At 66.6% G+C, this 113,358-nt stretch carries 101 protein-coding genes (2 of these 101 cut by a window edge); 59 read left to right on the top strand and 42 right to left on the bottom strand.

Going from position 1 to position 113,358, the window contains the following annotated elements:
* From hpnJ to RAM80_RS03715, 4 genes are all read left to right on the top strand, one after another.
* Positions 1-1,097, top strand: partial view of a hopanoid biosynthesis associated radical SAM protein HpnJ gene (gene hpnJ, locus RAM80_RS03730; protein WP_416424889.1) — the 3' portion only. It extends 331 nt beyond the left edge of the window; the window shows 1,097 of its 1,428 coding nt (coding positions 332-1,428); the start codon falls outside the window, past its left edge; the stop codon is at positions 1,095-1,097.
* On the top strand, positions 1,097-1,924 hold the full coding sequence (hpnK, locus tag RAM80_RS03725) for a hopanoid biosynthesis-associated protein HpnK (RefSeq protein WP_416424888.1): 828 nt from the start codon (positions 1,097-1,099) through the stop codon (positions 1,922-1,924). The genes hpnJ and hpnK overlap by 1 nt, the downstream gene beginning before the upstream one ends.
* The gene (locus tag RAM80_RS03720) at positions 1,921-2,919 is read left to right on the top strand and encodes a flippase-like domain-containing protein (RefSeq protein WP_416424887.1); all 999 of its coding nucleotides are present in this window, start codon (positions 1,921-1,923) and stop codon (positions 2,917-2,919) included. The genes hpnK and RAM80_RS03720 overlap by 4 nt, the downstream gene beginning before the upstream one ends.
* Before the next feature lie 768 nt (positions 2,920-3,687).
* Positions 3,688-4,584: a ferritin-like domain-containing protein gene (locus RAM80_RS03715; protein WP_416424886.1), complete on the top strand. Its 897-nt coding sequence runs from the start codon at positions 3,688-3,690 to the stop codon at positions 4,582-4,584.
* On the opposite strand, the gene hpnA is transcribed toward RAM80_RS03715, so the two are convergent.
* The 4 genes from hpnA to RAM80_RS03695 all read right to left on the bottom strand — a co-directional run bounded on the left by hpnA (position 4,571) and on the right by RAM80_RS03695 (position 7,042).
* Positions 4,571-5,545 carry a hopanoid-associated sugar epimerase gene (gene hpnA / locus RAM80_RS03710; RefSeq protein WP_416424885.1) on the bottom strand — a complete coding sequence of 325 codons (975 nt, stop codon included), beginning with the start codon at positions 5,543-5,545 and terminating at the stop codon, positions 4,571-4,573. The genes RAM80_RS03715 and hpnA overlap by 14 nt on opposite strands.
* Positions 5,546-5,664: 119 nt before the next feature.
* Entirely contained in the window at positions 5,665-5,841 is a 177-nt protein-coding gene (locus tag RAM80_RS03705; protein WP_416424884.1) for a DUF1289 domain-containing protein, read from the bottom strand.
* The gene (gene dmeF / locus RAM80_RS03700) at positions 5,841-6,770 is read right to left on the bottom strand and encodes a CDF family Co(II)/Ni(II) efflux transporter DmeF (protein WP_416424883.1); all 930 of its coding nucleotides are present in this window, start codon (positions 6,768-6,770) and stop codon (positions 5,841-5,843) included. The genes RAM80_RS03705 and dmeF overlap by 1 nt, the downstream gene beginning before the upstream one ends.
* The gene (locus tag RAM80_RS03695; protein WP_416424882.1) at positions 6,767-7,042 is read right to left on the bottom strand and encodes a metal/formaldehyde-sensitive transcriptional repressor; all 276 of its coding nucleotides are present in this window, start codon (positions 7,040-7,042) and stop codon (positions 6,767-6,769) included. The genes dmeF and RAM80_RS03695 overlap by 4 nt, the downstream gene beginning before the upstream one ends.
* Before the next feature lie 126 nt (positions 7,043-7,168).
* On the opposite strand from RAM80_RS03695, the gene RAM80_RS03690 reads away from it, so the two are divergent.
* Positions 7,169-7,669 carry an AAA family ATPase gene (locus RAM80_RS03690; RefSeq protein WP_416424881.1) on the top strand — a complete coding sequence of 167 codons (501 nt, stop codon included), beginning with the start codon at positions 7,169-7,171 and terminating at the stop codon, positions 7,667-7,669.
* Positions 7,670-7,747: 78 nt separating this feature from the next.
* Here RAM80_RS03690 and glcF read toward each other — a convergent pair whose 3' ends face one another.
* The 8 genes from glcF to RAM80_RS03650 form a co-directional block, all read right to left on the bottom strand.
* Positions 7,748-8,971, bottom strand: coding sequence for a glycolate oxidase subunit GlcF (gene glcF, locus RAM80_RS03685; protein ID WP_416424880.1), 1,224 nt, complete (start codon positions 8,969-8,971; stop codon positions 7,748-7,750).
* Position 8,972: 1 nt separating this feature from the next.
* Positions 8,973-10,016 carry a glycolate oxidase subunit GlcE gene (gene glcE / locus RAM80_RS03680; RefSeq protein WP_416424879.1) on the bottom strand — a complete coding sequence of 348 codons (1,044 nt, stop codon included), beginning with the start codon at positions 10,014-10,016 and terminating at the stop codon, positions 8,973-8,975.
* Positions 10,016-11,515 (bottom strand): glycolate oxidase subunit GlcD, encoded by a 1,500-nt coding sequence (glcD, locus tag RAM80_RS03675; RefSeq protein WP_416424878.1) that lies wholly within the window; start codon positions 11,513-11,515, stop codon positions 10,016-10,018. Before glcD ends, glcE begins: the two co-directional genes overlap by 1 nt.
* 144 nt (positions 11,516-11,659) lie before the next feature.
* Positions 11,660-12,451, bottom strand: a complete 792-nt coding sequence (locus RAM80_RS03670) for a 2OG-Fe(II) oxygenase (protein WP_416424877.1) — start codon at positions 12,449-12,451, stop codon at positions 11,660-11,662.
* A 27-nt stretch (positions 12,452-12,478) separates the two neighbouring features.
* Positions 12,479-13,252: an ABC transporter ATP-binding protein gene (locus RAM80_RS03665; protein WP_416424876.1), complete on the bottom strand. Its 774-nt coding sequence runs from the start codon at positions 13,250-13,252 to the stop codon at positions 12,479-12,481.
* Positions 13,253-13,316: 64 nt separating this feature from the next.
* On the bottom strand, positions 13,317-15,128 hold the full coding sequence (locus tag RAM80_RS03660; RefSeq protein WP_416424875.1) for an ABC transporter ATP-binding protein: 1,812 nt from the start codon (positions 15,126-15,128) through the stop codon (positions 13,317-13,319).
* Positions 15,129-15,188: 60 nt separating this feature from the next.
* Positions 15,189-15,392 (bottom strand): hypothetical protein, encoded by a 204-nt coding sequence (locus tag RAM80_RS03655; protein ID WP_416424874.1) that lies wholly within the window; start codon positions 15,390-15,392, stop codon positions 15,189-15,191.
* 145 nt (positions 15,393-15,537) lie between these two features.
* A complete protein-coding gene (locus RAM80_RS03650; RefSeq protein WP_416424873.1) occupies positions 15,538-16,725 on the bottom strand; it encodes an MFS transporter in 1,188 nt (395 codons plus the stop codon).
* A gap of 225 nt (positions 16,726-16,950) precedes the next feature.
* Between RAM80_RS03650 and RAM80_RS03645 the strand changes: the two genes are divergently transcribed.
* Positions 16,951-18,006, top strand: coding sequence for an NAD(P)-dependent alcohol dehydrogenase (locus RAM80_RS03645; protein WP_416424872.1), 1,056 nt, complete (start codon positions 16,951-16,953; stop codon positions 18,004-18,006).
* A gap of 42 nt (positions 18,007-18,048) precedes the next feature.
* Here RAM80_RS03645 and RAM80_RS03640 read toward each other — a convergent pair whose 3' ends face one another.
* Positions 18,049-18,189: a DUF2256 domain-containing protein gene (locus RAM80_RS03640; protein WP_416424871.1), complete on the bottom strand. Its 141-nt coding sequence runs from the start codon at positions 18,187-18,189 to the stop codon at positions 18,049-18,051.
* A gap of 33 nt (positions 18,190-18,222) precedes the next feature.
* On the opposite strand from RAM80_RS03640, the gene RAM80_RS03635 reads away from it, so the two are divergent.
* Positions 18,223-18,948, top strand: coding sequence for a uracil-DNA glycosylase (locus RAM80_RS03635; RefSeq protein WP_416424870.1), 726 nt, complete (start codon positions 18,223-18,225; stop codon positions 18,946-18,948).
* 117 nt (positions 18,949-19,065) lie between these two features.
* Here the strand turns inward: RAM80_RS03635 and RAM80_RS03630 are convergent, their stop codons facing one another.
* Together RAM80_RS03630 and RAM80_RS03625 are read right to left on the bottom strand one after the other, a co-directional pair.
* On the bottom strand, positions 19,066-19,458 hold the full coding sequence (locus tag RAM80_RS03630; RefSeq protein WP_416424869.1) for a hypothetical protein: 393 nt from the start codon (positions 19,456-19,458) through the stop codon (positions 19,066-19,068).
* 106 nt (positions 19,459-19,564) lie between these two features.
* Positions 19,565-19,960 carry a hypothetical protein gene (locus tag RAM80_RS03625; RefSeq protein ID WP_416424868.1) on the bottom strand — a complete coding sequence of 132 codons (396 nt, stop codon included), beginning with the start codon at positions 19,958-19,960 and terminating at the stop codon, positions 19,565-19,567.
* A gap of 148 nt (positions 19,961-20,108) precedes the next feature.
* Here RAM80_RS03625 and RAM80_RS03620 point away from each other — a divergent pair, with 148 nt between their 5' ends.
* Both RAM80_RS03620 and RAM80_RS03615 read left to right on the top strand, forming a co-directional pair.
* Positions 20,109-20,675: a helix-turn-helix domain-containing protein gene (locus tag RAM80_RS03620; protein ID WP_416424867.1), complete on the top strand. Its 567-nt coding sequence runs from the start codon at positions 20,109-20,111 to the stop codon at positions 20,673-20,675.
* A gap of 10 nt (positions 20,676-20,685) precedes the next feature.
* Positions 20,686-21,213: a GNAT family N-acetyltransferase gene (locus RAM80_RS03615; RefSeq protein WP_416424866.1), complete on the top strand. Its 528-nt coding sequence runs from the start codon at positions 20,686-20,688 to the stop codon at positions 21,211-21,213.
* Here RAM80_RS03615 and RAM80_RS03610 read toward each other — a convergent pair.
* From RAM80_RS03610 to RAM80_RS03595, 4 genes are all read right to left on the bottom strand, one after another.
* Positions 21,204-22,247 carry an EamA family transporter gene (locus RAM80_RS03610; RefSeq protein ID WP_416424865.1) on the bottom strand — a complete coding sequence of 348 codons (1,044 nt, stop codon included), beginning with the start codon at positions 22,245-22,247 and terminating at the stop codon, positions 21,204-21,206. The genes RAM80_RS03615 and RAM80_RS03610 overlap by 10 nt on opposite strands.
* A 337-nt stretch (positions 22,248-22,584) precedes the next feature.
* Entirely contained in the window at positions 22,585-23,274 is a 690-nt protein-coding gene (locus tag RAM80_RS03605; protein WP_416427408.1) for a phosphate/phosphite/phosphonate ABC transporter substrate-binding protein, read from the bottom strand.
* 26 nt (positions 23,275-23,300) lie between these two features.
* Positions 23,301-24,245: a fatty acid desaturase gene (locus tag RAM80_RS03600; RefSeq protein WP_416424864.1), complete on the bottom strand. Its 945-nt coding sequence runs from the start codon at positions 24,243-24,245 to the stop codon at positions 23,301-23,303.
* Positions 24,246-24,420: 175 nt separating this feature from the next.
* The gene (locus RAM80_RS03595; RefSeq protein WP_416427407.1) at positions 24,421-26,514 is read right to left on the bottom strand and encodes a TonB-dependent receptor family protein; all 2,094 of its coding nucleotides are present in this window, start codon (positions 26,512-26,514) and stop codon (positions 24,421-24,423) included.
* A 296-nt stretch (positions 26,515-26,810) separates the two neighbouring features.
* On the opposite strand from RAM80_RS03595, the gene RAM80_RS03590 reads away from it, so the two are divergent.
* The 3 genes from RAM80_RS03590 to RAM80_RS03580 all read left to right on the top strand — a co-directional run bounded on the left by RAM80_RS03590 (position 26,811) and on the right by RAM80_RS03580 (position 30,837).
* On the top strand, positions 26,811-28,736 hold the full coding sequence (locus RAM80_RS03590; RefSeq protein WP_416424863.1) for a PAS domain S-box protein: 1,926 nt from the start codon (positions 26,811-26,813) through the stop codon (positions 28,734-28,736).
* A gap of 107 nt (positions 28,737-28,843) precedes the next feature.
* Positions 28,844-29,890, top strand: coding sequence for a Rieske 2Fe-2S domain-containing protein (locus RAM80_RS03585; RefSeq protein WP_416424862.1), 1,047 nt, complete (start codon positions 28,844-28,846; stop codon positions 29,888-29,890).
* Complete coding sequence (locus RAM80_RS03580; protein ID WP_416424861.1) at positions 29,887-30,837, top strand: PDR/VanB family oxidoreductase; 951 nt, start codon at positions 29,887-29,889, stop codon at positions 30,835-30,837. The genes RAM80_RS03585 and RAM80_RS03580 overlap by 4 nt, the downstream gene beginning before the upstream one ends.
* A gap of 101 nt (positions 30,838-30,938) precedes the next feature.
* Here the strand turns inward: RAM80_RS03580 and RAM80_RS03575 are convergent, their stop codons facing one another.
* The gene (locus RAM80_RS03575) at positions 30,939-31,823 is read right to left on the bottom strand and encodes an alpha/beta fold hydrolase (protein ID WP_416424860.1); all 885 of its coding nucleotides are present in this window, start codon (positions 31,821-31,823) and stop codon (positions 30,939-30,941) included.
* Entirely contained in the window at positions 31,820-32,899 is a 1,080-nt protein-coding gene (locus RAM80_RS03570) for a sugar phosphate isomerase/epimerase family protein (protein ID WP_416424859.1), read from the bottom strand. Before RAM80_RS03570 ends, RAM80_RS03575 begins: the two co-directional genes overlap by 4 nt.
* A 107-nt stretch (positions 32,900-33,006) precedes the next feature.
* Here RAM80_RS03570 and RAM80_RS03565 point away from each other — a divergent pair, with 107 nt between their 5' ends.
* Positions 33,007-33,588 carry a TetR/AcrR family transcriptional regulator gene (locus RAM80_RS03565; protein WP_416424858.1) on the top strand — a complete coding sequence of 194 codons (582 nt, stop codon included), beginning with the start codon at positions 33,007-33,009 and terminating at the stop codon, positions 33,586-33,588.
* 175 nt (positions 33,589-33,763) lie between these two features.
* On the opposite strand, the gene RAM80_RS03560 is transcribed toward RAM80_RS03565, so the two are convergent.
* A complete protein-coding gene (locus tag RAM80_RS03560; RefSeq protein WP_416424857.1) occupies positions 33,764-35,890 on the bottom strand; it encodes a TonB-dependent receptor family protein in 2,127 nt (708 codons plus the stop codon).
* 253 nt (positions 35,891-36,143) lie between these two features.
* Here RAM80_RS03560 and RAM80_RS03555 point away from each other — a divergent pair, with 253 nt between their 5' ends.
* Entirely contained in the window at positions 36,144-38,192 is a 2,049-nt protein-coding gene (locus RAM80_RS03555; RefSeq protein WP_416427406.1) for a TonB-dependent siderophore receptor, read from the top strand.
* Between the two features lie 111 nt (positions 38,193-38,303).
* Here the strand turns inward: RAM80_RS03555 and RAM80_RS03550 are convergent, their stop codons facing one another.
* Entirely contained in the window at positions 38,304-39,869 is a 1,566-nt protein-coding gene (locus tag RAM80_RS03550) for an EAL domain-containing protein (protein WP_416424856.1), read from the bottom strand.
* A gap of 642 nt (positions 39,870-40,511) precedes the next feature.
* Here RAM80_RS03550 and RAM80_RS03545 point away from each other — a divergent pair.
* The 7 genes from RAM80_RS03545 to RAM80_RS03515 all read left to right on the top strand — a co-directional run bounded on the left by RAM80_RS03545 (position 40,512) and on the right by RAM80_RS03515 (position 48,168).
* Complete coding sequence (locus RAM80_RS03545) at positions 40,512-40,838, top strand: hypothetical protein (RefSeq protein ID WP_416424855.1); 327 nt, start codon at positions 40,512-40,514, stop codon at positions 40,836-40,838.
* Complete coding sequence (locus tag RAM80_RS03540) at positions 40,835-41,110, top strand: hypothetical protein (protein ID WP_416424854.1); 276 nt, start codon at positions 40,835-40,837, stop codon at positions 41,108-41,110. The genes RAM80_RS03545 and RAM80_RS03540 overlap by 4 nt, the downstream gene beginning before the upstream one ends.
* Before the next feature lie 503 nt (positions 41,111-41,613).
* Positions 41,614-42,657, top strand: coding sequence for an ABC transporter substrate-binding protein (locus tag RAM80_RS03535; protein WP_416424853.1), 1,044 nt, complete (start codon positions 41,614-41,616; stop codon positions 42,655-42,657).
* A 14-nt stretch (positions 42,658-42,671) separates the two neighbouring features.
* Positions 42,672-43,289, top strand: coding sequence for a glutathione binding-like protein (locus RAM80_RS03530; RefSeq protein ID WP_416424852.1), 618 nt, complete (start codon positions 42,672-42,674; stop codon positions 43,287-43,289).
* Positions 43,290-43,299: 10 nt separating this feature from the next.
* Entirely contained in the window at positions 43,300-44,349 is a 1,050-nt protein-coding gene (locus RAM80_RS03525; protein WP_416424851.1) for an AraC family transcriptional regulator, read from the top strand.
* Positions 44,350-44,477: 128 nt separating this feature from the next.
* On the top strand, positions 44,478-46,832 hold the full coding sequence (locus RAM80_RS03520) for a TonB-dependent receptor (RefSeq protein ID WP_416424850.1): 2,355 nt from the start codon (positions 44,478-44,480) through the stop codon (positions 46,830-46,832).
* Between the two features lie 7 nt (positions 46,833-46,839).
* The gene (locus RAM80_RS03515) at positions 46,840-48,168 is read left to right on the top strand and encodes an LLM class flavin-dependent oxidoreductase (RefSeq protein ID WP_416424849.1); all 1,329 of its coding nucleotides are present in this window, start codon (positions 46,840-46,842) and stop codon (positions 48,166-48,168) included.
* 8 nt (positions 48,169-48,176) lie between these two features.
* Here RAM80_RS03515 and RAM80_RS03510 read toward each other — a convergent pair whose 3' ends face one another.
* Entirely contained in the window at positions 48,177-49,625 is a 1,449-nt protein-coding gene (locus RAM80_RS03510; protein ID WP_416424848.1) for a sodium:solute symporter family protein, read from the bottom strand.
* A 384-nt stretch (positions 49,626-50,009) separates the two neighbouring features.
* Between RAM80_RS03510 and RAM80_RS03505 the strand changes: the two genes are divergently transcribed.
* The gene (locus RAM80_RS03505) at positions 50,010-50,393 is read left to right on the top strand and encodes a DUF2784 domain-containing protein (protein ID WP_416424847.1); all 384 of its coding nucleotides are present in this window, start codon (positions 50,010-50,012) and stop codon (positions 50,391-50,393) included.
* Here RAM80_RS03505 and RAM80_RS03500 read toward each other — a convergent pair.
* Both RAM80_RS03500 and RAM80_RS03495 read right to left on the bottom strand, forming a co-directional pair.
* Positions 50,383-51,252: an isocitrate lyase/PEP mutase family protein gene (locus tag RAM80_RS03500; RefSeq protein WP_027980448.1), complete on the bottom strand. Its 870-nt coding sequence runs from the start codon at positions 51,250-51,252 to the stop codon at positions 50,383-50,385. The two genes, RAM80_RS03505 and RAM80_RS03500, sit on opposite strands and share 11 nt — an antisense overlap.
* Before the next feature lie 300 nt (positions 51,253-51,552).
* Positions 51,553-51,876, bottom strand: coding sequence for a DUF305 domain-containing protein (locus RAM80_RS03495; RefSeq protein WP_416424846.1), 324 nt, complete (start codon positions 51,874-51,876; stop codon positions 51,553-51,555).
* 212 nt (positions 51,877-52,088) lie between these two features.
* Here RAM80_RS03495 and RAM80_RS03490 point away from each other — a divergent pair, with 212 nt between their 5' ends.
* From RAM80_RS03490 to RAM80_RS03480, 3 genes are read left to right on the top strand one after another with little or no spacing between them, the layout of a single operon-like run.
* Positions 52,089-53,330 (top strand): acyl-CoA dehydrogenase family protein, encoded by a 1,242-nt coding sequence (locus tag RAM80_RS03490; protein ID WP_416424845.1) that lies wholly within the window; start codon positions 52,089-52,091, stop codon positions 53,328-53,330.
* Positions 53,331-53,367: 37 nt separating this feature from the next.
* Positions 53,368-54,414 carry an NADP(H)-dependent aldo-keto reductase gene (locus RAM80_RS03485; RefSeq protein ID WP_416424844.1) on the top strand — a complete coding sequence of 349 codons (1,047 nt, stop codon included), beginning with the start codon at positions 53,368-53,370 and terminating at the stop codon, positions 54,412-54,414.
* Between the two features lie 17 nt (positions 54,415-54,431).
* On the top strand, positions 54,432-55,835 hold the full coding sequence (locus RAM80_RS03480) for an LLM class flavin-dependent oxidoreductase (protein ID WP_416424843.1): 1,404 nt from the start codon (positions 54,432-54,434) through the stop codon (positions 55,833-55,835).
* Between the two features lie 5 nt (positions 55,836-55,840).
* On the opposite strand, the gene RAM80_RS03475 is transcribed toward RAM80_RS03480, so the two are convergent.
* From RAM80_RS03475 to RAM80_RS03455, 5 genes are all read right to left on the bottom strand, one after another.
* Positions 55,841-59,107: a carboxyl transferase domain-containing protein gene (locus tag RAM80_RS03475; RefSeq protein ID WP_416424842.1), complete on the bottom strand. Its 3,267-nt coding sequence runs from the start codon at positions 59,105-59,107 to the stop codon at positions 55,841-55,843.
* The gene (locus tag RAM80_RS03470; RefSeq protein ID WP_416424841.1) at positions 59,104-60,213 is read right to left on the bottom strand and encodes an AMP-binding protein; all 1,110 of its coding nucleotides are present in this window, start codon (positions 60,211-60,213) and stop codon (positions 59,104-59,106) included. Before RAM80_RS03470 ends, RAM80_RS03475 begins: the two co-directional genes overlap by 4 nt.
* A 200-nt stretch (positions 60,214-60,413) precedes the next feature.
* Positions 60,414-61,943: an FAD-dependent monooxygenase gene (locus tag RAM80_RS03465; RefSeq protein ID WP_416424840.1), complete on the bottom strand. Its 1,530-nt coding sequence runs from the start codon at positions 61,941-61,943 to the stop codon at positions 60,414-60,416.
* 858 nt (positions 61,944-62,801) lie between these two features.
* Positions 62,802-63,059 (bottom strand): hypothetical protein, encoded by a 258-nt coding sequence (locus tag RAM80_RS03460; RefSeq protein WP_416424839.1) that lies wholly within the window; start codon positions 63,057-63,059, stop codon positions 62,802-62,804.
* Positions 63,060-63,289: 230 nt separating this feature from the next.
* Positions 63,290-65,032, bottom strand: coding sequence for a cytochrome c biogenesis protein DipZ (locus tag RAM80_RS03455; protein ID WP_416424838.1), 1,743 nt, complete (start codon positions 65,030-65,032; stop codon positions 63,290-63,292).
* Positions 65,033-65,198: 166 nt separating this feature from the next.
* On the opposite strand from RAM80_RS03455, the gene RAM80_RS03450 reads away from it, so the two are divergent.
* Positions 65,199-65,858, top strand: a complete 660-nt coding sequence (locus RAM80_RS03450) for a M24 family metallopeptidase (protein ID WP_416424837.1) — start codon at positions 65,199-65,201, stop codon at positions 65,856-65,858.
* 72 nt (positions 65,859-65,930) lie between these two features.
* Positions 65,931-66,359 (top strand): TOBE domain-containing protein, encoded by a 429-nt coding sequence (locus RAM80_RS03445; protein ID WP_416424836.1) that lies wholly within the window; start codon positions 65,931-65,933, stop codon positions 66,357-66,359.
* Here RAM80_RS03445 and RAM80_RS03440 read toward each other — a convergent pair whose 3' ends face one another.
* Positions 66,360-67,277 (bottom strand): bestrophin family protein, encoded by a 918-nt coding sequence (locus tag RAM80_RS03440; RefSeq protein ID WP_416424835.1) that lies wholly within the window; start codon positions 67,275-67,277, stop codon positions 66,360-66,362.
* 131 nt (positions 67,278-67,408) lie between these two features.
* Between RAM80_RS03440 and RAM80_RS03435 the strand changes: the two genes are divergently transcribed.
* From RAM80_RS03435 to fabV, 13 genes are all read left to right on the top strand, one after another.
* Positions 67,409-67,675 (top strand): hypothetical protein, encoded by a 267-nt coding sequence (locus tag RAM80_RS03435; protein ID WP_416424834.1) that lies wholly within the window; start codon positions 67,409-67,411, stop codon positions 67,673-67,675.
* 436 nt (positions 67,676-68,111) lie between these two features.
* Entirely contained in the window at positions 68,112-69,335 is a 1,224-nt protein-coding gene (locus RAM80_RS03430; protein ID WP_416424833.1) for a SpoIIE family protein phosphatase, read from the top strand.
* Positions 69,328-69,894 (top strand): SiaB family protein kinase, encoded by a 567-nt coding sequence (locus RAM80_RS03425; protein WP_416424832.1) that lies wholly within the window; start codon positions 69,328-69,330, stop codon positions 69,892-69,894. Before RAM80_RS03430 ends, RAM80_RS03425 begins: the two co-directional genes overlap by 8 nt.
* Before the next feature lie 17 nt (positions 69,895-69,911).
* Positions 69,912-70,298, top strand: a complete 387-nt coding sequence (locus tag RAM80_RS03420) for a DUF1987 domain-containing protein (RefSeq protein WP_416424831.1) — start codon at positions 69,912-69,914, stop codon at positions 70,296-70,298.
* 14 nt (positions 70,299-70,312) lie between these two features.
* A complete protein-coding gene (locus RAM80_RS03415) occupies positions 70,313-71,038 on the top strand; it encodes a GGDEF domain-containing protein (RefSeq protein WP_416424830.1) in 726 nt (241 codons plus the stop codon).
* A gap of 135 nt (positions 71,039-71,173) precedes the next feature.
* Entirely contained in the window at positions 71,174-71,596 is a 423-nt protein-coding gene (locus tag RAM80_RS03410) for a hypothetical protein (RefSeq protein WP_416424829.1), read from the top strand.
* 272 nt (positions 71,597-71,868) lie between these two features.
* On the top strand, positions 71,869-72,966 hold the full coding sequence (locus RAM80_RS03405; RefSeq protein ID WP_416424828.1) for a carboxynorspermidine decarboxylase: 1,098 nt from the start codon (positions 71,869-71,871) through the stop codon (positions 72,964-72,966).
* A 28-nt stretch (positions 72,967-72,994) separates the two neighbouring features.
* Positions 72,995-74,239, top strand: a complete 1,245-nt coding sequence (locus tag RAM80_RS03400) for a saccharopine dehydrogenase family protein (protein WP_416424827.1) — start codon at positions 72,995-72,997, stop codon at positions 74,237-74,239.
* 276 nt (positions 74,240-74,515) lie between these two features.
* Positions 74,516-75,664 carry a phytoene/squalene synthase family protein gene (locus tag RAM80_RS03395; RefSeq protein ID WP_416424826.1) on the top strand — a complete coding sequence of 383 codons (1,149 nt, stop codon included), beginning with the start codon at positions 74,516-74,518 and terminating at the stop codon, positions 75,662-75,664.
* Positions 75,661-77,637 (top strand): squalene--hopene cyclase, encoded by a 1,977-nt coding sequence (shc, locus tag RAM80_RS03390; protein ID WP_416424825.1) that lies wholly within the window; start codon positions 75,661-75,663, stop codon positions 77,635-77,637. Before RAM80_RS03395 ends, shc begins: the two co-directional genes overlap by 4 nt.
* The gene (locus tag RAM80_RS03385; protein WP_416424824.1) at positions 77,634-78,383 is read left to right on the top strand and encodes a purine and other phosphorylase-like protein, family 1; all 750 of its coding nucleotides are present in this window, start codon (positions 77,634-77,636) and stop codon (positions 78,381-78,383) included. The genes shc and RAM80_RS03385 overlap by 4 nt, the downstream gene beginning before the upstream one ends.
* A 5-nt stretch (positions 78,384-78,388) precedes the next feature.
* Positions 78,389-81,013 (top strand): MMPL family transporter, encoded by a 2,625-nt coding sequence (locus tag RAM80_RS03380; RefSeq protein ID WP_416424823.1) that lies wholly within the window; start codon positions 78,389-78,391, stop codon positions 81,011-81,013.
* A 222-nt stretch (positions 81,014-81,235) separates the two neighbouring features.
* Positions 81,236-82,432: an enoyl-ACP reductase FabV gene (gene fabV / locus RAM80_RS03375; protein ID WP_416424822.1), complete on the top strand. Its 1,197-nt coding sequence runs from the start codon at positions 81,236-81,238 to the stop codon at positions 82,430-82,432.
* 59 nt (positions 82,433-82,491) lie between these two features.
* On the opposite strand, the gene RAM80_RS03370 is transcribed toward fabV, so the two are convergent.
* The 5 genes from RAM80_RS03370 to RAM80_RS03350 all read right to left on the bottom strand — a co-directional run bounded on the left by RAM80_RS03370 (position 82,492) and on the right by RAM80_RS03350 (position 88,957).
* Positions 82,492-84,111, bottom strand: coding sequence for an ArnT family glycosyltransferase (locus RAM80_RS03370; RefSeq protein ID WP_416424821.1), 1,620 nt, complete (start codon positions 84,109-84,111; stop codon positions 82,492-82,494).
* Between the two features lie 110 nt (positions 84,112-84,221).
* Positions 84,222-84,806, bottom strand: a complete 585-nt coding sequence (locus tag RAM80_RS03365) for a plasmid pRiA4b ORF-3 family protein (RefSeq protein WP_416424820.1) — start codon at positions 84,804-84,806, stop codon at positions 84,222-84,224.
* A gap of 64 nt (positions 84,807-84,870) precedes the next feature.
* A complete protein-coding gene (locus tag RAM80_RS03360; RefSeq protein WP_416424819.1) occupies positions 84,871-86,244 on the bottom strand; it encodes a DHA2 family efflux MFS transporter permease subunit in 1,374 nt (457 codons plus the stop codon).
* 224 nt (positions 86,245-86,468) lie between these two features.
* A complete protein-coding gene (locus RAM80_RS03355; protein ID WP_416424818.1) occupies positions 86,469-87,278 on the bottom strand; it encodes a gamma-glutamyl-gamma-aminobutyrate hydrolase family protein in 810 nt (269 codons plus the stop codon).
* Between the two features lie 537 nt (positions 87,279-87,815).
* Positions 87,816-88,957, bottom strand: a protein-coding gene (locus tag RAM80_RS03350) for an IS3 family transposase (protein WP_416424817.1) whose coding sequence is annotated in 2 segments (ribosomal slippage) — positions 87,816-88,708 and positions 88,708-88,957 — 1,143 coding nt in all. Because the reading frame shifts where the segments join, the coding sequence is not laid out codon by codon here.
* Positions 88,958-89,801: 844 nt separating this feature from the next.
* On the opposite strand from RAM80_RS03350, the gene RAM80_RS03345 reads away from it, so the two are divergent.
* From RAM80_RS03345 to RAM80_RS03330, 4 genes are all read left to right on the top strand, one after another.
* Positions 89,802-91,007, top strand: a complete 1,206-nt coding sequence (locus tag RAM80_RS03345) for a sugar transporter (protein ID WP_416424816.1) — start codon at positions 89,802-89,804, stop codon at positions 91,005-91,007.
* Positions 91,008-91,076: 69 nt separating this feature from the next.
* On the top strand, positions 91,077-91,445 hold the full coding sequence (locus tag RAM80_RS03340; RefSeq protein ID WP_416424815.1) for an SMI1/KNR4 family protein: 369 nt from the start codon (positions 91,077-91,079) through the stop codon (positions 91,443-91,445).
* 92 nt (positions 91,446-91,537) lie between these two features.
* On the top strand, positions 91,538-91,930 hold the full coding sequence (locus RAM80_RS03335) for a tautomerase family protein (RefSeq protein WP_416424814.1): 393 nt from the start codon (positions 91,538-91,540) through the stop codon (positions 91,928-91,930).
* A gap of 26 nt (positions 91,931-91,956) precedes the next feature.
* Positions 91,957-93,249, top strand: coding sequence for an MFS transporter (locus tag RAM80_RS03330; RefSeq protein ID WP_416424813.1), 1,293 nt, complete (start codon positions 91,957-91,959; stop codon positions 93,247-93,249).
* Between the two features lie 106 nt (positions 93,250-93,355).
* Here RAM80_RS03330 and RAM80_RS03325 read toward each other — a convergent pair whose 3' ends face one another.
* Both RAM80_RS03325 and RAM80_RS03320 read right to left on the bottom strand, forming a co-directional pair.
* Positions 93,356-94,333 (bottom strand): zinc-binding dehydrogenase, encoded by a 978-nt coding sequence (locus RAM80_RS03325; RefSeq protein ID WP_416424812.1) that lies wholly within the window; start codon positions 94,331-94,333, stop codon positions 93,356-93,358.
* The gene (locus tag RAM80_RS03320) at positions 94,302-94,973 is read right to left on the bottom strand and encodes a TetR/AcrR family transcriptional regulator (protein ID WP_416424811.1); all 672 of its coding nucleotides are present in this window, start codon (positions 94,971-94,973) and stop codon (positions 94,302-94,304) included. The genes RAM80_RS03325 and RAM80_RS03320 overlap by 32 nt, the downstream gene beginning before the upstream one ends.
* 163 nt (positions 94,974-95,136) lie before the next feature.
* On the opposite strand from RAM80_RS03320, the gene RAM80_RS03315 reads away from it, so the two are divergent.
* From RAM80_RS03315 to RAM80_RS03295, 5 genes are all read left to right on the top strand, one after another.
* The gene (locus tag RAM80_RS03315; protein ID WP_416424810.1) at positions 95,137-95,637 is read left to right on the top strand and encodes a signal peptidase II; all 501 of its coding nucleotides are present in this window, start codon (positions 95,137-95,139) and stop codon (positions 95,635-95,637) included.
* A 36-nt stretch (positions 95,638-95,673) separates the two neighbouring features.
* Positions 95,674-95,955 (top strand): chorismate mutase, encoded by a 282-nt coding sequence (locus tag RAM80_RS03310; protein WP_416424809.1) that lies wholly within the window; start codon positions 95,674-95,676, stop codon positions 95,953-95,955.
* 247 nt (positions 95,956-96,202) lie between these two features.
* Positions 96,203-96,445, top strand: a complete 243-nt coding sequence (locus RAM80_RS03305) for a FitA-like ribbon-helix-helix domain-containing protein (protein WP_416424808.1) — start codon at positions 96,203-96,205, stop codon at positions 96,443-96,445.
* Positions 96,442-96,867: a type II toxin-antitoxin system VapC family toxin gene (locus RAM80_RS03300; RefSeq protein ID WP_416424807.1), complete on the top strand. Its 426-nt coding sequence runs from the start codon at positions 96,442-96,444 to the stop codon at positions 96,865-96,867. The genes RAM80_RS03305 and RAM80_RS03300 overlap by 4 nt, the downstream gene beginning before the upstream one ends.
* 114 nt (positions 96,868-96,981) lie before the next feature.
* The gene (locus RAM80_RS03295) at positions 96,982-97,767 is read left to right on the top strand and encodes a sulfite exporter TauE/SafE family protein (RefSeq protein ID WP_416424806.1); all 786 of its coding nucleotides are present in this window, start codon (positions 96,982-96,984) and stop codon (positions 97,765-97,767) included.
* A gap of 27 nt (positions 97,768-97,794) precedes the next feature.
* Here RAM80_RS03295 and RAM80_RS03290 read toward each other — a convergent pair whose 3' ends face one another.
* Positions 97,795-98,370: a nuclear transport factor 2 family protein gene (locus RAM80_RS03290; protein ID WP_416424805.1), complete on the bottom strand. Its 576-nt coding sequence runs from the start codon at positions 98,368-98,370 to the stop codon at positions 97,795-97,797.
* A 111-nt stretch (positions 98,371-98,481) separates the two neighbouring features.
* On the opposite strand from RAM80_RS03290, the gene RAM80_RS03285 reads away from it, so the two are divergent.
* Positions 98,482-99,363 carry a LysR substrate-binding domain-containing protein gene (locus tag RAM80_RS03285; RefSeq protein ID WP_416424804.1) on the top strand — a complete coding sequence of 294 codons (882 nt, stop codon included), beginning with the start codon at positions 98,482-98,484 and terminating at the stop codon, positions 99,361-99,363.
* On the opposite strand, the gene RAM80_RS03280 is transcribed toward RAM80_RS03285, so the two are convergent.
* Positions 99,354-100,079, bottom strand: a complete 726-nt coding sequence (locus RAM80_RS03280; protein ID WP_416424803.1) for an MBL fold metallo-hydrolase — start codon at positions 100,077-100,079, stop codon at positions 99,354-99,356. The two genes, RAM80_RS03285 and RAM80_RS03280, sit on opposite strands and share 10 nt — an antisense overlap.
* A gap of 73 nt (positions 100,080-100,152) precedes the next feature.
* Here RAM80_RS03280 and RAM80_RS03275 point away from each other — a divergent pair, with 73 nt between their 5' ends.
* From RAM80_RS03275 to RAM80_RS03265, 3 genes are all read left to right on the top strand, one after another.
* Positions 100,153-101,043: a bestrophin family protein gene (locus tag RAM80_RS03275; RefSeq protein WP_416424802.1), complete on the top strand. Its 891-nt coding sequence runs from the start codon at positions 100,153-100,155 to the stop codon at positions 101,041-101,043.
* Positions 101,044-101,246: 203 nt separating this feature from the next.
* Positions 101,247-104,594: a hypothetical protein gene (locus tag RAM80_RS03270; RefSeq protein ID WP_416424801.1), complete on the top strand. Its 3,348-nt coding sequence runs from the start codon at positions 101,247-101,249 to the stop codon at positions 104,592-104,594.
* Between the two features lie 888 nt (positions 104,595-105,482).
* Positions 105,483-105,959 carry a Bro-N domain-containing protein gene (locus tag RAM80_RS03265; RefSeq protein WP_416424800.1) on the top strand — a complete coding sequence of 159 codons (477 nt, stop codon included), beginning with the start codon at positions 105,483-105,485 and terminating at the stop codon, positions 105,957-105,959.
* Between the two features lie 124 nt (positions 105,960-106,083).
* Here RAM80_RS03265 and RAM80_RS03260 read toward each other — a convergent pair whose 3' ends face one another.
* Positions 106,084-106,857, bottom strand: a complete 774-nt coding sequence (locus tag RAM80_RS03260; protein ID WP_416424799.1) for a transporter substrate-binding domain-containing protein — start codon at positions 106,855-106,857, stop codon at positions 106,084-106,086.
* A gap of 170 nt (positions 106,858-107,027) precedes the next feature.
* Here RAM80_RS03260 and RAM80_RS03255 point away from each other — a divergent pair, with 170 nt between their 5' ends.
* The 6 genes from RAM80_RS03255 to aztA form a co-directional block, all read left to right on the top strand.
* Entirely contained in the window at positions 107,028-107,243 is a 216-nt protein-coding gene (locus tag RAM80_RS03255; RefSeq protein WP_416424798.1) for a hypothetical protein, read from the top strand.
* Between the two features lie 113 nt (positions 107,244-107,356).
* The gene (locus tag RAM80_RS03250) at positions 107,357-108,076 is read left to right on the top strand and encodes a gluconate 2-dehydrogenase subunit 3 family protein (protein ID WP_416424797.1); all 720 of its coding nucleotides are present in this window, start codon (positions 107,357-107,359) and stop codon (positions 108,074-108,076) included.
* Positions 108,077-108,136: 60 nt separating this feature from the next.
* The gene (locus tag RAM80_RS03245; protein ID WP_416424796.1) at positions 108,137-109,909 is read left to right on the top strand and encodes a GMC family oxidoreductase; all 1,773 of its coding nucleotides are present in this window, start codon (positions 108,137-108,139) and stop codon (positions 109,907-109,909) included.
* Positions 109,906-111,237 (top strand): c-type cytochrome, encoded by a 1,332-nt coding sequence (locus RAM80_RS03240; RefSeq protein ID WP_416424795.1) that lies wholly within the window; start codon positions 109,906-109,908, stop codon positions 111,235-111,237. The genes RAM80_RS03245 and RAM80_RS03240 overlap by 4 nt, the downstream gene beginning before the upstream one ends.
* 174 nt (positions 111,238-111,411) lie before the next feature.
* Entirely contained in the window at positions 111,412-112,314 is a 903-nt protein-coding gene (gene folE2 / locus RAM80_RS03235) for a GTP cyclohydrolase FolE2 (protein ID WP_416424794.1), read from the top strand.
* A gap of 308 nt (positions 112,315-112,622) precedes the next feature.
* Positions 112,623-113,358 carry the 5' portion of a zinc ABC transporter ATP-binding protein AztA gene (gene aztA, locus RAM80_RS03230; protein ID WP_416424793.1) on the top strand. It continues 17 nt past the right edge of the window, so only the first 736 of its 753 coding nucleotides appear in the window; its start codon is at positions 112,623-112,625; the stop codon falls past the right edge of the window.

The raw sequence follows: 113,358 nt of genomic DNA, 5'->3' as shown, positions 1-113,358 counted from the left end.
CCGCTGATTCCCTGGCCGCCAGCAGCGCCATCGATTTCGTCGCGCGCGAGGAATTCGACTACACCTGCAAGGAGATCGCCACTGGCCGGCCCCTGGCCCAGGTGGCGGGCATCACCTGGCGCGACGCCGACGGCAAGCTGGTGCACAACCCGCCCCGGGCGATGATCGAGGACATGGACGAACTGCCGTTCGTGGCCCCGGTGTATCAGCGCGACCTGAAGATCGAGCGCTACTTCATCGGCTACCTCAAGCACCCCTACGTGTCGATCTACACCGGCCGTGGCTGCCGCTCCAAATGCACCTTCTGCCTCTGGCCGCAGACCGTCGGCGGCCACCGCTACCGGGTGCGCTCGGCGGCCAACGTGATCGCCGAGGCGAAGTGGATCAAGGAGAACATGCCCCAGGTCAAGGAGCTGATGTTCGACGACGACACCTTCACCGACAGCAGCAACCTGCCCCGGGTGCACGACATTGCCCGCGGCCTGCATGAACTGGGCTGGACCTGGAGCTGCAACGCCAAGGCCAACGTGCCCTACGAGTCGCTGAAAATCATGAAGGACAACGGCCTGCGCCTGCTGCTGGTGGGCTTCGAGTCGGGCGACGACCAGATCCTGCACAACATCAAGAAGGGCCTGCGCGTGGACATCGCCCGGCGCTTCAGCGAGAACTGCCGGCAGCTGGGCATCCAGGTGCACGGCACCTTCATCCTCGGCCTGCCGGGCGAGACCCGCGAGACTATCGCCAAGACCATCGCCTTCGCCAAGGAGATCAACCCGCACACCGTGCAGGTGTCACTGGCGGCGCCGTACCCCGGCACCACCCTGTACCGCCAGGCCGTGGAGAACGGCTGGCTGCAGCCCGAGGAGGGCGGCCACCTGGTCAACGACAAGGGCGTGCAACTGGCGTCCATCAGCTACCCGCACCTGTCGCGCGAAGACATTTTCCACGGCATCGAGACCTTCTACCGCAGTTTCTATTTCCGCCCCTCGAAGATCTGGGAAATCGTGCGCGAGATGCTCGGCAGCTGGGAAATGACCAAGCGCCGCCTGCGCGAGGGCGTGGAGTTTTTCCGCTTCCTGCGTGAGCACCAGGCTTGATGGCAGCCGACACCCGGCCGCGGCTGATCGTCACCGCCGATGATTTCGGCTTGCACCCGGCGGTGAACCAGGCGGTGGAGCAGGGTTTCAGCCAGGGCGTGCTGCGCGCCGCCAGCCTGATGGTGGCCGCGCCGGCGGCGGCCGATGCGGTGGCCCGGGCCCGGCGCCTGCCTGGCCTGGCCGTGGGCCTGCACCTGGTGCTGGCCGAGGGCAGGGCGGTGCTGGCGCCCGCGCAAATCCCCGACCTGGTGGACGCCAGTGGCCAGTTCGGCAGCAACATGGTCGGCGCCGGCGTGCGCTTTTTCTTCCTGCCCAGGGTGCGCCGGCAGCTGGCGGCGGAGATCCGTGCGCAGTTCCAGGCGTTCGCCGCCACCGGCCTGCGCCTGGACCACGTCAACGCCCACAAGCACTTCCACCTGCACCCCACGGTGCTGACGCTGATTTTGCGCATCGGCCGCGACTTCGGCCTGCGCGCCGTGCGCGTGCCGGCCGAGCCGGGTATGGGCCCGTGGCTGCGGCCGTGGCTGGCGCTGATGCGCTGGCGCCTGGGGCGTGCCGGAGTGGCCTGCAACGACCACGTGTTCGGCCTGCGCCACAGCGGCGCCATGGACGAAGGCGTGCTGCTGGACGCCCTGGCCCGGCTGCCCGGCGGGCTGTCCGAGTTGTACCTGCACCCGGCGGTGCATGGCGGCCTGACCCCGGCCATGGGCAGCTACCGCCACGCCGACGAACTGGCCGCGCTGCTGTCGCCGCGGGTACGCCAGGCCGTTGATCACCACTGCCGGCTGTGCAACGGCTTCGGCGACCCGGCGGCCCTGCAACCATGAACCGCTGGACCTGGCTGGCAGGGCTGCTGGGGCTGATCGCGGTGCTCGCCTTGGTGCTGCACCAGGACGTGGGCGCGATTCTCGCCGCCGTCCAGCACGCCGGCTGGGCGCTGCTGTGGCTGCTGCCGTTTCACCTCGTGCCGCTGTGGCTGGACGTGCTCGGCTGGCGGGTGCTGCTGGCCCCGCGCGACCCCGAAGGCCGCGCCGGCGTAGCGGTGCTGCTGTGGATCGCGGCCATCCGGGAGGCCTTCAACCGGCTGCTGCCGGTGGCCAACATTGGCGGTGAGATCGTCGGCATCCGCCTGGTGAAGAGGCGCGGCGTCGACGGCGCAGCGGCCACCGCCAGCATCGTCCTCGAAGTGCTGCTGACCCTGGTCAACCAGTACCTGTTCACCGCCCTGGGGGTGGTGTTGCTGATCGCCATCACCCGTCAGGTGGGAGCGCTGGATTCACTATTATTCGCCTTGCTCGCCAGCCTGCCGTTGCCCCTGGGGCTGTTCTGGCTGGTGCGTCACGGGCAGCTGTTCGCGCGCCTGGAAAGCGTGGCCGAACGCATCCTGGGTGGCCGCACGCGGCTCACCGAACTGATCAACGGCCAGCGCCTGGACCAGGACATCCGTGCCCTTAGCACCCCGCGCTGGCGGCTTTTGGCGGCCGGCGGCTGGCAGCTGGCGGGGTTCGTGGTGGGCAGCCTGGAGACGTGGCTGGCGTTGCGGTTGCTGGGGTTCCAGGTGAGCGTCTGGGACGCCATCGCCATCGAGGCAGTGACCCAGGCGTTGCGCCACCTGATCTTCATCGTGCCGGCGGGTCTGGGGGTGCAGGAGGGTGGGTTGGTGTTGTTTGGCAGTTTGATTGGCGTGCCGGTGGAGGCGAGCCTGGCGTTGTCGTTGGTGAAGCGGTTGCGGGAGATTGGTTTTGGGGTGCCGGCGTTGGTTTCCTGGTATTGGGTGGAGGTGCGGCAGGTGCGGCAGCGGCCGCAACGCCAACCGCAATAGCCACAGCCACAGCAACAGCAACAGCAACAGCAACAGCAACAGCAACAGCCGTGACACCGCAGACTGCTTTTGCTTCCGTGAGGCCTTTGATCTTGATTGTATGCCCCGTAAAGCGCCAGGGCCGACTGGAGGCGTCGAGCAAGCGGTCCGAGGCGGAGCCGAGGAAGACGGAACCGGAGGCGCTTCTATTCCGGGCCGTCGTCCGCTTGATCGGCGCCGGAGGGAGGGGACCCGCAGCGAAGCGGAGGGACCAAGCAGGGGCAAGCCTTTTTTGCTTACTTTTTGTGGCGTTTGACAAAAAGTGAGCCGGCGTAAGGCCGGAAAGGTGAAGTGGCATCACCCTAAATGCTGGATATACATAGGGCTTTCGAATCCCGCTTCGGCGATTTCGAACATATCCATTTTCGCGGGGATACCACCGACCGTTTCGCCCTTACGGCGACTCCCTTTTTGGCAGTCGCCCGGTGTGCCGGCCCAGCCAAAAAGGAAGCAAAAAGGGCTCGCCCCTGCTTGGGCCCTCCGCTGCGCTACGGGTCCCCTCCCTCCGGCGTCGCTCAAGCGGACGACGGCCCGGAATAGAAGCGCCTCCGGTTCCGTCTCCCTCGGCTCCGCCGAGACCCGCTTGATCAACGCCTCCGGTCGGCCCGGGCGCTTAACGGGGCCAAGATCAAGAGCCAGATCAAGATCAAAAGCCAGATCAAAAGCCAGATCAACAGCAACAACAGATGGTTCATGACTTCAAACCTGAACTTCGTAGAAGGAGACACCATGTGCAGTGACGCCGTCATCGACGCAGCCGACCACGCCATGCGCCACTGGCGCAGCAGTGAGCCTGGGCAGATCAAGGTGGGCTCCGAGGCGCACAAGCGCCTGTTCTGCCGCATGCTGCTCGACACCCACAACCCCTACAAACCCGCCGTCATGCTCTGGCCAACGCTGGACGACGAAGCCCTGGGCCGTATCACCTCGTTGCCCATCTGGGACATCGCCGTGCAAACCGAAGGCCGCGCGCAGTTGCAGGTGCACACCTACGCCCACACCGTCCGCGACCCGCTGCTGCACGAGGCGCTGGTGATGGACGGCGGCGAGGAGGCGCGGCACAAGGTGGTGTTGAGCAAACTGGTGGAGGCCTACGGCATCGCCCTGGCACCGGAGCCCGAGTACCTGGTGCCCAAGGACCCGCAGTGGGGTTGGCTGGTGACCGGCTACAGCGAATGCATCGACAGTTTCTTCGCCTTCGGCCTGTTCGAGTCGGCCAAGCGCACCGGCTATTTCCCCGCCGAGCTGGTGGATACCTTCGAGCCGGTGGTGCAGGAGGAGGCCCGGCATATTCTGTTCTTCGCCAACTGGGTAGCCTGGTACCGGCGGCAGTTGTCGTGGTGGCAGCGGCTGGCGTTCGAGTTCAAGGTGGCGCGGGTGTGGGCGTTCCTGGTGTGGGAACGCATCGGTATCGCCCGCGGCCTGGATGGCGCCGGGCAGATGCAGGACGCCAATTTCGCCCTCACCGGCAACCAGCAGATCGGCCTGGACCTGAGCGTGGGCGCCTTGCTGGACCTGTGCCTGGCCGAGGACCGGCGGCGCATGGGCGGCTACGACCAGCGGCTGCTGCGGCCCACCTTCGTGCCGAAACTGGCGCGCCTGGCGCGGCGTTTCATGCGCGGCTGAACCAGCGCACCGCGTCTTCCAGCGCCTGCTGCACCGGCCGTGGGGCGTAGCCCAGTTCGCGGCGGGCCCTGGCGCTGGAGAAGTACATCAGCTTGCGCGCCATGCGCACCTCTTCCACGGTGGCCAGGGGCTGGGTGCCGGTGAGCCGCGCCCAGCCCTGCGCCAGGTGGGCGATGGGCAGCACCACGCCGTGGGGCAGGCGCCAGCGTGGCGGCTGGCGGCCGCACAGGGCGGCGAGTTGTTCGAGCATTTCACGCAGGCTCAGGTTGCTGCCGCCCAGCACGTAGCGCTCGCCCACCTGGCCGCGCTCGAAGGCCAGCCAGTGGCCCAAGGCGACGTCGTCGACGTGCACCAGGTTCAGGCCGGTGTCGACGTAGGCGGGCAGCCGCCCGGCCAGGGCATCGCGGACGATGCGGCCGGTGGGGGTGGGCTTGATGTCCCGCGGGCCCAGGGGCGTGGACGGGTTGACGATGACCACCGGCAGGCCGCTAGCCGCCAGTTCGCGCACCCGTTGCTCGGCGAGGAATTTGGAGCGCTTGTAGTGGCCGATCATGTCGGCCAGCGCCACCGGGGTGCATTCGTCGCCCTCGGCGCCGCCGGGCGGGATGCCCAGGGTGGCGACGCTGCTGGTGTAGACGATGCGCGCCACGCCAGCGTCGCCGGCGGCCTGCAGCAGCGCCTCGGTGCCCTGCACGTTGGTGCGGTACAGGTCGTTGGGGTCGGGTGCCCACAGGCGGTAGTCGGCGGCCACATGGAACAGCGCCGCGCAGCCGGCACAAGCGCGGGCCAGGGTGTCGGGGCGGGTGAGGTCGCCTTCCACCACCTCGATGGGCAGGCCCGCCAGGTTGCTGCGGTCGGCCCCCGGCCGCACCAGCGCCCGCACGGCATGGCCCTGCTGCAACAGCCGGCGCGCCACGGCGGAGCCGACGAAACCGGTGGCACCGGTAACCAGAGTACTCAAGGGCTGCCTCCTTTGATGAAACCACGCACACAGCGTAGCAGCGGCCCATAGGCCGCGTCCCTGCCAGCGCGGTGTATCCAGGGGGAGTGCGGACGCGGCCTTTGGCCGCTGCTACGGGGCTATTTCTTTTTCAGGGCCTTGAGGCGTGCGGTGGCGCGTTGCACGGCGGCCATCTTTTCTGGGCGTTTCATGCGCTTCCATTTGCGGATGTCGTCCTTGCTGCGCCCGCAACTCACGCACAGGTCGCCGCTGAGCTGGCACAGCGCCGTGCAGGGGTTTTCGATTTCCTTGGCCATCAACCCTGACCCCGTCGCTGGACTTCCACGGTCAGGTGGCTGACCTCATGCACCGGCGCCAGGCGCTCGCGGATGGCCTCGGCCGAAACGCCCGCCTGGCCCACCACGCTGACAATCGCCGCGCGCGCTTCAGGGCCGACGCGCCACACGTGCAGGTCGGTGATGGTGGCGTCACCGGGTGCCTCCACCAGTGCGCGGACTTCTTCCGCCACGTGGTCGTCGGTGTGGTCCAGCAGCACGGCGGCGGTGGCACCCATCAGGGTCCAGGCCCAGCGGGCAATCACCAGCGCGCCGACGATGCCGATCACCGGGTCCAGCCACACCCAGCCCAGGTAGCGGCCGGCCAGCAAGGCGGCGATGGCCAGCACCGAGGTGAAGGCGTCGGCGATCACGTGCACGTAGGCGGACTTGAGGTTGTTGTCATGGGCATGGTGGTCGTGGTGATGGTCATCATGATCATGGTCGTGATGGCCGTGGCTGTGGCCATGCCCCAGCAGCAGGGCGCTGGCGACGTTCACCAGCAGGCCGACAATGGCGATCAGCGTGGCGGTGCCGAACTGCACGTCCGCCGGGTGCAACAGGCGCTGCACCGACTCGATCGCCACGCCCAGCGACACCAGCCCCAGGATCAGCGCCGAGGCGAAGCCGCCCAGGTCGCCGACCTTGCCGGTGCCGAAGCTGAAGCGTGCGTTCTGCGCGTGACGTTGGGCGTAGGCATAGGCCGCCGCGGTAATGCCCAGCGCCACCGCGTGGGTGGCCATGTGAAAGCCGTCGGCCAGCAGCGCCATGGAGCCGGTGAAGTAGCCGGCGGCGATCTCGCCGACCATCATCACCACCGTCAGCACCACCACCCATAGGGTGCGGCGGGCGTTCTCGGCGTGGGCCGAGCCCAGGAACACGTGGCTGTGACCGTGCAGGGCGGCGCTCATTTGGAGTACCGGCGGATGGCTTCCAGCAGCTCTTCCACGCCCTGGTTGCGCTGGGCGTCGGTGAGGGCCGGGTTGGCGACGTGCTCGCGGGCGTGGTCTTCGATGATCTCGTCCATCAAGCCGTTGATGGCGCCGCGGGTGGCGGCTACCAGGTGCAGGGTCTTGGCGCAGTCGTGGTCGCCCTCCAGGGCGCGCTCGATGGCCTGGATCTGCCCGGCGATGCGCTTGACGCGCTTGAGCAGGTCGTCGCGGTTGGAAGCAATGTGGCCCATGGGGATACCTTAAGTGTGAATGCGCGCAGTATAGGTATACCCCCTATGCCTATGCAAGAGGCGTTAGTCGCGCTTGCGGCGGGCCGGGTATGCGGGCAGCATCGGCCGGGTAACCAAGGAGAAGCCATGCTCATCGTCTTCAGCGGCCTGCCCGCCACCGGCAAGACCACCCTGGCCAAGGCCCTTGCCCGGCACATGGGCGCGCTGTATGTGCGCCTCGACAGCATCGAACAGGCGCTGCGCGACGCCGGCTGCGAGGTGGGGGCCAATGGCTACCGGGTGGCCAATGCCGTAGCGCTCGGCAACCTGCAGCTGGGCAACCGTGTGGTGGTGGACTGTGTGAATCCGGTGGCCGAGAGCCGCCAGGCGTGGCACGACGTGGCGGCGACCGCCGGGGTGGCGCTGCTGGATGTGCAGGTGGTGTGTTCGGACCTTGCCGAACACCAGCGCCGCACTCAGTCTCGCACTGTCGATGTGCCCGGCCTGGTGCCGCCCAGCTGGGCCTCGGTGCTGGCCCACGAGTACGAGCCCTGGCTGCCCGCGCCGTTCACCGTCGATACCGCCCGGCTCTCGGTTGCCGAAGCGCTGGCCATGATCCACCAGCAATTGTCGACCCCCACCCCGTAGCAGCGGCCGCAGGCCGCGTCCCGGGCGCTGAGGTGTACCTGATGCACCGCGGGTGGAGGACGCCGCCTGCGGCGGCTGCTACGGGGGTGGCAGGGCCTCGTCGATGATTTCTATCCAGTGCCGCACCGGGGTGCGGCCGGCGCCGTCGAGGTGGGTCTGGCAGCCGATGTTGGCGGTGACGATGACGTCCGGTTGGCCGCTTTCCAGCGCGCCCAGGCGGTTGTCGCGCAGCTGCCGGGCCAGCGCCGGCTGGGTCAGCGAATAGGTGCCCGCCGAGCCGCAGCACAGGTGGCCATCGGGCACCGCGCTGAGGCTGAAGCCCAGGCGCGTCAGCACGCCTTCCACGGCGCCACCCAGTTTTTGCGCATGTTGCAGGGTGCAGGGGCAGTGGAAGGCCAGGCGCAGCTCGCCGTGCACGTTCAATGCATCCAGCGGTTCGTCGCGCAGCACCTCGACCAAATCCCGGGCCAGGGCGCTGACGCGGCGGGCCTTGTCGGCGTAATGCGCATCGTCCTTGAGCAGCACGCCGTATTCCTTGACGAAGGCGCCGCAGCCGCTGGCCGTCTGCACGATGGCTTCGACCCCGGCCTGCACCGCCGGCCACCAGGCGTCGATGTTGCGCCGGGCGCGGTCCAGGCCGCGGTGCTGGGCGTTGCCGTGGAAGTCCACGGCGCCGCAGCAGCCGGCGTGGGGTGTTGGCAGCAGGCTGATGCCCAGGCGGTCGAGCACCCGCGCGGTGGCGGCGTTGGTGTTGGGCGAGAAACCCGGCTGCACGCAGCCTTCCAGGATCAGCATGCGCCGTGGGTGGCGGATGGGCGGGCGCACCCCGGCCGGCCGAGCCTGGCGCGGCAGCTTGGCCTGCAGGCCGCCGGGCAGCCACGGCCGCAGCACCTGGCCGGCGCGGGTCAGCGCAGTAAACAGCGCCGGGTGCGGCACCACCGCGCGCAGGCCGCCGCGCAGCAGGCGTTCGCCCAGGGGGCGCGGCACCTGCTGCTCGATGAAGTCGCGGCCGATGTCCAGCAGGGTGTGGTACTCCACGCCCGAGGGGCAAGTGCTCTCGCAGTTGCGGCAGCTCAGGCAGCGGTCCAGGTGGGTCTGGGTGGCGGCGGTAATGGGCGCGCCTTCGAGCATTTCCTTCATCAGGTAGATGCGCCCGCGCGGGCCGTCCAGTTCGTCGCCCAGCAGCTGGTAGGTGGGGCAGGTGGCGTTGCAGAAGCCGCAGTGTACGCAGCTGCGCAGCACCTTTTCCGCTTCGGCGGCGCGCGGCAGCTGGCGCGCCTGTTCGCTGAGGTGGGTTTGCATGTCAGAGCTCCGGGTACAGGCGGCCAGGGTTGAAAATGCCGTGGGGGTCGAGCTGCGCCTTGAGCTGCTGGTGGTAGCGCAACAGGGCCGGGGCCAGCGGCTGGAACGGTGTGTCGCAGGCGCCGCTGCTGAAGCAGCTGGCGTGGCCGCCCAGGGCGCTGGCCGCCGCGCGAATCTGCCCGGCCTCGGCGTCGGATTTCAGCCAGCGCTGGGCGCCGGCCCAATCGAGCAGCTGCGTTCCCGGCAGCTCCAGCAGGCCGACGTTGAACGGCAACGACAGCCGCCACAGCGGTCGTGGGTCACGGAAAAATGGCAGCCGCTGCTCGCGCAGGTCCACCCAGAACTGCGCGTCGGCGGCGCTGCAACCCAGCCGTTCGCGGGCCGCCGCCACCGAGCCTTCGCCGCCCTCCAGGCGCAGGTGCAGCACCTCGTCGTGGTAGCAGGCGCCGCTGATGGGCAGCGCCTGCTGGCCCCACTCGGTCAGCCGGCGCAGGGCTTCGGCGGGGCCCAGGTCGAGGGTCAGGCTGGCGCTGCAGCGCGGGCTGGGCAGCACCTTCAGCGACACTTCGGTGAGCAGCCCCAGGCTGCCGAAACTGCCGGCCAGCAGGCGCGACAAGTCGTAGCCGGCGACGTTTTTCATGACTTCGCCGCCAAAGCGCAGGTGCTTGCCGGTGCCAGTGATCACCCGCGTGCCGAGGACGAAATCACGCACCGCGCCGCTCCATGGCCGCCGTGGCCCGGCGAGGCCGGCAGCGACCATGCCGCCCACCGTGGCCTGGCCGTCGAAGTCCGGCGGTTCGCAGGGCAGCATCTGCCCGGCCTCCGCCAGCGCGGCGTTGAGTTCGCGCAGCGGCGTGCCGGCGCGCACGCTGACCACCAGTTCGGTGGGGTCGTAGCTGACAATGCCCCGGTGCCCGCGGGTGTCCAGCGGGGTGCCCGGGGTGGGGCGGCCCAGGAAGGCCTTGCTGTCGCCACCGCGGATGCGCAGCGGCGTGGCGCTGGCGATGGCCTGGTGCACGGCGTCCAGCAACGTGTCCAGGCTCATCAAAAGCGCTCCAGTTCAGGGAACGGCAACTGGCCGTGGTGGATGTGCATGGCGCCGAACTCGGCGCAGCGGTGCAGGGTGGGGATGTTCTTGCCGGGGTTGAGCAGGCCGCTGGGGTCGAAGGCGGCCTTGATGGCGTGAAACACGGTGAGTTCGTCGGCGTTGAACTGGGCGCACATCTGGTTGATTTTCTCGCGGCCCACGCCGTGTTCGCCGGTGATGCTGCCGCCCACCGCCACGCACATCTCCAGGATCCTGCCGCCCAGGGCCTCGGCGCGTTCCAGCTCGCCGGGCTGGTTGGCGTCGAACAGAATCAACGGGTGCATGTTGCCGTCGCCGGCGTGGAAGACGTTGGCCACGCGCAGCTGATACTCGGCCGCCAGCGCGGCGATGCCCTTGAGCACGGCGGACAGCTCGCGCCGCGGGATGGTGCCGTCCATGCAGTAGTAGTCCGGCGACAGCCGCCCCACGGCGGGGAAGGCGTTCTTGCGCCCGGCCCAGAAGCGCACGCGCTCGGCCTCGTCCAGGGCCTGGCGTACTTCGGTGGCGCCGGCCGCTTCCAGCAGCTGGCGCACGCGCGCGCAGTCTTCGTGCACGTCGGCTTCGACGCCGTCCAGTTCGCACAGCAGGATCGCCTCGGCGTCCACCGGGTAGCCGGCGTGGATGAAGTCCTCGGCGGCGCGGATGGCCAGGTTGTCCATCATCTCCAGGCCGCCGGGGATGATGCCGGCGGCGATGATATCGGCCACGGCGCGCCCGGCGTTTTCCACCGAGTCGAAGGCGGCCAGCAGCACCTTGGCCACCTGGGGTTTGGGCAGCAGGCGCACGGTGACCTCGGTGACCACGCCGAGCATGCCTTCGGAGCCGGTGAACAGCGCGAGCAGGTCAAAGCCGGGGCTGTCCAGGGCGTCGCTGCCCAGGGTCAGGGGCTGGCCCTCCACGGTCAGCACCTCGAGCTTGACCAGGTTGTGCACGGTCAGGCCGTACTTGAGGCAGTGCACGCCGCCGGCGTTTTCGGCGACGTTGCCGCCGATGGAACAGGCGATCTGCGACGACGGGTCGGGGGCGTAGTACAGGCCATGAGGCGCCGCGGCCTGGGAAATGGCCAGGTTGCGCACCCCCGGCTGCACCCGGGCGGTGCGTGCCTGCGGGTCGATGTGGAGGATCTGGTTGAAGCGCGCCAGCACCAGCAGCACGCCCTGAGCCAGGGGCAGCGCGCCGCCCGACAGGCCGGTGCCGGCGCCACGGGGCACCACCGGCACGTGGCGCTGGTGGCAGATGCGCAGGATAGTCTGAACTTCCTCAAGGTGCCGGGGCAGGGCCACCAGCAGCGGCGTGGTGCGGTAGGCCGAGAGGCCGTCGCATTCGTAGGGCTTGAGGTCTTCGCTGCGGTACAGCAGGTCGAGGTCGGGCAGGGCGCCGATCAGCGCGTTGATCAGGCCCTGCTTGTCGACCTGCGGCAGGGCACCGTCCAGGCGCTCATCGTGGAGGATGTTCATGGCCGGGCATCTTGTTGTTGTGATGCCAGTAGCGTAGCCGCTGCCGTCAGGCTGCGCTGGTCGGTGTGAACCCTGGAGGTCTTCAGTGGGGCGCAGGGCCAGCGCAGCCTTCGGCAGCGGCTACGCAACAGGGTTGGACACGGCTCAGCGCTTTTTCTTGAAGAATTTGTTGATGTAGTAGCCCGGGCTCACCAGGTCCTTGGGGCGGGGCTTGTAGTGGGTCTTGTGGCGCTGGTTGGGGTCGGCCTCGGGCAGGTCGGCGGTGTAGTAGTACAGGGCGATGGAGCGCCGCGAGCGGTCCGGTGGGCAGGTCAGCGGCTCGGGGTGGCCGTGGTTGCTGTCGGGGTCGGTGTTGAAGATCACGCAGCGGTTGTACACCGGCAACACCTTCTTCAGGCAGGTGCGCATGGGCTTGTCCCACAGCTCCAGGTGGCCACCGTAGGCCTCTTCCCACTCGGGGTTGAGGTAGATGATGGCGTTGATGCGCCGCTGCACCTTGAGCTTCTTGTTCAGGCGGAAGTCCGAGTGCACGCCAAGGAAACCGCCTGCCTTGGTCTCGTGCAGGCCGCCGCCGACGAAGTACGGGTCGGGGATCAGCCCTTCGATGCCGGTCATCTGTTCGAGGAAGCTGAGCATGGGCGCCGAATTGAACACCGCGAACACCGAGCGCAGGTACGGCGGGCATTCGTTGGGGCTGATCTGGCGCTTGAGCTGGCCCTTGTAGCCGCGCTCGTACAGGGTCTCGTTGGCGGTGGCCTCCACGGGGAAGGTCTCGCAGATGCGCTGGATCAGGTCCTGGGGCAGGAAGTCATCGAGCACGATGTGCGCGAACGGCGTGGCTGCGCGGTAGTCATCGGCCAGCGCCTGGCCCAGCCGTGTCGCGGCCTCCAGGTCGAAATCCAGCTCCGGCACGGCAGTGATGGGCAACGTGTGCATTGCAACTCCTTGAATAGGTGACAGGGTTCAGCCGTGCCAGCAGCGGTACCAGCCGTCGTGCTCGCTGACCTGCAATTGGGTCTGGTACAGGTTCGACAGCTGCTCGCTGGTCAGCACCTGGGCCTTGGGCCCGTCGGCGATGATGCGCCCCTGGCTGATCAGCACCACGCGCTCGATCTCGGGGATGATCTCGTCGATGTGGTGGGTGGTGATGATCATCGCCCGGTCGTCGTGGCAGAACTCGCGCATCAGGCTCAGCAGGCTGAGGCTGGCGCCCATGTCGAGGCCGGCGGTGGGTTCGTCGAGGATCAAGGCGCGCGGGTTGTGCACCAGGGCGCGGGCCAGCAGCAGGCGGCGTTTCTGCCCGGTGGACAGGCGCTGGAACATGCGCTGTTCGTCGATTTGCATGCCCAGCTGGCCCAGCAGTTCGCGGGCGTGGGCGATTTGCTCGGCATTGGGTTGCAGGTGGGCGTGGCTGCCCATGGCGCCGAAGAAGCCGGAAATCACCACGTCCAGCGCCGAGGTGTACGGGGTGTAGTCTTCCTGCATGTCCTGGGACACGAAGCCGATCTTGGCGCGCAGGTCCCACAGGTTGAAGGTCTCGTGACCGAACAGGCGCAGGAAGCTGCCAGGGCGCTCCACCGGGTAGATCTCGCGGTTGATCAGCTTGAGCAGCGTGCTCTTGCCCGCGCCGTTGGGGCCCAGGATGGCCACGCGCTCGCGGTCGCCGATGTGCAGCGACAGCTGGTCGAAGACGCGGTTTTCCTGTTGGTAGGCGGTGACCTGGTTCAGTTCGATCATGACAAGCCTTAGCGAAGGGCGGGGGCGTCATTGAAGCAATCACGCCGCCTTATTGCAACGGGGGCTAGCGGTAGCCCTGGGCCTGCAGGTCGAACAGCTGCGCATAGCGCCCACCGGCGGCCATCAGCTGCGGGTGGTTGCCTTCTTCCAGCACCCGGCCCTGGTCCAGCACCACGATGTGGTCGGCGCTGCGCACGCTGGAGAAGCGGTGCGAGATCAGCAGCGTCATGCGCCCGCGCGCGTACTCGCGAAAATGCTCGAACACCGCGGCCTCGGCGCCGGCATCCAGGGCGGCGGTGGGTTCGTCGAGAATCAGGATATCGGCGTCCCGGCGCATGTAGGCGCGCGACAGCGCGACCTTCTGCCATTGCCCGCCCGACAGCTCCTGGCCGCCAACGAACCAGCGGCCCAACTGGGTGGCATAGCCGTGCTGCAGCTGTTCGATGAAATCAGCCGCAATGCCCTGCGCCGCGGCATCGCGCCAGCGGCCCTGGTCACCGAAGGCGCGCACGTCGCCCACGCCGAGGTTCTCGCCCACGGTCATCTGGTAGCGGATGTAGTCCTGGAAAATCACCCCGATGCGCTGGTGCAGGGCGTGTTCGTCCCAGTCCTGCAGGTCGCTGCCGTCCAGCAGGATACGGCCGTGGTCCGGGGTGTAGAGGCGGGTGAGCAGCTTGATCAGGGTGGTCTTGCCCGAGCCGTTCTCGCCCACCAGCGCCAGGCTGCGGCCCGGCGCCAGGTGCAGGTTGATGCCGCTGAGCGTATCGCGGCTGGCGCCGGGGTAGCGGAAGCCCAGCTGTTCGCAGCGCAGGCCGTCGCTGGGCTTGATGCCGTGGGTGAGGGTGCCGCGCGCGGGGGTAACCGGGTGGCCCAGGTATTCGTACAGGTCGGACAGGTACAGGCCGTCCTCGTACAGGCCGGCGATGGCGCCCAGACTGGCGCTGATGGCGCTTTGACCCTGCTTGAACAGCACCAGGTACATGGTCATCTGGCCCAGGGTGGTCTGGCCGTTGACCGTGTCCAGCACCACCCAGGCGTAGGCCAGGTAGAACGCCGCGGTGCCCAGCAGGCCCAGGGCGAAGCCCCAGCCGTCGCGGCGCAGGGTCAGGCGCCGGTCCTCGGCGTACAGGCGGGTGAAGTTGTCGCGGTAGCGCTGCAGTAGCAGCGGCGCCAGGCCGAACAGCTTGACCTCCTTGGTGTGCGCCTCCTGGGACAGCAGCGCCTCCAGGTAGCCTTGCTGGCGGGTTTCGGGCGCGCGGCGCTTGAACAGGCGGAAGGCGTCACCGGAAAAGTGCGCCTCGGCAAAGAACACCGGCAGCGCGCCCAGCACCAGGATCGCCAGCGCCCAGGGCGAGAAGTGCACCAGCAGCACCGCGAAGCTGATCAGCGAGATCAGGTTCTGCACCAGCCCCAGGCCCTTGGTCACCAGCCCCAGCGGCCGCGTGGAGGCGTCGCGGCGCACGCGCACCAGCTTGTCGTAGAAGGCCGAGTCCTCGAACTGCAGCAGCGACAGGGTCTGGGCCTTTTCCAGAATCAGCAGGTTGACCTTTTGCCCCAGTTGCACCCGCAGCAGCGCCTGCTGCACCGACAGCCCACGCTGCGCCGCCGCCAGCAGGCCAAGCACGCCGGCCTCGGCCAGCACATAGCGCAGCACCGGCCACAGCGGCGCCTGGCCGCTGCTGGCGTGCAACTGCATGGCCGCCAGCACGGCATCGACGATGCGCTGGCCGATCCACGCCGCCAGCGCCGGCAGCATGCCCGCCGCCAGCGTGGCCAGCACCAGCCCGGCAAACAGCGGGCGCGAAGTGCTCCACACCAGCGCTACGGCGCGGCGGGCCTGATCAAGAAAAGCGGTGAAGCGAGCAACCACAGGCATGCCAGAAACGGTTCCCAGGAGAAAAACGCGCCCCACTGTAGCAGCGGCCCTTAGGCCGCGTCACGGCACACCGCGGTGTGCCAGGCTTTGACGCGGCCTGACGGCCGCTGCTACGGGGGGGGATCGGCGGCGGTGCAGCAGGGCCAGTACCAGCGCCACCACGCCTGCCGGCAGCACGCACAGCACGAACGCCACGCGGATCAGCGTCCGATACCGGCGGATCCAGGCCGGGGCGGCTTCCATGTGCGCGTAGTCGTCCAGCATGGTGAGTCAGCGGCCTACCTGCAAAGAAAAACCAACCGTACCAGCAACTGTCTTGAAATGGCGTCGCCTGCATCGCGACTAAAGTCGGCTCCTACCCCGTTCGTGGTAGGAGCCGGCCTTGGCCGCGATGCAGGCGACGCGCAGATCACTCCCCACCCTTCATCCGCCGCGCCACCAGGTACAGCCCCAACCCCACCAACGCCGTCGCCGCGCCGATGTAGCCGGTGCTGGTCCAGCCCAGCCCTGCGGTAATGGCCATGCCGCCCAGCCATGGGCCCAGGGCGTTGGCCAGGTTGAAGGCAGCGTGATTGGAGGCCGCGGCAAGGCTTGGAGCCTCGTGGGCGATGTCCATCAGGCGGATCTGCAGCGGCGACGCCAGGGCCACCATGGTGCCCACCAGGCCGATGCCCAGCATCACCCCGGCCAGGGAACCGGCGGCCACGGGGAACAACAGCAGCACAGCCATCGACCACACCAGCAGCAGCCCCACGGCGCGGAAGCCCAGGCGGTCGAACAGTTTGCCGCCGGCGATGTTGCCGATGATGCCGCCCACGCCGAACGCCGCCAGGCCAAAGGGGATCCACTCCGGCTTCACGCGGGTGACGTCGAGCATGGTCGGCGCCAGGTAGCTGAACACGCAGAACATGCCGGCGAAGCCGATGGCACCGATGCTCAGGGCCATCCAGATCTGCGGCTGCTTGAACGCGCGCATTTCCTTGCGCGGGTCGCTGCGCGGCTCGTCATGGCGGTCCGGCACGAAGCGCCAGATCAGGGCGATGGTGGTGATGGCAATGGCGCCCACCAGGGCGAACGCCGAGCGCCAGCCGAAGAACTGCCCCAGGAAGGTGGCGATGGGGTTGCCCAGCAGCATGGCCAGGGTCAGGCCCATCATCACCCGCGCCACGGCGCCGGCGCGCTTGTTGGCCGGCACCATGCTCGAGGCCACTACCGCGGCAATGCCGAAATAGGCGCCGTGGGGCAGGCCGCTGATGAAGCGGAACGCCACCAGGCTGGCGAACGTGGGGGTGAAGGCCGTGGCCAGGTTGCCGACGGCGTACAACACCATCAGCAGCATCAGCAGGTGCTTGCGCAACAGCTTGGCGCCAAGGATCGCCAGCAGCGGCGCGCCCACCATTACGCCCAGAGCGTAGGCGCTGATGGCGTGGCCCACCTGCGGTTCACTCAGGTGCAGGTTGGTGGCGATGTCGGGCATCAGGCCCATGATGGCGAACTCGCCGGTGCCGATGGCGAAACTGCCCACCGCCATGGCGGCTTCCATTTTGGCGGCGGCGCGCGCGGGCAGCACAAGCCCCGGTGATTGCTGGATGGTCATGCGTCGCTCCGTTCTTCAGGGCTGGCAACAGGGAAAACCGCCAATGATAGCGAAATGGTTTCAGCAGCGTCTAGAACGGGGTTTCACGCTGGAGTTCCACGCGCGGCGGCCGCTCGCAGGATCAGGCAAGCATTCAACCGGATTGCTCTAACGGTGCACCGGCACCAACGTTGAACATGGGGGCGAGCGCTGGCCACCGCCAGCCACTATCCATGGAACCCTGTTATGCCAGTACACGCCTACGGCGCCCACGCGGGCGACAAGCCGCTTGAACCCCTGCAAATCCACCGTCGCGAGCCTGGCGCCCACGACGTCGCCATCGACATCGCCTTCTGCGGCGTCTGCCATTCGGACCTGCACCAGGCCCGCGCGGAGTGGGAAGGCACCCAATTCCCTTGCGTACCCGGCCACGAGATCGTCGGCCGCGTGCGCGCCGTGGGCGGCCACGTCAGCGGCTTCAAGGTCGGTGACCTGGTGGGCGTCGGCTGCCTGGTGGACAGCTGCCGGCACTGCCAGGACTGCGAGGAAGGCCTGGAAAACTACTGCGACGGCATGATCGGCACCTACAACTTCCCCACCCCCGATGCGCCGGGCTGGACCCTGGGCGGTTACTCGGAAAGCATCGTCGTGCATGAGCGCTACGTGCTGCACGTGCGCCACCCGGCCAGCCAACTGGCCGCCGTCGCGCCGTTGCTGTGCGCCGGCATCACCACCTATTCGCCGCTGCGCCACTGGCAGGCCGGCCCTGGCAAGAAGGTCGGCATCGTCGGTATTGGCGGCCTGGGTCACATGGGCATCAAGCTGGCCCACGCCATGGGCGCCCACGTGGTGGCCTTCACCACGTCCGAGTCCAAGCGCGAGGCTGCCAAGGTCCTGGGCGCCGACGAAGTAGTGGTGTCGCGCGACGCCGCGCAGATGGCCGCCCACGCCAAGAGCTTCGACCTGATCATCAACACCGTGGCCGCGCCACACGATCTCGACGCCTTCCTGGTGCTGCTCAAGCGTGACGGCGCCATGACCCTGGTGGGCGCCCCGGCCTCGCCGCATGCCTCGCCCAACGTGTTCAACATGATCATGAAGCGCCGCACCCTGGCCGGCTCGATGATCGGCGGTATTCCCGAGACCCAGGAGATGCTCGATTTCTGCGCCGAGCACGGCATCACCGCCGACATCGAATTGATCCGCGCCGACGAGATCAACCAGGCCTACGAGCGCATGCTCAAGGGTGATGTGAAGTACCGTTTCGTCATCGACAGCGCGACATTGAATCCAGAGACCTGATGGAGGAGTAGCGGCGGCCGGGACGCGACCTGGCGGCCGCTGCTACGGGGGCGGTGGCGTGTGGCGGCGGCAGCGCTCCGAGCAGTAGCGCACCTCGTCCCAGCAGCGCGCCCACTTCTTGCGCCAGTTGAACGGCCGCCCGCAGACCACACAGGTCTTGACCGGGAGTTCGCTTTTCTTCAACGGGTTCTCCTTGATGGGGCTTGCGGGGGCTGCGTGCGGAACCTGAATGGCAAGCCATTGGTTTCATTGGGGAGTTATGATCTGCACTCATCCATTGCCGCAGCATCCACAATGATACTTGACGGACCCAAGACCCTGAAGGATCCGGACCACAAGGCCATGCGCCTGAGCCAGATTCACGCAAGCCATGTCACCACGCTGAATGCGTTCGTTCAGGAGCTTCGGGACGAAGCCGGGCCTGATGCCCACATTCCCTACTTCGACCCGTGGGATGCAGGCATTGCGGCCCAGGTGCTGTTCCTGCTTGAGGCACCTGGCGCCAAGGCGGTCGCCTCGGGCTTCATCTCCCGCAACAACCCGGATGAAACCGCAAAAAACATCTTTGAGCTTAGTGCTGTTGCCGGCCTTGAGCGCAAGCAGACGGTGCTCTGGAACGTGGTGCCCTGGTACATCGGTAGCGGCACAAGAATTCGCCCTGCTACGCCGAAAGATCTTGTAGCAGGGCTTCGACCATTGCCGCGTTTACTGGCCTTGCTGCCAGCGCTGCGAGCTGTCGTATTACTGGGCAGGAAAGCGGAGAAGGCGGCGGCGTTGATCGCTACGGTCCGGCCTGATCTTAAAGTATTCAGCTGCGGCCATCCAAGCCCCTTGTACGTGAACCGACGCTTAGGCAACCGCGAGAAAATCCTGGCTACCCTGCACCAGGTCCACACCTATGTTTGCGCTGCGTTAGTCGAGAGTAATGGGAGTGTTCGCTGATGGTGGCAGTTCCCTCGTAGAATCGCGTCGTCTGCATCGCGACTAAAGTCGGCTCCTACCACGGACGGTGTAGGAGCCGACTTTAGTCGCGATGACGTCAGTGCAAGTGTCGCCAGGCTACGGGTTCAGCCTCAGCCAGGAATTGACCTTGCCGGTGTTCGGGTCGACGAACCAGTAGGCGCCTTCGGCCATTTTCACCTGGCTGCATTCGGTGGGGTAGTCCTTCATGATCAGGCACACGGTGCCGTTGTTCAGCGTCCATTTTTCGGCCACGGGTTGTTCGGTGCTCATGCTGAACACGTCGGTGCCATCGGCGGCGAAGGCCAGTGAGTAGGGGTAGCCCATGCGGGTGGTGCCATAGAATTTCTTGCCTACCAGGGTATCGCGCACCTGCCCATCGTTGAGGGTTACCGCGCCCGGCGGCACGGGGGGCGGTTCGTGGTTGGAGGTGCTGGCGCAACCGGCCAGCAGGGCAAGCAGTGAGGCGGCGGCGAGAGTCCTGTTGTTCATGGCACACCCTCTTCGATAGCCCGAAAACCAGTTTTCCGGGACAAATCAAAGCCTAGATGAGCCCGTGCACATCTGGGATCCATTGCGCCGAACGGTTGACGCCGCGTTATTGCGGCGCCAGCGAGTAGTGGTAATGCACTGCACCGGTCTGCGGGTCTACCAGCCAGTAGTCATCCTTGTCCTGCAGCAGGCGGTAGCGCTCCACCGGCTGGTTGGGCGAGGTGAAGGTGATCACCCCGTCCTGCACGGTCCAGTGTTCGGTGACCGGGGTGTCGCCGCCCATCTGGAAGATCTCCGTGCCATCACCACGGAAGCTCAACGAGTACGGGCGCCCGGAGGTGCCGATGTTGGTCAGCTTGTTGCCGATCAGGGTCTGGCGCACTTGCGCGTCAGTCAGCGGCGTGGCGGCAGCGGAGACAGGTTTGATCGGCGGTTGCCCGGGGCCGGCGCAGGCCGTCAGCAGCACCAGGGCGAGGAGGGGGAGCGGGTGGATACGTGCCATGACACACCTCGAACACGCGACAGGGCGAGAGATTCAGCGTAGCCGGTTTCCACGCGGCGTCCGACGTTTGTGGAATTATATCCAGTATGTTGACTAATAAATCCATTATGATGGATGATGTGGTGACACCACCGTCACGGCCTTCCTCATGGACATCAACACCCGCATCGCCACCCGTATCAGCTTCCTGCGCAAATCCTTGCACCTGTCGCTGGAAGCCCTGGCGGACAAGAGCGCCGTCAGCCGCTCGATGATTTCCCTGATCGAGCGCGGCCAGAGCAGCCCTACCGCAGTGGTCCTGGAGAAGCTCGCCACCGCCTTGGGCGTGCCGCTGTCAGCCTTGTTCGAGGCACCTGCCGAAGAGGCAGGGCAACTGCTGCGCGCCGCCGACCAACTGCAATGGCGCGACCCGCAATCAGGCTACATCCGCCGCAACGTCTCGCCCAGCGGCGCGCAGTCGCCCATCCAACTGGTGGAGGTGGAGTTTCCGGCTGGCGCGTCGGTGGCCTATGAAACCTCCACTCGTGATGTGCGGGTGGACCAGCAGGTGTGGCTGCTGGCCGGGCGCATGGACATTCAGGTGGGCGAGCAGCTCTACCAGCTTGAAACCGGCGACTGCCTGGCGTTTCCCCTGGACAAGCCGACCCGCTTTCACAACCCCCACGGCGAGCCGGCGCGCTACGCCGTGATCATCGTCACTGACAGCCGCCGCTAAGGAGGGCCTTATGCAGATCAAACGCCTCACCCACCTCGACGACGCCACCTGTGCGCAGCTCGCCGACATTCTCATCGACTGCGTCGAAGGCGGCGCCTCGGTGAGCTTCATGCTGCCCTTGTCGCAGGCGCGTGCCGAGGCGTTCTGGCAGGGCCTGCGCGCTAGCGTCGAAGCGGGCGAACGGGCCTTGCTGGTGGCTGAGGACGCAGGCGGGCAGCTGCTGGGCACGGTGCAGGTGGTGCTGGCCCAGCCGGAGAATCAGCCGCACCGCGCCGACATCGCCAAGCTGCTGGTGCACCGCCGTGGCCGCCGGCTGGGCGTGGGGCAGGCGCTGATGGAGGCCGCGGAGCGTGCAGCCATCGACGAAGGCAAGAGCGTCCTGGTGCTGGACACCGCCACCGGCGGCGACGCCGAGCGCCTGTACCAGCGGCTGGGCTGGCAACGGACCGGGCAGGTGCCAGCCTACGCTTTGTGGCCGGCCGGCGGCCTGTGCGCCACCACGATCTTCCACAAACGGGTGGGCGACTGCTACGGGTGATCGTGGCGGTGGTGGATGTCGGGGAAGTGCGCGTGGCTGTGGCGTAGCGGCTGGTGCTGGTGCGGGTGCACGTGGGGCTCGACGCCGTCCCAGGCGAAATCATGGCTGTGCTGGTGGTGCTCGTCGTGCACGTGGGGATGGGTATGGGCCATCGGCTCGTGCTGGTGTTCGTGGGCGTGGTGTTCGGTGAGGTGAATCCACACGCCCACGGCCATCAGCGCCGCCGCCAGCCAGAAACTGGCAGTGACCGGCTCACCGAGCACCAGCAGGGCGATGGCCGCGCCCAGGAACGGCGCCGTGGAGAAATACGCCCCGGTGCGCGCCGAGCCCAGCCCGCGCAGCGCCAGCACGAACAGCACCAGGCTGACGCCATAGCCCAGCAGGCCCACCAGCAAAGTGGGCGCCAGCAACGCCAGGCCCGGTAGCTGCGCGCCCAGCAGCAGCGCCAGGGCGGTGTTCACCGCGCCGGCCACCAGGCCCTTGATGCCGGCCAAAAACAGCGCGTCCGAGGCGGATACCTTGCGCGTCAGGTTGTTGTCGATGGCCCAGCACAGGCACGCCACCGCCACGCCCAGCGGGCCCAGCAGGCTGTGCAGCTGCAGGCCGGCGCCGGGCCACGCCAGGACCACGCCGCCGGCGACGATCACCGCCATGCCCAGGACGATGCGGCGGTCGGCGTTTTCCTTGAACACCACCCAGGCCAGCAGCGCGGTCAGCACCGACTCCAGGTTCAGCAGCAGCGAGGCGCTGGCCGCCGGGGTGCGCGTCAGCGCCAGCATCAGCGCCACCGGCCCCAGCACCCCGCCAAAGCCGATGGCGCCCAGCAGCCACGGCCACTCGCCGGGCGCCAGGCGTGGGCGCTGCCAGCCCTTGTCGCGCAGCAGCCGCACGGCCAGCAGGCCGACGCCGCTGCCCAGGTACAGCAGGCCAGCCAGCAGCACCGGGTGAATGGACAGGCCGAGGCATTTGGCCAGCGGCGTGCTGGCGCCGAACAGCGCGGCGGCGGCCAGGGCGTAGAGGATGCTGATGTTCATGGCAAAAACCGAAACAGGCTGTAAAGGCCCCCATCATACCCGTAGCAGCAACTGTCTTGTGGGAGCTGGCTTGCCAGCGAGCTTTTATGGCCCCAACAGCTCGCTGGCAAGCCAGCTCCCACAGGATGTAGCAGCAACTGTCTTGAAATGGCGTCGTCTGCATCGCGACTAAAGTCGGCTCCTACACTATTCGTGGTAGGAGCCGGCCTTGGCCGCGATGCAGGCAACGCGGTCTATGGGGTATCCGCCTTCGCGTAGCAGCTGCCGCAGGCTGCGTCCGAGGCCAGTGTGTTCCTTTGCCGATCGTGGCGCCTGGGGACGCAGCCTGCGGCAGCTGCTACGGGAGGTAGTCGGTGAGGGTGGCGGGGAGGATTTGGGTGATGCGCAGGGTGTCGCGGAACAGCGGCAGGGCCTGGTTCATCGCGGCGCGTATCGCCTCGGGGGCGGTGCCGGTGGCGCGGGTGATGTAGGGCAGGGTCGGGCTCTGGCCGGTGCGCCCGAGGATGCGCACGCCAGCGGTTTCCTCCGCCGGCAGGTAGGCGAAGGTGACGCTGTCGATGGCCGCCAGGTCGGCCTTGCCGGTGGCGACCCAGGCCAGGCTCTGGCGGTGGCTGCCGCTGAGGCTTTCACGAGCGAAAAACTGCCCGCGCGGGGCCAGGGCTTCCAGGGTGTCGTACAGCAGGTGTGTGCCGCTGTTGGAGTCGCGGCTGTTCAGCGCCACATGGCTGCCGCGCCATTGTTCCAGCGCCTGGCGCGGATCGTCGCGGCGCACCACCAGCAGGCTGCAGTGTGCGCCGTTTTGGGCGTCAGGCAGGTCGAAGCGCGGGCGCCCGACCAGCTGCACCTGTTCACCCAGGCGGGTGCGCAGCGGGTAGCCGCAGGTTTGCGCCAACAGCAGTCGCGGGTGCAGCCACAGGTCGTACAGGTCGCCGGCAAAGCGTTCGCGCGCGCCAACCCCCAGCAGTTGCAAGGTCAGCGCCAACCACTGCTCGCTGGCTTCGCGCATGGCGCTGGGCGCCACGTACATGGGCAGTTCGGCGATCTGTGCGGCGGTCACGGCCGGGCTCCTGAATGCCAGGGGTGCCGCGGGCTGTCGATGGGGCGCCAGCCGTGGCGGCGGAACAGTTCACCATAGCCGCCCACCCGGAACTGGCCACTGCGGCGCAGCCAGTCGTCGCGGCGCGCGGCGTACACCCGGGGCAGGTAGTACCAGGGCAGCCCCGGCAGGTCGTGGTGCACCAGGTGCAGGTTGAGGTTGAGGAACAGCCAGCGCCACGGCCAGCCGGCTTCGTTGAGCACCGAGCGTTGTTCCGGCGAGGTGGCGGGGCGGTGCTCGTGGTACGAGCGCACCATCGACAGCGCCAACGCCAGCACGCTGGCCAGCAGGTAGGTGCCGATAGCCAGGCCGTGGGCTTGCACGTAGGCCAGCAACACCGCCACCCAGGCGCCGTGGCACAGCCACATGCCCCAGGCTTCGCCGCGACGCAGGCGCGCCAGCTGGCCCCCGCAAAGGCTGCCCAGGGCCAGCGCCGGGCCGACCAGCAGGCGGCCGTACAGGGTCTTGTTCAGCCAGTGCAGGCCGCGTTCGGCAGGGCTGCTGCGGTCCCAGGCGTGGCGGTCCAGGTAGCGGCTTTCCGGGTCCAGCGCCGGGCGGGTCAGTTCGCTGTCGCGGTGGTGGCGCAGGTGGTCGTCGCGGTACAGGGTGTAGGGGTACCAGAGGGCGATGGGCGCGTAGCCCAGGCCTTTGTTCAGCCATGGCCAGCGGGTAGGGTGGCCGTGCAGCAGCTCGTGCTGCAACGACATCCACAGGGTGATCAGTGGCACCAGCAACAGCAGCGTCAGGTCCTGGCCCAGGTGTGGGCTGGCGTGCACCAGGCCCAGCCAACCGGCGTAGGTGCCCAGCAACAGCAGCCAGGTGGGCCAGTCGCTGCGGGCGGTCCAGGTGCCGAGCAGGTGGTTGATGTGCCGCTGGTGGGCGGCGTCGAGGTAGGCAGGCATAAGGGGCGACCGGTGGTGCTGATGGCGGCACCTTAGCAAGTCTGGTTATGCGCGAATAATCATATTGCGCTACTTGCTTAGAACGAAACGGCCTGTAGCAGCTGCCGCCAGGCTGCGTCCTGCCATTGCGCGGTGCCTGGGACGCAGCCTGGCGGCAGCTGCTACGGGGTTGCGGTCAGAACCGGTAGGAGACGCCAGTGGTCACGCCGAAGCCGTCGCCCACGTAAAAGTTCGCCGAGTCCACGCCCTTGAGGTCGTAGGTGGTCTGGGTGGCGGTGACGTAGTGCTTGTCGGTGAGGTTGCGGGCGTCGAGGAACACGTTCCAGCGCTGGCCCGGGGCCTGGTAGCCGACCTTGGCGCCGAAAATGGTGTATTCGGGTGCCTTCACGGTGTTGGCGAAGTCGGCGTAGTAGCTGGAGGCGTGGTTCATGTTGATCTCGCCGTAGAAGCCGCTGGGGTGTTGGTACTGCAGGGCGGCCTGGTACACCTGGCGGGGCAGGCCGGGCAGTTGGTTGTGGCCGAAGGTGGGGTCGTTGCGGAAGTAGAAGTCGTTCACCGTGAACGCCTGGCGCCAGTTGACGCTGGCGCCGTGGCTGCCGGTCCACAGCCGGGTGTTCACGCCCAGTTCGACACCCTGGTGGATAGTGCCCGAGGCGTTGGTGTCGGAAATGACCTGGTTGGAGGTGGCGGTGGCTTCGGCGATCACCGCCGACAGCAGCTCGCCCTGCACCCAGGAGCGGTACACCGTCAGGCTGCCATCGAAGATGCCCTGGCTACCGCGGATGCCCAGCTCCACGGTGTTGGCCTTCTGCGCGTGCAGCGGGGTGACGTAGGGGTTGGACACGGGGCCGGTGGAGTAGTACCAGGTCACCGGCGGGTCGATGGAACGGCTGACGTTGCCGTACAGCTGCAGGCCCGGCGTGAGCGCGTAGCGGAAGCCGAGGCGCGGGGCCAGGTTCCAGTCGTCGTAGTCCACCGCGCTGGGGAACTCGCTGGTGTTGGCGTTGGTGGCGTAGGTGCTGCGCACGTCGCGCCTGGTGTTGGCCAGGGACAGGCCGGTGGTCAGCCAGGTGCGGTCGGTGAGCTGCAGTTCGTTGCCCAGGGAGAACACCGTGTCGCGCGAACTGGCGAAGTTGTACTTCTGCACCAGCGCCCAGGTGTTGGGGTCGCGGACCTTCTCGTTGCCCGGCTCAAGGATGGTGCTGCTGAAGCTCAGGGTGGTGTCGCTGGGCAGGCCGAACAGGCTGTCGCCCTTGCGCAGGTAGCGCACCGAGGTGGAGAAGTCGGTGGAGTCCCATTGGCCGGGGTTGGCGTAGTAATGCAGGCCGTCAGTGAGGGTGTAGTGGTGGTAGCCCAGGCCCACTTCCAGCTTGGCGTTGTCGTCAAAGGTATAGGTAGTGGTGCTGCCCAGCAGGGTGGTGCCGGGCTTCTTGCGCACCCAGCGGTAGTTGTTGGCGGTGGGGTCGTGCTTGATCTGGTACAGGGTCAGTGGGCTGGCGTTGGTGTTGACCTCGTCGCGGTAGCGGAAGGTCACGCGGGTCTCCAGCTTGTCGTTGAACACGTGGCCGAAGTTGGCGATCACGTCGTTGCCGTGGTTGGGCGAGTCGTCCTGGTAGCCGCGCCGTTCGTTGTGCAGCACCGACAGGTAGTAGTCGCTGTCGCCGACCACGCCGCCGGTGCTCAGCTGTTCCTTCTTGTAGCCGAAGCTGCCGCCCTCCAGGCGCACGTAGTTGCCTGGCGAGGTGTAGCCGGTGTGGGTCACCATGTTGATGGCGCCGCCCAGGTTCAACGCGCTGTACTCGAAGGCGTTGGCGCCCGAGAGCACTTCGGTGTGGTCGACGGCGGCCATGTCCAGCAGGTCCTCCTGGGTGCCGCCGGGGCCGGTGATGGGAATGCCGTCGTACAGGTACTTGATGCCCAGCGCGTAGCCGCCGTAGAAACTGTCGAGGCCGGAGCCGCGAATGGAGATCTTCGCCGCGCTCTGGCCGCTGGTGGCCTGCGCGTAGACGCCTGGCTGGTAGGCCAGCACGTCTTCGGCGGTGGCGGCGCGGCCTTTTTCCACCTCCTTGTTGTCGACCACGCTGGTGGCGCCGGCCACCTTGTCCAGGCGCGCCTTGTCAGCCTGGGCGTCGGTCTGGGCGTGGCCGGTGACTTCCACGGTGCCCAGGCTTGGCGTGGTGTCGTCGGCGTGGGCGGTGGTGGCGAGGATGGCCAGTGCGGTGGCCAGGGAAAGCTGGGTGAAGACGCGCGTGGGCGCCCGGTGATTCATGGTCAAGTGCAATACCCCTGAGAGTCCAATGTCTGTGAGGAGCATCTATGTGAATAGTCTGGCCCGCGGGTGCAGGAGCAAATGCCGTACCACCCGGGCCAGAGCGATTTTCGGGGTGTCGGATGGCAAGCATGGGGCCGCCGGGAGGGCAAATTGCAGATGCGCTGTTGCGCTGCCGACACTGGTCCGGGGCATTTTGCGTAGTGAGTAGAGGGGGGGACGCATCGGCAGCTTTCGTCGATGGCACTATGCTCGTTACAGTACCGTTCCCAGCCTTCCTGCCCGGCCAACCTCCCATGACCCTAGAACTGGTTCAGCCCTCTTACGTCGCCGAAGACCGCTTCCGGCTGCTGATCGACTCGATCACCGACTACGCCATCTACATGCTCAACCTGGACGGCGAAATCATCAGCTGGAACGCCGGCGCCAGGCGCTTCAAGGGCTATGACGAGCAGGAGATCCTGGGCCAGCATTTCTCCCGGTTCTACACCGACGAGGACCGCGCCGCCGGCAAGCCCGGCCTGGCGCTGGCCTGCGCGGCGCAGCAGGGGCGGTTCGAGAGCGAGGGCTGGCGGGTGCGCAAGGACGGCTCGCAGTTCTGGTGCCACGTGATCATCGACCCCGTGCGTACGCCCGACGGCAGCGTGATCGGCTTCGCCAAGGTGACCCGCGACCTGACCCAGCAGCGCCAGGCCCAGGAGGCGCTACGCCAGTCCCAGGAGCAGTTTCGCCTGCTGGTGCTGGGCGTCACCGACTACGCCATCTACATGCTCGACCCCGACGGCATCATCACCAACTGGAACGCCGGCGCCGAGCGCATCAAGGGCTACCGCCCCGACGAGGTGATCGGCCGGCACTTCTCGATGTTCTTCGAAGAGGCGGCGCGCAACGCCGGCGAGCCCCAGCGCAGCCTGGCCACGGCGCTGGCCGAAGGGCGCTTCGAGAACCGCGCCTGGCGGGTGCGCAAGGACGGCACGCGGTTCTTCGCCAACATCGTCATCGACGCCATTCGCGACGACAGCGGCACGCTGCTGGGCTTCGCCAAGATCACCCGCGACATCACCGAAAGCGTGGAGACCCAGCGCGCCCTCGACGAGGCCCGCGAGGCGCTGTTCCAGTCACAGAAAATGGAAGCCCTGGGCCAGTTGACCGGGGGCATCGCCCACGACTTCAACAACCTGCTGATGGTGATTCTCAGCAGCCTGGAGATCGTGCGCCGGCGCCTGCCGCCGGACCCGCGCATCACGCCGTTGCTCAACAACGCCGTGCAGGGCGCCCAGCGCGGCGCCTCGCTGACCCGGCGCATGCTGGCCTTCGCCCGGCGCCAGCAGTTGGTGCTGGAAGCGGTGGACCTGGGAGTGATGGTGCGGGGCATGGCCGACCTGCTGCAAAGCTCGCTGGGCTCGCGCATCCAGATCGAAACCCGCTTTCCGCTGTTCGTACGCCCGGTGCGCGCCGACGGCAACCAGCTGGAATTGGCGGTGCTGAACCTGGCGGTGAACGCCCGCGACGCGATGCCCGATGGCGGCGTGCTGGTGATCGAGGCCCGCGAATGCCAACTCACCGAGCCGCGGGAGGGCGTGGCGGCGGGCAACTACGTGTGCCTGTCGCTGACCGACACGGGCGAGGGCATGGATCCATTGACCCTGGCACGGGCCACCGAGCCGTTCTTCACCACCAAGGGCGTGGGCAAGGGCACCGGCCTGGGCCTGTCGATGGTCGACGGCGTGGCCGCCCAGGTGGGCGGCAAGCTGGTGGTGCGCAGCGCCCGGCCGGGCGGCACCACCGCCGAGCTGTGGTTGCCGGTGGACGAAGGCGCCCCCGTGACGGCCCCGGTGGCCAGCGCCAGCAGCCAGGTCAGCACGGCCAAGGGCCTGAGCGTGCTGCTGGTGGACGACGACCCGCTGATTCTGGTCAGCGCCGAAGCCATGCTCGAAGACCTGGGCTGCCGCGTGCACACCGCGGCCTCCGGCGAACAGGCGCTGGCGCTGCTGGAGCAGGGCAGTGACGGCTTCGACCTGCTGATCACCGACCACATGATGCCGCACATGTCCGGCCCGCAACTGGCCGCCCGCGCCCTGACGCTGTGCCCGGGGCTGCAGGTGTTGATCGTCAGCGGCTTTGGCGAGGTGGACAGCGCCGCCACGGCCTTTGCGCGGCTGGCCAAGCCGTTTGACCAGCAGAGCCTGGCCCGGGCGTTGGCGGGCCTGCAGCTGGTTTGATGGATGGTTTTGGGTTCAATGGATCCATTGGCTGTTATTTTTGTTGACCTGCTCAGGGTTTTTAGGATTCCATGGATCCATAAAAACAAAACCTGAGAGGTCTCCCCATGTATCCAAAGAACACCTGGTACGTCGCCTGCACCCCCGATGAAATCGCCGACAAGCCCCTGGGCCGGCAGATCTGTGGCGAGCACATCGCCTTCTACCGCGGCGCCCACGGCCAGGTAGCCGCCGTCGAAAACTTCTGCCCGCACCGTGGTGCGCCGTTGTCCCTGGGCTATGTCGAGGACGGCAACCTGGTGTGCGGCTACCACGGCCTGGTGATGGGCTGCGACGGCAAGACCGTGGCCATGCCCGGCCAGCGCGTGCGCGGCTTCCCCTGCAACAAGACCTACGCGGTGGTGGAGCGCTACGGCTTCATCTGGGTGTGGCCAGGCGACCAGGAACAGGCCGACCCGGCGCTGATCCATCACCTGGAATGGGCCGTCAGCGACGAGTGGGCCTACGGTGGCGGGCTGTTCCACATCAACTGCGACTACCGGCTGATGATCGACAACCTCATGGACCTGACCCACGAGACCTACGTGCACGCGTCCAGCATCGGCCAGAAGGAAATCGACGAGGCGCCGCCGGTGACCACGGTGGAAGGCGACGAGGTGGTGACCGCCCGGCACATGGAAAACATCCTGCCGCCGCCGTTCTGGCGCATGGCCCTGCGCGGCAACAACCTGGCCGACGACGTGCCGGTGGACCGCTGGCAGATCTGCCGTTTCACCCCGCCCAGCCATGTGCTGATCGAAGTGGGCGTGGCCCACGCCGGCAAGGGCGGCTATGACGCGCCCGCCGAGCACAAGGCGTCGAGCATCGTGGTGGACTTCATCACCCCGGAAACCGAGACCTCGATCTGGTACTTCTGGGGCATGGCACGCAACTTCAACCCCCAGGACGAGGCGCTGACCGCCAGCATCCGCGAAGGGCAGGGCAAGATCTTCAGCGAAGACCTGGAGATGCTCGAGCGCCAGCAGCAGAACCTGCTGGCCAACCCCCTGCGCAACCTGCTCAAGCTCAACATCGACGCCGGTGGCGTGCAGTCGCGGCGCGTGCTGGACCGCCTCATCAGCCGTGAACGCGCGCCCGTGGGAGAAGCCTCATGATCGAGGTGGTGGTGACCGCGCGTCACGATGAAGCCGTGGATATCTGCAGCTACGAGCTGGCCGCAGCCGACGGCCAAGCGTTGCCGGCGTTCAGCGCCGGCGCGCACATCGACGTGCACCTGGCCGATGGCCTGGTGCGCCAGTATTCACTGTGCAACCACCCCCAGGAGCGCCACCGCTACCTGATCGGCGTGCTCAAGGACGCCGCCTCGCGCGGCGGTTCCCAGGCCTTGCACGAGCAGGTCCGGCAGGGCGACCGGTTGCGCATCAGCGCGCCGCGCAACCTGTTCGCCCTGCACGAAGGCGCCGAGCGCAGCCTGCTGTTCGCCGGTGGCATCGGCATCACGCCGATCCTGGCCATGGCCGAGGCCCTGGCCCGCGACGGCGCACCGTTCGAACTGCACTATTGTGCGCGTTCCAGCGAACGCGCGGCGTTCCTTGCCCGGCTGCGGGCCGCGCCCTTTGCCGACCGCGTGCAGGTGCATTTCGACGAACAGCCCGAGACCCGCCTCGACGCTGCCCAGGTGCTGGCCAACCCCCGGCCCGGCCAGCACCTGTACGTGTGCGGCCCGGCCGGGTTCATGGCCCACGTGCTGGACACCGCCAAGGCCCAGGGCTGGGCGGAGGACCACCTGCACCGCGAATACTTCGCGCCGGTGGCGGTGGACACCTCGGCAGACGGCAGCTTCGCGGTGAAGCTCAACCGTTGCGGGCGCACTTTCCAGGTCCCGGCGGACAAGACCGTGGTGCAGGTGCTGGAAAGCCATGGGGTGGAGGTGCCGATCTCCTGCGAGCAGGGCGTCTGCGGCACCTGCCTGACCCGCGTGCTGGAGGGCGTGCCGGAGCACCGCGACCTGTTCCTCACCGAGGAAGAACAGGCCGCCAACGACCAGTTCACGCCGTGCTGTTCACGGGCCAGGTCGGCGTTGCTGGTGTTGGACCTCTGATGCGCTTGGTCCTGTAGCCGCTGCCGGCAGGCTGCGCTGGTCCAGGTGTGCGCTGAATATCTCCAGTGCATGCAAGGGCCAGCGCAGCCTGTCGGCAGCGGCTACGGGGCTCGGTGCAAAAACGCCAACACATGCCGGATGAACTCATCCGGCGCTTCCTCCATCACAAAATGCCCGCACCCTTCGATGATCACCCCTTGCACCTGCCGCGCATGGCCTTCCAAGGTGCGCAACGGCGCGTCGCCCGTGGCGTGCTCGGCGCCAATCGCCAGCACCGGCATGGCCAGCGGCCGTTGCGCGCGCAGCTGGTTCTGGCGAATGGTCTCGGGAATGGCGCGGTAATAGGCGAAACCGCCGCGCAGCCCGCCGGGCGCTGAATAGGCGCGGATGTAGGTGTCGGCCGCCACGGCATGACGGCGGAACGCCCAGCGGTCGAACATGAACGTCAGGTACGCCACTTCCCGGCCCGTGATCAGCAACTCCGGCAGATCGCGCACCTGGTTGAACAGGAAGTGCCACAGGAAGATGTTCTGCTCCGGCGCCACGAATATCGGCGGTGCTTCGGCCAGGCCCGGTATCACCGCCTCCGTCATCACCACGCTGCGCACCGCCTCGGGGTAGTCACTGGCCAGGGCGTAGGCGATCCACATGCCCACGTCGTGGCCCACCAGGTGGAAGCGCTCGTGGCCCAGTTGTGCCATGGCCTGCCGCAGCAGGCTGGCGACGCTGCCGGTGTCGTAGCCCTGTTCGGGGCGGTCGGAGTCGCCCAGGCCCGGCGGGTCCACGGCAATCGCCAGGTAGCCGGCCGCCGCCAGGGCCTGCATCACGTGGCGCCAGGCGTACCAGGTCTGTGGCCAGCCCGGCACCAGCAGCACCGGCGTGCCGTTGCCGGCGGTCACGCAGTGCAGGCGCAGGCCCTGCACGCGCACGTAGCGGTGGGTGAAAGCGCTGTCGCAGGGGGTAGCAGGGTCAACAGGCAGGTTCATGGGCAGGCGCTCCGTGCGGGTGGGGTGATGCCAAGCAGTTGTTGGATTTGCGCGGTGGCCAGGGGCGTGCCGGCGAAATCATCGAACACCCGGTCGGTGACGCGGATGATGTGCTGGTTGATGAAGGCCACGCCTTCGCGGGCGCCGTCTTCCTGGTTTTTCAGGCAGCACTCCCACTCCAGGGTGGCCCAGCCGGGGTAGTCGTACTGGGCCAGCTTGGCGAAGATCGCCTTGAAGTTGACCTGGCCGTCGCCCAGTGAGCGGAAGCGGCCGGCGCGCTCGGCCCAGTCGCTGTAGCCGCCGTAGATGCCCTGGCGGCCGGTGGGGTTGAACTCGGCGTCCTTGACGTGAAACATGCGGATGCGCGCGTGGTAGATGTCCAGGTAGCTGAGGTAGTCCAGTTGCTGCAACACGAAATGGCTGGGGTCGAACAGCAGGTTGCAGCGTGGGTGCTGGCCCACCCGGTCGAGAAAGCGTTCGAAGCTGGTGCCGTCGTGGAGGTCTTCGGCTGGGTGGATTTCGAAACACAGGTTCACCCCGGCCGCCTCGCACTCATCGAGGATCGGCCGCCAGCGCCGCGCCAGTTCGTCGAACGCCGTGTCGATCAAGCCTTCGGGGCGCTGGGGGAAGGGGAACAGGTACGGCCACGCGAGCGAGCCGGAAAAGGTGCCCAGCTCGGTCAGGCCCAGGCGCGCCGACGCCCGGGCTGCCAGCTTCACCTGCTCGACGGCCCAGGCCGTGCGCGCCTCGGGGCGGCCGCGCAGGTGCTGCGGGATGAAGCCGTCCCACATGGACTCGTAGGCGGGGTGCAGCGCCACCAGCTGACCGTGCAGGTGGCTGGTCAGCTCGCTTGCCTGCAAGCCATGTTCGGCCAACAGGCCCTTGATGTCGTCGCAGTACGCCTGGCTCTGCGCCGCTTGCGCCAGGTCGAACAGGCGTGCGTCCCAGGTGGGGATCTGCAGGGCCTTGAAGCCTTGGGCGGCGGCCCAGGCCGCCAGGTTTGGCAGGTTGTCGTAGGGCGGCTGCGCGCTGCTGAATTGGGCCAGGTGCAGGCTCGGGCCTTTGAGGGTTCGCATGGGTCCATCCTATTGTTTGTCGATCGACAAAGAATAGGATTCGGCGATGACAAGCGTCAAGCGCAACTGCGTTAAACTGCGTGCTCTCGATTTCCAGGCGGAACCACATGGCAGGGCGACCACGGCAGTTCGACAAGCAGCAGGCACTGGCACAGGCGATGCGGGTGTTCTGGGAACACGGCTATGAAGGCACGTCGATGTCGGCGCTGGTGGAGGCGCTGGGCCTTGCTTCGGCGCGCATCTACGCGGCGTTCGGCAGCAAGCAGCAGCTGTTCGAGGAGGCGGTGGCGCTGTACGAAAGCGGCGAGGGCGGTTTTGCCGAACGGGCGCTGGCCCAGGCCGATATCGGCGCGGCCATCGGCCAGCTGCTGCGCGACGCGGTGGCCACCTACACCCGCGCCGACCACCCGCGTGGCTGCCTGGTGGTGAGCGCGGCGAACGGCGTGGCGGCGGAAAACATCGGCGTGCTGAACTGGCTGGCGGGGCACCGCCAGCAGCGCACCCGGTCGATCATCGAGCGCCTGCAGTTGGCCCAGGCACAGGGGCAGCTGCCGGCGACGGCCGATGTGCAGGCATTGGGGGACTTCTACGCGACGTTCCTGCACGGGTTGTCGGTGCAGGCCCGCGACGGGGTGCCGGCGGTGGCGTTGTTGCAGGCGGTGGCGCAGGCGTTGAAGTTATTGCAGTGACGCCCCCGGGCGATGCCTCGCGTATGGGACGCGGCCTGCGGCCGCTGCTACGGGGGCGCGTGTCATTCGCGTCGTCTGCATCGCGGCCAAGGCCGGCTCCTACCACGTACGGCGTAGGAGCCGACTTTAGTCGCGATGCAGACGACGCCGGTTCAAGACAGTTGCTGCTACGGGGTCAGCGCAGGCTCCAGGATACGCCCAGGTATACGCCCATCCCTTCGCCGGGCGTGGAGCGCGCGGCGTCCACGCCCTTGTCGTCGTAGCCTGGGGTCACGGTGGCGGCGTAGTGCTGGTTGGTCAGGTTGCGCATGTCCACCCAGGCCTGCCAGTCGCCCTTGGGCGCGTTGTAGCCCAGGGTGGCGCCGAACAGGGCGTAGGCGTCGGCGTAGTAGCTGTCGGCGTAATCCACCGCCACCTTGGACACCAGCTGGGTGTTGGCTGCCGCGAAGAAGCCTTGCGGCCAGTCGTAGCGCAGCTCCGCCTGGTAGTCATGCATGGGCAGGCCGGGCAGGCGGTTGCTGCCGAACTGGTCGTCGTTGCGGTAGTGGAAGTCGCTGAAGGTGTAGGCCTGGCGCAGGCTCAGGGCGCCGACGCCGTCGCGCGACCACAGGGTGCTTTGCAGGCTGGCTTCCACGCCCTGGTGCACGGTGGGGCTGGCGTTCAGCTCGTAAGGCGTGGTGGCGCTGGCATCCGGCAGCACCGACAGCAGTTCGTGGCGCACCTGGGCGTAGTACCAGGCCAGGCTCCACTGGCCGGCGACGCTGTCGCCACGGCCGCCGATTTCCACGGTGGTGGCGGTCTGGTTGCGCAGCGCCACGGGCACGCGCTGGGCGCCGGTGGCCACGCCGCTTCCGGCGGGGAATAGCTGGTTGGAGCTGTAGATCAGCGACCAGGGGTGCGGCGCTTCCACCGAGCGGCTGAGGTTGCCGAACAGCTGCACGCCGGGCGTCAGCTGGTAGCGCAGGCCCAGGCGCGGCGCATAGTCCCAGTCATGCAGGCTGACCTTGCCGCCGCCCGCCGGGTAGGTGACCGCGCTCTCGCGACGGGTGTAGATGGCGGCGATGCCGGTGGTCAGCCACAGGTCGTCGGCAATTTCCAGGTCGTTGCTGAAATGCAGCACCGTGTCCGAACCCTGGTAGGTGAAATTGCGGATGCGCGTGCCCGGCGCGTAGCCCGCGGTGTTGCCGGTGGGGATGCGCACGAACTCGCTGGCGCCGTCGTTGGGCAGGTGCTTGGTCACGCGCAGGCCCAGGGTGCTGTTGCTTTCCAGGCCCCACAGGGTGTCGCGGCGCTTGTAGTCGAAGGTGCCGCTGACGTCGGTGTAGGCCACCTTCAGGCGGTTGGGGCCTTCGCGCAGGTCCATGGGGTAGTCGTGGTACACCAGCCCGGTCTGAATGCTGGAATCGTCGTCGATGTAGTAGGTGGTCTTGTTGCCGATGAAGGTGCTGCCCGGCTCGTCGCGCTGGTAGTCGCGCGCCTCGTACGTGGGGTTGGCCGCCTGGGCGTGGTGCTCGATGGAGTCCTTGGTCACGCGCCCGGCCAGCTCGTTGTCGGTCTCGCGGTGGCGGATGTAGAAACGCGTTTCCAGGTTCGGGTTGAAGCGGTAGCCGACGTTGGCGATCACCCCCTGGCTGGTGCTGGCGGTGTGGTCCTGGTAGCCGTCCGACTGTGCGTCGGTCACCGCCACGTAGTAGTCGAAGTCGCCCAGCACCTGGCCCGAGCTGACCTGGCGCTGGCGGTAGCCGTGGCTGCCCATGGCGTAGCGCACTTGCAGCAGCGGCGCGTCGTAGCCGCTGTGGCTGACGTAATTGATGGCGCCGCCCAGCGCCAGGCCGCCGTAGTCGAAGCCGTTGGCGCCGCGCAGCACCTCCACGTGGTCCAGCCACAGCGGTTCCAGCAACTCATAGGGCGTGCCGCCCGGGCCGGTCAGCGGCAGGCCGTCGAGCATGGCGTAAATGCCCGAGGCGTGGGCGCCCGGCGCGCGGTTGATGCCCGAGCCGCGAATGGAAATCTTCACCCCTTCGTTGCCCGCCGACTGCGCGTACACGCCCGGCTGGTAGGCCAGCACGTCCTGGTTGCTGGCTACCCGGCCCTGCAGGGTTTTTTTCATGTCCACCACGTTGGTGCCGCCCGGCACCTGGGCCAGGCGCGCGTTGGCGTCTTCGGCCCCTTGGTCGTCGCCGCTGCCGTCCTGGCCCTTGATCAGCACCTGGCCCAGTTCCATGTCCTGGGCATCGGCCAGCCCCGGGCAGCACAGAGCAAGGCCCAGCAGGGCGGTGGGCAGGGTTTTCGGCGAACGCATGGTGGTGGCTCCAACGGGGGGACAAGAGAGTGGTGCGACGCACTGGGAGACGAGCGGAGCACAGGAAAATTTGCCTGCTGGCCAAGCAATATTACGAAATGTGAAAAAATTGTCGAAATTTCATTGGTAACTGGGTTAGATTCTCATTCACACTTTGAAAAAGAATCGCATTCTCACCTAAACCGTTACAGGAAGTCTCGCCTTGAAACATCGCCTCCCTGCCAGTTTGTTGCTCGCCGGTGCCTGCAGTGCCATGCCCCTGGCCTACGCAGACGACATGACCCTGCCGGCCACCCAGATCGAAAGCAGCAGTGACAGTAGCCAAGGGCAGAGCGTGGGGTATCAGGGCGAGCCGGTGTCCAGCACCACGCGCCTGGGCCTGACCGACAAGGAGACCCCGCAGGGCGTGACCACCATCACCCAGCAGGAGCTGAAGGACTTCAAGATCACCGGCATCAAGGACGCCCTGCGCGCGGCGCCGTCGGTGACCGTGGAGCAGACCGAGACCGACCGCACCGAATTCACCTCGCGCGGCTTCGACATCAACACCTTCGAATACGACGGCATGGGCATGCCCTTCGTGGGCACCGTGCTGGTGGGCGAGCAGGACCTGGCCGAGTACGAGCAGATCGACGTGCTGCATGGCGCCAACGGCCTGATGAGCGGGGCGGGCAACCCCTCGGCCACGGTCAACTTCGTGCGCAAGCGCCCCACCGACACCTTCCAGGCGCAGATCAACACCAGCGTCGGTTCGTGGGACAACCGCCGGGTGGACGTCGACGTCTCGGGCCCGCTGACGCCGACCGGCAACGTGCGCGGCCGCTTCATCTACACCCACGACAAGGGCGATTCGTGGATGGACCGCTATGGCCACGAGCGCAACGTCGCCGCCGGCCTGCTGGCCTTCGACCTGTCCGAGGCCGACACCCTGACCGTGGGCTTTTCCCAGCACAACAGTGATTCCAACGCCAGCACCTGGGGCAACCTGCCGTTGGTGGACAGCAGCGGCAACGCCATCCACTACAGCAGCCGCGGCGCCAACATCGGCCAGCCGTGGACGTACTGGAACCTCAACACCCAGCGTGCTTTCGCCGAACTCAAGCATGATTTCGGCAACGGCTGGAACGCCACCCTGACCGCCACCGCGGTCAAGGAAAAGCAAGACACCAACATGCTCTACGTCTACCAGGTGACCGGTGACGACGCCACGGTGTACGCCAACCACACCAGCAGCGAGGCGCACCAGTTGCTGGGCGAGGCCAAGCTGTCGGGCCCGTTCACCCTGTTTGGCCGCGAGCATGAGCTGACCATCGGCACCGCCTACGGCCGCACCCACCAACAAGGCCGCGAGTACGATGTGAGCGCCGATGGCTCGTATGAGACCTCGTTCGCCGGCATCCTGGCGGGCAATGCCGCGTTGCCTGCGTTCAACTACACCAGCGACGCGCTGACCCAGAACTTCGTCGACACCCAGCGCAGCGTCTACGCCGGCGCACGCTTCAGCCTCACTGACGACCTGCACTGGATAGCCGGCGCGCGCATGCTCAGCGCCGATGCCTCGGGCAGCAGCTATGGCGCCGACTACTACACCCACGCCCACGGCAAGGTGACCCCGTACACCGGCCTGGTCTACGACCTGACCCCGCAGTGGAGCGTGTACGGCAGCTGGACCGAGATCTACACCCCGCAGTACAACGTCGGCGCCGACAACAAACTGCTGGCGCCGCTGGAAGGCAAGAGCACCGAAGTGGGGGTCAAGGGCAGCCTGATGGACAGCCGCCTCAACGTCACCGCCGCGCTGTTCAAGGCCGACCAGCGCAACGTTGCCGAGGACGCCGGCTACAACGGCGTGCAGGAAGTCTACAACCCGGTGGACTACAAGAGCCGCGGCGTCGAGCTGCAGGCCTCGGGTGAAGCGCTGCCGGGCCTGGACCTGCTGGCGGGCTACACCTACGTGCACATCGAGAACGACGACGGCGACCGTGCGCGCAAATACGTGCCTACCCACAGCGTGCGCGGCATGGCCACCTACCGCCTGCCGTTCATGGAACAGGCCAAGGTGGGCACCCGCGTGAGCTGGCAGAGCGCGGTGCAGAACGACGACAACAGCGCCATCCGCCAGAACGCCTACGCCCTGGTGGACCTGATGGCCAGCTACGACTTCAACAGCAACTGGAGCACGTCGCTGAACCTCAACAACGTCTTCGACCGCAAATACCTGCTGTCGCTGTACAACAGCGCCACCACCGCCAGCTACGGCGCCACCCGCAACGTGACGGCGTCGGTGACCTGGAAGTATTAAGGGCGCGCCCCACCCCGTAGCAGCTGCCGCCAGGCGGCGTCACCGGCACCGCGGTTTTCCAGGATTACCGCGTGCGCCGTGTGACGCCGCCTGGCGGCAGCTGCTACGGGGTCAGGCAACCGCTTTGCAGCGCTGGATGAACTGCCCCAGTTCATCAATCGGCATCGGCTTGCCGAAGAACCAGCCCTGGGCCAGCTGCACCCCGGCATCGCGCAGCACGTTGCGCTGGTGCTCGGTCTCCACCCCTTCGGCAATCATCTTCAGCTTCAACGAACGGGCTATCTCGATGATGTGGAACAGCAGCGGGCTGCTGCTGCGCGCCTCGCCGATCTCGTCGACGAACGCCTTGTCGATCTTCAGGTAGTCCAGGTCGTAGGTGGCCAGATACGAGAGGCTCGAATTGCCGGTGCCGAAGTCGTCGATCGCCACCTTGAAGCCTTTCGCGCGAATCGACAGCAGCACTTCCCTGGCCTTGTCCGGCACCATCAGGCCGCGCTCGGTGGCCTCGATCAGGATGTTTTCCGAGGTGCCGCCCGAGGCGCGGATCAGCGCCTGCAGGCGTTGCTCGGTCTGCTCCGAGTGCAGGTCCTCGGCCGAGAAGTTGATGGCGATGTGGGTGTCGGGGTTGTCCTTGATCAGCTGCACCGAATCGTTGGCGACCATCTCCATCACCTGCGCGGTCACCTGCTGGATCAGGCCGTTGGCCTCGGCGGCGGGAATGAACTCCATCGGGCTGATCAAGCCGCGCTCCGGCTGCTTCCAGCGAATCAACGCCTCGGCGCCCACGCACCTGCCGCTGCGCAGGTCCATCACCGGCTGGTACAGCAGGAAAAACTCGCGCCGGCGCAGCGCCCGCAGCAGTTGCGACTTGAACGACAGCCGATGGCGTACGCCCAGGTACAGCAGCACGCCAACGATCAGCCCCGACAGGCCGCCCACCGCCAGGTAACCGGGCAGCACGGCCCACACCCTCTGCGCGACCCGCGCCTTGGGCATGGCAGCCAGCACCGAGGAGTCGCGATCGGTGGAGGGCTGGATGAACACGTATTTGCCATCGGCGAAGAAGGCCACGGGTTGCCGTTGGTACTGTGCCAGCCATTGCGGCTTGAACTCGCCGCGCGAGCGCACCACCACCTGGTCGCTGTTGCGGAAATGGGTGATGTCGATGTCGGTCTGTTCGCCCACCACGTCCAGCACCAGGCTGGGCACGATAATCCCCGCGTAGCCGTCGTGCTCGTTGATCGCGAACATTTCGCCCGGCGCGTCCGGTAGCATCACCCGGCTCCAGCGCCGGCCGCTGCTGGCGGTCACATGGCTGGCCGGGCCCAGGTCCACCTGCTGGCGCGCCGAAGGCAGGGTGGAACACAGCAGACGGTCGCCCTGGATGTACGCCAGCCCTTGCAGGTAGCTGGCCTCCAGCAGCAGGTGCTCCATCAGCGCCAGGTGGTCCGGCGAGCAGGGCGCCAGGCCGGCGTGTTGCTGGGCCGCCACCGCCTTGTCGACCTGCGCCTGGGTGCTGGCGGAGCGGTGAATCACGTCGGCAGTAATGTCGGCCAGATAAACGCGCGCCACGTCGTGCCCGCTTTGCACGGCCAGGTAGGCCGACAGCGCCACGGCGCCGATAAAGATGCCGACCGCGGTGGCGGCGGCCAGTTTTCGCAAGGTCCTTCTGCGCATGGGGGGGGCTCGGGGATGGGAATGGAGTGAAGCGTAGACGAGGCGGCACGCGGCGCACCCGGACGCTGCCTGGGGGGTGTGCGCCGACTCTTGTAGCAGCGGCCGCAGGCCGCGTCCTGGCCCCTGAGTGCGCTGAATATCTTCGGCGTGGAATAGGGCCAGCGCAGCCTGGCGGCAGCGGCTACGGGGAGCGGATTCCACCGGAGTGTGCGGTGTTTTCGGACGCGGCCTTTGGCCGCTGCTACAGCGTTGTGCCAATAAGGCCAGATGCGGGCTTCGGAAATTTCCTAGGAAATTTCACACAAAATCTGAAATAATCATCCTACGTGCAGCAAATGATGACAAAATGTTTCTATCTTCGCTGTTCGTGGTTTTTGCTTGCGCCTTGATTTCAGGACGTCTACTCTCCGCCCGCCGTTGCCAATTCAACGGCCGGGTTTGGCCACCTGAGGAATCAAGGCGCACCAGCGCTTCCATGAGCACGAGGCAGTTGCATGTCTGCGTGAGGCTCTATGGCGGCTGTGCGCGGGAGGGCTTCGGCCCTGCCGGGTTCCTTGATCCCCGGTTGGCCAACCTGCGTTACAGCCGCCACCCCTTCGTTTGGCCACGAACGTGGCGGCTCCATGATCAAGGAGTCTGACGATGGTGAAAATAACCCCCGACCCACCCGATATCCCGCTCAGTGGCATAGACATAGACCTCAAGGACCTGCTCAGCCTGGCGCTGCTGCAAGGCCTGCCTGCCAACCTGCCACGAGTCCCGCATTATCTGCATGCGCTCAAGCGCACCCTCGACCGCGCTCACCAATCGCTGGATCTGCTGGAACAGCGCCTGCCTATTGTCGACGCAGTCGTCGCTGAAGAGCCCTTCATCCAGGAAGCGCTGGATGCCGTGCGCGGGCAGTTGCTGTTGAGTCATGTGCTGACCGACTCCGCCCTGAACCACTGTGCAGGAGCATCCACCTCATGACCGATTCATTCACCACTTACCACGCCTTTGGCCCCTGCGCGGGGGACTTGCCGATCCTGGCGGTGCGCGACGGTATGCCGGTAACCGAAGTGCTGACTCAGGCGTGCGAGTACATGAAGGGCGTGAGCGCCGGCGCTGCGGAGCTGGTCGAGAATTGTCCTGCACATCTACGCGCGCTGGCGCGTCAGGTGGAGCACGCAAGCGAAATCGCCCGGGCGTTGGTGGAGGCGTCGGTGGCGGGGTTGGAAAGGGCGAGCGCGGAACCCGCGTAGCAGCGGCCGCAGGCCGCGTCCTGCCTCCTGAGTGCGCTGAAGATCTTCGGCGTGGAATAGGGCCAGCGCAACCTGGCGGCAGCGGCTACGGGAGAGGTTTCCACGGTAGTGCGCGGTGGTTTTGGACGCGGCCTGGGGCCGCTGCTACAGGGTGGTGTGCGCTGATTCTTGTAGCAGCAACGTCGTCTGCATCGCGACTAAAGTCGGCTCCTACGCCGTGCGTGGTAGGAGCCGGCCTTGGCCGCGATGCAGGCGACGCGATCGATGAAGGTACACGCGCCCCCGTAGCAGCGGCCGCAGGCCGCGTCACGGGAACGCCGCTGGGTCCCGGACGCGGCATGGTGGTTATGCTTTTCAGGCATGGGCAGTGGGACTCAAGGCCGGTGCGGTATATGCATTAATCGCCTAACCACCAGATTTTTTATTATTTTATTTTTACCCCCACACAAACCTATCGTGCGCCTCACTTCCACCTTTCCGCTGGAACCTGCAGGAGCACCGCCATGCCATCGTCCCGTTTCTTCCGTCCGCTGTTCACGCTTTCCCTGGCTGCCGCCCTGGTGTCCGGCTGCGCCTGGGCCGATGACGTCAAGGAGATCCGCATCGCGGTGCCGGACATCAGCGCCGGCCCTACGCCCAGCGGCGCCGGTATCACTGATGTGCTGCGCGACCAGCAGAGCCTGGAGAAGGAGTTCGCCAAGGACGGCATCAAGGTGCGCTGGGACTTCTTCAAGGGCGCAGGGCCTGCGATCAACGAGGCGTTGGCCAACGGCCAGGAAGACTTCGCCTACCTGGGCGACCTGCCGGCCATCGTCGGCAAGGCCAGCGGCCTCGACACCCGCCTGTTGAGCGCCACCGCCCGCGACATCAAGCTGTACCTGGCGGTGCAGCCAGGCAGCGGCATCACCTCGCTGGAAGCGTTGAAGGGCAAGCGCGTGGCGATTTTCCGTGGCACCGCCACGCAGTTGTCGTTCGCCTCGGCCCTGGCCAGCCGCGGCCTGAAGGAGAGCGACTACAAGGTCATCAACCTCGACTACAACGCCGCCAACACCGCCCTGGTGGCCAAGCAGATCGACGCCACCTGGGCCGGCGCCGGGCTGATCGCGCTGAAGGCCAAGGGGCTCGCCGAACTGCCGCTGACCACCGTCGACCTGGGCGGTGCCGGCAGCGTGCAGACCGTCCTGCTCGGCCGCGGCGCCTTTGTCGATGCGCACCCGGACCTCACTGCGCGCCTGCTCAAGGCCCAGCAACCGGCCGTGGCCTGGCTGCGTGACGAGGCGCACAAGCAGGCCTACGTCGATCTGGTATCGCGCCTGGCCAGCTACCCAGCGGCTATCCTTGCCACTGACGCCGCCGACCAGTCGTTCGCGCGCATCTTTGACCCGCAGCTGGACAGCAGCTTCACCGGCAACCTGCAGCACAGCGTCGACCTGGCCTTGCAGGCACGGCTGATCCGCAAGGGCTTCCAGGTCAGCAGCTGGGCCCAGCCGCAGTACCTGAACGCGGCGCTGCAAACCGCGCCGGACGCCACCCAAGCCAGCCGCTAAGCCGAGGACCTGCCATGACCACCCTGTTCATCTACCCGGGCGCTTGCTCCCTTGCCGCCCACGTCGTCATCGAAGAGCTGGACTTGCCCATCGAGGTCGAGCAAGTCAGCCTGACCCCCGACTCGCCGTACCGCCAGCTCAACCCCCAGGGCCGGGTGCCGGCGCTGCGGCTGGACGACCTGACCCTGCTGACCGAGAACACCGCGCTGCTGCCGTACCTGGCCGACCTGCGCCCCGGCACGCCGCTGTTCGCACCTGCCGGCAGCGTGGAGCGGGCGCAGATCCAGGGCTGGCTGGGCTACTTGGCCACGGAGGTGCACACCGGCGCCTTCCGCAGCATCAACCGCCCCGAGCGCTTCACCCCGGACGAGCAGGCCTACGCCGGCATCCGCAGCAAAGGCCTGGAGCGCCTGGCCGAGGCGCTGAAACCCATCGAGGCGCGCCTTTCGGGCCAGGACTGGCTGGTGGGTAACCGCTTTACCATTGCCGATGCCCATTTGGGCGTGTTCGTGGGCTGGAGCGCCCGTGCCGGCACGCTGCTGCAGGCGTTCCCGGCGCTGCAGGCGTTCCTGGGCCGCTACCGCGCCCGTGAAGCCGTGGCGCGCACCCTGGCCGCCGAAGGGCTGGCCTGAGGAGCTGCCGATGTCGACGCTGCACACCATCGCTACCTGGGCCCAGGTGATCGCCCGCACGCTGGAGGCGCGCGGCATCGCCAGCGCGCCGCTGCTGCGCGAGGCTGGCATCGGCCCCTGCAACCTGCACGACCCCAACCAGCGCATCGCCCTGGCATCCATGAGTGCGTTCTGGCGTGCGGCGCAACGGGCCAGCGCCGACGAATGCTTTGGCCTGGGCGTGGCGGCGTGCAGCTACCCCACCGACTTCCACGGCCTGTACTTCGCCGCGCAAAGCAGTGCCACCTTCATCGAGGCGCTGGAGCGCGGTGTGCGGTTCGCGCCGGTGATCACCACGGCGGCGCTGCTGACCCTGGTGCGCGGCCCGCAGGTGACGCGGCTGATCTACGGGGTGCCCGACGGTGCGCGGGTGGAGCAGGTGGCCAGCGAGGCGTCGATCGCCTGCTCGGTGCGCTTCACCCGCCAGACCTGGCCGGGCATGCCCATCGTGCAAGGCGTGCACCTGGCGCGGCCGACCCCGGCCGACCCCCAGCGCTGGGAGGAGCTGCTGGGCTGCCCCATCCAGTTCAACGCCGCCGACAACGCCATCGACTACAACAACCGCTGGCTGCACACGCCGCTCAACACCGCCAACCTCGACGTTGCCCAGGGCCTGGACGCGGTGCTGGATGGCTACCTGGAACGCCAGCGCAGCCTGAACCTGCCCGAGCGGGTACGCGCCGCGATTCTCCGCGACCTGCCCCTGGGCGAGGTGCAGCAGAGCCGGGTGGCCGACGCGCTGGGCATGAGCGTGCGCAACCTGCACCGCCACCTGCTCAAGCACGCCACCAGCTTCAAGGCGCTGCTCGACGACTGCCGACGCCAGCTGGCCTTCAGTTACCTGCGCCGCACCGACTGCTCCATCAACGAGATCTGCTACCGCCTGGGCTTCAACGAGCCCAGCAGTTTCAATCGCGCGTTCCGCCGCTGGACCGGTGCCAGCCCCGGCCAATGGCGCCGCCATGACCAGGGTACGGCGCCGCTGCCGGCGCCTGCGCAGCACCTGTCCATCGCCGTCTGACCCGGTGGCCGAGGCGGACCATGGTTTGTCCGCCCAGGCCCCAAATCTTCCTGTACCGCTGCCTAGCATGGGCACCCTGAACGTGCATTTGGCCTACGTCGCCGCACGCCACCAAGGAGCCTTCGCCCATGCTGTCACGTTACGCGGCCACCACGGCCCACCGCCTCAAACCCCTGAGCCTGTCGCTGGCCATCGCCTTGCCGGGGGCGCTGTGGCACGGCGCCGCTCAGGCGGCCGATGACACCCCGGCAACGCCCGACAGCGCCCAGGCCGACAGCACCGGCAGCCCGCGCCTGGCGCCGGTGACCGTCACCGCGCGGCGCCGCGCCGAGGCCTCCCAGGACGTGCCCACGCCCATCACCACCCTCAGCGGCGAGCAGCTGGAAAGCCAGCGCCTGTACAAGATCCAGGACCTGCAGCAGACCCTGCCCAGCGTCAACGTCGCCTATGTGCACGCCCGGGTGTCGAGCTTCGCGGTGCGCGGCATCGGCAACAACCCGGCCAGCGACGGCCTGGAAGGCAGCGCCGGCATCTACCTGGACAACGTCTACCTGGGCCGCCCGGGCATGGCCGCCTTCGACATGCTCGACGTCGACCAGCTGGAGCTGCTGCGCGGGCCCCAGGGCACGCTGTTTGGCAAAAACACCACGGCCGGGGTGCTCAACATCACCACCAAGGGGCCCACCTTCACTCCCGAGCGCAGCGTGGAAGTGTCGGGCGGCCAGGACGGCTATTTCCAGGGCAAGGGCACGGTGTCCGGGCCACTGACCGACACCCTGGCCGGGCGCCTGTCGTTCTACCGCACCCGCGACGATGGTTACCTGGACAACAAGCACGACAGCCGCACGCTGCTGGGCGGCGAGCGTGAAGGCCTGCGCGGGCAGCTGCTGTTCAAGCCCGACGACGATTTCAGCCTGCGCTGGATCAACGAATACAACAGCGAGAACTCCAGCAGCGGCAGCAGCGTGATCTACGGCGCCGGCCCGCTGTTCTGGCGCCGCGCCACGCTGGTGGGCGCCAACCCGATACTGGGCCACAGCAACATCGACGGCCGCCAGAACGTCAGCGTGCACCAGAACGCCAGTTCGCTTGAAGCCAACTGGAACCTGGCCGGCGGCTACACGTTGACCTCCATCAGCGCCTACCGCTACTGGCACTTCAACCCGGCCAACGACGCCGACCAGCTCGACGTGCCGGTGCTTCGCGACTTCGGCTACGAGGTGCACGACCGCCAGTTCTCCCAGGAGATCCGCCTGGCCTCGCCCAAGGGCGAGCACTTCGACTACGTGCTGGGCGCCTACGCCTTCAAGCAGAACCTGGGCAACCGCATCTTCACCGACTTCGGCCCGCTGGCCGACCTGGACCTGATCGGCGCCAACCTCAATGCGCTGAACAACCTCGACAGCAAGGTCAACGGCAAGGTCGACACCGAGAGCTACGCGCTGTTTGCCCAGGGCACCTGGCACCTGACCCCGCGCCTGGACTTCAGCGCCGGGCTGCGCGGCACCTATGAAGAGAAGGACGCCAGCGTGCAGCGCTACGCGCCCACCGGTGGCGGCGCCGCGGTGGTGATTCCCGGCGTGGTCGACGGCAACGCCATCCGCGCCAGCCAGGTGGGTGCCTATGACAGCGGCAACCTGCACCTGCACAACGCCGCGCCGTCGATGCTGGCCAGCCTCAGCTACCGCTTCAGCGACGACGTGCTGGGCTACACCTCGCTGTCCCACGGCGAGAAGTCGGGCGGGGTGAACCTGGCCGTGGCCTCGGCGCCCAGCGCCGGGGCCGAGTCCTTGCTGGTAGGGCCCGAACGCGCCAACGACGCCGAGCTGGGCATCAAGAGCCAGCTGTTCGACCACCGCCTGCAGCTCAACGCCAACCTGTTCTGGACCGGCGTCAACGGCTACCAGGCCACCACCTACTACCAGCCGCTGGGCGCGCTCACCGGCTACCAGCTGCTGACCAACGCCGGCAGCGTGCGCTCGCGCGGGCTGGAGTTCGAGGCCACGGCGGTGCCGGTGCGCGGCCTGACCTTGAACTTCAACGGCTCGTTCAACGACGTCACCTACCTGTCGTTCAAGGACGCGCCATGCCCGGCGGAAAACACCACCGCAGCCACCTGCGACCTCAGCGGCCAGCGCGTGGCCGGCGCCTCGCGCTGGATCGGCAACCTCAATGGTGAATACAAGTGGCTGCGTATCAACGGCATCGAACCCTACGCCACCGCCAGCTACGCCTACCGCTCCGCCAGCCAGGGCACCCTCGACAACTCCGAGCTGGCGCGGATCGACGGCTACGGCCTGGCGAACTTCTCGGTGGGCGCGCGGGTGGGCTACGGCGACGGCCTGATCGACGCCTCGCTGTGGGTCAAGAACGCCTTCGATCGCGAGTACTACCTGGCCGTGGGCAACGGCTCCAACGGCCTGTACACCGCCTCCCCGGGCCAGCCGCGCACGGCTGGCATTACCCTGCGCTACGACTTCTGAGGTGCACATGAGCAACAGACAAATGAGCCTGGGCGCGTTCCTGATGGGCAGCGGCCACCACGTCGCCGCCTGGCGCCACCCGCGCGCCTGGGCCGGCGGCAACCTGGACTTCGCACACTTCAAGCGCCTGGCGCAAACTGCCGAGCGCGGCAAGTTCGACGCGATTTTCTTCGCCGACAACCTGGCCCTGATGGGCTCGCCGGAGCTGGGCCAGTACACCACCGCCGGCGATGTCTTCGACCCGCTGGTGCTGCTGTCGGGGCTGGCCACGGTCACCGAGCGCATCGGCCTGGTGTCCACCGTGTCCACCAGCTACAACGCGCCGTACCTGCTGGCGCGCAAGTTCGCCTCCCTGGACCACCTGAGCAACGGCCGTAGCGCCTGGAACCTGGTGACCTCGGCCACCGATCTCGAGGCCCTGAACTTCGGCCGCGAGGAGCATTTCGAACACGGCGACCGCTACCAGCGCGCCGAGGAATTCATCGACGTGGTCACCGGCCTGTGGGACAGCTTCGAGGACGACGCCTTCGTGCACGACAAGGCCAGCGGCGTGTACTTCCAGCCGCACAAGCTGCACACCCTGGGGCACCGGGGCGACTACTACCAAGTGCGCGGGCCGCTGAACATTCCGCGCACGCCGCAAGGCCACCCGGTGTTGATCCAGGCGGGCTCTTCCGAGCCGGGCAAGGCGTTGGCGGCGCGCACCGCCGAGGTGGTGTTCACCGCGCAGCAGACCCTGGGCAACGCCCAGGCGTTCTATGCCGACCTCAAGGGGCGGCTGGCGGCCCATGGCCGTGGCCGCGACGAGCTGAAGATCATGCCGGGCATCTCGCCGGTGATCGGTCGCAGCCAGGGCGAGGCCGAGGATATTTTTGGCGAGCTGCAGGCGCGGCTTGATCCGCGGGTAGGGCTGGGGCTGCTGGCCGGGATGGCCGGTGGCATTGACCTGTCAGGGCATGACCTGGACGGCCCGTTGCCGGAGCTGCCGGTGAGCAACGCCATGCAGAGCCGCCAGGCGTTGTTCATCGACCTGGCGCGGCGGGAAAACCTGAGCATTCGCCAGCTGTACCTCAAGGTGGCGGGCGCCCGTGGGCACCACACCGTGATCGGCACGCCGCAGGCGGTGGCCGATACCCTGGAGCAGTGGTTTGTGGAGGGGGCGGGCGACGGCTTCAACATCATGCCGCCGATACTGCCGGGCGGGCTGGACGACTTCGTCCAGCAGGTGGTGCCGATCCTGCAGCAGCGCGGGCTGTTTCGCCGCGAGTACAGTGGCACCACCCTGCGCCAGCACTTGGGGCTGGCGCGGCCCGGCAATCGTCATGCCGGGCCCTAGGGAGCGGGTCAGTTGCTGGCCACGGCGCCGTCGAAATCCTGTTCGCTGTCGCGCTTGTTCAGCGGCGGCAGCAGCGAGCCGATGATCATGCCCAGGGCGCTGATCAGCAGGCCGGCCAGTTGCGGCGGCCACAGGTCGCCGTCCTGGTGGGTCATTTCCAGCAGGCCCCAGGAGCTCAGGCCGAAGATGATCGCGATGATCGCGCCCTGGTTGGTGGCGCGTTTCCAGAACAGGCCGAAGAACAGCGGCACCACGGCGGCTACCAGGGTCACCTTGTAGGCGTTGCCGACCATCTCGTAGATGCTGGAGTTGGAGTACAGCGCGAACAGGCAGGTGAGGGCGGCGCCCACGGCGATGGTGATGCGCATGGCCAGCAGGAACTGGCGGTCGGTCATGTTCGGGCGCATGCGCTTGAGCACGTTCTCGGTGAAGGTCACCGACGGCGCCAGCAGGGTGCCCGAGGCAGTGGACATGATCGCCGACAGCAGCGCGCCGAAGAACATGATCTGCGCGAACAGCGGGGTGCGTTCCATGATCAGGCGCGGCAGGATCATCTGCGCGTCGGTGTCCAGCAGGTCGCTGACCATTTGCGGGTCGATCATGGAGGCGGCGTAGGTCAGGAAGATCGGCAGCATGCAGAAGGTCAGGTAGCAGCAGGCACCGGCGATGGAGGCGCGCGAGGCGATTTTCTCGGTCTTGGCCGACATCACCCGGGCGTACACGTCCTGCTGGGGAATGGAGCCGAACATCATGGTCACCGCGGCGCCCAGGAAGCCCAGGATGTCCTTGGCCGAGGTGCTGTGCACCATGGTGAACTTGCCGGCTGCCGCCGCATGCTCGATCACGTGGCCTGCGCCGCCGGCCATGCTGCCCAGCAGGTAGGTGAGGTAGACCAGGCCGCAGACGATGATCAGCATCTGCATGGAGTCGTTCATGGCCACCGACCACATGCCGCCGAACAGGGTGTACACCAGCACGATGCCGGTGCCCAGCAGCATGCCTTCGGTGGTGCTGATGGCGCCGTCGGAGAGCACGTTGAACACCACGCCCAGGGCGGTCAGCTGCGCGGCGATCCAGCCCAGGTACGAACCGATGATCACCAGGCTGACGAACAGCTCCACCTTCGGCCCGTAGCGTTTGCGGAAGAAGTCACCGATGGTCAGCATGTTCAGGCGGTACAGCGGGCGGCAGAACACCAGGCCCACCAGCATCAGGCAGCCGAACGAGCCGAAGGGGTCTTCGATGATGCCCGAGAAGCCGTTTTTCATGAACGCGGCGGGAATACCCAGCACCGCTTCGGAACCAAACCAGGTGGCGAACACCATGGCGGTTACCACGGGGAAGGACATGCTGCGGCCAGCCGCCGCAAAGTCCTTGGAGTTCTTGACACGAGTGGAGGCGTAGAAGCCGACACTCACAGTGATCAGCAGGTAAACCGCGACAAACCAGATCAGCATGTGTTCTTCCCGTTCGCACGCGCAGCCTGGCCAGGGCGAAAACCTGGGCACACGCTGGCGAGGCGCTAGACAAAATTGTTTTTTTTGGACGCGTACGGGGTCTCAGGCGGGTGAGGGTGGCCAGGGGCTGGCGGTGCTCGCCCGGTGATGTCCGGTACAACGGGTCGGCAGTGTGCCAAACGCGTCAAATATGTCAAACGTTTACAGCGTGCTAGCGGAAAATTAGCGACGTCGTTTTTGCTAAAAACAACATAACTATATGATTGATAACGAATTAAATTGCCAGATATTTTGGTCGGCTTGTCAATAATTCTGGACCTGTGCCGCCCTTGATCCTCGCCGCGCCGGGGCCGACAATGGCGAAAACAACGCGCAAGGATTCCCATGTTCTATTCCATGGCAGCCAACGGACTGGTGCTGTTTCACGGCCTGTTCATTATTTTTGTACTGCTGGGCGGGCTGTTGCTGCTCAAGTGGCGGCGCCTGATCTGGCTGCACCTGCCGGCGGCGGCCTGGGGCGTGGCGGTGGAGGTGTTTCACCTGACCTGTCCGCTGACGTACTGGGAGAACCTGATGCGCCTGCAGGCGGGGCAGCAGGGCTATGCGGGGGGGTATGTGGAGCACTACCTGCTGCCAGTGATCTACCCGGCCGGGCTGACGGCGGGTATCCAGCTGGTGCTGGGCAGCGTGGTGCTGCTGATCAATGGCACGGTCTACTGGCGGTTGTGCCGCCGGTGGCGTGGTGAAGCGTTGCGGCCTATTCCTTGACGTCCATGAACTCGCGGGCCCAGGCCACGTAGCTCTCAGGCAGGGTGTAGGTGTGGGTCAGCTCGGTGGCACTCAGGTTCTGGGTGCTGCGGGTGAGCTTGCGCTGTTCGCGCAGGGAGTCGTAGGTGGCCTTGATGGCGGCGAAGTAGGCGCCGTGGCCGTCGACGCTGATGCGCACGCCCAGTTTCGCCAGGCGGTCGTCGTCCTGCAGCGCCGGGTTGCCGTAGGTCACCAGCATCAGCGGCACGCTGAGGTGCTGGGCGATCTCTTCCAGGTGGTCGAAATCACGTACACCCACCATGCAGATGCCATCGGCGCCGGCTTCCTGGTAGGCCTTGGTGCGGGCGATCACGTCTTCGGTGCTCAGCACGCCGGCGTGGGTGCGGGCGATGATGGTCAGCTCCGGGTCGATGCGCGCTTCCAGGGCGGCCTTGATCTTGCCGATGCCTTCGGCCACCGAGATCAGGTCGGTGGACTTGCGGCCGAACTGGGCGGGCAGCAGGGTGTCTTCGATGGTCAGCGCGGCGACGCCGGCGCGTTCCAGCTCGGCCACGGTGCGCATCACGTTGAGGGCGTTGCCGTAGCCGTGGTCGGCGTCGGCGATGAACGGCAGCTGGGCCACGCGGCCGATGCGGGTGGCCTGTTCGACGAATTCGCTCAGGGTGATCAGCGCGAAGTCCGGGGCGCCCAGCACTTGCAGGGAGGCCACCGAGCCGCCGAGGATGCCGACTTCAAAGCCCAGGTCGGCGGCGATGCGCGCCGACATCGGGTCGAACACGGAGGCGGTGTGGAAGCAGGCGTTGGAAGCGAGCAGCTGGCGGAATGCGCGACGCAAACCTTGGTGGGAAATTCTGGGCATGAGCGCTCCTCAGTGTGGCATCAATCGGTTTTACCGTCCGGGCCAAGATGAAATGGTGGGAGACTATCACACGCAATAGTACCGTTGATGTCGTTTTCGCATCATTCGATGCGTGGGCGTTATCAACAGCTTAAACGTTTCAGGTATGAACAATCCCACCACTGATCGGCGATTATACAGTGCGGGATCAAGGACTTGTACCCGCTGCTTGCCTGTGGGAGCTGGCTTGCCAGCGAGCTGTTGGGGCCTAAAAAGCTCGCTGGCAAGCCAGCTCCCACAAGGTAGCCGCAGCCACGGGAATTATTTGGGTTGCTTGGCCAGCCAGGCCTTCATCTGCGCGATCTCGGCGTCCTGGGCCTTGATGATGCCTTCGGCCAGCTTGCGGATCTCCGGGTCCTTGCCGTACTTGAGTTCGGTCTTGGCCATGTCCACCGCGCCCTGGTGGTGGGGCAGCATGCCCTGCACGAACAGCACGTCGGGGTTGTCGCTGGTGGCGTTCATGTTCATGTCCGCCGACATGCCGTGGGCGGCGTGCTGGTACTCGGCCTTCATGGCGGCGTTGTCATCGGCGTAGGCAGCGCCGCACAAGGTGGTGGCGAGCATGAAACTCAAGAGTTTGATCACGGTGTGCTCCTGCTGGTCGAAAAGGTGCAGGGTAGACCTTGCCATGGGGGGAAGGTCAAGGCCAGGTGTACGCCCTGCAACAGCGTTCCCACACTCTGCCAGCCAGCCAACAAGCCGCCTGCCGCAGGCCCCTTGGAAACACGGGCCCAGGGCCTTGGCACGCTCGCTGCAATGAGCTTCCCGGCGCGTCCCACCCCGCACAAGGAAGCCTCATGACTGCCCCGACCTACGAACACCTGCACCGGCGCTTCGCCGACGTCTTCACCCGCATCCAGGCCACCGCCGTGGCCCGCGAGCAGCAGCGCGAGCTGGCCCACGACGCCGTGGCCTGGCTGCGCGCGGCGGGCTTCGGCGCCTTGCGCGTGCCGGTGGCCCACGGCGGCCTGGGGGCCAGCTTGCCGCAGCTGTTCCAACTGCTGATCGAGCTGGGCGCCGCCGACTCCAACCTGCCGCAGATCGTGCGCGCGCACTTCGGCTTCGTCGAAGGCCGGCTGTCGAGCCGCGACGCCGCGTCCCAGGCCTACTGGTTGCCCAAGGCCGCCGACGGCCAGCTGTGGGGCGCGGCCATGGCCGAGCGCAGCGACACCTCGCGCAACGCGGTGAGCCTGAGCGCCGCAGAGCCCGGCAACCGCGCGGCCGGTTGGCTGCTGGACGGCGAGAAGTATTACTGCACCGGCACCCTGTACGCCGACTGGATTGCCGCCATTGCCGTGGACGGCGACGACTTTGTCAGCGTCTCGGTGCCCACCGATGCCCCCGGCGTCACCGTGGAAGATGACTGGGACGGCTTCGGCCAGCGCCTCACCGGCAGCGGCACCACGCGCTTCACGGCGGTGAAGGTGCCCGAGCAGCACGTGGTGCGGCGCTTCAAGAAGGACGAGCTGCGCAACGAGTCCTACCTCAGCGCCTTCTACCAGCTGTTCCACCTGGCCACCCTGGCTGGCATCGCCGACGCGGTGCTGCGCGACGCCAGCGACTTCGTCCGTGGCCGCACCCGCGGCTTCGGTATTCCCGGCCAGTCCAGCCCCAAGGATGACCCGCTGGTGCAGCGGGTCATCGGCCGCCTGTCGAGCCTGGCCTACGCGGCGCGCACCCAGGTGCTGGCCGTGGCCCAGGTGCTGCAGGACGTGCACGAGGCGGAGCAGGGCGCGCGGGCAACCGAGGCGCATTACACCGAGGCCGAGATCCGCGCCTACCAGGCCCAGCAGATTGTGCTGGAGCAGGTGCTGGAAGCCACCACGCTGCTGTTCGAAGTGGGCGGCGCCTCGGCCACCAGCACCAGCCGGCGCTTCGACCGCCACTGGCGCAACGCCCGCACCCTGGCCTCGCACAACCCGGCCATCTACCGCGAGCGGGCACTGGGCAACTACTACCTCAACGGCGTCACCCCCCATGCCGCCTGGCGCAGCCTGCAGGCCGACGAAGCCGTGCACGACGAAGCCAGCGCGGTGTGAACGGCGACTTTCATTGATTGCAAAAAAAGGATCACCCATGCGTTACCGCCAATTGGGCAACAGCGACATCAAGGTCAGCGTGCTGGGCCTGGGCACCATGACCTGGGGCCATCAGAACAGCGAGGCCGACGCCCACCAGCAGATCGACCTGGCCCTGGCCGAAGGCATCAACCTGATCGACACCGCCGAGATGTACCCCACACCCACCCGCGCCGAGACCTGGCGCACCACCGAGCGCTACATCGGCACCTGGCTGGCCGCCAGCGGCCGGCGCGCCGACGTGGTGCTGGCCAGCAAGGTGGCCGGGCCCTCGCGTGACGGCCAGGTGCACATTCGCGACGGCCTGAGCCGCCACGACCGGCGCAACATCGTCGAAGCCCTGGACGGCAGCCTCAAGCGTTTGAACACCGACTACCTGGACCTGTACCAGCTGCACTGGCCGGACCGCACCACCAATATCTTCGGCCAGCGCGAATACCCCTACGTCGACGACAGCCACAGCGTGGCCATCGAGGAAACCCTGGCGGTGCTGGCCGAGCAGGTGCAGGCCGGCAAGATCCGCCACATCGGCGTGTCCAACGAAACCCCGTGGGGCGTGGCCCAGTTCCTCAAGCACAGCGAGCGCCTGGGCCTGCCGCGCATCGTCAGCATCCAGAACCCCTACAGCCTGCTCAACCGCCTGTACGAGGGCGGCCTGTCGGAGTTCAGCCACCGCGAGGGCGTGAGCCTGCTGGCCTATTCGCCGCTGGCCTTCGGCGCGCTCACCGGCAAGTACCTGGGCGGCGCGCGGCCCGAAGGCTCGCGGCTGTCGGCGGTGTACCGCACCTTCAACCGCTATGACAGCGCCGCGGCCCAGGAGGCCATCGCCGGCTACGTTGGCGTGGCCCTGGAGCACGGCCTGACCCCGGCGCAACTGGCCCTGGCCTACCTGCTGGACAAGCCGTTCGTGGCCAGCGCGCTCACCGGCCAGACCAGCCTGGCACAGCTGCGCGACAACCTCGGCGCGCTGGACGTGGTGCTGAGCGCCGAGGTCAAGGCGCAGGTGCAGGCCATCCACCAGCGCCTCCCCAATCCGGCCCCCTGAGCAAAGGAGTAAAGGCAGTGCCCAAGCAACTGCACGTCAACCTGTTCGAAATGAATTGCGTCAGCCACATCGTCCATGGCCTGTGGGTGCACCCGGAGAACAACCGCCACCGCTTCAACGACCTCGACTACTGGACCGAACTGGCGCAGCTGCTGGAACACGGCACCTTCGACGGTGTGTTCCTGGCCGATGTGATCGGCACCTACGACCGCTTCCGCGACGGCCCGGAAACCGCGCTGCGCGAAGCCATGCAGATCCCCAGCAACGACCCGCTGCTGGTGATCCCGGCCATGGCCGCGGTGACCCGTAACCTGGGCTTCGGCGCCACCTTCTCCACCACCTACGAACCGCCGTTCGCCTTCGCGCGGCGCATGAGCACCCTCGACCACCTGACCAAGGGGCGGGTGGGGTGGAACATCGTCACCTCGTACCTGCCCAACGCGGCGCGCAACTTCGGCCATGCCACCGAGGTGGTGCACGACCACCGCTACGAGATCGCCGACGAGTACCTGGACGTGCTGTACAAGCTGTGGGAAGGCTCGTGGGACGACGACGCCGTGGTGCAGGACCGCGAGCGCCGGGTGTACACCGACCCCAGCAAGGTGCGCTACATCGACCACGTCGGCGAGCACTTCAAGGTGGCCGGCCCGCACCTGTGCCAGCCGTCGCGGCAGCGCACGCCGGTGCTGTTCCAGGCTACCGGCTCGCCGGCCGGCATCGAGTTCGCCGGGCGCCATGCCGAGGTGGTGTTCACCGGCGGCGAGGACACCGCGGCAGTGCGCGCCAACATCCACGCCATGCGCCAGCAGGCCATTGCCCACGGGCGCGACCCGGCGGGGCTGAAGTTCATCGTCATGGCCGGGGTGATCGTCGGGCGCACGGACGAGGAGGTCAGCCGCAAGTTGGATAGCTATCGCCAGTTGATGAGCGTCGAGGCGTCGCTGGTGCACGCCCAGGCCGCCGTGGACTTGACCGCCTACCCGCGCGACACCTTGATCAGCGACCTGATCGAGCGCCAGGTCAAGGGCTGGGAAAGCCTGCAGCGCTACCTGCCGTCGACCACGGTGGGCGCGGTGCTGGCGCGGCTGGAGGGCTTCAACCGCGAGCGCTTCTTCGTCGCCGGCACGCCGACGGTGGTGGCCGACCAGATCGAGAAGTGGCTGGACGAGGACGGCATCGACGGCATCAACCTGCGCCAGTACCTGACCTTCGAGACCGCCCGCGACTTCATCGAACTGGTGGTGCCGGAGCTGCGCCGCCGCGGCCGGTTCCGCGAGTGCTACAACGACGGCGAAACCCTGCGCGAACGGCTGTTCGGCGCCGGCAACGCGCGGCTGCCCAGCGACCACTTCGGCGCCCGCTACCGCGACCCGGCCACCCTGCGCGAGCCGGCGCGGCCGCTGCGTTTTCCGTCACCCTAGGCGCATTACCAGGTATCGACGAACCCCGGCGCGCTGCCGTGCTTGCGTGGCGGCAGGGCGTTCAGGCCGCGGATCAGCCAGGCGCGGGTGTCCTGCGGGTCGATCACGGCATCGATCTCGAGGAAGCTGGCCATGTTGATGGCCTTGCCGTTCTGGTAGGCCTTGGCCACCAGCTTGTCGTACAGCGCCTGGCGCGCCTCGGGGCTCGGTTGCGCCGCCAGTTCCTTGGCGAAGCCCAGCTGCACCGCACCCTCCAGGCCCATGGCGCCGAACTCGGCGCTGGGCCAGGCGATGGTGAACACCGGGCTGTGGAAGCTGCCGGCGGCCATGGCCTGGGCGCCCAGGCCGTAGCCCTTGCGCAGCACCACGGTGAAGAACGGCACGCTGAGGCTGGCAGCGGTGACGAACAGCCGTGACACATGGCGTACCGTGGCCTGCTGTTCCGCCGCCGGGCCGACCATGAAGCCTGGGGTGTCGCACAACGACAGCAGCGGCAGGCCGAAGCGCTCGCACAGCTGCATGAAGCGCGCGGCCTTGTCGCCGGCCGCAGCGTCGATGGCGCCGCCCAGGTGCAGCGGGTTGTTGGCCAGCAGGCCGAACGGCCGGCCTTCGATGCGCACCAGCGCGGTGATCAGTCCGGGGGCGAAGTCGCGGCGCAGCTCCAGGCAGGACGCCTCGTCCACCAGGGTGTCGATCAGCGTGCGAATGTCGTAGCCACGCAGGCGGTTTGCCGGGATGGCCTGGCGCAGCAGGCGCTGGTCGGCGCACTGCCAGTCGTTCAGCGGGCCCTGGAAGTAGGCCAGGTAACGCTTGGCCATCTCAACCGCCTGCGCCTGGTCGTCGACCAGCACGTCGATCACGCCATTGGCGCTCTGCACGTGGCTGGGGCCGACTTCTTCGGCGCTGAAACGGCCCAGGCCACCGCCCTCGATCATCGCCGGGCCGGCCATGCCGATGCTGGCGTCGCGGGTGGCGATGATCACGTGGCAGCAGCCCAGCAGGGCGGCGTTGCCGGCAAAGCAACGGCCCGAGACCACGCCCACCAACGGCACCTGCGCCGACAGCCCGGCCATGGCCACGAAGGTGTGGCAGTCCAGGCCCGCCACGCCAACGAAATCGGTGTCGCCGGGGCGGCCACCGCCGCCTTCGGCAAACAGCACCACCGGCAGCTGCCACTCGCGCGCCAGGCCCAGCAGGCGGTCGGTCTTCTTATGGTTCATCATGCCCTGGGTGCCGGCAAACACGCTGTAGTCGTAGGCCAGCACCAGGCAGCGCGCGGCCTGGGCGCCGAACAGCGCGGCGTTGACCGTGCCGGTGCCGGCCACCAGGCCGTCTGCCGGGCTCTGGGCGATCAACTCTTCGAGGCTGCGCCGGCGGCGCTGGGCGGCCAGCGCCAGGTTGCCGTATTCGCTGAAACTGCCCGGGTCGAGCAGGTCGGCGAGGTTTTCCCGGGTGGTGCGCAAGCCCTTGGCGTGGCGCTTGGCCACCGCCTCGGGGCGGCGTTCATCCAGCGTCAGCGCGTGCCATTCCAGGGCCTCGGCGAGGTCGGCGCGCATTTCGTCAAGGTCCACGGCCCGTTCGTTATTGTCCTCGTCGGCGGCCAGGTCCGCTGGCTGCAGAATCAACAAGGGCTGGCCCTCGCTGATGGTGTCGCCAGGGCTGCCCAGCAACTGCTGGACGACGGCGTCGCGGTCGGCCTTGAGCACGAAGTGCATCTTCATGGCTTCCAGCACGGCCAGCTCCTGGCCCTGGCGCACGTGGTCGCCGGGCGCCACCTCATGGCTGACCAGCACGCCCTGGCCCGGCGCGGTCGCCGCCACGCTGCCGGGCGGCAGTTGTAGCGGCGCCTGACTGGGCCCGGATGGCGCCACCGCGGCCGCGGCGAACAGGCTGGGGTGCGGCACTGCGGGCGCTGCCAGCAACGCTGGCAACTGGGCGCCGATGAAACCGGTGGTCAGCGCCTGCCGGGCCAGCTCCGGGCGCAACAGCAGGTTCTGCAGGAAACCGAGGTTGCTGGCCACGCCCTCCAGGCGGAACTCGCACAGCGCCCGGTAGGCGCGGCGCAGCGCGGTGGGCAGGTCATCGGCGTGGACCACCAGCTTGGCCAGCAGCGAGTCGAAGCCGGGGTGGCTGTGCAGGCCGGCGTACCCGCAGCCGTCCACCCGCAGGCCGCTGCCGCTGGGCGGTTCATAGGCGCTGATTAGGCCGCCGCTGGCGCGCGCGCTGCCGTCGGCCTGCATGCGCTCCAGGTTGATCCGCGCCTGTACGGCCACGCCCTGGGCACGCGGCGGCGCGGCCAGGCCCAGCTCGGCCAGGCTGTGGCCTTGGGCCAGGCGCAGTTGGGCCTGCACCAGATCGACGCCGGTGATGGCCTCGGTGATGGTGTGTTCCACCTGCAGGCGCGGGTTGGCCTCCATGAACACGAACTGGCCAGCGGTCTCGTCGACGAGAAACTCGAAGGTGCCGATGCCCTGGTATTCGCAGGCGCGTGCCAGGCTCAGGGCGGCGTCCAGCAGCGCCAGGCGCAGGGCCGGGGCGAGGAAGGGCGCGGGGGCGATTTCCAGCAGCTTCTGGTGCTGGCGTTGCAGGCTGCAGTCGCGTTCCCACAGGTGGCTGACGGCGTGGCCGTCGCCCACCACCTGCACTTCGATATGCCGCGCGGCTTCGATCAGGCGCTCGGCGTACAGCGCGTCCTGGCCGAAGGCGGCCAGGGCCTCGGCCTGGCACAGGGGGAAGGCGGCCAGCAGTTCGGCCTCGCTGCGCACCGCGCGCACGCCACGGCCACCGCCGCCCGCCAGGGCCTTGAGCATGATGGGGCCGTGTTGCAGCAGCTGGCGCGCCGTGGCCAGGTCGATGGCACCAGCGCTGCCGGTGGCGATCGGCACGCCGCAGCGCGCGGCCAGGGCGCGGGCCTGGGCCTTGTCGCCCAGCAGCGCCAGGGCCTGGGGCGACGGCCCGACGAAGATCAGCCCGGCTGCCGCGCAGTCGCGGGCGAAGTCGGCGTTTTCGCTGAGAAAACCGTAGCCGGGGTGGATGGCCTGGCAGCCGTGGTCACGGGCAATGGCGACCAGCTGCGCCCGCTCCAGGTAGGCCGGGGCGCCGCGGCCGCGCAGGGCTACCTGTTCGTCGGCCTTGCGCCGGTGCAGGGCGTCGCCGTCGTCCTCGCTGAACACGGCCACGCTGGTGATGCCCAGTTCGGCGGCGGCGCGGGCGATGCGGATGGCGATTTCGCCACGGTTGGCGATCAGCAGGCGGGTGATGGCTGGGGTCACAGTAGGGCTTCCAATTCCTGTTTCTTGACTTTGCCGGTGGCGGTCATGGGCAGGCCCTCGACCAGGCGCACCTGCGGGACTTTGTAGCGGGCCATGGCGCCCAGGCACCACTGCACCAGACTGTCGGCGGTTTCCTCGCTGCCAGGCTTGAGCACGATGAAGGCCACCGGCTCCTGGCCGCGCACCGCGTGGGCGCGCCCCAGCACCGCGCTGGCCAGCACGGCGGGGTGCTGGCCCAGCAGCGCCTCCAGCTCGCTGGGGAACACCAGGCTGCAGCCGCTGTAGAGGGGGAACAGCAAGCCGGCGTTTTCCCCGGCGATCCAGAACTGCGGCAGGAAGTTCAGGCTCACCGCGTGGCGGTCGCAGCCCAGGGCGGTGGGCACGAAGCTGGCGCAGGTGTAGAGCATGTCGCGGTGGGTGTGGATGCAGCCCTTGGGCAGGCCGGTGGTGCCGCCGGTGTAGTTGAGCGCGGCGATGTCGTCGAGCTGCACGGGATGTTCGGGCACGGCGGCCTGGCAGGCGGCGAGCGCCGGGTAGAAGTCCAGGGCGTCGGCCACTGGCCGTTTCGGCGCCTTCAACAGGTCGGGGACGGGCAGCGTGGGTCGCGCCGGGCGCAGTTCGCTGAGGCTGGTGGCGATCAAGGTGCGCAGGGCGGTGCGGTCGCGTACTTGCTGCACCAGCGGCAGCAGTTGGTCGAGGCCGATCAGCACGGTGGCGCCGCAATCGCCAAGCTGGTGGGCCAGCTCCAGGTGCTGGGACAGCGGGCTGACCGGGGCGTGCACGGCGCCGCATTTGAGAATGCCGAGGAAGGCAATGTGCATTTGCGGGCAATTGGGCAGCAGCACGGCGACCCGGTCGCCCGCCGCCACGCCCAGGCTGCGCAGCAGCGCGGCGCAACGGTCGCTGAGCTGGTCCAGCTCGCGGTAGGTCAGGCTGTGGCCGTAGAAGTGCAGGGCCGGGTGGTCAGGCTGGACCGTTGCCCAATGACGCAGGTATTCGGTGAGCGGCCGTTCGCCCAGGGGGTATTGGGCGGTGCGGGGCACGTCGGCGGGCCAGGCCTGGGCCCAGCGTTGCTGTAGCTGTGCCAGGTAGGTTGCTTCGTCCATGGAGTGGCCTCGGCGGGGGCGGGTGGGGTCAGCTTAGCCATGTCCACCCTGTTGCCGGGGCAGGATCAGCCACGTGAATGCATGGCAATTTCCCGTAGCCGCTGCCGCCAGGCTGCGCTGGCCGGTGTACACCCGGGAGATCTTCAGTGGCACAAAGGGCCAGCGCAGCCTGCGGCAGCGGCTACGCCTTCGCGGGGCCGCTACAGTGCCGGTGGGCGGCGGGCGCTGCGGGCCAGGTAGTCGGTGAGGGTGATGGCCAGGTGGTCGCCGGTGGCCAGGGCCACGTAGCCGTCCGGGCGTATCAGGTACAGGGCGTTGCGGGCGAAGCCGGTGTGGTCGAAGGCGGCTTGCCAGGGGAAGACGTGCAGGGGCAGGCCTTCGGCTTCGCAGACCGCGCGCAGTTTTTCATCGGCGTCGCCGTACACGTGCACCTGCCATTCGATGGCTTTCAGCGGGGCGAAGTTGTCGGTGCCGTCGAAGGCCACCCAGGGCAGCCGATCGCCGCCATGCACGTGGCCGGCGACGCCGTCGCTGAGGGCGCTGTGGCGGTAGTGCAGGGTGAGCTGCGCCACGGTGCGGAACAGCCAGTCGCGCACCGGGCCCAGGGCCAGCGCCCTGGGAATCAGCAGCGGCGCCAGGCGGGTGCGCAGCAGGTCGGCCATGGGCCCCTGGGCGGTGGCGAAGGTGAACACGCGGTCGGTGGTGGCCACCAGCTGCCGGGCGAAGCCGATGCGTTCCTGCTCGTAGCTGTCCAGCAGGCTGTCGTCGGCGTTGCCCTTGAGCACGCTGGCCAGTTTCCACGCCAGGTTGATGGCGTCGCCGATGCCGGTGTTCATGCCTTGGCCGCCGGCCGGGCTGTGGATGTGCGCGGCGTCACCGAGCAGGAACACCCGGCCATGGCGGAACTGTTCGGTGACCCGGTGGTGCACGTGGTAGGTGGAGAACCAGTTCAGTTGGTCCACCTGCACCTTGAGGTGGTCGATGGCGCGGCGGCTGATGTCTTCGAACTGCAGGCTGTCAGCGCGGGCGGCACGCTCGTCGCGCACGGTGCCGATCAGCCGCGCGCGGCCGGTGCCGGCCAGTGGGAACACGGCCAGGAAGTCGGCTTCGTCGAGGTCCACGTGCAGCTCGCCATTGAACGCCGGGCCCTGGCCGACCACGTCGGCGACGTAGAACACCTGCTGGTAGGTGCCACCGGGAAAACCGCTGCCCAGGGCGTTGCGGGTGGTGGAGCGGGCGCCGTCGCAGCCGGCCAGGTAGCTGGCCACGCAGGACTCCAGGTGCCCGTCAGGGTGTTGCAGCTGCGCCAGCACCTGCTCGCCCTGGTCGACGAGGCCGCGCAGGGTCACGCCGCGCTCCACGCTGATGCCCTGGGCTTGCAGGCGTTCGATCAGCAGGCGTTCGTGTTCGTCCTGGGGGAATATCTCCAGGAAGCTGTAGGGCGTCAGGCCTTCGCCGATGTTGGAGAACGGCAGGTGCGCGACCGCCGTGCCCTTGACCCACAGGTTGATGGCGGCCACGGTGTGACCGTGGCGCAGGATGTGGTCGCTGAGGTCCAGTTGCTGGTAGAGCTCCAGGGTGCGGGCTTGTACCGCCAGGGCGCGGGAGGTGGTGCCGGGTTCCAGGGCCTGGTCGATGATGCGCGGCTGGATGCCCTGGGCGCTTAGCCACAGGGCCAGGGCAAGGCCGGTGGGGCCGGCACCGACGATGAGCACGTCGCAGCGTTGCATGGTGGTTACCTCGTGGACGGGGTAGATTCCAGTATGGCAGGGCGTAACTTGATCTGCTTTTGATCCGGCTTTTGATCCGGCTTTTGATGTGGCTTTTGATCTGGTTTTTGATGTGGTTTTTGATCTTGCTCTTGATCTTGATTGTATGCCCCGTAAAGCGCCCGGGCCGACTGGAGGCGTCGCTCAACGGGCTGCCCGAAGGGCCGAGGCCGCAGGCCGAAGAGACGGTAACCCGCAGGCTTCTATAGCGGGTGCCGTCTGCCCGTTGAGCGGCGCCGGAAGGAGGGGACCCGTAGCGCAGCGGAGGGCCCAAGCAGGGGCAAGCCTTTTTTGCTTACTTTTTGTGGCGTTTGACAAAAAGTGAGTCGGCGTAAGGCCGAAAAGGTGATTCTGCATCACCCTCGGTAATGGATATGGTCACGGATTTGGCATCCCGCTTCGGCGATTTCGAACATATCCATTTTCGCGGGGATACCACCGACCGTTTCGCCCTTACGGCGAGTAACTTTTTGGCAGTCGCCCCAAAAAGTCACCAAAAAGGGCTCGCCCCTGCTTGGGCCCTCCGCTGCGCTACGGGTCCCCTCCCTCCGGCGTCGCTCAAGCGGACGACGGCCCGGAATAGAAGCGCCTCCGGTTCCGTCTTCCCCGGCTACGCCAGGGACCGCTTGATCAACGCCTCCGGTCGGCCCGGGCGCTTAACGGGGCCAAGATCAAGATCAAAAACCAGATCAAAAGCCAGATCAAAAGCAAAAGCCAGATCAAAAACAGGATCAAAAGCCAGAGCCGGTGGCTCTCCGGGTTTGTTCTGGCATAAAAAAGCCCGGTTCAATGAACCGGGCCTGTTTGCCGCGCAGCATCTCAATAACGCTGATAGTCAGAACCAAACTCACGACGCACTTCCGCCACATAAATCGGCGCCTGCTGCTCCGCATGCTGGTGCGGCAGCACATGTTCGCTGCCGTTCTCGGCCATGCGCATGTTGCGGTCGCGGGCGTGTTCGGCGCCGTCCTGGGCCACGGTGGCCTGGGGGTGGCTGGTGACGGTCTGCGGGGTGGCAAAGGCGCTGCCGGTGGCCATCAGTGACAGGGCAAGGCTGAAGGTGATTACAGGTTTCATGGTGAGGCTCCAGAGTAGGTGGTGGAGAAGATGGAGCCAACTTTACGACCGGCCGCCGCGCAGGAAAAACTACCTGCGGGCATAGTGACTATCGATTTCGATGATTACCGCCATCGGCGCCTCTAGGGCGCCGGTTGGCGCAGGGCGCACAGGCGCCTGCGGCCATGGTCGGGGTTGATTCAGGCGCCGGGTCGAGCAACCCTGCACGTTCGCCCGGCCCTTGGCGGCGGTCAGCCAAAGGTGAAGGCATAGGCCGAGACACCCGGGTCAAGGAATTCGATGCTGAAGGTGTGCTGGCTGATGTCCCCCGGCTGGCGCACCAGCTGGTACAGGCGTTGCTCGGTGACCTGGCCGCTGCCGTCCGGCGCCACGTCGGTGCCGTGGGCGTCGCCCGGCGCCTTGCCGTCGATCAGCACCTTGAAGCGCACAGGCTGGCCGTTGGTGCCGGGGCCCAGCACCAGGTGCAGGTCGCGGGCCTGGAAGCGGTAGGCGATGCGGCCGTTGGCCTGGCTGAGGGTGGCCTGTTCGGCGCCGATTCGCCATTGGCCTTCCACGCCCCACTGGTTCAGCTGCGGCTGGGCCGGCAATTGGTAGTGGGCGTCCTTGTCGGCAGCCAGCGCCGGGGTGGAGGCGAAGTTTTCCGAGCGGCGGTAGCCCACGTAGGTTTCCGGCGAGCGCATGTCCTGGTTGTCGGCGGCCTGCTGCACGCCTTGGGCGTCGATGTTTACCAGGTCGCTGTTGAACTGGCCGTGGCCGGCTTCGCGCAACAGTTGCTGGATGACCCGTTCGGACTGCTCGTATTCGCCTTCGCCGAAGTGGTGGAAGCGGATCTTGCCGTGGGCGTCGACGAAGTAGTGGGCGGGCCAGTATTCGTTGTCGAAGGCGCGCCAGATCTTGTAGTCGTTGTCGATGGCCACCGGGTAGGTGATGCCGAGCTTCTTCATGGCCGCGGTGACGTTGCCCACGTCGCGCTCGAAGGCGAATTCGGGGGCGTGCACGCCGATCACCACCAGGCCCTGGTCGTGGTACTTGGCGGCCCAGGCCTTGAGGTAGGGCAGGGTGCGCAGGCAGTTGATGCAGGAGTAGGTCCAGAAGTCCACCAGCACCACCTTGCCCTTCAGCGCCTCGGCGGTCAGCGGTGGCGAGTTGAGCCATTGCACGGCGCCGTCCAGCGCCGGCAGGTCGCCTTCCACCGGCAACGGCTGGGTGTCGCTGACGGTGACCGCGGCGGCCTGCACGGGGCGGTTTTTCTCGCCCAGCACGCGGTCCACCAGGTGTTGTTCCAGGCCGCCGGTGCTGGCAGTGGATAGCTGCGCCAGCACGCCGGTGTCCAGGCCCAGGGCAATGGCGGCGACGCCGGCCAGCATCAAGGCGCCCAGGCCGCGGCGGATCCACTCGCCCACGCCCAGGGCGCGTTTCATGGCGGCGAACAGCTTGCCGCCCACCAGCAGCGCGGCGGCGAGCGAGGTGGCGGCGCCGGCGGCGTAGGCCAGCAGCAACAACGTGGTGCCGACGCTGGCGCCCTGCAGGGCGGCGCCGGTGAGCACCAGGCCGAGGATGGGGCCGGCGCAAGGCGCCCACAGCAGGCCGGTGGCCACGCCGATCAGGAACGAGGCGCCGGGGCGCGGCTGGTTGGTGGTGCCGGCGGCTTCCGACAGCCGGCTGCCGGCGGCCACCAACGGCCGGGTCAGGCGCTCGGCCAGTTGCGGCAGCAGCAGGGTCAGGCCGAACAGCGCCACGAACACCAGCGCCAGCCAGCGGCCATACTGATTCAACTGCACCACCCAGGCACCGCCCACCGCGGCCAGGGACGCCACCAGGGCGAAGGTCACGGCCATGCCGGCCAGCAGCGGCAGGCCGCTCTTGACGAAGGGCTGGCCGGTGCGGGCGAACACGAACGGCAGCACCGGCAGGATGCAGGGGCTGACGATGGTCAACACGCCCCCCAGGTAGACGATCAGTAGTAGCAGCATGAACTTGTCCTTTTCAGGCGGGGTGAATGGCGTTGTGGGAATGCTAACCATCCCGCGCTCGTGGAATCCTCACGGCCAGTTAAACATTTTGTGATATCTGCTGCGCAAGGTATCGCTATATAGTTGGCTGTATAGCGCTAATGGAACGATAACAGGAGTCACCGTGATGAATGCTTTCTCCAAAGAGGCCGTCGGCCCGTCCTACAGCCTGGCCTCGATGCAGCACGCCCAGGCCATGACCTGGCAGGCCATCGAGCTGCTGTCCCGGCGCATCGCGCCAGGCATGCTCGAATCCCAGGCCCGCGAGCTGGGCAAGCAGGTGCTGCAGGAGCTGGACATGCAGCGTATCTGGCACCCGCTGCTGGTGCGCTTTGGCGCCAACACCCTGAAGACCTTCAAGCAGCGTTCCGAGGGCGACCCGGTGCTGGGCGAGGACGACATCTACTTCATTGACATGGGCGCCGTGTGGCTAGGTCATGAAGGCGACGCCGGCGCCACGTTCACCACCGGCAGCGACCCGCAGAAAATCGCCTGCGCCGCCGCGGCCAAGGCCCTGTTCGACCGCGTCGAGGCCTTCTGGCGCGCCCAGCAGGTCACCGGCCAGGCGCTGTACGACTACGCCGACGCCCAGGCGCGGGAGATGGGCTGGGTGCTGAACCTGAACATCAAGGGCCACCGCGTCAGCGACTTCCCCCACGCCATCTACCGCGGCGGCGACCTGGGCGATTTCGAGCAGGCGCCCAACGCCGGGCTGTGGATCCTGGAGATCCAGCTGGCGCACCCGAGCCTGCCGTACGGCGCCTTCTACGAAGACCTGCTGGTGTAGCGCTATGGTTGTAAGCACATAGCGCCAATACCGATGATGGCGCCTCGATTGCCACTCACAGGGAAGCACCGCATGAAAGTCAGCGCACGCAATGTATTCAAGGGCACCGTCAGCCAGGTCAACCCGGGGGCGGTGAACGCCGAGGTAGCGCTGGCCCTGCCCGGCGGCGAGACGCTGGTGGCGGTGGTGACCCTGGCCAGCGTCAACAGCCTGGGCCTGGCGGTGGGCAAGGAAGCGGTGGCGCTGGTCAAGGCACCGTGGGTGGTGCTGGTGACCGACACCGGCGGCTACCGCTTCTCGGCGCGCAACAGCCTGCAGGGCCAGGTGGTGCGCGTCGGCGACGGCGCGGTGAACGCCGAAGTGGTGCTGCGCCTGGCGGGCGGCACCGAGGTGTTTTCCATCGTCACCCGCGAGGCCGTGCAGGAGCTGGGCCTGGCCCCGGGCGTGACGGCCACGGCGCTGATCAAGGCCTCGCACATCATTCTCGGCGTCGCCGGCTGATTACATCAGCACGCCGTCCTCGGGCTCTTCGGGCAGGGCGGCGGGCACCTCCAGCAGTTCCTGCACGGCAATCTCGATGTGCCGGCACATGGCGTTCAGCGGCAGGTCGTTGGGTTGCAGGTCGAACGGGTCGGCGATCTGGTCGCCCAGGGCGTCCAGGCCGAAGAAGGTGTACGCCAGGATGCACACTGCCACCGGGGTGAACCAGCCGATGCTGTCGATCAGGCAGAACGGCAGCAGGAAGCAGTAGATGTGCACGGTGCGGTGCAGCAGCAGGATGTAGGGGTAGGGGATGGGCGTGTTCTTGATGCGCTCGCAACCGCCCAGCACGTAGGACAGCCGCGTCAGCTGCTGGTCGATACCCATCTGCACCTGCTCGCCGGCGCCGGCCTGGCGTGCGGCGTCCTGGTAGCGCTTGCCCAGCAGGCCCAGCAGCGCGCTGGGCGGGTTCTGGTGGCCCAGCACCAAGTGCCGCGCGTGTTCGTCCAGGCGCTCCAGGGTCTGCGGCGCCACCGCCTCGCGGCGCAGGAAATGCTTGAGCACATAGGCGAACGCCACCAGGCTGTGGCCCAGCTGTTCGCGCTGCTCCGCGGCCAGGTTGGGCAGCAGGCTCAGGGTCTGGCGCGTGAGGTTGCGGCTGACAATCAACAACTCCCCCCACAAGGTCCGGGCTTCCCAGAAACGCTGGTAGGCCACGGTATTGCGAAAGCCGAGGAAGATCGCCAGGGTCAGGCCCCACAGGGTGAACGGCGTGGCCGTGAGCACCACCTTGAAGTGGAACAGGGTGCCGTGGATGGCCACCACCGCCGAGCTGATCAGCACCGTGAACAGCACCTTGCGCCAGATGGCCGGGATGATCGAACCCTTCAACGAAAACAGCAGCGTCAGGGCGGAGGGGTTGTGGGGGCGGATGATCATGCGCGCATCGGGCTCCTGCGGGGCGGGAAAGGGGATTTGCCGTGGGCGGCCCAAGCGCTATATCATTTAGTATATAGCGAATGGCCCGCTGGTGCATCCTACCCGTTCATTTTGGCCCCTGGAACGCTGCAATGCGCGAAAGAATCTACCCCTACACGGCCTGGCTGCTGACCCGCAGCTTCCAGCCCCTGGAAATCGAGCTGATCGGCCCGGGCTACGCCGCCAGCGGCTACGACCGCACCGAGTCGGGCCGCAACTACCACGTGGACGAGCTGTACCCCAGCAAGGGGGCGGCCATTGCCTGCGGCGAAGACCGCCTGGCCGAGCTTGAAGCCGACATCGCCAAGCGCCAGGCCAGCCTGGACAAGCGCCGGGATGCGCTGTACCGGCATAAGTAGGCCCGGGCGTCGAGATGGCGGCTGTCTTGAAATGGCGTCGTCTGCATCGCGACTAAAGTCGGCTCCTACACCGTTCGTGGTAGGAGCCGGCCTTGGCCGCGATGCAGGCGACGCGATTTATACGGTATAGGCATTCGCGTAGCAGCTGCCGCAAGGCTGCGTCCTGGGTCTGACACGGCGTGGGGGCAAGGACGCAGCCTGCGGCAGCTGCTACAGGGGCGGGCATCGTCTGCATCGCGGCTGTAGCAGCGGCCACAGGCCGCGTCCAAGGCGCCGCGCTTTTTCCGGCATACCGCAGGGAGTCCGGAGCCGCCTTCGGCAGCTGCTACGGGGGAGGGGAGTTCGGGGTTGTAATATCATTTTAACATTGTATGGCTAGCATCGCGCCTTCACTTCGGGTCGGCCATACACCATGCACGCAGAAACCTTCCCCTTCATGCGTCCGAAACTTCCCCGCGATCACCGCTGTGCCGGTGACCTGTGCAAGGAAGTGCCCGCCATTGAATCCAGCGCCACCAACGCGCTGGTCATGGATATTTTTACTTCGCAAAAAGAGATGACCTGCCTGGCGGTGGTGGAAGGGCGCCGGCCCATCGGCCTGATCAACCGCAATATCTTCCTGTCGCAGATGAGCCGGCCGTTCCACCGCGAGCTGTATGACAAGAAAAGCTGCATCGCCTTCATGGACAAGGAACCGCTGATTGTCGATGCGCAGATGAGCATCGAGGCGCTGACCTTCAAGACCGTGGAGTACGGCGAGAAGGCCCTTTCCGACGGTTTCATCGTCACCCGTGGCGGCGACTTCGCCGGCCTGGGCAATGGCCTGCAGTTGATGGGCGTGGTGGCCGCCATGCAGGCGGAAAAGAACCGGCAGATGATGCAGAGCATCGAGTACGCCAGCGTGATCCAGCGCGCCATGCTGCGCGCCTCGCGCGATGCGCTGAAGTCGATGCTCGATGACGCCGCGCTGCTGTGGGAACCGCGCGACGTGGTGGGTGGCGACTTCTACCATTTCGGCGCCTACGACGACGGCTGGTTCGGCGCCATCGCCGACTGCACCGGCCACGGCGTGCCCGGCGCCTTCATGACCTTGATTGCTTCCTCCTCGCTGACCCGCGCGCTGGCCCAGTGTGGCCCGCGCGACCCGGCACGGCTGCTGTCGGCGGTGAACCGCAGCGTCAAGGAACTGCTGGGGCAGGTGGAAGGCGGCCAGGAACATCCCGAGTCGGACGACGGCCTGGACGCCGCGTTCTTCTGGTTCGACAGCGCCCGCCAGGTGCTCAGCTTCGCCGGCGCGCGCCTGGGCCTGTCGGTGCTGCACCCCGGCGCCGCCCAGGTCGAGACCCTGGCCGGCCAGCGCATGGGCGTCGGCTACGTGGCCAGCGAACTGGATTACGCATGGCGCTGCGAGGAAGTGCCGATGCAGCCGGGCAGCCTGATGTTCATCGCCACCGACGGCCTGACCGACCAGATTGGCGGGCCAAAACGAATTGCGTTTGGAAAACGCAAGGCATTCGACACGCTCCTGGCCCACCGCCAGGCGCCGGCGGCTGCCATCTGCAATGAATTGCAACGTGCACTGGCGGGTTGGCAGGGAACGCAAACACGACGTGACGACCTCACCCTATTTTGCGCCCGGCTCAGGAACGACCATGGCTAACCCACACACCACACAGGACTGCACCTTTTTCGACCTTGCCCAGCAGCGCAACGTGATCTTCTATCACATGGGCTATTTCAGCCACAGCATCATCACCACCATGGCCGAGGTGATGAAGTTGCAGCTGGAAGTAGCCGGCGTCAGCGGCCCCACCCGGCGCAAGCTGTTCTCGTCGTTCGTGGAGCAGTCCCAGAACATCATCCACTATTCCTCCGACTGCCTGCGCACGCCGGTGGCCGAGGACGCCTCGGTGCGCCAGGGTGCGGTGTGCATCAGCGCCGAGGGCGACCGCTACCTGATGCAATGCGCCAACCCCATCGCCACCGACGACGTCGAGCGCCTGCGCGAAAAGCTGCTGGCGCTGTGCAAGATGTCCATCGATGAAATCAAGCAGGCCTACAAGGTGGTCCTGCGCGCCGAAACCCCCGAGGACAGCAAGGGCGCCGGCCTGGGCTTCCTGACCATGGCCCGCGACGCCAGCGCGCCACTGGAATTCAGCTTCCATCCGCGTGCGGACGAACCGGGCACCTCGCTGTTCTGCCTCAAAGCCACGATCTGAGTAGAGACACACTGAAAATGGATAATTTCTACGTTGAAGCCAGTGCCACATCGCCGGAAGTCGACTTCCGATTCGACCAGCACCTGCTGACCCTCAAGGGCGAGTCCTACCCGGAAAACGCCGCGGCGTTCTACGCCCCCGTGGTGCAACACCTGCGCAGCTACCTGGAGGCCTGCAGCGGCGAGTGCATCACCGCCAACATCGCCCTGGCCTACTTCAACAGCTCCAGCACGAAGATGCTCTTCAGCATTTTCGACGCCCTGGACCAGGCCGCCCAGGCCGGCAATGAAGTCATCGTCAACTGGTACCACGACGAAGAAGACGAGACGATTTTCGAATTCGGCGAAGAGCTGCAGGCGGACTTCACCGCCATCCAGTTCAACGACCAGCCCGTGGCCAGTTGATGAGGAGTTCCGTGATGCCGGTAGCGTTGACCGAAGGGGTGCCCGACCTGTTCAAGAGCGAGTTCGACGCCCTGCAACACGCGCGCGGCGTGCTGGCCTTGCCCCAGGCCGATGCCGACCTGTACCGCCAGTCGCTGGTGGACATGGCCCTGCATTTCGAGCGCCTGATCCGCGAGACGCGCCGGCTGATCGGCCGCAGCGACCGCGCCGAGCGCGAGATGAACACCCTCAACGCGCAGCTGCAGATACTGGCCCGGCAGTTGGAACACCGCGCCACCCACGACGCGCTGACCGGGGTGCTGAACCGCGGCGCGATCATCGAGCAGACCAGCAGCACCCTGTCACGTATTGGCGTGGCGATGATCGTGCTGGACATCGACCACTTCAAGAAGGTCAACGACGAGTACGGCCACCCTGCTGGCGACGGCGTGATCCAGGGCATCGTCGGCTGCCTGCGGCAGATCGTCGGCGAGCGCGGGCTGATCGGCCGCGTGGGTGGCGAGGAGTTCACCGTGCTGTTGCCCGGCGGCAACCTCGATGACGGCCTGGGCGTGGCCGAGGCCATGCGCGCGGCCATCGCCGGCCACGTGTTCATGCACCCGGTGAACCGCCCGGTCACCGCCAGCTTCGGCGTCAGCGCCCACCCGGCGGGCACCGGTTTCGACCTGGCCTATGGCAGCGCCGACGCTGCGCTGTACCGCGCCAAGCGCGCCGGGCGCAACCGCGTGGAAGGCGCGTAGCGGGTTTTTCTGTAATTGGTCTGAAATTCGTTTCATGGGGATTCATTGGGCAGGGCAGGGGCGCTCGGCGAAGATTGGCCCATCGCCGGCAGCCTGCCGCGCAACGCTCCAACGACCCTTTCCGGGAGGAACCCCATGAACCTGAAAGCACTGACGCTGATCCCTGTCCTGGGCCTTGCCGCCTTGCTCTCGGCCTGTGCCGGCACGATGCCCAAGCCCGACCCGCACGACGCCTGGGTAGGGCTGCAGGAAGAGGCGCGCGACAACATGCTGGCCGAGCAGCTGGACGGCCACCCGCTCAAGGACGGCCGCTACTTCCAGGTAGCGCCGGGCAAGCACAGCATGCAGGTGGTGGTGTACGCCGCCAGCAGCGTGTACGTCGACGACAAGACCTGCCACGGCACCCTGGCCTATGCCCACTTCAAGCCTGACGAGCACTACCAGCTGCGCGAGACCAGCACCGGCATGAGCATGGGCCTGGCCCTGGGTGTGGACCTGGTGAACGACCGCGGCCGCACGGTGGCGCACACCGACCAGTTCACCTGCGCTGCTGGCTGATCCCAGCCGCCCCGCGCCTGCACCCGTAGCCGCTGCCGCAGGCTGCGCTGGCCCTGTGCCTCGCTGGAGATCTCCAGTGAAGCGGACGGCCAGCGCAGCCTGCGGCAGCGGCTACGCAGTCTCCGATCGTCGATTTCCTCCCGCAAATCACCGCCAGCCTGCCAATGTGAAACATTGACGCAGCAAAATGCGCAATCTGCCCTTTCCCCCCGCCCTGAGAGAAGGCACAATTCGCGTCCATTTTTTTGGCTGGCCTTGCCGGAGGCTTCGACATGATCCAGACCCCGTATTACCTCATCGACAAAACCAAGCTCTTGGCCAACATGCAGAAGATCGCCTACGTGCGCGAACACTCTGGCGCCAAGGCCCTGCTGGCACTCAAGTGCTTCGCCACCTGGTCGGTGTTCGACCTGATGCAGCAGTACATGGACGGCACCACCTCGTCTTCGCTCTACGAGCTGAAGCTGGGCCGCCAGAAATTCGCCGGCGAGACCCACGCCTACAGCGTTGCCTGGGCCGATGACGAAATCGGCGAGATGCTGGAGAACTGCGACAAGATCATCTTCAACTCCATCGGCCAGCTGCAACGCTTCGCGCAGGCGAGCGAAGGCAAGGTCCGGGGCCTGCGCGTGAACCCGCAAGTCAGCAGCTCCGACTACCTGCTGGCCGATCCGGCGCGCCCGTTCAGCCGCCTGGGCGAGTGGGACCCGGTGAAGGTCGAAGGCGTGATCGAGCAGATCAGCGGCTTCATGTTCCACAACAACTGCGAGAACGGCGACTTCGGTCTGTTCGACCAGATGCTGGGCACCATCGAAGAGCGCTTCGGCCACCTGCTGCACAAGGTTGAGTGGGTGAGCCTGGGCGGCGGTATCCATTTCACCGGCGAAGGCTATGCTTTGGATGAGTTCTGCGCGCGCCTGAAGGCGTTCTCGCAGAAGTACGGCGTGCAGGTGTACCTGGAGCCGGGCGAAGCCGCCATCACCCAGAGCGCCTCGCTGGAAGTGACCGTGCTCGACACCCTGTACAACGGCAAGCACCTGGCCGTGGTCGACAGCTCCATCGAAGCGCACATGCTCGACCTGCTGATCTACCGCCTGAACGCCAAGCTGGCGCCAAGCGAAGGCGAGCACACCTACATGGTCTGCGGCAAATCGTGCCTGGCCGGCGACATCTTCGGCGAGTACCAATTCGACCGTCCCCTGGCCATTGGCGACCGCCTGTCGTTCGTCGACGCGGCCGGCTACACCATGGTCAAGAAAAACTGGTTCAACGGCCTGAAAATGCCGTCCATCGTAGTGAAACAACTCGACGGTACCGTCGAGGTGGTTCGTGAATTTGGTTTTGACGATTACCTGTCCAGCCTTTCGTAAGCTGGCGGCTCAAGGAGAAGTAAAGAAATTGAAGAAGAACGTTCTTATCATTGGTGCAGGAGGTGTCGCCAAGGTGGTGGCCCACAAGTGCGCGCAGCACAACGACGAACTCGGTCGTATTGCCATCGCGTCGCGTAACATCTCCAAATGCCAGGCCATCATCGACAGCGTCAAGGCCAAGGGCAGCCTCAAACAGCCCGCTGACATCAAGGCGTTCGCGTTGAATGCACTGGATGTCGAAGCAACCAAGGCGTTGATCCGCGAGACCGAATCGCAGATCGTCATCAACGTCGGCTCCGCGTTCCTGAACATGTCGGTGCTGCGCGCCTGCATCGATACCGGTGTAGCGTACCTGGACACCGCGATTCACGAAGAACCGGGCAAAATCTGCGAGACGCCACCCTGGTACGGCAACTACGAGTGGAAACACCTCGAGGAATGCCAGCAGAAGAACATTACCGCCATCCTGGGCGTGGGCTTCGACCCGGGCGTCGTGAACGCCTATGCCGCACTGGCGAAACAACAGCATTTCGACCGCATTGACTCCATCGACATCCTCGACGTCAATGCTGGCTCCCATGGCAAATACTTTGCCACCAATTTCGACCCGGAAATCAACTTCCGCGAATTTACCGGGCAAGTCTGGAGCTGGCAGAACAGCCAGTGGACCAGCAACACCATGTTCGAAGTCAAGCGCACCGACGACCTGCCGGTAGTGGGTTCGCAGAACCTGTACCTCACCGGTCACGACGAAGTGCACTCGATCTCCAAGAACCTCGACGTGCCGAACGTGCGCTTCTGGATGAGCTTCGGCGAGCACTACATCAACGTCTTCACCGTGCTGAAAAACCTGGGCCTGCTGTCCGAACAGCCGGTCAAGACTGCCGAAGGCCTGGAAGTGGTGCCGTTGAAAGTGGTCAAGGCCGTGCTGCCTGACCCTTCGTCCCTGGCACCGGGCTACACCGGCAAGACCTGCATCGGCGACCTGGTCAAGGGCACCAAAGATGGCCAGCCGCACGAGCTGTTCATCTACAACGTGGCCGACCACGAGGAAGCCTACGCCGAGACCGACAGCCAGGGCATCTCCTACACCGCTGGCGTGCCACCGGTGGCCGCTGCCTTGCTGGTCGCCCGTGGCGAGTGGGACGCGCAGCGCATGGTCAACGTCGAGGAGCTGCCAGCCGAGCCGTTCCTCAAGGCGCTGGACGTGATGGGCCTGCCGACCCGCATCAAGGACGCCAAGGGCGACCGCCCGTGGGATCAGCCAGCCTGATTCCCTGATGCGTCGGTAACACCAAAGCCGCTGCCCCCTGGGCAGCGGCTTTTTTGTGGGCGCTGGCAACGCGCGTCCTCGGTGCCATCTGCAAACCATTCCCAGCCCTTCATGAACTATTCCATCCAATCCATAAGTTCCATGGATACCCTTGTTTTTTCTACTATGATTTTCCCCGAGGGTTGAGCCCAGGTGCCGCGCGACAGACGCAGCCCTGCCGTGCCACCCCGAACACTGAGCCATTTCTGACCGTCCCCAAAAAAGGAAGGCCCCGGCATGCCCATGTTCGAGCCGCGTGAGGTTGAGGGTTCCGTGACCCCCACCGCCGATGAATACCAGGACGCGATACTGCCCAAGGTGTCGCGCACCTTTGCGTTGACCATTCCGCAGTTGCCGCCCAGCTTGCGCCGGGCTGTGACCAATGCCTACCTGCTGTGCCGGGTGGCCGACACCATCGAAGACGAGCCGGTGTTCGACGCCCAGCAGAAGCGCCGCTTCGAGGACGGCTTCATTGATGCAGTGACCGGGCGCATCGACCCCAAGGCGTTCGCCGCCGAAGTGGCGCCGCTGTTCTCCCAGGAGACCTCGGCGGCCGAGCGCGAACTGGTGGAGCAGTTGCCGCTGGTGCTGCAGGTGACCCACAGCCTCACGTCGCCGCAACGCGAGGCCATCCTCAAGTGCCTGACCATCATGTCCCACGGCATGCACGACTTTCAGCGCACGGTGGGCCGCCATGGCCTGGACACCCTGCGTGACCTGGATTGCTACTGCTACTGCGTGGCCGGCGTGGTGGGCGAGATGCTCACCGAGCTGCTGCTGGACCACGACCCGCAGCTGCGCGCCCAGCGCGACAACCTGATGCGCCTGGCGGTGTCGTTCGGCCAGGGGCTGCAGATGACCAACATCCTCAAGGACCAATGGGAAGACCACGAGCACGGCGTGTGCTGGTTGCCCCAGGACGTGTTCAGCCGCTACCAGGTGCAATTGCAGAGCCTGCACGCCGGCGCCCACGAGGGCAACTACGCCGGGGCCATGGCCGAGTTGATCGGCGTCGCCCACGCGCACCTGCGGCGGGCGCTGGAGTACACGCTGATGATCCCGGTGCGCCATGGCGGCTTCCGGCGCTTCTGCCTGTGGAGCATTGGCCTGGCGGTGCTGACCTTGCGCAAGCTGCAGCAGAACCTGGACTTCTGCCACGGCGCCCAGGTGAAGATTTCCCGTCGCGCGGTGGCCTGCACCCTGACCCTGACGCGCCTGAGCGGCAACTCCAATGCCGGCCTTGGCTGGCTGTTCGCCACGGCGGCGCGCGGCCTGCCGTTGACGCCGCTGGCCAGTGAGTGGAGCGCACCGCTGTGGCCCAAGAGCGCCATCGCCTATTCCATGGAACCGGTGCTGGTGGCCGAACAGGTGGACCTGCGCCCATGATGGACGACAGCATGCTGCTGGGCGCCGGCCTGGCCCCCGAGCCGACCCTGGCGCTGGACCCGGCCATCGAGCGCGCCCGCGAGGCCCTGCTCAAGCGCCAGCGGGCCGACGGCCACTGGTGCTTCGAGCTGGAATCGGACTGCACCATCACCGCCGAATACATCCTGATGATGCACTTCACCGACGACATCGACACCGCCCTGCAGGCGCGCATGGCGGTGTACCTGCGGCAGATCCAGGTGCGCGACGGCCACGGTGGCTGGGCCCAGTACACCGGTGGCGCGCTGGACATTTCCTGCACGGTGAAAGCCTATTACGCCCTGAAGGCCGCCGGTGATTCGCCCCAGGCACCGCACATGCGCCAGGCCCGCGAGGCGCTGCTGGCGCTGGGTGGCGCGGCGAAGAGCAACGTCTTCACGCGCATCCTGCTGGCCATGTTCGAGCAGGTGCCGTGGCGCGCCGTGCCCTGGGTGCCGGTGGAGCTGATCCTGCTGCCGCGCTGGGCGCCGATCCATATCGACAAGATCGCCTACTGGGCGCGCACCACCCTGGTGCCGCTCACCGTGCTGTGCTCGCTGAAGGCCAGGGCGGCCAACCCGCACCAGGTGGATATTCGCGAGCTGTTCGTCACGCCGCCCGAGCAGGAGCGCGATTACTTCCTGCGCGACAGCCTGCTCAAGGTGCTGTTCCTGGGCCTGGACAAGGTCGGTCGTGGCCTTGAGCGGCTGATTCCGCGAGGTTTGCGCCAACGCGCACTGGACCGCGCCAGGGATTGGTTCGTGGCGCGCCTGAACGGCGAGGACGGCATGGGCGCGATTTTTCCGCCCATGGTCAACGCCTACGAGGCCCTGGGCCTGCTGGGCTACGCCAAGGACCACCCGTTGCGGCTGACCTGCAAGCGCGCGCTGGACCGCCTGCTGGTGGAGCGCGACGACGGCAGCACCTACTGCCAGCCGTGCATGTCGCCGGTGTGGGACACCGGCTGGAGCATGATGGCCCTGCTGCACAGCGGCGACCCGGGCAAGGTCGACCCGGCGTTGCAGCAGGCCCGCGACTGGCTGGTGGCGCGCCAGGAACTGGAGTTCAAGGGCGACTGGGCGGTGAACGCCGCCCACGTCCGGCCCGGTGGCTGGGCGTTCCAGTACCTCAATGCCTATTACCCGGACATCGATGACACCGCGCTGGTGGCAGCGCTGTTGCAGCTGCTCGACCGGCGCTTCGACAGCCCCGGCGCCCATGGCCCCAGCGTGCAGCGCGCCCGTGAGTGGATGCTGGCGCTGCAGTCGCGCAACGGCGGCTTCGGCGCGTTCGACGCCGACAACACCTGCTACTACCTCAACGCCATCCCCTTCGCCGACCACGGCGCCTTGCTCGACCCGCCCACCGAGGACGTCAGTGGCCGCGTGGCCGCCTGCCTGGGCGTGCTGGGCGACCACGGCGCCGCCACGCGCCGCTGCGTGGCCTACCTGCGCGACGCCCAGCGCGCAGACGGCAGCTGGTGGGGGCGCTGGGGCAGCAACTACATCTACGGTACCTGGAGCACCGTGTCGGGGCTGGTGCTGGCCGGCGAAGACCCGCAACAGCCGTACCTGCGCCGGGCGGTGGAGTGGCTGCGCAGCCGCCAGCACCGCGACGGTGGCTGGGGCGAAACCAATGACAGCTACATCGACCCGATGCTGGCCGGCACCAACGGCGGCCTCAGCACGCCGCATTCCACCGCCTGGGCGGTGCTGGCGCTGCTGGCCCTGGGCGAAGTGGACGGGGCCGCGGCGCAGCGGGGCGTCGCCTGGCTGCAGGCGCACCAGCAGGCCGACGGCCTGTGGTCGGACCCGGCGCACAACGCGCCCGGCTTCCCGCGGGTGTATTACCTGAAATACCACGGCTACGCGGCGTACTTCCCGCTGTACGCCCTGGCCCGCTACCGCGAGCTGCGCGCGCGCCCCAGGGTGGCACGCTCCAAGGTGGAAATGTGAAGCCCAGCGCCGTAGGCATAGTGGTGGCCTTGCAGGCCGAGGCCCAGGCCCTGGCCAACGCCGCGGCGCTGCCGGGGCGCGTGCTGGAACTGCCCGGTGGCGGCCGCCTGTGGCTGGCCGGCATGGGCCAGGCAGCGGCCGGGCAGGGCGCCCGTGCCCTGGCCGACAGCGGCGTGCAGGCCCTGGCCAGTTTCGGCGTGGCCGGGGCGCTGGACGACTCGTTGCGCAGCGGCGTGTTGCTGTGCCCCTCGCACGTGGTGGACGAGCAGGGCTATCTGTTTGCCTGCGACCCCTCGTGGAGCGAGCGCCTGTGCCAGCGCCTGACCACGGCCGGGGTGGCGGTGCGCTACGACCAGGCCCTGGCCAGCCTCGGCCAGACCTTGAGCGACGGCGCCGCCAAGCGCGCCGCCGGGCAGCTGTACCTGTGCGCTGCAGTGGACCTTGAGAGCGCCGCCGTGGCCGCCGTGGCCCGCGAGCGTGGCTTGCCGTTCCTGGCGCTGCGGGCCATTGTCGATGAAGTCGACGACCGCCTGCCGCCGGCGCTGCAAGGGGCCATCGACCCCTGGGGCCAGGCGCGGCCGCTGGCGTTGGTGCGGGCGTTGCTGCGCCGGCCCTGGTTGCTGCTGCGCCTGCCGGGCCTGGCGCGGCGCATGGGCAAGGCCTTGAAGGCGCTGCGCACTGCCGCCCGCGCCGCCCCCTGCCTGGGGGCGGTGGTGGGCCAGGGCCAGCGGCCGCGGGTCTCATGAGGGGCGTGCATCAGCTCATCGCCACCCTGGTCCACCACTGCGCCCGCCGGCCCTGGACGGTGTTGGTGGTCGCCGCGCTGTTGGCGCTGCTGAGCCTGCAGGCCGCCAGCCACCGGCTGAGCATGGACACCGACGCCGACCACCTGTTTGCCGATGACCTGCCCTGGCGCCAGCAGAGCCAGGCGTTCGCCCGGCAGTTTCCGCAGTTCAGCGACACCCTGGTGGTGGTTATCCGCGCGCCCAGCGACGAGGAGGCCCACGACGCGGCGGTCACCCTGGCGGGGCAACTGGCGGCGGACAACGCGCATTTCCGCGAGGTGTCGACGCCGGGCATCAGCACCTTCTTCGACCGCGAGGGGCTGATGCTGCTGCCCCCCGACGAGCTCTACAGCGTCATCGACAGCATGACCCAGGGCGGCCAGCTGCTCGACCCGCTGGCCGCCGACCCCAGCGCCCGCGGGCTGCTCAAGGCCCTGGACCGGCTGGTGGAGGGCGTGAGCATGGGTATGGACCTGGTGCCCTACAACGTTGCCCTGGGCCGGGTCGCCGACACTTTCGAGCAGGCCCAGGCCGGGCGCCCGGTGCCGTTGTCCTGGCAGGCGCTGCTCACCCCGCAACTGGCCGGCCGCAGCGGTGGGCTGCAACTGATTCTGCTGCAACCGGTGCTTGACCACGAGGCGCTGGAGCCTGGGCAGGCGGCCACGGCCGCATTGCTGCAACTGGCCGCCGCGCTCCCCGAGGTCAAGGCCGGGCGGGTGCAGGTCAACTACACCGGCTCGGTGCCGCTGGCGGACGAGGAATTCGAGTCGCTGAGTGACCGCGCGGTGCCCATTGCGCTGGGCGGCGGCCTGCTGGTGATCGTGTTGCTGGTGCTGGCGCTGCGCACCTGGCAGACCGTGCTGGCGGTGCTGTTGACCCTGGTGCTGGGGCTGGTCTACACCCTGGGCTACGCGGCGTTGGCGGTGGGGCGTTTGAACCTGGTGTCGGTGGCCTTTGCGGTGCTGTTCATTGGCCTGGCGGTGGATTTCGGCATCCAGTTCGGCGTGCGCCTGCGGGCGCTGGAGCAGCCCGGGCAAAGCCTTGCGGCCAGCCTGCGGCTGACCGGGCTGGAGGTGGGTGGGCAGATCGGCCTGGCGGCCCTGGCCACCGCCTGCGGCTTCCTGGCGTTCGCGCCCACTTCGTTCAGCGGCATGGCCGAGCTGGGCAGCATTGCCGGGGTCGGCATGCTGCTGGCCCTGGCCTGCACCCTGACCGTGCTGCCGGCGTTGCTTGGCCTGCTGCCGCGCAGCCGCCGTGCCAGCGCCGGTGAGACCGGCCTGCCCGGCGGGCACCGCGGTGATGCCTGGCTGGCGCGGCGGCGCTGGCCGGTGCTGAGGGTGTTCGGGCTGCTGGCCGTGGCCGGCCTGTACAGCGCCCTCAGCCTGCCCTTCGACGCCAACCCGCTGCACACCAAGCGCGCCGACACCGAGGCCATGCTGACGCTCACCGGGCTGATGGACGACCCCAACACCAACCCCTTCACCCTCAACGTGCTGGCCCCGGACCTGGACAGCGCGCGCATCCTCAGTGCCCGCCTGAGCGCCTTGCCCGACGTGGCGCAGGTGGTCTCGGGGGCCGATTTCGTGCCCTTGAACCAGACCCAGCAACTGGACCAGATTCGCCAGGCGCTGGACCTGATGTATGGCGTGCTCGAACCGCGCCAGGCCTTGCCTGCGCCCACCGCGGCGCAACTGCGCGAGGCGGCGGCGCACACCCATGCGGCCATTACCGGCCTTGGCGCCCAGGTGCCGCCCGGCACGCCGCTGGCGCGCATCAGCGCGGCGCTCGACGGCCTGGCACGGGGCCCGGACAGTGCCTTGCTGCTGGCCAACCAGGCGCTGGCGCAGTTCCTGCCGGTGACCTTCAAGCGCCTGGCCGATTCGCTGGCGGCGCAGCCCATCAGCGCCGAGGGCCTGCCCGAAGGGTTGCGGCGCGACTGGTTCACCGCCGATGGCCAGGTGCGCGTGCAGGTCACCCCCGGCGCCCAGGCCCAGAGCACCGAGGGCTTGCGGCGCTTTGTGGCCAGCGTGCAGAAGGTCGCGCCGCAGGCGGTGGGGGCCGCGCTGGACACGGTGCAGGCCGCCGACACGATTCTGCAGGCGTTCGAACAGGCGGCGCTGTACGCCACCCTGGCCATCGCCGTGGTGCTGGTGCTGGTGTTGCGGCGGCTGCGCGACATGGTGCTGGTGCTGGCCACGCTGCTGATGTCGGCGCTGCTCACGGCGCTGTTCGCGCGGCTGCTGGGCATGTCGCTGAACTTCGCCAACATCATTGCCCTGCCGTTGCTGCTGGGGGTGGGCGTGTCGTTCAACATCTACTTCGTGATGAACGCCCGTGCCGGCCAGCGCCAGTGCCTGGGCTCGCCCACGGCGCGGGCGGTGCTGTTCTCGGCGCTGACCACCGGCACCGCCTTCGGCAGCCTGGCCATCGCCCGGCACCCGGGCACGGCCAGCATGGGCCTGCTGCTGTTGCTGAGCCTGGCGGCGGTGCTGGTGTCGACGTTCGCCTTCCTTCCGGCGCTGCTGTATTCCCCCGTGGCGACACGGACCGTAGCCGCTGCCGAAGGCTGCGCTGGCCCTGAACCACGCTGAAGATGTTCCGTGTACTGGCTGGCCAGCGCAGCCTGGCGGCAGCGGCTACGGCGATCGTCGTGGCGGTTGTGGAGGGTGGCGCGCACGGCAGGAAAATCCGTTTACAATGCGCCCACTTCATATTTGTCGTCATTGCCCGTGACGCGCAGCCGTTACGGGCGTCTATGAAACAGACATGGGCGCGACACTGGCCCACAGCACACCGCATAGGGAGCTCTATACATGATCATCAAACCACGCGTTCGCGGCTTCGTCTGCGTGACCACACATCCCACTGGCTGCGAAGCGAACGTCAAGGAACAGATCGACTACGTGAAGCAGCACGGCGCCATCAGCGATGGCCCGAAGAATGTGCTGGTGCTGGGTGCTTCCACCGGCTACGGCCTGGCCGCGCGCATCAGCGCCGCCTTCGGTTGCGGTGCCAAGACCCTGGGCGTGTTCTTCGAGCGCGAAGGTGACGAGAAGAAGGCTGGCACCGCCGGCTGGTACAACACCGCGGCCTTCCACAAGTTTGCCGAGGCCGAAGGCCTGTACGCCAAGAGCATCAACGGCGACGCGTTCTCCGACGAGATCAAGCGCCAGACCATCGAGGCCATCAAGCAGGACCTGGGCAAGATTGACCTGGTGGTCTACAGCCTGGCTGCCCCGCGCCGCCTGCACCCCAAGACCGGCGAACTGCTGAGCTCGACCCTCAAGCCACTGGGCAAGTCCGTGACCCAGCGCGGCGTCAACACTGACAAGGGCACCGTCGAAGAGACCACCCTGGAACCCGCTTCCCAGGCCGAGATCGACGGCACCGTGGCCGTCATGGGCGGTGAAGACTGGAAGATGTGGATGGACGCGCTGCAGGAAGCCGGTGTACTGGCCGAAGGCGCCAAGACCACCGCGTTCACCTACCTGGGCGAGAAGCTGACCCACGACATCTACTGGAACGGTTCGATTGGCGAAGCCAAGAAGGACCTGGACAAAAAAGTCCTGAACATCCGCGAGAACCTCGCCCCGCTGGGCGGCGACGCGCGCGTGTCGGTGCTCAAGGCCGTGGTTACCCAGGCCAGCTCGGCCATCCCGATCATGCCGCTGTACCTGTCGCTGCTGTTCAAGGTGATGAAAGAGCAGGGCACCCACGAAGGCTGCATCGAGCAGGTCTACGGCCTGTTCAAGGACAGCCTGTACAACGCCCAGCCGATCCTGGACGCCGACGGCCGCCTGCGCGCCGACTACAAGGAACTGGCCCCGGAAGTACAGGCCAAGGTTGAGGCGCTGTGGAACGAAGTGACCACCGAGAACCTCAGCGACCTGACCGACTTCGCCGGTTACAAGCATGAGTTCCTGCGCTTGTTCGGCTTCGAGATCGCCGGTGTCGACTACGACGCCGACGTGAACCCGAAGGTCGATATTCCCAACCTGATCCAGGGTTGATGGAATGAAAAAACGGGGCGCTTGAAGCGCCCCGTTTTTTTATGGGGGGATTTTGGTGTTTATGGGACCTGGAACACCAGCAGCGCATTGCCGTTGAGCTTGCCGCTGTACACAGGCTCAAGGCCCGGCACCAAATTACGCTCGCTGCGCGCCACGATCACCCAGGCCGGGTGCGGCAGTTTGGCCGGGTCCACGGCGTCGACGAACAGCGGCGTCGGCACCTCGTCATGGTCCAGGTTCATCATGTAGCGCACCGCCCAGGTGTCGCGGCCCAGGTTGACGAACACCAGGGTGCCCGGGTTGGCCGCGCGCAGGCCTTCCACGTGCTGCACGAAGGTTTGCGTGTCGAACTGGCGGTCCTGCTCGGGCTCCACCATCTTCACCAGCAGCCACCATTGCGCAGCCAGTGCCACCAGGCTCAGCAGCACCAGGCGCCGCGCGCGTTCGGCACTGCTGCACCAGGCCCACAGGGCGGCGAACTGCAGCAGCACCAGGCCGCCGACCAGCAGGAACAGCGACACGTCCGGCCAGTAGTCATGCTTGCGCCACAGGTGGTGGCAGGTGAACACGATGATGATGCCCAGCCCCGGCAGCACGGCCACCAGCCACTGGTAGGCGCGCCCCACCCGTGCCAGCCAGCCCTGGGCATTGAGCAGGCCGTAGGCGGCGACGGCGGCGAACAGCGGCACCATCGGCAGCACGTAGTAGGCGCGCTTGAAGTGCGGCACCGACAGCCCCAGCAGAATCATCAGGCCGCAGGCGCCCAGGCGGATGGCCAGTTGCACGTCGGCGTCCTGGCCGCGGGTGCGCCAGCGGTGGCGCAGGGCAATCAGCGTGGCCAGGGCCAGGGGCACCACTGGGAAGTAGCGGTACAGGCTCAGCTGGAAGTAGAAGAAGAACGGCTTGCCGCTTTCATCCAGGCGGCCGCCCACCTGCATGTTGCGCACGTCCTGGGCGAAGCTGTCGCCGCCGGCGATGCGCGCCAGTTCCATCAGCAGCCACCAGCCACCGCCCATCAGCAGCAGGCCGACCACGCCATAGCCGAGCACGCGCTTGATGCGCAGCACGGCCGCGGCACGGTCGGGCGCCACGCCCAGGGCCCAATAGGTGCAGGCCACGCCGCACACTTCCACTAGCCCCAGGGGCCCGCGAATGGCGAAGCCCAGTGCGAACAACGGGAACACCGACCCGCGCAGCACTCGCGAGCCGAGTTGCTCGCTGCGGTGCAGCAGGTAGAAGCAGGCCAGGCACAGCAGTGCGCTCATCTGGTCCAGGCACACCGAGCGCGACTTCTCCAGCCACTGGGTGGTGAGCGCGGTCAGCAGCACCGCCAGCAGGCCCCAGGCGCGACTGAACGGCGCCAGCAGGCGGTACAGCAGGGCCAACACGCCGGCCGAGGCAATGGCGGTGGGCAGCACGTTGGCCAGGTGGTTGGGTGCGCCGAACAGCCGCGCGCACAGGTAGCTCATGAAGGTGGCCGTGCCGGGGTAGTCGGCGTAGGGCTGGCCGTAGGTGGTGGGGAACAGGCTGGGCCCGTGGCGGAACATCTCCTGCAGGAACAGCGCCCAGCGGCCGTCGAAGCCCTGGGGTTGCTCGTTCCAGATGCCCAGGCTGAACAGCGCCAGGGCAACGAAGAAAATCAGTAGTGCGTGCAGCCGAATGCGGGGGGCGTGATCCATCTTTAATCCATACGCTCGATCAAGTCCCGGCGATGCTAGACATTTCCTTTTACGTAGTTGTGAAAGGAGTGTCGTGGCGGGGTGGTCGTGGCATGAAAGTGTTGCTCTGTTCAGCGTTCGTTCAAGTCATCGCGGTCCCAGGTGTGGCGCAGGCGCTTGAGGCGCTTGTTGACCCGGTCGATGTCCCAGGTGCTGGCATCGAAGGGCTGGCCGTGCCAGTCCAGCATGGCCTCGTGCTCGGGGTGCAGCGGGTCGGCCATGGCCTCGACGAACTGGCTGTAGCCGCCGGGGCCGCCGGCGTCCTCGGGAGGCCCGGCGTTGGCGCCGTCCAGGCAGCGCGGCAGTTCGGCCGGTGGGTTGCTGGGCAGGTACGGCATGACGCTGATCTGGTGTTCCCATTCGTCACCCATGTCATACACGTAGCTGAAGGTGCTGGCGGTGCCCAAGGCATGGGCCAGCGTCACGCCGGCTTCATCGTTCAGCGGCGGGCCGTCAGTGTCCGGCACGCCGTAGGTGGCGCCCTGGATGTGGAACTCGTGCAGGTGCATGTCGTGCCAGCCCAGGGCGGCCTGCAGCGCCTGGTGCAGGTGCGGCAGGGTAATGCCGGGGGGCACCAGCAGGTGGCGCCAGATCACCGGTTCTATGTCGGCCAGTTCGATGCGCAGCAACAGGGCGGGGACGCGGGTCTTGGGCATGGGCGGCGACCCTCGGGGGCGTGGGCGGGTCTCCTGAGTCTACGCAATAAACACGACGGGGCGGTTACCGCGAGGGTGCCAGCTGTCGCTCGGTTTCCAGCGCGCGGAAAATCAGCCCGGAGGCCAGGGTGAACAGCCCGGTGACGATGAACGCCCAGCGGTAAGCCATGGCTGCCTCGCCGGCGCTGGCCGACAGCAGGTTGACCACCCCACCGCCGATGATCACCCCCAGGCCGATGGCCAAGATCTGCACCATGGAGAACAGGCTGTTGCCGCTGCCGGCGTCGCGGGCGCCCAGGCCCTTGAGGGTGACGCTGTTCATGGCGGCGAACTGCATGGAGTTGCTGGCGCCGAATATGCCGATCTGCAGAATTTCCAGGGCCAGCGGCCAGCCGGGGGAGATCAGCCCGAACGAGGCGATGCTGGCGCCCACCAGCACGGTGTTCACCAGCAGGAAGCGGTTGTAGCCGAAATGCTGCACCAGCGGCACCACGTAGCGCTTGGAAAGAATGCCGCCCACCGCCGCCGGCAGCAGCATCAGGCCCGAGTGCAGCGGCGAATAGCCCAGTTGCAGTTGCATCAGCAGCGGCAGCAGGAAAGGCACGGCGCCGGAGCCGATGCGGCACAACAGGTTACCGACCAGGCCGACGCTGAAATTGCGCTGGCCGAACAGCGCCAGGGAGAACAGCGGGTTCTGCCGCCTGCGGGCGTGGGGGATGTAGCACAGCGCCGCGGCCAGGGCGACGCCAAACAGCACGGCGCTGAGCAGGCCCTGGTGACGGTCGCCGGGCACGTCCAGGGCCAGCGAGAACGCCGCCATGCATAACGACAGCAGGCCGCAGCCGACGAAGTCGAAGGGCGGCGGCTGGGTCAGGGCGTCATCCGTGAGGAAGCGCCGTACCGCCACCATGCCCAGCACGCCGATGGGTATGTTGATCAGGAAAATCCAGTTCCAGGCCAGGCTCTGGGAGATCCAGCCGCCCAGCACCGGGCCGATCAGCGGGCCCACCTGGCCGGCCACTGAAACCATGGCCAGGGCGGCGATGTACTGCTCGCCGGTGACACTGCGCAGCACCGCCAGGCGGCCGATGGGCAGCAGCATGGAGCCGCCGATGCCTTGCACCACGCGGGCGGTGACCAGTTCGGGAAGGCTTTGCGAGGCGGCGCACAGCACCGAGCCGATGACGAACAGCAGGATGGCCAGGAAGTAGATGCGCCGGGTGCCGAAACGGTCGGCCAGCCAGCCGGAGGCGGGGGTGAGCATGGCCATGGTCAGCGAATACGCCACCACCACCGGCAGCATGTCCAGCGGCTGTTCGCCCAGGGCGTTGGCCATGGAGGGCAGGGCGGTGTTGACGATGGTGGTGTCGAGGGTCTGCATGAAGAAACCCGAGGCCACGATCCACAGTAGCGCGGTGTTTCTTGCTGAACCAGGCATGTCGAGCTCCACGTCGCGAATGCAGGCAAATGTACCGGGCGGGGAGGGGGTGCGTCAAAGCGCCGCAGATGAAAAAAGCCCGACGCAGAGGCCGGGCGAGGAGGAAAACGGTATTGCGTGAGGCCCCGCAGCAGCGGCCTTGGGCGCGATGGCGCCGCGTCTGGTACGCCGCGGCGCTTGCATCACGGCCAAGGCCGGCTCCTGCGGGGTGGTGTTGCCCTTGATCAGGCGGCGCTGCCGTAGGCGCCGGCCTTCTTCTGCACCTGGCGGCGGCAGGCCTGGCCGAAGGCTTCGAAGATTTTCACCGAATCGGGGTTCTTCGCGGCTTGCCACTCGGGGTGCCATTGCACCGCGAACAGGAACGACGACAGGCTCGGGCCGTGAATGGCTTCCACCAGGCCGTCTTCGGCGCGGGCGATGGCTTCCAGGCCCTTGCCCAGGGTTTTCAGGCCCTGGCCGTGCAGCGAGTTGACGCGGATCGAGTCGGTGCCCAGCAGCGAGTGCAGCCAGCTGTTGGCGGTGACCTGCACGCTGTGCGCCGGGGCGTACTGCACCTCGACCGGGTCTTCGCTGTTTTCGCGGTGGTCGTTGAAGCCGGGCTCGGCGTAGACCTTCTGGTACATGTCGCCGCCCAGCGCCACGTTGATCTCCTGCATGCCGCGGCAGATGCCGAAGATCGGCAGGCCACGGGCCAGGGCGGCACGCACCAGCGGCAGGTCGAACAGGTCGCGGTCGCGGTCCTGGGCCTTGCCGGGGGTCTGGTTGTCCTGGCCGTACAGCGACGGGTCGATGTTGCTGCCGGCGCCGGTCAGGTACACGCCGTCGGCCATGTCCAGGTACTGTTCCAGGTCGTCGGTGCCGCAGCAGGTGGGCACCAGCACGGGCACGCAGCCGGCGTGGTCGACGATGGGGACGATGTATTTGTGGGTCATGATCTGGTAGTCGTGCCCTTTGCGTTCCTGGGCACCCATGGACATGAGGACGACGGGTTTGCGGAATTTTTGTTTGTTATTGCCAATGTTGCTGTTGGACATATATCACCTTGGGACAGGCACGGCCTATCGTTTTTGTGCAGGCGCGCCGCGGATGAAACAGGCGCTACCTGAGGCTCCGAGCACTGCCGGCTGTGCGACAAAATGTCCACGCCGGTCGGTAGCCTGGGTGATAGCCTGCCACAGCCGTTTATTATGTCAAACACTTCCCGGTGATTTGCGTCCAAAATATTTTTCGTTTCTTGCCGTGAAAGCCCTTGTTTTTCGGGTTTTTATCGGTTTTTGCATCCTGTGTTTTAAATTTTGCATGCCTGGAATCGTTGCGGGTGTTCAGGATAATGGAATGCAGCGCTTTTGCTTTGGTTTGTGATCTGGCTTGTGATCTGGCTCTTGATTTTGCTTTTGATCTGGCTTTTGATCTTGATTGTATGCCCCGTAAAGCGCCCGGGCCGACTGGAGGCGTCGATCAACGGGCTGCCCGAAGGGCCGAGGCCGCAGGCCGAAGAGACGGTAACCCGCAGGCTTCTATAGCGGGTGCCGTCTGATCTGGTCAACCAATCCCGGACATTTGTTTAGGAGCTACGCCGCCAGCCTTTCATGCTCCACCGGCGTGCGGTACTCGTTATGGCTATGAAGCCGGACCTGGTTGTAATGATGGATCACGTATCGAAGCACATCCGGCCTGGCCTTCGCCTCGTCCTGGTAGCCTTTCTTGGGTATCCATTCTGACTTCAGGCTGCTGAAAAAACGCTCCATCGGTGCATTATCCCAGCAGTTTCCACGCCGGCTCATGCTTTGCCTCATCCCGAATCCTTCAAGCTTGTCGCGAAACAGCTCACTGCTGTACTGACAGCCTTGATCCGAATGAAACATGACCTTGTCGGGCATTCCGCGGGCCTGATAAGCCAGCTCCAATGCCTTGCACGCCAATGCCGAATCGGGGCTTTTGGAGATGGCCCAACCCACGATCCGCCGGGCATACAGATCGAGGACAGCCGCCAGATAGAGCCAATGCGTCCCCGCCCAGATATAGGTGATATCACCACACCAAACCCGATTGGGCGCCGACACTTCGAACTGGCGCTCCAATAGATTGGGTGCAAATTTTGCCTCCACCGTGGCCAGGCGATAAGGGTTTGGCCGACGTTGAATGCTCCGCAAATCAGCCTCGGCCATTAACCGCCCGGCCAAAAAACGCCCCACCTGTTCGCCCTGGGCCTTGAGCGCCGCAGACAATACTCGTGCGCCCATGGAGCCTCGACTTTCGGCGTGCAGCCCTGTGGCCAACGTTTTCAGCCGTTCCCGGTCTGGATCGGGGCAATTGCGGCGCTTGAGATGCTCGTAATAACCGCTGCGGCTTACCCCAAAAACACGACACAAATCAGTCACCGAGAAACGCTCACTTAACGCATCGATCAAAGCCTTCGATCGAGGGAATCGTTCATCAAGAGAGCGGTAGCCTTTTTTAAGATTTCCTTCTCCAGCTCGAGCTTGCGGATTTTTACCTGCAGCGCCTGGATTTGCTGTTGTTCAGGCGTCATGGCAGAGGCCGTTTCAGGGGTGATGCCAAAACGCTCTTGGCGGAGTTGTTCCACCCACCGACGCAGTGCGGTCGGGCCCACGCCCATGGCTTTGCAGGCTTCTGGAGTGGTGTAGCCACTATCAAGAACAAGGGCTGCTGCCTCTTGCCTGAACTCTGTCGAAAAATTACGTCGGGACATCGAACACCTCTTGGTTGAGCGGTAGATTACCGCTCCTTTGGGCGTGTCCGGGATAATTAGGCCACATCAGTCTGCCCGTTGAGCGGCGCCGGAAGGAGGGGACCCGTAGCGCAGCGTAGGGCCCAAGCAGGGGCAAGCCTTTTTTGCTTACTTTTTGTGGCGTTTGACAAAAAGTGAGCCGCCGTAAGGGCGGAAAGGTGATTGTGCATCACCCTTGATATCGGATATGTGCATGGCTTTCGAATCTCGCTTCTGAGGGATTCGGACATATCCATTTTCGTGGCGCGACCACCGACCGTTTCGCCCTTACGGCGAGTAACTTTTTGGCAGTCGCCCGGTGTGCCGGCCCAGCCAAAAAGTCACCAAAAAGGTCTCGCCCCTGCTTGGGCCCTCCGCTGCGCTACGGGTCCCCTCCCTACGGCGCCGATCAACGGGCAGACGGCACCCGCTAACAAAGCGGGCGGGATACCGTCTCTTCGGCCTGCGGCCTCGGCCCTTCGGGCAGCCCGTTGATCGACGCCTCCGGTCGGCCCTGGCGCTTAACGGGGCCTGAGATCAAAAGCAAGATCAAGATCAAGATCAAGATCAAGATCAAGATCAAGATCAAGTGCAGTGCAGTGCAGTTATCCCCCTCCCAGTCGTCGCCAACCGCTCAACATCAAGCCTCCCCCCGTTGTGAGCCCACCGCCCGAAGCGTAGAATCACGCCCATCAGGCTTTACCCCCCAATACCCATAAGAATCTGACCTAGCGCTCTGCCCGGGCATTCATCACCCGGGCAGGGCGTTCGTGTGTGGATTTTTCGGGGGGCAGGCCTTTATCCAGCGGAGGCAATGACGGCACTCATGAACACCACCGATACCCGCAACGGCAGCTGGCTGAGCGTGATCGCCCTGGCGCTGGCCGCCTTTATCTTCAACACCACGGAATTCGTCCCGGTGGGGCTGTTGAGCGCCATCGGCGGCAGTTTCCAGATGACTACGGCCCAGGTCGGCCTGATGTTGACGGTGTATGCCTGGGTGGTGTCGTTGATGTCGCTGCCGATGATGCTGCTGACCCGCAACATCGAGCGCCGCAAGCTGCTGATGTTCGTGTTCGCGATGTTCATCGCCAGCCACGTTCTGTCGGGCCTGGCGCCCAGCTTTGCGGTGCTGCTGGTGAGCCGTATCGGCATTGCCGTGGCGCACGCGGTGTTCTGGTCGATCACCGCGTCGCTGGCAGTGCGCGTGGCGCCGGCGGGCAAGCAGGTGCAAGCGCTGGGCCTGTTGGCCACTGGTACTTCGCTGGCCATGGTGCTGGGCATTCCCCTGGGTCGGGTGGTGGGCGAGTGGCTGGGCTGGCGCATGACCTTCATGGCCATCGCCGGCGTGTCGGCGGTGACCGTGTTGATCCTGGCGCGGTCGCTGCCGTTGCTGCCCAGCCAGAACTCCGGCTCGCTGCAGAGCCTGCCGATCATCTTCAAGCGCCCGGCGCTGATGTCGCTGTACCTGCTGACCGCCGTGGTGGTGACCGCGCAGTTCACCGCCTATAGCTACATCGAGCCGTTCGCCCAGCTGGTGGCGCACCTGAGTGGCGAGATGACCACCGTGCTGTTGCTGCTGTTCGGCGGCGCCGGGGTGATTGGTTCAATCGTCTTCAGCCTGTTCAACAACCGCTTCCCCCGTGGCCTGCTGGTCTTCGCCATCGCCGCCCTGGCCCTGTGCCTGGCGCTGCTGTTGCCGCTGGCCGGGCACCCTGCCGGGTTGGGCAGCATGAGCGTGGTGTGGGGCATGTCGATCATGTGCTTCGGCCTGATCCTGCAGGCCAAGGTGCTGTCCCTGGCGCCGGACGCCACCGACGTGGCCATGGCCCTGCATTCGGGCATCTACAACGTCGGCATCGGCGGCGGCGCGCTGCTGGGCAGCGTGGTCAGCAGCCACATGGGCGTGGCCAACGTCGGCGTGGTGGGCGGCGTGCTGGCGTTGGCCGGGCTGGTGTGGTGCGGCATCATCACCCACCGCTATGGCCTGCCCAAGGCCCCGGTGCCTGTGGGGCAGCCCCGCGAGGCCTGAGCCGCGGCGGTTTCCCACGGGCGTGGATCCGTGCTTTAGTGTCCTCATGCGCCATGAGGACACTTGCCAATGCGTCACGACCCGTTCCGTATTCCCACCGATGCCGAGATAGACGCTGCCGAACAGCGCCTGGGCATGGACTTCCCCGAGGCCTACCGGGCCTTCCTCAAGGGCGGCAGTGATGTCGCCAACGCCGCCTTCGAGCCTGCCGTGGTGTTGCCGGGTTCGGCTGAGCTGGACCTGATCGATATCGCCCACACGGCCTGGAAGCACCAGGGCGTGCCCCGCGACCTGCTGCCCTTCATCGAAGCCGATGGCGACTATTTCTGCGTCAATGCCCGCGGCCAGGTGCTGTACTGGTCGCGCCAGGGGCCGCCGCAACCGCGCTGGTCGAGCTTCAAGGTGTGGCATGAACAGGTGTGCGTGAACGACGGCTGAGCGTGCTTGCAGGTTATGGCAACATGTTGTAAAACATTGTTCGTATAAAGGTTGTTCATCATCTATTTAACAATGACAAAAGGAACGCCGCCATGCCGCTCGTGCGCATCGATGTAGCCAAGGACACCTCCACCGACACCGTAAAGGCCATCAGCGACGTGGTCTACGAGGCCATGACCCGCACGGCCAACGTGCCGGCCCATGACAAGTTCCAGATCATCAGCCGCCACGCCAGCGACGAGCTGGTTTACCCGGCCGAAGGCTACCTGGGCGTCAGCTACACGCCACGCATCGTGTTCATCCAGGTGACCTGGAACACCGGGCGCAGCACCGAAGTTAAAAAAGCCTTCTACCAGGCGGTGGCCAGCGGTATCCACGAGCGCACCGGCATTCGCAAGGACGACGTGTGGATCAGCCTGGTGGAGGTCAACCGCGAAGACTGGTCGTTCGGCCAGGGCGAGATGCAGTACGCACCGACTCATTGACGGCCACGGCCCCTGAAGGAACGACCATGCTTTCCACCTTTGTCGCCAGCCGCCTGGCGCCGCGCAACGTCCACTACGGCTGGGTAGTGGCCGCCGTGACCTTCCTGACCATGCTGGTAATGGCTGGCGCCATGGGCGCGCCGGGCGTGTTCATCGTGCCGCTGGAGCGCGAGTTCGGCTGGAGCAGCGCGCAGATCTCCTCGGCGCTGGCCGTGCGCTTCGCCCTGTTCGGCCTGATGGGGCCGTTCGCCGCGGCCTTCATGAACTACTTCGGCTTGCGCCGGGTGGTGCTGGTGGCCGTGGCGGTGGTGTTATGCGGGCTGCTGGGCTCGATGTTCATGACGCAATTCTGGCAGCTGGTGCTGCTGTGGGGCGTGGTCATCGGCGTGGGCACCGGGCTCACCGCCATGGTGCTGGGCGCCACCGTGGCCACGCGCTGGTTCAGCCAGCGCCGCGGCCTGGTGGTGGGGCTGCTGTCGGCCAGCACTGCTACAGGGCAGTTGGTGTTCATGCCGTTGCTGGCGTCGCTCACCGAACATCATGGCTGGCGGGTGGGGCTGTCGTTCATCTGCTGCGCCATGGCGATAGCGGCCGTGGCGGTGGTGATGCTGCTGCGTGACCGCCCGGCGGACATGAACCTGCCGGCGTATGGCGACAGTGCGGTGGCGCCCGCACCGGCCGGCGCCGCGAGCCTGCTGGCGATGCTGATCAGCCCCTGGCGCGTGCTGCGCGACGTCAGCGGCAGCTGGACCTTCTGGGTGCTGTTCCTGACCTTCTTCGTCTGCGGGGCCAGCACCAACGGCCTGGTGCAGACCCACTTCATCAGCCTGTGCGGCGACTATGGCCTGGTGGCCACCAGCGCGGCGGGCATCCTGGCGATGATGGGCATCTGCGACTTCTTCGGCACCGTGGGCTCGGGCTGGCTGTCGGATCGTTTCGACAACCGCTGGCTGCTGTTCTGGTACTACGGGTTGCGCGGGGTGGCGCTGATGATGCTGCCGTTCACCGACTTCACCGTGTGGGGGCTGTCGCTGTTCGCGGTGTTGTATGGCCTGGACTGGATCGCCACGGTGCCGCCCACGGTCAAGCTGGTGGCGCAGACCTTCGGCAGCGAGCGCGCCAACATCGTCTTTGGCTGGGTGTTTGCCGGCCACCAGCTGGGGGCGGCGTTCGCGGCGTACGGGGCAGGGCTGACCCGCACCTTGATGGCCAGCTACATCCCGGCGTTTTTCGTGGCCGGGATGTTGTGCGTGCTGGCGTCGTTGATAGCGTTGTCGATACCGGTGCTGCGCAAGCGCGCCGCGGCCCAAGGGGCGTAGCAGCGGCCGCAGGCCGCGTCCGGGCCCGATGCGGTTTTCCTGCAAGACCGCGGCGCCTTGGACGCGGCCTGCGGCCGCTGCTACGGAAATCCTGTAGTCCGGGGTATCAGGGGCGCAGCAGGATCTTGCCCTTGCGGCCGGGCTGCAGGCTGGCGGCTGCGGCCTGGGCCACGTCGGACAGGTCGTAGATCGCTTTCACCGGCAATTTCAGCTCGCCACTGGCCGCCAGGCGCAGCAGTTCGCCGATCAGCCGGCGCTTTTCGTCCACCGACAACTTCGCACCCACGGTGCTGCCCCAGAACCCCTTGACCGTGGCCTGCTTGAAGATCAGGTCGCCGGAAGAGATTTGCATCGGCTCGCCGGTCATGGAGCCGAACGACACCAGCAGGCCGTTCTCCGCCAGCAGCCCCAGCAGGTCGCCGGCGGCGCTGCCGCCCACCGAATCCACGGCGGCGCGAATCGGCGCGTCACCGGCAATGGCGCGAACCTTGTCCTGCCAGCCGGCCTGGGCGGTGGACACGGCGTTGCCGATGCCCAGTTCGGTCAGCTCGGCTACGCCGGCGTCGCGGCGCACCAGGTTGATGGTGTTGACGCCGCGCGCGGCAGCCAGCATCGCCAGGGTCTTGCCCACCGCGCCGTTGGCGGTGTTCTGCAGGATGAAATCGCCCGGTTGCACTTCAAGGAATTCCAGCAGCATCAGCGCGCTCAGGGGCATGGCGATCAACTGCGCCGCGGCCTCGTCGGCGATCGCCGGTGGCAGCGGTACCAGCAGCTTGGCGGGGGCCAGGAAATACTCGGCCCAGGTGCCATGCACGGCGGCCACGGTAAAGCGCTGGCCCAGGGCGATGCCTTCCACGCCTGCGCCCAAGGCGTCGATCACGCCCACCGCCTCGCTGCCGCCAATGGCCGGCAACGTCGGCTTGTAGCCGTACTGGCCGCGGATGGTCCACAGGTCGTGGTTGTGGATCGGCGCCAGCAACGTCTTGATCCGGACCTGGCCGGGGCCTGGCTCGGGCAGAGGGCTGTCGCCCAGGCAGAGGACGTCGGCGGGCTCACCAAAGGTGGGGTGCAGGGCACTGTGCATGTGGAGCTCCTTGTTGTTGGATGGGCAGCGAGGGGGAAGGGGTAGGGTGGCAAGCCAGCAGCGCGCCGGTGGCGGCCAGGGCCTGGTGCAAAGGCGTCTTGTCGCGGCCCAGCTTGGCCAGCAGCGCGGCGCCCAGCCACATCTGGTACAGCACCTGGGCCAGCGCCAGGGGCTCGGCGCCTGCCGGCAGCGAACCGTCGGCGCGGCCTTCGCGAATCAGCGCAGCCAGGCGCGCTACCAGCGCGGCGACGCCGGCGTCCAGCACTTGGCGCATGTCTTCGGAGAGGTCGGCCACCTCGGCGGCCAGCTTCACCACCAGGCAGTCTTCAGCCCAGCCGTCTTCCCCGGCCTCGGCGAGCCACGCCTGCCAGTAGCGCATCAGCCGCTCGCGGCCGCTGCTGCCGTCGGCCGCCAGGAGTGCGTTCAAGCGCTGGCCGTACTGGGCCACGTACTGCTGCAACAGCGCGCAGCCGAAGGCTTCCTTGGACGGGAAGTAATGATAGAACGAGCCCTTGGGTACCCCGCAGGCCTTGAGGATTTCCAGCAACCCGACGCCCACGAATCCCTTGCGCAGCACCAGCTGCTGGCCGGTGTCGAGGATGTGCTGGCGGGTGGCTTCGGCTTTCTTGGTCAATGTCATGCCAGCCATTATGCATGAAACAGACCGGTCGTCTAGTTATGCGATGCTCGCATGGCGACATTGCGCCACGGCGCCGTAGGATGGACGCGCCGCCGCCCCTGCGCTATCGTCGCGCCCGCGCTGGGCCCGCTCGGGTGGCAGCTTTTTCTACAGGGAGTGGTGCATGCAAGGCTGGATGAAGAACCGCGCGTGGGTGCTGCTGGTCGGGGTGGCGTTCATCGTCGCCGATCAACTGGTCAAGCTGTTGGCCCTGGCAGCCTTGCAGACCCAGAGCTTCAAGTTTGGCAACGACCCCGTCAACCTGGCGCTGGCGTTGAGCCTCAACCCCGGTGCGTTTCTCAGCGTAGGCGCCGCGCTGCCGCCGTTGGTCAAGCAACTGATCTTCATCATCGGCGTGGCCGTGGTGGTCGGTTGGGCGGGCTATTGGGCGCTGAAGCACTGGCCCACCGCCACCGGTAAGGCACTGGCCGTCTACGCCATTGCCCTGGGCGGCGCCGGCAACCTGATCGACCGCGTGTTCCGCGACGGCCACGTGGTGGATTACCTGATTATCAACGTCGGTGCCGCCCACACCGGCGTGTTCAACCTCGCTGACATCGCTATAACCGCCGGCGCCCTGGCGCTGGCCTGGGACATGTTTGCCTCGCCCAAGGCGCAGAAATAACCCTTGGCAGGGACGCCGCTGAACAGGACACGAACCATGCAAGACAATGAATTGAACACCCTTCGCGCGGAAATCGACGCGTTGGACGAGGCGGTGATCCGCCTGCTGGGCCAGCGCTTCGTGGCCACGCAAAAGGTCGGCGAGCTCAAGGCCAGCCAACAACTCGACGCCGTGGACCCGGCCCGCGAAGCCCGCCAGGCCGCGCGCTACGCAGCGCTGGCGGCGCAGCACGGCGTTAGCGAAGACGTGGTGCAACGGGTGTTCCGCGTGGTCATCGACGAAGTGGTGCAAAACCACAAGGCGCTGCGCAACAACTGACCCGTAGCAGCTGCCGCCAGGCTGCGTCATGGAGGCCGCTACTACGGGGCGCGTGTACCGTCGTCGATCGCGATGCAGACGACGCTGGTTCAAGATAGTTGCTGCTACGTATTGTGGGAGCTGGCTTGCCAGCGAGCTGTTGAGGCCCTGAAAACTCGCTGGCAAGCCAGCTCCCACAAAGACAAATGTTGCCACCGACATCTGCTATGATTGCAATGATGTCATTGATTGCAATGTGGAGGCGCTCATGGCCAGTATTACCATCAGAAACATCGAAGACAGCCTGAAGGCGTTGCTGCGCATCGAAGCCGCCAACAATAATCGGTCAATGGAGGAGGAAGCTCGGGTGCTTCTCCGTCGCGCGCTGGTGAAACCCCCCGCGAAAAGCGGGTTCGGCAGCCGCATTCACGCACGCTTCGCCGAGGACGCCATCGAGCTAGAGCTGCCGGATCGCTCGGAGGCGCCTCGGGGCGAAGATCTTTTCCGGTGATTGTCCTCGACACCAACGTGCTTTCGGAGCTCATGCGGCCGGCGCCGGCTGCCAATGTCCTCGAATGGCTGGACAACCAGGACGCCGGTGACTTGGCAACCACCTCCATCACCGTGGCAGAAGTGCTCTTCGGGCTTGCCTGCCTGCCAAGCGGGCAGCGCAAGGTCCGGCTGCAGACCCAGGCCATCGCCATGTTCAATGACGACTTCGCGGATGCCATTCTGAGCTTCGATGCCGACGCCGCCATGGCGTACGCCGCGCTGATCGCCAACAGCAGGGCGGCTGGGCGCGCTGTTTCAATGGCAGACGGGCAGATTGCGGCGATTTGCGCGTCGCGCAAGGTGACCCTGGCCACTCGCAACACAAAGGATTTTCAGCATCTGCCCATCGAGCTCATCAATCCTTGGGAGCCGATGCGCTGACAGCCTGCGCTTGGCGCGCAGCTTGGTTATAACCATAGTCAATAACGATCTAAACGTTAATAACGGAAGCGGCTATCCTGCCCGCCAGTTTTTGCGCGTGTTTAAGGCTCAGCAATGGATGTCGGTAATTTCGGTTTTGTGGTTGCAGGCCTTATCGTCGGCTTTGTAGTAGGGATGACCGGTGTCGGTGGCGGTTCGCTGATGACGCCTATCCTGTTGTGGTTCGGCATCAACCCGGCGACGGCCGTGGGTACTGACCTGCTGTATGCGGCCATCACCAAGTCCGGTGGCGTGCTGGTGCACCGCAAGAACAAGAACATCGACTGGGGCGTGACCGGCTGGTTGACCCTGGGCAGCGTGCCGGCGGTGGCGCTGACGCTGTGGTTCCTGAAGAGCTTCGACACCAACCCCAAGGCCCTCAACGGCCTGATCACCCAGGCGTTGGGCTATGTGCTGCTGCTGACCTCGGCGGCGGTGCTGTTCAAGCACAAGCTGCTGGCGTTCGCCCACCGCCGTGGCGGGGACAAGTCGCTGTTCAGCGGCACGCGCCTGAACGTGCTGACGGTGATCACGGGCCTGGTGCTGGGCACCATGGTGGCCCTGACTTCCATCGGCGCCGGCGCCCTGGGCACCGTGGCGCTGTTTATCCTTTACCCGCTGCTGCCTACCCGGCGCCTTGTAGGCACCGAGATTGCCCACGCGGTACCGCTGACCCTGGTAGCCGGCCTGGGCCACGCCAGCATGGGCAACATGAACTGGGAACTGCTGGGCTTCCTGCTGATGGGCTCGCTGCCCGGCATCTACCTGGGCAGCCAGCTCACCGGGCGCATTCCCGATGCGGTGCTGCGCCCGTGCCTGGCGTTCATGCTGCTGTCCATCGGCTACAAGCTGGCCTTCTGATACGGCGGGCTTGCGCCCGCCGTCGCCTTACGCGTGCAGCCAGGCCTTGGCGTGTTCGCGCATCTGTTGTTCCAACTCACTCCCACGGGTGGCGAACACCCGGCCCAACGGGAAGCCGGCCTTCTCCAGCAGGTACGCCAGGCTGGCGTATTCACGCGGGTACTTGGCCACCACGGCGCTGTCGATCTCGACCGGGCCCAGGGGGAAGGTGAAGTAGCCCATGTCATAGACGGCCTGGCGCTTGAACAGCTTCCACTGGCCGTCGCGTTTTTCCACCAGGTCGTAGAAGCGTGCGTGGGTGTTGCAGCCCAGGTTCAGGCGGGTGTCTTCGCCGATGATCATCGAGTTGGTCTCGGCGATGGCCTTGTCGCCGTGGAAAGTCACCATGGGCGTGGCGATGAAGTGCTTGTTGCGCAGGGTCGAGGCGCCCATGCGGATGGAGCCGTCGATGAAGTCGCTGGCCAGGCCTTCGAACCAGGTCACGGCGACGGTGCCGTCGGGGTGGAACAGGTTGCGCAACTCGTCCCAGTTGCCGAGGTCGCGGTGCATCCAGCCGGTGATCAGGTCGGTGATCTGTTGGCGGTCTTCCAGGGTGTGGCTCATGGTGTGTTCCGGTTCAGTGGGTGAGGGCTTCAGCTTCTGCCGGTTTGCGGTTAACCTCAAATAGATAGATCTGACAGATCCATCACTTTAAATGATTGATTGAGGGCGACCATGGAACTGCGGCACTTGCGGTACTTTCTCGCCGTGGCGGAAGAGGGCCATTTCGGCCGTGCGGCCGAGCGCGTGCATATCGTGCAGTCGGCGCTGAGCATGCAGATTCGCGCGCTGGAGGAGGAACTGGGCGGCCCGCTGTTCGTGCGCACCAGCCGCCAGGTGCGCCTGACCGAAGCCGGCGAGGCCTTTCGCGAGCAGGCCCGGCGCACCCTGGAGCAGGCCGAGCATGCGCGGTTGACCGTGCAGCGCTCGCTACGCGGCGAGACCGGACGGGTGCGGGTGGGCTTTGCCGGCAACGCGGTGTTCAGCGGCAAGCTGATGAGCGACCTGCGCGCCTTCCACGCCGCCTACCCGGACGCCGAGTTGGTGGTGGAAGAGGTGGCGCCGTCACGCCAGGGCGAGGCGCTGCTGGCCGGCCAGCTGGACATCGGCTACACCCCGGCGCAGGTGGTGGGCGAGGCCGTGCCGCTGCGCCTGGACGCGGTAGGCCGCTGGCCCTTGCTGATGGCCATGGAGCGCAGCCACCGGTTGGCCGGCGAGCCGCTGCTGACCGCAGCGATGCTGCACGATGAGCCGATGATTCTGTACGCCGCCGACCCCCACGACCGCAGTCTGGAAGCCAGCCTGCGTGAGGCCCTGGGCGGCAGCCTCAAGGTGGCCCACCGCGCCGGCAACAGCCTCACCGTATTGGCCCTGGCCGCCGCGGGCCTGGGCCTGGCGCTGGTGCCCGAACCGCTGGTGCAGGTGGCCCTGGCGCAGCTGGTGTACAAGCCGCTGGCCATCGCCGGCATGCACACCGAACTGAGCATGCTCAGCCGCCCGGATGAAACCAGTGGTGCGGTGCAGGCGTACCTGGCCCTGGCCCGCGCTCAGGGGTGAGCGGCCAGCCAGTCGTGGATCATTGCGCGCAGGCGCTCCCCGGAAAAACTCGGGAAGTGGCCGCCGTGCACGGTACGCACCGGCAGGTTTTGCAGCCGCTCGAGGCTGGCGCGGTACTGCTCGAGGTTGGAGTGGTAGGCGTCCTCGATCAGCGGGCCGTCGTAGATGATGTCGCCGGAGAACAGCGTGCCGCTGGCCGCCTCCCACAGGCAGATGCCGCCCGGCGAGTGGCCGGGGGTGTGCAGCACTTCCAGCACCCGGTCGCCAAGGTCCAGCACGTCGCCTTCGTCGATCAGGCGGGTGACCGGCGCCGCCTTCACCCGGTATTCCTCGTAGCACAGCGGGCAGCCGGGGTGGGCGTCAAACATTGGGTCGCCGATGCACAGGTCGGCCAGGGTCAGGTCGTTGCGCGGGTCGGCCATGATATCGGCTTCGGCCGGGTGCGCCAGGCGGTCACTGAACTCGTGGTGGCCGGCGATGTGGTCGAAGTGGCTGTGGCTGGCCACCGCCAGCAGCGGCCGCTCGGTCAGCCAGGGCAACTGCTGGCGCAGGCTCACCAGCCCTGAGCCGGTGTCCACCAGCACGTCACGGTCGCGGCCGCTGATGTGCCACAGGTTGCAGCGGTAGAACGGCTTGATGAACGGCTCGTGAATCAGCTTCACGCCGTCGGCCAGCGGCTGTACTTCGAACCATTGTTCAGGGGTGACGATGCGCATGGGGCGGGACCTTGCGGCGAACCTTCGCCGGGAATGGGCGTCCGAAGGTGTGGACACTGGGAGGTTAACGCTTTTGAAAGACGCCATCATCAAGAAGTACCGCCTGATCATCAAGACCCTGGGCTACGTGGGCTGGGCGCTGTTCTGGCTGCTGATCTGGGACATCCTGGTGACCGTGGACTTCATGCTCTACCTCAACAGCAAGGTCACCCTGCCGCTGATGCCCCTGACCCTGCTGGGTTCGGCGCTGGTGGTGCTGATCAGTTTTCGCAACAGCAGCGCCTACAACCGCTGGTGGGAGGCGCGCACCCTGTGGGGCGGGCTGGTAAACAGCTCGCGCAGCTTCGCCCGGCAGGTGCTGACCCTGATCGACGACGAGAACGGCGACGCCAACCCGGTGAAAGCCACGCTGCTGCGCCGCCACGTGGCCTACGTCAACAGCCTGGCCGCTGCGCTCAAGGGCAGCCAGTGCCCACCGGAGCTGAAGGCCTTCGTGCGCGCCGACGAATTCGAGCGCAGCGCCAGCTCCAACAACTTCGCCAACGACATCCTCAACGGCTCGGCCAACCTGCTGGCCCGCGAGTACAAGGCCGGGCGCCTGGACAGCATCCGCCTGGCGCGGCTGGAGTCGACCCTGGTGGATTTATCGAACAGCCAGGGCGGCCTGGAACGCATCGGCAACACGCCGCTGCCGTACCCCTACGTGTACTTCCCGCGGCTGTTCATCTCGGTGTTCTGCCTGATCGTGCCGGTGGGCCTGGTGGAGTCGCTGGAGTGGTACACGCCGCTGGCCTCCACCGTGGTGGGCTTCATGCTGCTGGCCATCGAGCGCATCGGCACCGACCTGCAAAGCCCGTTCAAGCCCAGCGAGCACCAGATCAAGATGGACGCCATCTGCGAGACCATCGAAAAGAACCTGGAGTCGATGCAGCGCCAGGCGCAGCATGCGGAGTTGATTGATTGAGGCCGCGCGCCCCGCGTTCCACCTGATACACCGCGGACGCAGCCTGCGGCAGCTGCTACGGGAACGGTTTTCCAGCCGCACCTGTCAGTTCGTAGCAGCGGCCGCAGGCCGCGTCCGGGGCCCTGCGTACCACCTGTCACACCGCTGACGCAGCCTGCGGCAGCTGGTACGGGGGGTTCAGGCGCACCTGTCAGATCTGACAGGTGCGCCGCCAACCGCCCCGGTGCTACGTTCCGCTGAACCGCCGACACCCCGTCGGCACCCAGAGGAAACCCGCCATGACTTCAATCGTCCGGCTCCTGCGGCAGCTGCACGCCCGGCTGGCCCAGCACCCCCCGCACACGGGCAATCCCACCTTGGCAGCGCCTAACTTGCCCGCGCGCCGTCACGGCTTGAACTACCAGGACATGGACAACAAACGGCAGCCCATCGCCGTGCAGCTCCCCAATTACGTGGGTAGCGTGGTGGGCGATGGCATCACCCTGTATTGGGACAACGTCGAGGTCGCCTTCGATGTCTTCAACACCGACCACCAGGCCGTGGGCATGGTGACCTTCCTGGTGCTGCCCGATGACATTCCCCTGGGCGTGGGCCGCAGCAACCGCCTCGACACCATTGCCACCTACCCGCTGCACTACCATGTGCTGCGCACCAGCGGCAATGACGTGTTCTCCGCCGACACCTCGGTGCTGGTCAAGACCACGGTGCCCGGCGGCCTGGACCCCAACCCGACCACCCCCGAGAATGAAAACCTGGCGTTGCCCCAGGGCATACCAGCGAACCTTGACACCAACGACTCGTGGCAGACGGTAGAGGTCGTCATTGCCCTGTGGCAGAACGCCTACCCAGGCGATGTGCTGACCTTGTACTGGGCCGGCGAGCGCATCGTGCACGTGCTGGCTGCCGGTGAGGAAAACCTGGCCAGCATCACCATCAGCGTGCCCCGCACCTTGATCGTCGACCACCTGGGCCAAGGCATCATCGTTACCTATGACGTGCGCGACGTGGTCAACAACTGGTCGCGCTTCAGCTTCCCCGTACGGGTCAACGTGGAAGACGGGTCAACGCTGCTGCGCGAGCCGGAAATCAACGAGGCGCTCGGCGGCATCCTTGATTTGGATACCCTGGGCTCTGCCGACGTGAACGTCTACATCCCGGCCAACCCTGGCAGCATCACCAACGGCATGGACGTGGAGTTGGTGTGGACCGGCACCACGGCCCAGGGCACCACCCTGCAGCACAAGCAGACCCACACGCTGGCCGGCAACGATGCCAGCCGCGGCTTCGACCTGGTGGTACCCAACCGCGAAGCTGCGCCGTTGTCGGGTGGGCGGGTGCGGGTGGTGTATCAGACCGTGGCAAGCCCGGTGCGCCGCTCACGCGCCGCCGAGGCAGTGGTGGTGGGCACCTCCGTGGCCCTGGATTGGCCCGAGGTGCAGCACGTCAGCGGCACCACCCTGCAGCTGGCATTGGTGGGCAGCAACCCGGTCCAGGTCACCGTGCCGGTCTACGACGTGATGGGGGTGGGCGACGGAGTCGACCTGTTCTGGCGCGGCACCACCAGCACCGGCACAGTGGTGGAGTACACTGCCCACGTCAACGTCGACAGCAACCAGAACGGCCAGCCGGTGCTGTTTGCGGTGCCCAATGAATACGCCGTGGTGCTGGCGGGAAGCAACGACCTGCGGGTGTCCTACCTGGTGACTACGGTGGACCAGGTGCCGCACGACTCGCCAACGCTCACCCTGAGCGTGACGGCCGTGGGTGGCACCTTGATCGCGCCCTGGCTCAAGGACTTCCCCAGCGCCGTCATCGACCCCAGCCTGGTGGTCGGCAGCACCCAGGTCATGGTGGGCGGCTACACCGGCAAGGCGGTGGGCGACGAGATCACCGTCAACTGGGTGGGCGATACCTATTCCACCGCGCCGTACTACCCGGTACACGCCGGCAACCTCAACCAGGACATCGCCTTCACCATCGCCAAAACGCCCTACGTCGACGGCAACAGCCGGGTTGAGCTGAGCTATCAGGTGAAGCGCAACGGTGGCGGCAATGCCGGCTCCATCACCCTGCCGGTCACTATCCAGGCAGGCGGCAGCCAGCCCCTACCGCTGCCCGTGGTGGTGGAAGCCAACCCGGCCGACGTGCTGGACCCGGTGAACGCCCGCAACGGCGCCACCATTCGCATCACCGACCCCGACTTCCTGGCGGGCGACGTGATTGCCGCGTTCTGGGTAGGCAGCGACGGGCTGGGCACGCCCACGCTGGAATGGGTGCCCTACGCTAGCGGCTTCACCGTAGATGTGCCGGTGCCCGCCAGCGCCGTGGCGGCCAACCTGGGGCGCTCGGTGCAAGTGCTGTACTCGCGCATTCGCGGCGGCGTTGCCAGCCCCGCATCGGACAGTTTGACCCTGCAGGTGCGGGACTTTGCGGAGGGCGCCTTGCCCAAACCGACGATTCTTACCGTGGCCGACGGCAATCTGGACCTCAATACCTTGCTGGGCGATGCCACCGTGCATATCGCACCTTGGCCGTTGATTACCCAGGGGCAGCGGGTATGGCTGCGGCTGTACAGCACCGATGACCAGAACGAGCCGTGGAGCACCGAGTTGATCCTGGGCGAAATGGTGACGGCGGCGGAAGTGAGCGCAGGTGTGCGTCGCGTAGTGCCGCGCGCAGTGTTGTTGAAGTTGCAGAACAGTGCGGCGGTTAACCTGGAAGTTAAAGTTGGTTTCGATGGCAGCCTGGGTGAAGGCGCTGCCACGGTATTTCCTATTGGGAGTTATGTGATGATTAATGTCGTGTTGGACTTGCGGGCGCCGGAAGTTGCTTATCAGCAGGATGGGTATCTGGACCCGGCGTTGGTGCCGGAGACTGGGTTGCCGGTAACGGTGACTTATGGCGGAATGGCACAAGGGCAGGAGGTGCAGGTGATAATGGCGGGGCCAAATGGTGCTGAGCATCCGCTGGCAGTGCAAACCGTGGCGCCTGGTCAGACGGCGCTGGAATTCAAGGTGCCCAAAAGTGTATTGGGGGGATATCATGAAAAAATACTGGTAATTTATTATACCGTGTCGCTGGTTGCGGGCGGATTGAAGCAAAGCTCTCGCGTAGTGGCATTTCGATATGGGGCAAGCGTTGATGATCGCATTGTTGACTATACCAAGTTTGGCCCTGCCGGCTATCGAAATGGATGGGTGCCTTCGACTAATAGTTCACTCGTGTTTAGGTATTATCCAAATGAGGTTGTTCCTAAGGCTGGCTTTACTTGTACTTCCAGCACGCCACTGATAGTGTCTCTGCATAAAGAATTTACTTTGCCTGTGGGTGACTACGATATAATGTTCCGCATGATTGCGAGCGCGAATCTAAGCGGTAACTTTACCGTGAATAACGCCGGCACACGCCCCCTCAAAGTCGGGATGAGTTGGGAAGTTTTTGATGCCGCGTTCGTGTCTGCGGGGCAGCCTTTAACTATTACGGTAACAGCCTCGCTTAGAGCGAACTGGCAATGGTTTTTTGATTTTATATCTATAGTGCGAGTTGATTAAGGAGTGGAGAACTGATTGTTTAATCAGGCCGGTCCTCCGCGCGTTGTCCTGCTGCCTGTCAACAGCAGTAGCGATGCGGTTGGACTGACCGAACACTTATAGCGGCAGCCGCAAGGCCGCTTTGAGTGCCGATTCGGCCATCATCTGGGCTCCCCTTGGCTGCGACCGCGTGCCCTAAGCATGCCCCCCACGTTCGCAACTCCTCTAAATCAGGCCCGCCATCCCCACCTGTCAGATCTGACAGGTGACGCCATAAGCGCGAGGGCTGACACTCTGTGCTCATCACTCGAAAATAGGTTCGGTATCATGAAAAGCATCAGTAGGCGACCATGTATTGGTTGCTTGCTTCGGTGGGAACCCGTTTTTCCTTCCGACCAATGCCAATTTGCTTTCCCGCCATACTATAAAAGCTGACTCCTGGCATAAACCTATAGGTCGCCTGGCCACTTGAAATGTTCAAATACGACACGATGGAGTTGTTTGCAATCATTGAACGCAATGATGGGAGCGTTGCTGTGTCGGTCGGGTATCGGTATCGGCTAATGGGGCAGGCGACTGGCAGGCAAGGCCGCCGCCGCTCCTACTTCGCCGTAGCTGTTACAGGCATCGACACAACCCCTAACACTCCTTCGATTGCCACCTTGCCCGGTGCGCCCTTACCCTGCGCACCGTCTCCGAAGCCTCGGGGATCAGGTTTGACGACCTGCGCGGAACACTGCAGCACCATACCGCTTGTTTCAGGCCTCTTCGCCTGAGATAAGTGTTATGGCAGCTGCGTGTGGGAGACCTTCGGGTCTGCCGGTTCCGCCCGGTTCGTCAACCTGCACGCAGCTGCCACCCCAAAACTCAACAACCGTGGCAGCCCTTCACCCGCAAGGAGCTTCCGCCATGGCCACCTTCGTCGCCACCACCTTTTTCCGCCACCAACTGCCCTTGCGCGCGCTGATGATCGAGGACCAGGCGTGGCTGTGCCTGCACGACCTGGGCCGGCTGATGGGCGTGCACTTCGTGGAGCGGCGCATCCGCAGCCTGGACGCCGACCAGCACCGCGAGGCGTGGGTGCAGCTGGACGGCGAGTGGGGCCGGCACCTGCTGGTGAGCGAGACCGGCGCGGTGACCTTGATCATGCACAGCCAGATGCCCGAGAACCGCGCGCTGCGCCAGTGGCTGACGCTGGAAGTGGTGCCGACGCTGCGGCGCATGGGCCCTGGCGAGGTGCCAGCGGTAACGGCCATGTGCGCCCACGGCGGGCAGGTGAAGGTGCTGTATTGGCAGGATGAACCGTGGATTCGCCTGCGCGATATGCCCGAGGTGCTGCCCATCAGCCGCCCGCAGAAAGCGCCGTGGTGGCGCGTATGGGCATAATCCCGTAGCAGCAACTGTCTTGTAGGAGCTGGCTTGCCAGCGAGCTTTTATGGCCCCAACGGCTCGCTGGCAAGCCAGCTCCCACAGGATGTAGCAGCCGCAGGCCGCGCCCCAGGCGCCGCGGTTACGGCGCGGTGGGTAGCCATTGGGTTTGGGCTTGGCGGTAGGCGCCCGTCGCCTTGGCCAGGTGCAGCCATTGGTCCACGTACAGCTTCCAGGTGAGGTCGCCCTGGGGCAGCAGGTAGGCTTTTTCACCGTACTGCATGTATTGCGCCGGGTTCACCGCGCACAGCCCCGGCTGCAGTTTCTGGTGGTACAGCGCCTCGGAGGCGTCGGTGATCATCACGTCGGCCTTGTGCTGGCGCAGTTCCTCGAAGATCGTCACGTTGTCGTGCAGGCTCAGCTGCGCCTTGGGCAAAAACGCGTGCACGAAGGCTTCGTTGGTGCCACCGGCCGGTTCGATCACCCGCACCTGGGGGCGGTTGATCTGCTCGATGCGCTGGTACTTGGCCTGGTCTTCGCAACGCACCAGCGGCACCTTGCCGTCCACGTCCAGGGTGCTGCTGAACCACGCCTGCTTCTGCCGCGCCAGGGTCACCGAGATGCCACCCACGGCGATGTCGCACTGGCCGGCGAGAAAATCGGGCATCAGGGTTTTCCAGGTGGTGGGCACCCACTGCACCGTGGCGCCCAGGCTCTGGGCCAGGTTTTGCGCCAGGGTGACGTCGATGCCTTCGTAGCTGCCATCGGCCTGCTTGAAGGTGTAGGGCTTGTAGTCGCCGGTGGTGCAGACGTTCAACTGGCCGCGCTGTTGGATCTGTTCCAGGCGCGAGGGTGGGGTGTCGGCCAAGGCCAGTGCAGGGAGGAGGGTAGCCAGCAGGCAGGTGGCAAGCTTCATGGGGGCGCTCTTGTCGTTGAGTTCCGGGATGAAATCACAGCCTGCCGGCAAAAGCACGCCGGGGTGCGATGGGCACCGTCAGTCAGGTTCAAGAGGGGCGATAACTGGCTGAAATCAAACCGAAACATTGTTGTCCTACAGTCCACGCCGACATAACGAGGACAGACTCTGTGAACCGACCTGCAAGACACCTGCGCAAGACCCTGGACGCCGTGGCAGCCAATAACCAGTCGGCAGCCCTGGACGTGATGCGCGCCCTCGACCAGCTGGGCGACGAGGTGCTGCGCCAGCGCCTGCTGGGCGTGATCCACCGCCTCAACCAGGACGCCGAAGAACTGCGCCTGGCCCGTGACGAGGTGCAGGGCACCCAAGTGAAACGCGCCTGAACCTGCCCGGTGGTCATTCTTCATCCAAGCGGGTTTGACAAGCTTTGGATACCTGATTTGCTTCACTCAAAGGCCCCTAGAAGAGCCTGCACAGCCTGAGTGGAGACCGCTTCATGCAACGTCGAGAGGTACTCACGTCCATCGTCGTGCTCGCCGCCGCCGGCACGCTTCCCCCGGCCAAGGCCGCCATCATCCGTGGCGAAGCGCCCTGGGCCCCCGAGTCCACCCAGCCACCCGAGCCGTTCAAGGCGGGCGGGCTGACCTTTCTCGCCGCCGCCGAAGCCAAGACCCTGAGCGCCATCGCCGACCGCCTGATCCCGGCGGATGAACTGGGCATGGGCGCCACCGAGGCCGGCTGCGTGCAATTCATCGACCGCCAACTGGCCGGGCCGTTCGGCAACGCCGGCACCCAATACCGCGAGGGACCGTTCCTGGAAGGCACTGCGCAGCAGGGGCCACAGTTCAAGCAGACTCCCGCCGAGCGCTACCGCAGCGCCCTGGCCGCGCTGGAGCAGTACTGCAACGCCCAGGAGCAAAAGGCTTTCAGCGACCTGGCGCCCGAGCGCCAGGACACCTTGCTGACCCTGCTCGAAGCCGGCACCTTGCCGCTGCCCGGCATGAACCCGGCCGCCGTTGCCGGCTTCTTCAACCTGGTGCTGCAGAACGTGCGCGAAGGCTATTTCGCCGACCCGATCTACGGCGGCAACAAGGACATGGTGGGCTGGAAGCTGGTGGGTTTCCCGGGCGCGCAGTACGACTTTCGCGACGTCATCGAGCAACGCGGCCAGAAGCTGGACATCATTCCGGTAAGTATGGTGCAGCGCGACACCTGACGCCGCTTGCCGGTTGTCCCTACTGGTCTGCTTCTGCTTTTGTGCAAGGAGTATCGCCCGATGGCAAATTCTCTTCCCAAAGCCGACGTGGTCATCGTCGGGCTGGGTTGGGCCGGTTCGTTGATGGCCAACGAACTGACCCTGGCCGGCCTCAACGTGGTGGCCATTGAACGCGGCGCATGGCGCGACACCAGTTCGCAGTACCCCACCAGCATCGACACCGACGAGCTGCGCTTCGCCAGCCGCCGCGGCATGCTGCAGCCCCAGGCGGTGGAAACCCTGACCTTCCGCAACACGCCGCTGCAGCAGGCGCTGCCCCTGCGTGACTGGAACTGCTACCAGTTCGGCTGGGACGTGGGCGGCGCCGGCACCCACTGGAACGGCATGACCTGGCGCTTCCTGCCCTACGACTTCCAGAGCTACAGCCAGACCGTGGAGCGCTACGGCAAGGGCAAGCTGCTCGACGGCTTGCAGGTGCAGGACTGGGGCGTGACCTACGCCGACCTGGAACCCTTCTACGACAAGTTCGAGCGCCTGGCCGGCACCTCCGGCAAGGCCGGCAACATTAACGGCGTCAAGCAGCCGGGCGGCAACGTCTTCGAAGGCCCGCGCAGCCGTGACTACCCCCTGCCGCCGCTGGCGCGCACGCGCCTGGCCGAGATCTTCACCAAAGGCACCGAGGCCATGGGCCTGCACCCGTTTGCGGTGCCGGCCGGCAACACCTCCGGCGCCTACGTCAATCCCCTGGGCGTGCACATGGCGCCGTGTACCTACTGCGGCTATTGCGAGTTCTTCGGCTGTGGCAACTGGTCCAAGAGCAGCCCCCAGGCGTGCATCCTGCCGGCCGTGGTGGCCCGCGAGAACTTCACGGTGATCACCGAGTGCGAGGTGCTGCGGGTGAACCTGGCGGCCGACGGCAAGACCGCCACCGGCGTCACCTACGTGGACCGCGCCGGCCAGCAGCACGAGCAGCGCGCCGACATCGTGGTGATCGCCGCCTACCAGATGGACAACGTGCGGCTGATGCTGCTGTCGAAAATCGGCAAGCCCTACAACCACCAGACCGGGGAGGGCGTGGTGGGGCGCAACTACGCCTACCAGACCATCGCCGGCGCCGGCATTTTCTTCGAGAACGAGACCCTCAACCCCTTCATCGGCGCCGGTGCGCTGGCCCAGGCGGTGGACGATTTCAACGGCGACAACTTCGACCACAGCCAGCACGATTTCATCGGCGGTGGCGTGGCCCTGGTGCACTCCACCAACGGCCGGCCCATTGGCCTGGCGGGCAACCTGCCGCCGGACGCGCCGCGCTGGGGCAAGGGCTGGAAGGCCGCCTACAAACAGAGCTACCAGAACGCCAATTCGGTGTACTGCATGGGCAACAGCTACCCACACCGCGACGTGTTCCTGGACCTGGACCCGCTGTACAAGGACCGCCACGGCCAGCCGTTGCTGCGGGTGACCTTCGACTGGAACGAGAACGACCGCCGCTCGGCGCATTTCATGGCGGACCGCTCGGTAGAGATCGGCCACGCCATCGGCGCCCGGACCGTGGTGCGCTCCGAGCCCACGGCCAAGCCGTTCTCGCCCATGGACCAGCTGTCGTCGCACACCACGGGTGGCGCGGTGATGGGCGACAACCCGAAAACCAGCGCCCTGAACCGTTACCTGCAGTGCTGGGACGTGCACAACACCTTCGTCGTCGGCGCCTCGGCGTTCGCCAACAACGGTGGCTACAATCCCACCGGCACCGTGGGCGCGCTGACCCTGTGGGCGGCGCAGGCCATCAAGGACCATTACCTCAAGGCCCCTGGCCCATTGGTGAGAACATGAGCGTGCGCACGCGTACGTGGCTGCTGCGTGGCCTGATCGTGGTGGTCATTGCCGGGGTGGCGTTCGTCGCCTGGAACCTGCGCGGGCCGCGGGCCATCGACCCTGCCGAACCCGACTTCACCGGCTCGGCCGACACCACGCCCGGCTCGCTGGCCACCAGCGTCGACCCGGTCAAGCGCGGCCTGTACCTGGCGCAACAGGGCGACTGCGTGGCCTGCCACACCGCGCCCGGCGGCAAGCCGTTCGCCGGCGGCCTGGCGCTGGACACCGGCTTTGGCATTGTCTACGCCAGCAACATCACCCCCGACAAGGACACCGGCATCGGCGGCTGGACCGACCAGGAATACCTGCACGCGGTGCGCGACGGCGTTGGCCGCCACGGCGCGCCGCTGTACCCGGCCATGCCCTACAACGACTACGCGCTGGTCAGCGACCAGGACCTGCTGGCCATCAAGGCGTACCTGGCGACGGTGCCGGCGGTGAACAACAAGGTGCCGGCGCCGCACATGCCGTTCCCCTTCGACATCCGCCAGATGATGTGGGGCTGGAACCTGCTGTTCTTCCGCAACCACACCTACGTGGCCGACAGCGGCCAGTCCGCCGAGTGGAACCGCGGCGCCTACCTGGTGCAGGGCCTGGGCCACTGCACCGCCTGCCACACGCCGAAGAACTTCATCGGCGGCGACAAGGGCGGCCAGCCACTGCAAGGCTTCCAGCTGCAGGGTTGGTACGCGCCGGAGCTGTCCAACAACCCTTACCAGGGGCTGGGCCAGTGGTCGGTGGAAGAGCTGGTGGGCTATTTGAAGACCGGCGGCAACGTTCACAGCGTGGCGTCCGGGCCCATGGCCGAGGCGGTGTACAACTCCACCCAGCACTTCAATGACGCCGACCTCAAGGCCATGGCCGTGTACCTGAAGAGCCTGCCCGGCTCGGACCACAAGCGCCCCGACGCGTTGCAGGCCGATGACCAGGCCATGGTGCTGGGCAAGCAGATCTACGCGGCGAACTGTGCGGCCTGCCATATTTCCACGGGGCAGGGCGTGGACGGCATGGTCACCTCGTTCAAGGGCGCGGCGGGCATCCAGGCGCCGGACGCCTCCAGCCTGATCCGCACGGTGTTGCTGGGCAGCCGTGGCGCGGCCACCCAGGCCAACCCGACGGCGGCGGCCATGCCCAACTTCAGCTGGAAACTGTCGGACGCGCAGACGGCGGCGGTGTTGACCTACATCCGCAACAGCTGGGGCAACGCCGCGGCGCCAGTGACCATCGACCAGGTGGCCAACGCCCGCACCAACCTGAAGGCGCGGGAGGTCCTGGGGGATCGCTGACGGGGGCGGCCCGGCCGCCGTAGCCGCTGCCGCCAGGCTGCGCTGGCCTCTGGGTGCACTGAAAATCTTCGGCGGGGATGAGGGCCAGCGCAGCCTTCGGCAGCGGCTACGCTGGTTTCTATGCATGAAATGTTATAGTGTAACAATTATTATTGTTGCCATGGACACTTGCCGATGCCCCCCGTTGCTGCGCTTCCCGACGTCGCCCTTACCGACCTGCCGCCCGCCCACGGCCCACTGGACTGGGTCGGCATGCAGCACATCGAGCTGCCCGTGCAAGTGGCCGAGCCTGGCTGCCTGGCCACGGTATCGGCGCGGGCCGATGTGCAGGTCGACCTGCCCGACGCCGCCACCAAGGGCATTCACATGTCGCGGCTGTATCGCTTGCTCGACCTGCTGGAAGGGCAGGCGCTGACCCCGGCCAGCCTGGCCCGGGTGCTGGCGCAGATGGTGGAAAGCCATGCTGACTGCCAGTCCCGCCAGGCGCGCCTGCAACTGGCGTTCACCCTGTTGTGCCGGCGCCCGGCGCTGGTCAGCAGCGGGCTCAGCGGCTGGAAGGGCTACCCGGTGCGCCTGCGCGCCCATTGGCACGCCGGCGTGCTGCAGCTGCGGGCGCGGGTCGAGGTGGGGTATTCGTCGACCTGCCCGTGCTCGGCCGCGCTGGCCCGGCAGGTGGTGGAGCAACGTTTCCTCGACCAATTCGGCCAGCGCGGTGGCCTTGGCGCGCAGGAGGTGGCGGCCTGGCTGCGCGCCAACGCCAGCGCCGCCACGCCTCACAGCCAGCGCAGCGTGGCCAGTATCGAGGTGGGCATTGCCGGGCACGCCGGCACCCTGGGCCTGATGGCGCTGATCGACCAGGCCGAGGCCGCCTTGGGCACGCCGCTGCAGACCGCGGTCAAGCGCGCCGACGAGCAGGCTTTCGCGCAGCTCAACGGCGAACACCTGATGTACGTCGAGGACGCCGCGCGCAAGCTGACCCAGGCGCTACAGAGCACCCATGACGGGGTGCAGGTGTTCGTCTCCCACCGCGAAAGCCTGCACCCCCATGATGCCGTGGCCTGGGCGGCCAGGCCCTGACCCCGCCCCACAATCCCCGTAGCAGCAACTGTCTTGTGGGAGCTGGCTTGCCAGCGAGCTTTTATGGCCCCAACAGCTCGCTGGCCAGCCAGCTCCCACAGGCCGCGTCCCGTCCCCCACGATTTCATCAAACGCCACTGGACAGATCTCAAGATTGCAATGTTATAGTGTAACAAATCTTGTCGAGTAACCCCCGTGATCCCCCACCCACTCTCCACCCTGACCCGCTCGGCGCTCCAGCGCCTGGCGCTGTCGTTGCTGCCCCTGGCCCTGCTATGGGCCGCTGTCGCCTGGGCGGTGGCCATTCCATGAGCGCCGCCGTCATCCTCGAAGACCTGACCGTCACCTACGAACGCCGCGCCGCCGTGCACCACGTCAGCGGCCGCTTCGACGCCGGCAGCCTCACCGCCGTGGTCGGCCCCAACGGCGCCGGCAAGTCGACGCTGATCAAGGCCATCGTCGGCGTGCTGCAACCGGCCCAGGGCCAGGTGCGCCTGGGCGGCCTCAGCGCCCGCGCCATCGGCTACCTGCCGCAGGCGGCGGAGATCGACCGCAGCTTCCCCATCAGTGTTGCCGACACCGTGGCCATGGGCGCCTGGGGCCAGATCGGCGCCTGGCGCGCGCTCACCGGCGGCCTGGCCCGGCGTGCCCGCGAGGCGCTGGAGGCGGTAGGGCTGGAAGGTTTCGAGGCGCGTGCCATCGGCTCACTGTCCTCCGGGCAACTGCAGCGGGTGCTGTTTGCCCGCCTGCTGGTGCAGGACGCCCAGCTGATCGTGCTGGACGAACCCTTCACCGCCATCGACGCGCGCACCACCCACGACCTGCTGCAGCTGGTGCGCCGCTGGCACGGCCAGGGCCGCACGGTGATTGCCGTGCTGCACGACCTGGAACAGGTGCGCGAGCACTTCCCGCAGACCCTGCTGCTGGCCCGCGAGCGCATCGGCTGGGGCGCCACGGGTGACGTGCTGTGCAGCGCCAACCTGCGCCAGGCGCGCAACATGGCCGAGTTCTGGAGCGCCGACGCCGGGCTGTGCCACGCCGACA

Origin of the sequence: Pseudomonas sp. App30, assembly GCF_047947025.1 — a bacterium.
Lineage (GTDB): Bacteria > Pseudomonadota > Gammaproteobacteria > Pseudomonadales > Pseudomonadaceae > Aquipseudomonas.
The sequence above is the reverse complement of the archived record's forward strand: the minus strand, read 5'-3'. Positions and strand labels throughout refer to the sequence as shown.

Excerpts from the sequence above, each read along its gene's own strand:
- hpnK (WP_416424888.1), top strand. The coding sequence starts at position 1,097 with ATGGCAGCCGACACCCGGCCGCGGCTGATCGTCACCGCCGATGATTTC.
- RAM80_RS03720 (WP_416424887.1), top strand. The coding sequence starts at position 1,921 with ATGAACCGCTGGACCTGGCTGGCAGGGCTGCTGGGGCTGATCGCGGTG.
- RAM80_RS03715 (WP_416424886.1), top strand. The coding sequence starts at position 3,688 with ATGTGCAGTGACGCCGTCATCGACGCAGCCGACCACGCCATGCGCCAC.
- RAM80_RS03705 (WP_416424884.1), bottom strand. The coding sequence starts at position 5,841 with ATGGCCAAGGAAATCGAAAACCCCTGCACGGCGCTGTGCCAGCTCAGC.
- dmeF (WP_416424883.1), bottom strand. The coding sequence starts at position 6,770 with ATGAGCGCCGCCCTGCACGGTCACAGCCACGTGTTCCTGGGCTCGGCC.
- RAM80_RS03695 (WP_416424882.1), bottom strand. The coding sequence starts at position 7,042 with ATGGGCCACATTGCTTCCAACCGCGACGACCTGCTCAAGCGCGTCAAG.
- RAM80_RS03690 (WP_416424881.1), top strand. The coding sequence starts at position 7,169 with ATGCTCATCGTCTTCAGCGGCCTGCCCGCCACCGGCAAGACCACCCTG.
- glcF (WP_416424880.1), bottom strand. The coding sequence starts at position 8,971 with ATGCAAACCCACCTCAGCGAACAGGCGCGCCAGCTGCCGCGCGCCGCC.
- glcE (WP_416424879.1), bottom strand. The coding sequence starts at position 10,016 with ATGAGCCTGGACACGTTGCTGGACGCCGTGCACCAGGCCATCGCCAGC.
- glcD (WP_416424878.1), bottom strand. The coding sequence starts at position 11,515 with ATGAACATCCTCCACGATGAGCGCCTGGACGGTGCCCTGCCGCAGGTC.
- RAM80_RS03670 (WP_416424877.1), bottom strand. The coding sequence starts at position 12,451 with ATGCACACGTTGCCCATCACTGCCGTGCCGGAGCTGGATTTCGACCTG.
- RAM80_RS03665 (WP_416424876.1), bottom strand. The coding sequence starts at position 13,252 with ATGATCGAACTGAACCAGGTCACCGCCTACCAACAGGAAAACCGCGTC.
- RAM80_RS03660 (WP_416424875.1), bottom strand. The coding sequence starts at position 15,128 with ATGCCTGTGGTTGCTCGCTTCACCGCTTTTCTTGATCAGGCCCGCCGC.
- RAM80_RS03655 (WP_416424874.1), bottom strand. The coding sequence starts at position 15,392 with ATGCTGGACGACTACGCGCACATGGAAGCCGCCCCGGCCTGGATCCGC.
- RAM80_RS03650 (WP_416424873.1), bottom strand. The coding sequence starts at position 16,725 with ATGACCATCCAGCAATCACCGGGGCTTGTGCTGCCCGCGCGCGCCGCC.
- RAM80_RS03645 (WP_416424872.1), top strand. The coding sequence starts at position 16,951 with ATGCCAGTACACGCCTACGGCGCCCACGCGGGCGACAAGCCGCTTGAA.
- RAM80_RS03630 (WP_416424869.1), bottom strand. The coding sequence starts at position 19,458 with ATGAACAACAGGACTCTCGCCGCCGCCTCACTGCTTGCCCTGCTGGCC.
- RAM80_RS03625 (WP_416424868.1), bottom strand. The coding sequence starts at position 19,960 with ATGGCACGTATCCACCCGCTCCCCCTCCTCGCCCTGGTGCTGCTGACG.
- RAM80_RS03620 (WP_416424867.1), top strand. The coding sequence starts at position 20,109 with ATGGACATCAACACCCGCATCGCCACCCGTATCAGCTTCCTGCGCAAA.
- RAM80_RS03615 (WP_416424866.1), top strand. The coding sequence starts at position 20,686 with ATGCAGATCAAACGCCTCACCCACCTCGACGACGCCACCTGTGCGCAG.
- RAM80_RS03610 (WP_416424865.1), bottom strand. The coding sequence starts at position 22,247 with ATGAACATCAGCATCCTCTACGCCCTGGCCGCCGCCGCGCTGTTCGGC.
- RAM80_RS03605 (WP_416427408.1), bottom strand. The coding sequence starts at position 23,274 with ATGTACGTGGCGCCCAGCGCCATGCGCGAAGCCAGCGAGCAGTGGTTG.
- RAM80_RS03600 (WP_416424864.1), bottom strand. The coding sequence starts at position 24,245 with ATGCCTGCCTACCTCGACGCCGCCCACCAGCGGCACATCAACCACCTG.
- RAM80_RS03595 (WP_416427407.1), bottom strand. The coding sequence starts at position 26,514 with ATGAATCACCGGGCGCCCACGCGCGTCTTCACCCAGCTTTCCCTGGCC.
- RAM80_RS03590 (WP_416424863.1), top strand. The coding sequence starts at position 26,811 with ATGACCCTAGAACTGGTTCAGCCCTCTTACGTCGCCGAAGACCGCTTC.
- RAM80_RS03585 (WP_416424862.1), top strand. The coding sequence starts at position 28,844 with ATGTATCCAAAGAACACCTGGTACGTCGCCTGCACCCCCGATGAAATC.
- RAM80_RS03580 (WP_416424861.1), top strand. The coding sequence starts at position 29,887 with ATGATCGAGGTGGTGGTGACCGCGCGTCACGATGAAGCCGTGGATATC.
- RAM80_RS03575 (WP_416424860.1), bottom strand. The coding sequence starts at position 31,823 with ATGAACCTGCCTGTTGACCCTGCTACCCCCTGCGACAGCGCTTTCACC.
- RAM80_RS03570 (WP_416424859.1), bottom strand. The coding sequence starts at position 32,899 with ATGCGAACCCTCAAAGGCCCGAGCCTGCACCTGGCCCAATTCAGCAGC.
- RAM80_RS03565 (WP_416424858.1), top strand. The coding sequence starts at position 33,007 with ATGGCAGGGCGACCACGGCAGTTCGACAAGCAGCAGGCACTGGCACAG.
- RAM80_RS03560 (WP_416424857.1), bottom strand. The coding sequence starts at position 35,890 with ATGCGTTCGCCGAAAACCCTGCCCACCGCCCTGCTGGGCCTTGCTCTG.
- RAM80_RS03555 (WP_416427406.1), top strand. The coding sequence starts at position 36,144 with ATGCCCCTGGCCTACGCAGACGACATGACCCTGCCGGCCACCCAGATC.
- RAM80_RS03550 (WP_416424856.1), bottom strand. The coding sequence starts at position 39,869 with ATGCGCAGAAGGACCTTGCGAAAACTGGCCGCCGCCACCGCGGTCGGC.
- RAM80_RS03545 (WP_416424855.1), top strand. The coding sequence starts at position 40,512 with ATGGTGAAAATAACCCCCGACCCACCCGATATCCCGCTCAGTGGCATA.
- RAM80_RS03540 (WP_416424854.1), top strand. The coding sequence starts at position 40,835 with ATGACCGATTCATTCACCACTTACCACGCCTTTGGCCCCTGCGCGGGG.
- RAM80_RS03535 (WP_416424853.1), top strand. The coding sequence starts at position 41,614 with ATGCCATCGTCCCGTTTCTTCCGTCCGCTGTTCACGCTTTCCCTGGCT.
- RAM80_RS03530 (WP_416424852.1), top strand. The coding sequence starts at position 42,672 with ATGACCACCCTGTTCATCTACCCGGGCGCTTGCTCCCTTGCCGCCCAC.
- RAM80_RS03525 (WP_416424851.1), top strand. The coding sequence starts at position 43,300 with ATGTCGACGCTGCACACCATCGCTACCTGGGCCCAGGTGATCGCCCGC.
- RAM80_RS03520 (WP_416424850.1), top strand. The coding sequence starts at position 44,478 with ATGCTGTCACGTTACGCGGCCACCACGGCCCACCGCCTCAAACCCCTG.
- RAM80_RS03515 (WP_416424849.1), top strand. The coding sequence starts at position 46,840 with ATGAGCAACAGACAAATGAGCCTGGGCGCGTTCCTGATGGGCAGCGGC.
- RAM80_RS03510 (WP_416424848.1), bottom strand. The coding sequence starts at position 49,625 with ATGCTGATCTGGTTTGTCGCGGTTTACCTGCTGATCACTGTGAGTGTC.
- RAM80_RS03505 (WP_416424847.1), top strand. The coding sequence starts at position 50,010 with ATGTTCTATTCCATGGCAGCCAACGGACTGGTGCTGTTTCACGGCCTG.
- RAM80_RS03500 (WP_027980448.1), bottom strand. The coding sequence starts at position 51,252 with ATGCCCAGAATTTCCCACCAAGGTTTGCGTCGCGCATTCCGCCAGCTG.
- RAM80_RS03490 (WP_416424845.1), top strand. The coding sequence starts at position 52,089 with ATGACTGCCCCGACCTACGAACACCTGCACCGGCGCTTCGCCGACGTC.
- RAM80_RS03485 (WP_416424844.1), top strand. The coding sequence starts at position 53,368 with ATGCGTTACCGCCAATTGGGCAACAGCGACATCAAGGTCAGCGTGCTG.
- RAM80_RS03470 (WP_416424841.1), bottom strand. The coding sequence starts at position 60,213 with ATGGACGAAGCAACCTACCTGGCACAGCTACAGCAACGCTGGGCCCAG.
- RAM80_RS03465 (WP_416424840.1), bottom strand. The coding sequence starts at position 61,943 with ATGCAACGCTGCGACGTGCTCATCGTCGGTGCCGGCCCCACCGGCCTT.
- RAM80_RS03460 (WP_416424839.1), bottom strand. The coding sequence starts at position 63,059 with ATGAAACCTGTAATCACCTTCAGCCTTGCCCTGTCACTGATGGCCACC.
- RAM80_RS03455 (WP_416424838.1), bottom strand. The coding sequence starts at position 65,032 with ATGCTGCTACTACTGATCGTCTACCTGGGGGGCGTGTTGACCATCGTC.
- RAM80_RS03450 (WP_416424837.1), top strand. The coding sequence starts at position 65,199 with ATGAATGCTTTCTCCAAAGAGGCCGTCGGCCCGTCCTACAGCCTGGCC.
- RAM80_RS03445 (WP_416424836.1), top strand. The coding sequence starts at position 65,931 with ATGAAAGTCAGCGCACGCAATGTATTCAAGGGCACCGTCAGCCAGGTC.
- RAM80_RS03440 (WP_416424835.1), bottom strand. The coding sequence starts at position 67,277 with ATGATCATCCGCCCCCACAACCCCTCCGCCCTGACGCTGCTGTTTTCG.
- RAM80_RS03435 (WP_416424834.1), top strand. The coding sequence starts at position 67,409 with ATGCGCGAAAGAATCTACCCCTACACGGCCTGGCTGCTGACCCGCAGC.
- RAM80_RS03430 (WP_416424833.1), top strand. The coding sequence starts at position 68,112 with ATGCGTCCGAAACTTCCCCGCGATCACCGCTGTGCCGGTGACCTGTGC.
- RAM80_RS03425 (WP_416424832.1), top strand. The coding sequence starts at position 69,328 with ATGGCTAACCCACACACCACACAGGACTGCACCTTTTTCGACCTTGCC.
- RAM80_RS03420 (WP_416424831.1), top strand. The coding sequence starts at position 69,912 with ATGGATAATTTCTACGTTGAAGCCAGTGCCACATCGCCGGAAGTCGAC.
- RAM80_RS03415 (WP_416424830.1), top strand. The coding sequence starts at position 70,313 with ATGCCGGTAGCGTTGACCGAAGGGGTGCCCGACCTGTTCAAGAGCGAG.
- RAM80_RS03410 (WP_416424829.1), top strand. The coding sequence starts at position 71,174 with ATGAACCTGAAAGCACTGACGCTGATCCCTGTCCTGGGCCTTGCCGCC.
- RAM80_RS03405 (WP_416424828.1), top strand. The coding sequence starts at position 71,869 with ATGATCCAGACCCCGTATTACCTCATCGACAAAACCAAGCTCTTGGCC.
- RAM80_RS03395 (WP_416424826.1), top strand. The coding sequence starts at position 74,516 with ATGCCCATGTTCGAGCCGCGTGAGGTTGAGGGTTCCGTGACCCCCACC.
- shc (WP_416424825.1), top strand. The coding sequence starts at position 75,661 with ATGATGGACGACAGCATGCTGCTGGGCGCCGGCCTGGCCCCCGAGCCG.
- fabV (WP_416424822.1), top strand. The coding sequence starts at position 81,236 with ATGATCATCAAACCACGCGTTCGCGGCTTCGTCTGCGTGACCACACAT.
- RAM80_RS03370 (WP_416424821.1), bottom strand. The coding sequence starts at position 84,111 with ATGGATCACGCCCCCCGCATTCGGCTGCACGCACTACTGATTTTCTTC.
- RAM80_RS03365 (WP_416424820.1), bottom strand. The coding sequence starts at position 84,806 with ATGCCCAAGACCCGCGTCCCCGCCCTGTTGCTGCGCATCGAACTGGCC.
- RAM80_RS03360 (WP_416424819.1), bottom strand. The coding sequence starts at position 86,244 with ATGCCTGGTTCAGCAAGAAACACCGCGCTACTGTGGATCGTGGCCTCG.
- RAM80_RS03355 (WP_416424818.1), bottom strand. The coding sequence starts at position 87,278 with ATGTCCAACAGCAACATTGGCAATAACAAACAAAAATTCCGCAAACCC.
- RAM80_RS03345 (WP_416424816.1), top strand. The coding sequence starts at position 89,802 with ATGAACACCACCGATACCCGCAACGGCAGCTGGCTGAGCGTGATCGCC.
- RAM80_RS03340 (WP_416424815.1), top strand. The coding sequence starts at position 91,077 with ATGCGTCACGACCCGTTCCGTATTCCCACCGATGCCGAGATAGACGCT.
- RAM80_RS03335 (WP_416424814.1), top strand. The coding sequence starts at position 91,538 with ATGCCGCTCGTGCGCATCGATGTAGCCAAGGACACCTCCACCGACACC.
- RAM80_RS03330 (WP_416424813.1), top strand. The coding sequence starts at position 91,957 with ATGCTTTCCACCTTTGTCGCCAGCCGCCTGGCGCCGCGCAACGTCCAC.
- RAM80_RS03325 (WP_416424812.1), bottom strand. The coding sequence starts at position 94,333 with ATGCACAGTGCCCTGCACCCCACCTTTGGTGAGCCCGCCGACGTCCTC.
- RAM80_RS03320 (WP_416424811.1), bottom strand. The coding sequence starts at position 94,973 with ATGACATTGACCAAGAAAGCCGAAGCCACCCGCCAGCACATCCTCGAC.
- RAM80_RS03315 (WP_416424810.1), top strand. The coding sequence starts at position 95,137 with ATGCAAGGCTGGATGAAGAACCGCGCGTGGGTGCTGCTGGTCGGGGTG.
- RAM80_RS03310 (WP_416424809.1), top strand. The coding sequence starts at position 95,674 with ATGCAAGACAATGAATTGAACACCCTTCGCGCGGAAATCGACGCGTTG.
- RAM80_RS03305 (WP_416424808.1), top strand. The coding sequence starts at position 96,203 with ATGGCCAGTATTACCATCAGAAACATCGAAGACAGCCTGAAGGCGTTG.
- RAM80_RS03295 (WP_416424806.1), top strand. The coding sequence starts at position 96,982 with ATGGATGTCGGTAATTTCGGTTTTGTGGTTGCAGGCCTTATCGTCGGC.
- RAM80_RS03290 (WP_416424805.1), bottom strand. The coding sequence starts at position 98,370 with ATGAGCCACACCCTGGAAGACCGCCAACAGATCACCGACCTGATCACC.
- RAM80_RS03285 (WP_416424804.1), top strand. The coding sequence starts at position 98,482 with ATGGAACTGCGGCACTTGCGGTACTTTCTCGCCGTGGCGGAAGAGGGC.
- RAM80_RS03280 (WP_416424803.1), bottom strand. The coding sequence starts at position 100,079 with ATGCGCATCGTCACCCCTGAACAATGGTTCGAAGTACAGCCGCTGGCC.
- RAM80_RS03265 (WP_416424800.1), top strand. The coding sequence starts at position 105,483 with ATGGCCACCTTCGTCGCCACCACCTTTTTCCGCCACCAACTGCCCTTG.
- RAM80_RS03260 (WP_416424799.1), bottom strand. The coding sequence starts at position 106,857 with ATGAAGCTTGCCACCTGCCTGCTGGCTACCCTCCTCCCTGCACTGGCC.
- RAM80_RS03250 (WP_416424797.1), top strand. The coding sequence starts at position 107,357 with ATGCAACGTCGAGAGGTACTCACGTCCATCGTCGTGCTCGCCGCCGCC.
- RAM80_RS03245 (WP_416424796.1), top strand. The coding sequence starts at position 108,137 with ATGGCAAATTCTCTTCCCAAAGCCGACGTGGTCATCGTCGGGCTGGGT.
- RAM80_RS03240 (WP_416424795.1), top strand. The coding sequence starts at position 109,906 with ATGAGCGTGCGCACGCGTACGTGGCTGCTGCGTGGCCTGATCGTGGTG.
- folE2 (WP_416424794.1), top strand. The coding sequence starts at position 111,412 with ATGCCCCCCGTTGCTGCGCTTCCCGACGTCGCCCTTACCGACCTGCCG.